We start from the raw sequence: 115343 nt of genomic DNA, 5'->3' as shown, positions 1-115343 counted from the left end.
AAATATTTAAGGAAAATGATTTTGTCGGAGCATTGACTTTGATCGGTGAGTCCAAAAGACTTTTTACCCTTAAAGCGGTTACTGACACTGTCTGTATTCGCCTCACTCAAGATAAATTTGAAAAAGCTAGAGGGCAATTCCCTGAAATTAATAATAAATTTCTCAAAGCTGCAGTTGACAAAATAAGTGGCAGAGAAGAAAGATTTCTTAGTAAGTATGATATAAACTGCGAAGGATGCAAATCTGCTATAGGCTTAACACTTATTTAAAACAGAACCAGCGCACTTGATTCTGCTACCGGAGGACTAATTATAATATGAAAAAAATACTTTTGCTGAGCATTGCGTTACTTATTTTTATGGCAAACTCCAGTTTTGCCGCAAATGCACCGAATTCAATTGCCGGAATTACTTTAGGCCAAAATTTATCTTCAATAAGATCTATTCTGGATTTGGACTCTGCCAGATCACCTTGGCAGGAAGAATATATTAAGCGCATTGAAGTTAAAGACCTTGAAGGATACAACGGAGGATACATTGTTGTCGGAGACTGCAATCGTAAGGACATAATTTTAAGATTTAAATTAAAATATGCTGACGGAAGCAGTGACTTTTTCGATAAAATTTATTCAATGCTTGAAAAAAGATTCGGAAAACCAAACGACTGGAGAGGCAACCCCTTTGGAACTTTGAAAGTCTGGAAATGGTCACTCAATGACGATCTAGGCAATATAAGCCTTATTTTGCAGCATTTCAGCGGTGATGATGACAGCATCAACACAGGCAACTCAATACGCCTTTCCCGCCCAGAGTGGATAGAGCAGGAACAGGACTGTTGGGAAAAGGCAAATCCCGTAGCAAAGACAAACCCTATTCCTGCTAAAATGAAAGGAATGAGTTGGTTCATACCTTACTAAGTCTTATTTAAGCTAGATATAGATACGAAGTGGCCAGCCTTTTTCTAAGGTCTGGCCATTTTTTTATATTTTTAAAAATTATAATTCGGACTGGGTAACACATAACATGGAGCTGATATGTTTTTGGATAAAGTAGCTGAGACAGAGTACAAGGATTGTCTCAACATTTGGGAATTATCAGTACGGGCAACACACAATTTTCTTTCTGAAGAAGACATTAACTACTTTAAACCGTTAATACTAAATGAATTTCTACCAGCAGTTCAACTCTATTGTATCAAAAATAAAAATTCAAAAATTATCGGTTTTATGGGAGTTGCGGATCGAAAAGTGGAAATGCTGTTTGTTCTGCCAGATTATTTCCGGCAAGGAATCGGAACAAAACTTATGCAGTATGCTTTAGATGAACTCGATATTAATTCCGTTGATGTTAATGAACAAAACGATTCCGCATTCATATTTTATAGAAAACTAGGGTTCAAAGTTATTGAACGCTCTGAAGTAGACGATATGGGCAAACCTTATCCAATTTTACATCTAAAAGTTTCAACTTTTTAAATATCAATAAGCTTCATCCGAAATATCCACCAAAAAATAAAAGGCCCGATTCATATGAATCGGGCCTTCAAAAACAAACGTATCTGCTTAAAATTACTTGTTCAGCTTAACTTCCTGAGGGAAGACAGGCAGGTACCTGTAACAAAGACTGAGTACAAGTATACCATAAGCGACGATCATTCCGGAAGTAGCCCATTCTGCCCAGTTAGGAGCATATGTCTGCCAACTGTCAAAAGGTAAAACCGGAATTGCGATGGTCTGAACAGTGAACACGTAACGGTTAATGCTGATACCGATACAATCGAGGATTGCAGCAGTATAAAGCAAAGCGGGATTGTTTCTGATAGAAGGAGTGATCAGCATAATCGCAGGGACTACGCCGCACAAACCAAGTTCAGTCCACATCAACCATTTACCGTAAATAGTTCCGTAAAACATTTCATCAAAAGTAAGGCCTACAGAAGGAAGATAACCGGTTGCCCATGCCCATGTGTCAATGATCTTGAAGAACATGTACAGACAGAGCATTGAACCGGCGATTTTACCCATAAGAGCTTTTACTTTGTATTCCACAAGCTTTTTGCCTGTCATCTTTTCAATGATGGTACATACCAGAACTGTGAAAACAGGACCGGAACCAACAGCTGAAAGAACAAAAAGGAAGAAAGTCCATGGCCAGATGAAGAAACCTTCACGGAAGGCATATGGACGGCCAAACATAACGCCGTACATACCACCCAGTGAACCCTGATGGAATGTTGAAAGGAAAGTTCCGATACCGGCAAACAAAGCCATATTCACATGTAAGTGATGGGCAAAGTGATGCAGGAAAGGAATTTTATTAAGCTGCTTCTGCTCAAGGACCAACGGAATAAACTCAATGATCAAGACTGTGCAGTAGCAGGTAATACAGAAGATAACTTCTGTCAGCATGGAGTGCACATTAGGATGCCAGTAACCGAACCATGCACGAATCGGCTGCCCGATATCCATAGTCAGGATAAGCATTGCGCCCGAGTAGCACAAGAATCCAAGTATAACAGCTAAGTTAACAATATTTTTAAGTTGATCGATCTTGAGGATGTACTTGAGAAATCCGGTAAAGAATGCGCCGGCTCCAAGTGCGATAACCGCAAGGTCAAAAGTAATCCACAGTCCGAACCCGAAGTAGTTATCTAAGCCTGTTACGCCGATACCGTTTGCGAATATTTTCACAGCGGCATAGACTCCCCAGAGTAAGAATATTGCAACAAAAGCCATCCATATGGAGAACTTCGGCAATCCACAGCGGGTTACGCCTTCGGGGAAGAGATTTCTATCCATTATTGACCTCCCTCCTAGTGCTTGTCGTTAGGCAAGTGGTTATCACTCTGCTCACGCACCCAATCACGACGGCTGATGTAATAGACCTGAGGGTCCATGCCGATACTTTCGAGAAGACGGAAAGCATTTTTATCCTTAATAAGATCATGGACCTTATGTTCAGGATTCTTTGAGTCTCCGAAAGAGATTGCGCCTGTGGGGCATGCTTCAAGACAAGCCGGTTTATACCAACCGTCAGGAAGATTCTTAGGATCCATTCCTTCAGCGCGTGCACGCGTACGGGCATTAAGCAATCTGGTATGACAAAAGTTACATTTTTCAACAACACCGCGAGGACGCGTAGATGTTGAAGGGGAAAGTGCTTTGTCCATACCTTCAGGCCAGACTGGATCTAACCAACCAAAGTAACGAGCGTGGTAAGGACATGCAGCCATACAGTACCGGCAACCGATACAGCGAGGATAAATCTGACTGACGATTCCGCCTTCTTCATCCTTAGTAGTAGCAACTACAGGACAGACAGGAACACAAGCAGGTTTTCCGCACTGCATACAAGGTCTTGGCAGGTATGCTGTTTCCCTTTCAGGGAAATCCTTTCCATTATTAAGTTCATAAACAAGCAACCAAGTAAGAGTTTTCAGTTTGTTAGAACCGTCTTCCATTGGTGCTATATTATTTTCTGCCTGGCATGAAACCATACAAGCACCGCAACCGGTACACTTGTCCAGATCAACTACCATGGTCCATTTAGTATCAAATTCAATATGTTGCATAACGTGAATCCCCTGACTTTAATTTAGGCGATGCTCACGACAGAACTGGTCCAGACGGCCATATCGGTGCCGGGCTCAGTGCTAACAGTGATAATTTTGAAGATGTTATCGCCTTTCCCGCGGGAAAAAACATCCCAAGCGGTATGACCTAAACCAAGAGGTGCGGCAATCACATCGTTCATTACGCCTTCGTTGATGTGGACTCTGGCAACACACTCTCCGCCTGTTCCGGTAAGCTTAATTTTAGAACCTTCGGAAACATTAAGTTTCTTTGCGGTTACGCCATTAATCTGAACGAAGAGGTCTTTGCCTAGCAGCTCGAACTTGCTGATTGTCACACAGTTCAATGGCGGAATTGCCATTGTAGAGGATCCGACGTTGAGCTTAGCATAAGGAGCCAGTGCCAGTTCGCCACCCTTAGGCATAGCAACAGCCTTAGAAAGTACGGACGCAGCAAACTTAAGTGAATCTGACTCTGTAGAATCAGAAATAAAAGCCGCCCCACCAATAAGTGAATCCCAATCTGCTCCGGCTTTTTCGGCCTTAGCCTGCAAAACCGCTTCAGCAGATTCATATCCGAGATCAATACCGAGCACACTTGCAACGCCGAGAACAACATCAATTGTTGACTTGCCGTTATAAAGAGGCCCGATGACCGGAGCACATGCGCTGAGCATTGCAGTACCGACTCCGTAAGGAGTCTGTGCATCGTCAAAACGCTCAAAACTGTGCGGGTTAGGCATGATCAAGTCCGCTTTAGAAGCTGTTTCATCCATCCATGTGCTGAAACTTACGAGAAAAGGTACTTTAGCAATTGCGGCAGCCATTGTTTCGGCCTGTGGCATTGCATACACCGGGTTAGCTTCGTAAACCAAAAGCACTGCAGGAGTATTAACTTTATCTGAAGCCACTGCTGCAAGATAACCGGCAAAATCTCTGCGGGTAAGTTCTGCACGGCTGACAGCGGACTCAACTGCGACAGGAAGATCAGCGAGGAGCTTCATTCCGCCCTTCTTACCGACCTGACCGAGAAGCATATTGATTGCGGAAGCTGCTATAATGTCAGCTCCGCCTGCGCCCTGTCCGAATTCAGAACCTGAAATAACAAGCGGTGCGGAAGCAGACATAAGCTGCTTAGCGAGTCCAGCCATAACTCCTGGAGCTACACCGATTGCTTTTTCAACCTTGTCAGGAGTAAATCTGGACATAACCAGAGTTTTGAAATCAGCAAAATCAGAAACTGAAGCTGAAGCTCCGGAATTAAGCAGATGATAAGCAAGACCGAGGCTGAAAATAGCACCTGCACCAGGGGCCACAGGAATCCACTTATCGCTTGAAGAAGCTGTACTGTTAAGGAAAGGTCCGGCATAAACATACACACTCTTTACGTCTTCACCGGTAGGACGCATATCGGAAAATACACGCTGATTTCTTACAACTGAACCCCATGAGTTCATTGCATCTGCTCCCACGAACAAAACAAAATCAGCATTGTCCAGATCATAACCGATCTGTCCGCTGCCGCCCATATTGTCCAGCGCAACTGCTGCTGACTGCGCATCACCAGACATAAGGTAGCAATCATTGCTTCCCATACCTGCGGCAAAAGCAGACAACACTTCGCTGGAAGTTCCGGTAGCGTCGCCGCTTACGATGGCGAGTTTTCCGGCCTGCCCTTTAACGGCAGAAAGTTTTTCTGAGAGCATTTTCTCAGCTTCTTCCCAGGAGATAGACTCATACTTACCGTCTGCGACCTTTTTCATAGGTCCATTCACACGGGAAGGACTGTAAAGAAGCTGTGCACCGCCTGCGCTTATCGCGTCAACGCCGCCTTTGCTCATTTCATTTTCAACATTCCCCTTTACTACGTAAGGGCTGCCTCCGACGGATTTAACCGTCAAAGAACACGGGGAAGGTCCAAATTTGGACAATGTTGCCTGCTCAGTGATCTCTCCGTACTTAAGTCTTGGAATCCAAGACCAGTTCTGGGACCAAATAGCGGCATCATCCAAAGATTTCCAAATAACAGGTGTGAAGAGTGAACCTACAACACCACCTGTAACCAATTGAATAAAAGTTCTGCGATCAATACCCATTGCAGTCCCTCACTTACTTATGGCAGACGTAACATGCGTTGCTGGTACCAACTTCCGCATGACAGCGTTCACACTGCCACATCTTCATGGTCTGCTTGCTGTAACCGCTTATCCTGTTTTCGTAATACGTCGGCAGGGTGTTGCTCTTGCCAACGTCGGGATGGCATTCTGTACACTCGAAGCCTTTGTGCGCCATGTGCGAAAAGTATACGTTGTCAGGCTGATATTGATAAACCAGCCAAGGAACCTCAACGTTCTTCTTAACATACTGAGTTACAAAGATTTCTTCATCCTTTGTCTCACCAAGGACATCTTCGTGACATTCAGCACACTTTTCATTTGAAGGCAGACCTGCAAAAGATCCATCTTCCAAAAACGTGTGACACGACTCACATTCCATTCCTTCACCTTCTACGTGAACCTTGTGACTGAAATTGAAAGGCTGAGTTTTCTGACTATAAAGAACCTGAGGGAAAACCCACCAACCAATTACCAAGCTCGCAAGGACACCGATGAAGAAAGGAAAAACTCCTCCACATTGCTTCGATGCTCTTTTCTCCTCCATAACCTCGCCCCACACTCCTTAAGTTTTGTGAAACATAAACAACCTATTAACGCCATATCTTCTAAAATAGAGAATCTTTCTATGTCAAGAGAATATGAAACTTTTCACAAAGTTCCCGGACACATAAAAATACTCTATAATCTCACCACGAGTACGGCGGCCACTTTATACCCTTCTGAAAAACATTCAGCTAAAATTCAAATGGTGAATCAAACTGACCCAGCTCCGGAAGATTATTATCTTTTTCAGAAAGGATCGGATCCTGCGTTTCCCAGTCAATTGCAAGATCTTTATCATCCCAGCGGATACCGGCTTCGCTCGCAGGGGCATAACCGGCGTCAACTTTGTACATGAATTCACTTTCATCGGTTAATGTTTCATAACCGTGTGCAAAGCCTTTAGGAATGAGCAGCCTGCGAAAATTTTCAGACGAGAGCTCAATTTTGAATGACTGCAAATAAGTTGGAGACCCTTTGCGCAAATCCACAACTACATCAATTACAGCCCCTCTTGTAACCCAGACAAGCTTAGTCTGAGCAAACGGCGGAAGTTGAAAATGAAGCCCGCGCAACACCCCGCGCCCTTTTGAATACGCATGATTGTCCTGAACAAAATCGACAGGAAGACCTTTTTTTTCGAAAAACCCACTATTAAAACTTTCCAGAAAAAAACCTCTTTCATCCCTAAAAACCTTGGGTTCTAGAATAAAAAGTCCTGGAAACTCAGTCTCAACCAAATTCATTAACCCCTCCAAAGGGAAATCACCCATTGTAAAACAAAATATCACATAAAATTAAAAGATAATTAACCGAGTTAGCAAAATGACACAACCTCATTTTTTAGTTGAGTCGAATATTTATTAATTTTTTTCTTACTCTATCCTCCTTATTCACATTTTAGACTCTGTCTGGTATCCGTAGCAGGTAATCAACAGGTTAAAGCTGTTCGGATTATTTTACCGTCAGTCTTCAAACCAACCTTAAACATCGGAATGGCAAATGAATACAGCAGGATTAGCTCTAAACTCGCTAGATATTATTCTTATAGTTATTGCTGCAGGATTAATTTTCAGAGGACTTCTTCGCGGAATCGTGCGGGAAGCAATTTCTGTTTTTTCCCTAATTTTAGGATTTTATCTGGCTGCAAGGTATCACCAAGACCTCATGCCCTATTTCAGTAATTTTTTTGACGGCCCCGGGACTGTAAAAGCTTTCAGCTATCTTTCGATAATTGCTGCAACAGTTCTTGTTTCTGCACTGCTTGGAATTGTTATTAAGAAAATTCTTACAATAACAATGCTGGGCTGGGCCGATCAAGTTCTGGGTGGTTTTTTAGGACTGGTTGAAGCTGTATTAGTAGGCGGAATACTCATTATTATTCTTAACAGTTTTACGCCTAATGCAGATTTTTTAACTAAATCAAAACTAGCTCCGAAAGTCATATCCACTGCAAGCTTTTTTATTAGTTTTGCACCGGATAATGTTTTAGAATCACTGGATATTAAATCCATGCTTCCTGAACAATCTTTACTCAATAATCAAATCAAAGACATCATGTAAAATGAATAATTCAAAATCACTCGATAAATTACGCGGAGTTATCTCCGCACTTCTCGGCCCTGAAGGTTGTCCATGGGACAAAGAGCAGACTCCCCTTTCGCTTTGCGACTATGTAGTTGAAGAAGCTTTTGAAATGGTCGAAGCGATCAGAGCAGACGATTCAAAAGAAGCAATGGAAGAGTTAGGCGATGTAATGTTTCTTCTTCTTTTCATAGCGGATCTGTATGAAAAAAAAGGGTCATTCACCCTTGAAGACGCTCTTGATTCCAGCTCCGCCAAGATGATCAGAAGGCATCCGCATGTTTTTGCGGAAGCCAAAATAGAAAATCAGGCTGAATTACTCCGTAACTGGGAAAAAATTAAACGCAGCGAAAAAGACGCTTCGAATAAAATTTTCGATTCACTACCTAAAGGACTGCCGCCACTTCTAAAGTCCTACCGCATCAACTCCAAGGCAGCACGCGCTGGGTTTACTTTTGAATCAGATGCACAGTGCACGCAGCAGCTTGAAAGTGAATGGAAAGAATGGACTGAAGCTCTTAATTCAGGCGACATGTCTAAATCCGAAGAAGAATTCGGCGACTACATGTTCGCTCTAGTTGAACTTGGGCGCAGAAAAGGAATTAAAGCAAACAGTGCTCTTGATAGAGCAAACATTAAATTTTTAGAAAGATTTTCTAAAATGGAAGATCTCGCACGAAACCAGAATAAAGATGTTTCTGAAATGGAACTTTCTGAGCTAAACGAGCTTTGGAATCAGATTAAGTAGCAGACATAACTAAAATATGTCTCAGCTAAAAGACTAAAAACCTCAGTCCAATTATTTTGAACTGAGGTTTTTTATTTTTCTACCCTAAAGTAAATTACGCTTTTGCCGATTAGACAGATAGGCGTGAATAGTACCCTTAACATAAAGGGAGTTTTTATGGACATCTCAGCAATTAATTCAGGCGAATTTACTATCTCGGCTGCGACCGACAAACAACTGTTCGGAGCGCAGGTTGTCACCAAGACACTCGACTACCTGAACTCCAGTCAAACATCGTCATCGACCAACAGTGATTATGATTTCCAGAAAAGTGTTCTTGGCGCATACTTTGCGGGCAAGGGCGCAATTGCAAACATTAAAACATAAAAAGGAACTAAATACGCCTGTTCAGGTTAGAACCCCGGCCTAATCACCGGGTTCTAGCCTGAATAAAACTGTAATATTAATGCTGCGCAACTAAAACTTCTTTCTTCATAGCCTCAAGATAATCTTTTCCATAGTCCAGATAAAACGCCAGCGGTCTGCCGAAACTTTTTCCGATCAAACCGTCAACGAGCAGTCTGCTTATTTCTTTTTCTGCGAATAAGACGTTTTGCGATGCAAGGAAGATAGACTTTTCTTCAATACTCATGTGCTTCAGACTTAACCTGAGGGCGCTACGAGCACGCGGCTGAAACATCCAGAATCTCAACAAATCAAGCGCATTGATTATAAATATTTTTTCAAGATCGCTACCGGTGCTTTTCATTTCTGCAATAAATTCTTCAGGATCAGACAACATGTCACGTCCGTTTCGTTCAGGGAACATCATTTCAAGTTGTGTATAGCAGTCAAAAACACTTTTGATAGTTCTTTCATAATCCCACAATCTCATGCGGATATTCTCATGACGGTCAGCTAACCCTTCAATAATTCCGCCGACCATATCTGATGCCAGCTTTGAGATAACTGCTGCCCACCTCTGGAGTACCATCTCAACTGAAGCAACTCCGGCAATTCCGAGCACGGCGCCTATTCCACTACTTAGACCGATAGCAAGCGGAACAGTGAATATGGACCGCAACAGATTCCAAAATGCAGCACTTCGTGGCAATCCTCTGAACATATTATGACTGAATATATAAAGTCCGTTTGCTAGCCCCATAACCCCGTAAAGCATTACAGGGTTAGTGTGCGTATTTATGCCAAATCCCTGATCGAGAAGTAAAGTTTTAACAAAATAATCAAGCAACGGAACCGAGAATCCTGTGAACAGCAACGAATCAGATATTCTGCTCCAGCTGATATAATCATTCCAGCGCGAAAGTGGCGAACGGATAAAACCGCCTCCGCCAAGCACGGCTTGAGTAATATTGCGCCAGCCGGTAATACCGAACCAGATAAACGCGCCGAAGAAACGTAAAAGCCACCAATCTTTAGTCAGCGCAAAAGTCAGAAAAGCAGGAATAAAACCGAGTAGAATCTTAAGCCCGTTTTTCAGCGTCGAGTTCATATACCTGAAGGAACGAGACTTTTTACTCCCGTGTATATGGTCCAAAGTAAAATTATTCCCGGAGTCGCCAAGACCGCCAAGCATTGCTATATTTGTTTTATTTTTCGGACATGCAATAAAACGGGTCAAACGCCAATCCTCTGATTTTTCATAACCGAATCCATCGATCAGCGGAATGGTCCGTAAAAACCTCATTGATCGATTATAAAAGGTGCTGTCCGATGATTTCGGAGTCAAAGTGACATCAAGACAGACTTCGGCTCTGGCAGGAATAGGGCATCCTCCCTGTTCAAGCTCAAAAAAAACTTTTTTTGCGGCCCGGCTGGGTAAAGTATCAGCAACAACCATCCCCATACCGCGTGTGCGGGCAATAATACCGGAAGACCCGCTTCCGATGCGGGCTTGCAACCTTGAACCGCCATACATGTAACTGAACGTTCCCATGTGCGTGAGAACGTGGTGCAGACAGTCAAGAACTTCCCGCTCTTCTACAGTTCCCGTATTTTCAAGGACATGAATTGCCCGGGAAATAATATTTTTAAGTTCAAGCAAATTCCGTTCATTAAGCACCTGACGTAATGCATGAACTTCTTCCGCGATTTTGGCGGTTCCTAAAGAAATACGTTTAAGGTTGAACTCTTCAATATACCGGATTGTACCACCGCATTTATACAGAATACAGATAATATCTGCGATAGTCAGTCCGTCCGGAACAAGAGTTATTCTTTTCTGCGATGCGATTCGGCGAATCCTCTGTACGAACTCCTCGGGTGAAAGAGTCATAAGTTCCGGCAAATCTGTCAGTTCAGAGTGAACAATACGCCCGTCAATTGAACACGCAACATCAGAACACATGAATTGTTCAAGAATCATTTCAACATCAAATTTATTTATTGCCGCAACAAGGCTCTCTATCTCCGCACGCCTAGTTTCGTCAGCATCCTTATACTGATCCTTAAGCTCTTTAACCCGTTTTTTTAACACAGGCATGAGCAGCTCAAGAATATAACGACCCATATGTAAAAATGAAGGCTGCCCTGTTCCGACAAATGCTAAAAAGTCGGATTCGCATATTTCAGGGCAAATAACCCCGAACATATCTCCGAGTCTTTCACGCTGATGCTTGTTAAAATGGTCCAGACTTTTGACGACCTGCTTTTGCTGCCAAAGCGCAACTTCACGTCCTTCTTCCAAAAATTTAACAACTTCTTTTGATTGGATGAATCTCTCAAAATCACGTCCGTTATCAAACCCGTCAAGTGTCCAGATAAGCCCGACTGAACGGTCCTGCCAGCGCACCTGATATTCGATGCCGACTTTAACATCGATATCCATAATCCGAGCAGCTTCATAAAGCTCGCGTGATTCAACTACGCCGACATGATTATAATATACAACCGTCAAACTTCTGATGCCCTTGATCCAGGCATCCATTATCAAATGAGTAGGTGATTTACGACCTTTGCTGTTTGCATCATGAACGCGGTGATCAAATGAAATATGGTTCCATTCTTCCGGCATCTCAAGCAGATAATAATTATCAAGAAATTCGCGGACAATACGAGGCTTGCCGGTTGCCGCCTCATGAAAATTGTGGGCAAGTTCAAGGCATAATTCTTCATCATCAACCGAACGGACAAGCTTCTTCATTATCTGAATAAGCACGCGCGCAGTGTTCATGCGGAGCGCACCTTTAGGCATTGCGAGAACTTCATCATGCAATGAGCGCAAGGCAGAAAGTCGCCCGGAGACGCCTCCGGTTTCCAGAGAACTTAACAAATGCGCAACAGAATATGCGATTCTCAGCCCGCGCGACCCAACCAGTTCCCTTATGCCGTGCGGACTTAAATGGGGCGCAAGGAGATAACGATCTTCGCTGGTAGCGACATCGCGGTTGAGAATATCACGGACAATTCCGAGCAGTTCATAATCTTGATTATCAAAAAACATTTTCATAATTCACCACAGGCACACTAAATTTTAACAAAAATGACACACTATTGTAACATTCTTTAAAATTAAAACATTGCCAAAAACAGTCAAGTAAATTTTTTAAATAAGCAAAATAACAAGTCAAAAATACTGCTAATCGTTTTTGCTTTTTTTAAATGCGTTACCAATTAAGAAACCCTGCCTGAAATATATCAAGCAGGGCAAAAAGAAATTAAATAATTTCTATATCTACTTCGAGTGACTGAATCCTCCGGCATCTTCTTCTGACAAAGGCATAGTCATCGGATTCTTTTTCAAGAAATCAAGACAACGTTGCATATCAGCCAGTAATAGCTCTCCAAGGTCACGACTTACCCCATGACGGACAAGCATGCGCATGATGACTAAATCCTCACGATTGGCAGGCATGGAATAGGCCGGAACCTGCCATCCGCGACTGCGCATGCGATCGGAGAGATCATACAACGAGAAACCGTGATCAACTCCTTCTTTCAATTTCCAGCTGAGTGCAGGGATGCCGCCTTTTCCGTTATAAATAATTTCAAACGGCCCCATCTCTGCAATTCTATTAGCAAGGGCTTGCGCCGTATCATAACAAGCCTGATGTATTTTGCGGTACCCTTCTCTGCCGAGCCGTAAAAAATTGTAATATTGCGCTACAATCTGCCCCCCCGGACGCGAAAAGTTTAGAGCGAATGTTGGAATATCGCCGCCAAGATAGTTAACGCGGAATATCAAATCTTCTGGCAGATCTTCCTTATCGCGCCAGATAACCCATCCGACGCCAAGCGGAGCAAGTCCGTATTTATGACCTGAAGCATTGATCGATTTGACGCGCTCAAGGCGGAAATCCCATTCCAGTTCAGGCTCTACAAACGGAGCCAGAAACCCTCCGCTTGCGCCGTCAACATGAACAGGAATATCAAGCCCCGTCTCAGCTTGAAGTTTATCCAGTGCCTCACAGACCGCTTTGACAGGCTCATACTGACAAGTGAATGTAACTCCGAGCGTAGGGACAACTCCAATCGTATTTTCATCACACCGTTTGATGACTTCTTCGGGGGTCATAATCAAACGATCTTTTTCCATAGGAATTTCACGCAACTCAACATCCCAGTAACGGGCAAATTTATGCCAGCAAATCTGCACCGGACCGCATATGAGATTCGGCCTGTCTGTAGGCTTGCCTTCTTTTTTCATTTTATCACGCCATCGCCATTTCAAAGCCATGCCTCCGAGCATAGCAGCTTCACTGGAACCGGTGGTGGAACATCCTAAAGTATTAGCGGCATCAGGCGAATTCCAAAGATCGGCAAGCATATGCACGCAACGGGCTTCAAGTTCAGCCGTCTGAGGATATTCATCCTTATCGATCATATTTTTATCTACACACTCATCCATAAGTTTGTGAACTTCAGGGTCTACCCAAGTCTGACAGAAAGTAGCCATGTTCTGGCGTGAATTTCCGTCCAGCATCAATTCATCATGCACCACCTGATAGGCATGACGAGGATCATGCTCATCAGCAGGAAATACATATTTGGGCATACGCACCGACATATCGGTTGAAGCGTATACATCATCCAGCAAATTCTCTTTGATTGAATTTTTATGGTGTAATGCCATCTTATATTTCTCCTTTTTTTAAATTTCTAATCATCAGAAGTCTGCTTCCACTCAGGTTTTTTCATTGCATGAATCAGCATAGGCAATCCGGTAAAAACAATCATACCGGCCGCGACCAGACAGACATAAAACGTAGGGTTACCAACAGGCAGGTTGGACGGAGGGAAAAAACCTACAAGCAACGCAAACCCTACACCGATCAAACCAATTCCGGCAACCAGACACATTCCAAGAGTTCCGCCGGGAACTTTATATGAACGTGGCAGATCAGGACGGGTAATGCGCAGTTTAATAGCTGCCGCATACATAAGAATGTACATGACTAGATAAAGGGTCACAGTGATTGCCGAAAGCACGAAAAAAGCCACGCTTACATTATCCATAATAAAGTAAAGCGAAGCCAATATGCTGACAATCACCGCTTGAATCAGCAGAATATTAACCTGAATTCCATTTTTATTAACTTTGGCCATAAATGGCGGAATTTCGCCTTGGCGGGCTGTATGCAAAAGTCCGCGGCTGGGTCCGCCGACCCATGACATAACTCCGCCTATGGCTCCGAATGCTGCAAGCAGTCCTATTACCGGAGTAATGAACCCGAGATGAAATGCATCAAGAAGCTGCTTAAACGCCTGCATCAAACCGGCGGTAAGACTGATTTCAGAGACCGGAATTACAGTTGCGACAGCCAGCGACCCTAAAATAAACAATCCGAAAATAATAGCCGCGGCAAGAAACATACTTTCAGGAAACTGTTTGGCAGGGTCTTCAAGATCGGTAGCGTGAACAGCCTGAACTTCCACCCCAGCAAAAAGCAGTACAATTCCCGCTAAAAAGGCCACACTGCCTAACCCTGTAATGTATGGAAAAAAGCGCACATGCGGAGCCTGATATGCAAGCTTTTCGGCAGCAACAACGGCGGTGCTAGGCTCAAGAAATTGAATGGGATTACCCTGCACGATCCAGACAGCACCTAAAATTATAATAAATATTCCCGGAAGCAAAGTTCCAAGTAGAACTCCATACTTAGTTACAGAACTTGCAACATCTGCTCCGGCCATGGTCACAAATGTTGCCGCCCAGTAACAAACAAGAATAACTATTCCGGTGTACACCCCGTTATCAGCCAAAGACGGGTCCATAAACAGATATGCAAGCGCACTTGCGGCAAAAGCAAGCACCGTAGGATACCAGACAACATTTTGAATCCATTGCAACCAGATAGCAGTGAACCCCCATCTGGAACCGAATGCTTCTTTTATCCAAGTATAAACGCCGCCGCCTTTAACGCTGAATGCGCCGCCGAGTTCCGCGGCAACAAGCGAAGCGGGTATCAGGAACATAACTGTGGCAAAAAGGATATAAAATATCATTGAGAGCCCTTCCTTAGCCATCATGGGAAGTCCTCGCAGACTGACAACTGCCGCTACAGTCATCATACTTAATGTGAAAACTGACATTTTTTTAGATTTTGCCATGAACAGCAGCTCCTGATTTAAAGGTTTAGCCTTTTACCGGATTTTAAATATCACTTATAGCACTAAATCATAATAGAAATTAGGTACCTATTCAAAATCAGTTATACGTATAACATTAATATGAGCAAGTAATCAAAAAGTTTAAATACAATATATTAATCCAATTTTATGGTACTTATTCTTCCAGTTACTCTTTATTATGAAAAGTTAGGCAATTTCTGTAAAAAATGTTAATCAGTTATTTAATATGAAGGGAGCAGGTAGAGTTAACGCGCTAAAAGTGGTGCGCAAAAAAAATACAAAATTATTTAAAATTTTGCTTGCTACATTTAACGATAATAGTTACTACTAACTTCAACGAAACAAGTTCACCCGAATTCACTATACCACTACTCAATATAACCTAAACTTTAAGGAGAATTTAAATGACTAAGACTACTAAAAATTTGCAGGACGCTTTTGCTGGAGAATCTCAGGCTAACCGTAAATATCTTGCTTTTGCAGAAAAAGCTGAGTCCGAAGGCAAACCAGGCGTAGCTAAACTTTTCCGCGCAGCTGCAGCAGCAGAAACCATTCACGCACATGCACACCTTCGCCTTCTGAAAGGAATCGGTTCAACTGAAGAAAATCTCAAAGCAGCTATCGAAGGCGAAACATTTGAATTCAAATCCATGTATCCTGAAATGATGGAAGACGCTAAAGCAGAAGGCGAAAATGCAGTTCTCCGCTACTTCGGTTTTGCTAACGAAGCAGAAAAAATTCACGCTGAACTTTACACCGAAGCACTTGAAGCTGACGGCGACAAATTCTCTGATGCAGAATTCTACATCTGTTCAGTATGCGGTCACACTCAGGACGGTCCAGCCACTGAAAAATGTCCTATCTGCGGCGCCGCACCTAAAGCATATAAAAAAGTAGACTAATAATTTTACTGAATACGAGCGTTCATCTATTCGGGAATAAAAAGCCCTCAGCTGTAAAGCTGAGGGCTTTTTTAATGCAATAATATTCAACGACCCTAGACATTACCTAGATAGAATGTAATTTTACCCCTTTAAAATCACACAAACTTTTGACTAAATAAAAAAGGGGCAGCATGTTCAGGCAAGATAAATGGTCATTTACAGGCGGCTTAGGGACTGAATATTTTTTTGAAATTAAAAAGAAAAGTTCAACCCTTCCACCATCCGGCGGTGTTTACATCTTCTCTTATACCCACCCACGCGGGCATCTTGCCGGATTTGAAGTGCACCCGTTATACATCGGCCAGACTGATAACCTAGAAACGACTCTTCCGGCTCCACCTAAGCTGAAATGCATTACTGACGAATGCTGGAACTGCACTTATATCTTACTGATTGATGATGAACAGGCACGAATCAACTGCGTGCATGATTTGCTGAAAAATATTCATCCACTCTGCTGATTACCCATCACTTTATACCTGGCCCAATTGCCTTTTTACAAAACAAACCTTACATTAGCGAGATAAGTTTAGATAACGCATCAGAGTAAATAATTTTTTTATACTACCTCTAAAAAGCAGATCTCATGTTCAAATTAAATATTCGGCAAAAAATTGTGATCGGTATCGCCATATTTTCCATCTGTTTTGGATGTATCGGCATACTTTCATACACAAATACTATTCATCTGGAACGGGAAGTCCTGCTGATTGAACGTGTTGACGACCTCAGCAATTTGATCCTTGAAGTCCGCAGGGCAGAAAAAAACCTGTTTCTGTATCACGACTCAACCGTATTCTCACAGGGAATCGAGTATCTTGAGCGGGCTGAAACGCTACTGCAATCGCTTATGGCGGACTTTACTCAGCCGGAGGTAAAACAGCATGGGGCTTCACTTAGTAAGAATTTAATCAATTACCGTGAATTAATTGGTAAAATTTCTTCTGAAATTAAAACAAGTAATACCTACAAACTCAGCGAAGAACCGACTCTTCTTCGTGAATACGGTCAGGCAATAGTCGAACATTCGAGGGCCATTGCCCGTTTTGAGCGTGAAAACATTTTAAATATTAATAATGACTTGCGTACCAATCTGGCAATTTCCATAGTGGCATTGGCCATTGTTGTTTTAATTTTGGTTATGTTTGTCAGCTCAAATATTCTTCTTCCGCTACGTCTGGTGCAGGAAGCGACAAAACGTATTTCCCTTGGTACTTTTGAAGCTCTTCCCATCAAAAACGCACACGATGAAGTTCAGCAGGTCTTTGTCGCGCTTAATTCTATGGTTGAGCAATTAACAAAACGGCGCAGACAGCTGGTCCAAGCTCAAAAACTTTCTTCTATAGGAACGCTGGCTTCAGGCATAGCTCACCAGCTAAACAATCCGCTGAACAACATTTCCACTTCCTGCCAGATTTTAATGGAAAGCACGCAAAGCAGAGATGCACTTGCAGATAAAATGATGCACAATATTGAACAGGAAACATTAAGATCACGCGATATAGTCAAAGGATTACTTGAATTTTCCCGCGAGCGCGAATATTCGCCGGCTCCGACTCATCTTGAAGCTGTAGTCAATTCAGCCGTGCGCCTTGTATCAAGTCAGGTTCCGTCAGATATTTCAATAAGAACCGACATCGCGGATAAAATTTTAATACAAGCCGATCGGCAACGATTGCAGGAAGCATTTATCAATCTTATCATCAATGCAGTTCAGGCCATCGACAACAATGCCGGATCTATCTTTATCAGTGGAACAGTTCAAAATGAGGAAGCTCTGATAACTGTGCAGGACACCGGAATAGGCATGGATACTGAAACCTTAGAGCGTATTTTCGACCCGTTTTTCTCAACCAAGGAAGTAGGACAAGGCACGGGCCTCGGACTATACATAGTATACGGCATTATTGAAAAACATAAGGGACGCATCCGTACAGAAAGTACTCCCGGTAACGGCACAACCTTTTTTATCCACCTGCCATTGGCAAAGGACTCCATCGTATGATCAGTCATGCCAATATTCTTATAGTTGATGATGAACGCATTGCCCGCGAAAATCTTGTGCACGTTCTGACAGCGGAGGGGTATCACGCCGTTGCGGTTGAATCCGGTATGGCAGCTCTGCAACAAATGGAAAAAGACGAATACGAACTGGTCCTGACTGATTTGATGATGCCGCGAATGAACGGTATCCAAATTCTTGAACACATCAAGGAGATGCAGCCGACAACTGAAGTAATTGTGATTACGGGACATGCCACTGTATCAACGGCTGTTACTGCCATGCAAAAAGGAGCTCATTCCTACATTGCCAAGCCGTTCAACCTTGACGAACTCCGCATGCAGGTGCGCAAGGCTCTGGAACAACGGGCTTTATCCGTTGAAGTTCTACGCCTCAGACAGGTTATAGCTCAGGGTAAACAGGATTTTCCGTTAGTCGGGCAGAGTGAATCCATACTGCGACTGAAAAAAACTGTCCAACAGCTTGCCACCATGAACTGCAATGTTCTTATTCAAGGTGAAACAGGAACCGGTAAAGAGCTGATTGCGCGCGGTATTCACATGCTAAGTGACAGGTCGCACGAAAGGTTTATGGCCATCAACTGCGGCACATTCACCGCGGAACTGATGGATAAAGAATTGTTCGGCCATGAGAGAGAAGCTTTCACCGGAGCGCAACGCGGACAAAAAGGGATTCTTGAAGTTGCAGACGGCGGAACGGTCTTCTTTGACGAAATGAGTGAATTGCCGCTTAACATGCAGGTTAAACTGCTGCGCGTTCTACAGGAGCGAACCTTTTTGCGAGTAGGCGGAACGCAGGAAATACCGGTTAACATCCGCATTATTTCAGCAACAAACTGCGATCTAAAAGAAAATGTTGAAAAAGGAACCTTCCGTCAGGACTTATTTTACCGCTTAAATGTTGTGACTCTGTCAGCTCCGCCGCTTAGAAAACATAGGGAAGATATTCCCGTACTTGTGGGCCATTTTTTGGAACAGCATCGAACACCTGAGCAGACAATTACAACCATATCTCAGGAAACTCTGGACATCCTGATGAACCATGACTTTCCCGGAAATGTACGCGAACTTGAAAACATTGCGCAGCGGGCACTGGCCCTTGCCAAAGGAACTGTTTTCACTCCAGACCTGCTTCCCTATGATGTACGTAATATTCCTGTTGAAAATCCGCTACAGACTCTCGAAGAAATGGAACATAGGCACATTGAAAAAGTCATGCTCGCAACCGGTGGCAACAAAACCCAAGCCGCTAAAATTCTGGGCATTGACAGAGTTTCACTCTGGCGAAAAATGAAACGCCATAATATGATTAATGAAGACAGCTAAATAAGTGCCAGTTCCACAACTTCGTCCAGCCTTTCGACAAGCCTGATTTCGATATTTTCGAGCACTTCCGGTTCAATACTGCGCACAGCGTAATCGCATTGTTTCGGCAGAATAACCGTTTTAATGCCTGCACGAGCCGCAGCCATAACCTTTTCCCGCACCCCTGCGACAGGCAAAACTTCACCAAGCAGCGAGATTTCTCCGCTGAAAGCCACATCAGGCCTGACGGGGCGGTCTGTAAGCATTGAAAGAATGGCAATCGCTATAGTAATCCCCGCTGACGGCCCTTCTTTAGTCACCGCTCCGGCAGGTAAATGGACATGTATATCCGAAGCCTCAAAAAAATCAGGCGCAAGGTTAAACCTTTCAGCATTACTGCGCAGAAAACTCAAAGAAGTCTGTGCTGACTCCCGCAATACTTCGCCGAGAGATCCGGTAAGAATCAGCTGCTTGTTACCATTCATCTTCACAGCTTCTACAAATAAGATTTCTCCGCCGTTCTCTGTCCAGACCAGCCCTGTAGCAAGTCCAACTTTCGGTTCAGTTTTAGCCGCAGTATTAAAATGAGGAGTCGTTCCCATGATCTCTTTAATGTCAGCAGCTTCAACCGTCAGAACACCAGCCCCTTCACCGTCTGCGAGGGTCTTCCTTGCTAATTTACGGCAAAGAGAAGCAACCTGCTTTTCTAAGCCGCGAAGTCCTGCTTCGCGCGTGTAATCAACAATCAGACTTCGTACAGCTTCCGGAAGCAGATCAAAATCCTTCGGGCTCAGCCCATGCTGCCTGAGCTGTTCAGGAATCAAAAAACGTGTGGCGATTTGCTGCTTTTCACTCAGCGTATAACTGGAGAATTCAATTTCCTCCATCCTGTCACGCAGTGGAGCTGGCAGACGTTCAACCATATTTGCAGTGGCAATAAAAAGAACACCAGAAAGATCGAACGGAAGCCCTAGATAATTATCCACAAAAGAACTGTTCTGTTCAGGATCGAGAATTTCAAGCAGCACGGAGGTTGCATCTCCTTTAAAATCCTGAATAACCTTATCCATTTCATCCAGCATTATAACAGGATTGCGAACTCCGGCTTTCTCGATTCCCTGCAAAATCCTTCCGGCCATTGCGCCGACATATGTACGGCGGTGTCCACGCAGTTCTGCTTCGTCCCGAAGCCCTGCAAGTGACAAGCGGAAGAATTTACGCCCCATAGCCTCTGCTATCGCCTTACCGATTGAAGTTTTACCTGTACCTGGAGGGCCGGAGAAACAGAGAACCGGGCCGCGCAAATGCTGAATGCGCTGATTTTTAGTAAGCAGTTCCATGACGTAATCACGAAGCTTCGTCAGGTTAACGGGCTTCCCTAGATATTGATCCGCCCCTTTCATCATTGCAGTAACAGCGGACTTCACAGTCGCGTATCCGGTAAGCATAATTACGCCGGTGTCCGGCCAGCGACGGCGGACTTCCTGCAAAAGCTGAAGCCCGTCCATTCCGTCCATTTTCAAGTCGGTAACTAAAATATCAGCAGGATCATTTTCCATAGCGGCGACAGCTTCAATCCCGTTTGCAACAGCCCGAACTGCGAAGCCGTCCTGCTCAAAAATTATCGAAAGATTTTCGCGCGCTATAACTTCATCATCGGCAAGCAGAATCTTCGCCTGCTGGCGACTATGCAGACTTTTAACTGCTAAAAATTCTAAAATGCGCTCTTTAACCGGGCTTAAACCATAGTGACGCGCATCCAAAACTTCTTTTGCCCGTGTCAGATCAAGATCATCTTTAGTTGTAGAATTCCAAGGCAGAGAAAGAATAAATTCAAGATAATTCTGCCCGATAGCAAATTCCGGGGAAGACTTCTCAGTCTTGAGCAGCCTTTCATATTCATCCCGCGCCACAGGAAGAATTTGGTCAGGAAGATATGCTTCTTCAATGCGCTTGTGCAAATTTTCTATAACTGGGTCTTTAAGTTCAACTTGCTCTTTCTTTTCAGAAGGAGATTTAGGCTCAGACGGCGATTCTTCAGCATTTTTTTTACGAAACCACTTCATTTTTCTATTTCTCCTGCCTTAAAAACAAGCTGATAAACGGTGCCATTTGCATATGATTATATCTTTAAAAAACCTTTTAATATCTTTTTTTTGAATACCATTAATCCGCTGACGTGTTAATGTTGCATTATGAAACAAAGTCAGATGAATCGCTATTCTTTAAAAACATCTTAAATTCAAATTACAGTTAACTAACTAGTTTAATAATCTTAATTAATTAAATATCACTATTTAGCATCTATATTTATATTTTAACAAGCTATTAATAATGCCTAAATATGCATTTCATCCCAAATTACATTGTGAATAAATGAACTAGTATTGCAAAAAGCAACACATCATAAACAAGTGTTAATGCAGTATATATGGTTATTTTGAAGTTTTAACTTAAAAGTTCGTTTCTATTTGCAACACATGTGTGTGAGTGATCAATGCTGTTTTTATATAAAACTAACAATTTTAAGTAATTACGATCAAAAGAATACTTGGCATGAGTTTTGATAGTTATACGATAACGACGTCAATGATCTTAAAATGAGGAGGGAACATGGCTACAGTACAGAATGTAAAAAGTTTTTTGGACAGGCACTACAAAGCAATGGTCGAAAATCAATGCAACACCTGTAGTGTAGGAACATGGGCCATCAATCGTAACCAGTCATCATGTGATAATAAAGAAAGGGGGTTTTTCTTGAAAACATTTCTAAACCGTTTTCGGACCAAAGACCAGAATTCTGCAACAGCACAAGTTGAAAACGACAAGATCGTCAGTGCTATTTCCGAATCAACCCGCCCTGGCTGCAAAATTCTTGTTGTCAGTAAAGGATCTGCTTTCTCCGGAAATGTAGTAAGCTACGCAGTTGAAATGGCCGCTAAAACCAGAAGCAGTCTGGTCGCCTTGAACCTTGATGAAAAAGGAACAAACTTCAATAATTTCCGCAATGAATGTGAAGACAACATCGCCAGCTTCTCCGCTAAAGCCTCAGAAGCAGGATTACTCTTTGCACATCTGATTAAAACCGGAGCAGAAGATTCTGTCGTTGCAGAACTTCACAGCAACGACAAAGAGTTCAGATACGTAATGGAAGATGTCGCCACAAATCAAGCAAAACGGCAGGCAATCCCTGTATATACACATGCAATGCTACGGGTGAAATAGAGGGAAAACCACCTCTGATTTGCTCTCTTATACACTATAAGGTATATTATGACTCCTGAGATTATTTTAGTTATGGCTGTTCTCGCATTCGCAGTCTTATTGTTCATATTCGAATGGGTTCGTGTTGATGTTGTCGGTATCATAATGATGGTGCTACTTCCGCTGCTTGGCCTTGTGACACCAAAGCAGGCTATAAGCGGATTAAGCAGTAACGCCGTTGTTTCCATTATTGCTGTAATCATTATTGGCGCCGGCCTGGATAAGACCGGCGTCATGAATACTATGGCGAGAATAATCCTGCGTTTTGCCGGAAAAAGCGAAACACGGATTATGACAATGATAGCAGGAACTGTTGCCGTCATTTCAGGATTCATGCAGAATATCGGGGCCGCAGCTTTATTTATGCCTGCGGCTAAACGTATCGGTAATCAGACAGGTGTTCCAATCGGACGCTTGCTTATGCCGATGGGTTTCTGTGCAATTATCGGAGGATGTTTGACTCTTGTCGGCTCCAGCCCTCTGATCCTGCTGAACGACCTTATGATCGTAGGAGGCAAGCACTATGAACCTTTCGGTTTATTCGGAGTCACTCCGATAGGTCTTCTTCTTGTTGCATCAGCTCTCATTTATTTCATTCTTTTCGGACGTTTCATACTCCCCAATAAAAATGTTGATGAAAATTCCGGGCCTATGTCCAATCTTCTCAGCAATACTTACGGCGGTGTAGGTTCGTTATTTGAATTACATGTTCCTAAAACATGGAAGAATGAAAACAACTTGCATGCTCTTGAATTACGCCCCATTTATTTTTCAACAGTTGTTGCTATTGCCAGAGACCACGGTAAAACACATCTATTTGCTCCTGACGCAATGGAAGATATCCTGCCAGGTGATCATTTAGCTGTTGTCGGGCCTAAGGAATTTGCTCTGAGCATGGCTGAAGACCTTGGATGGGAAATGCAGGCTGAATTGAAAACTTTTGCAGAAGAACTCTCCCCTAACAATGCAGGAATAATGGAAGGGCTTATCACGCCGCGTTCTGAACTTGTCGGGAAGACTTTGACTGAACTTCGCATCCGTGACCGCTTTAAAGTTTCTCCCTTGGCTATTTTCCGCGGAGAAAAACTTTTTGTGAGCGGCCTTACAGGCATAAAACTGGAGTCCGGTGATGCTCTGCTGTTGCACGGTCGCTGGGAAATGTTCCATCTGCTGAAAGATCGTCCTGACTTTGTCTTCACTGAAGAAGTGAAAGGTGAAGTTCTTCGCACAGAAAAAGCTAAAGTGGCATTAATGTGGCTGGCTGTTTCACTTGTGATGATCTTAGGATTTCATGTTCAGCTTTCCATTGCACTGCTTGCCGGAGCACTCGGCATGATTCTTACAAAGGTACTCAGTATTGACGAAGCATATCAGTCTGTCGACTGGATGACTGTCTTCCTGCTGGGCGGTCTTATTCCCCTCGGAATGGCATTTGAAAACACAGGCGCGGCTAAATTCATTGCAGACACGCTCATGGCTGCACTCGGACATCCGACTCCTCTGGTTTTACTGACCTCGATCGGAATCTTAACTTCCTTTTTCACTTTGGTTGCATCCAATGTCGGAGCAACGGTTTTACTGGTTCCACTATCGATGAATATGGCACTCAGTGCAGGTGTTGATCCGCGTATTGCAGCTTTGACTGTTGCAGTTGCCGCATCAAACACATTTGTCCTGCCTACTCATCAGGTTAACGCTCTTATTATGCGTCCCGGTGGTTACAAAACTATCGACTACGTACGAGCGGGAGCGGGAATGACCATTATTTATATGGTTGTAATGATCTCAGCATTAATGTTCCTCTATTAATCAACACAGCAAAATGCCAAGGAAAAAAATTTCCTTGGCATTTTTACGTGCTCTATTTCGGGAACTGGTTTATATCCAGAAAAACTATACATTGTCCCCCCCATATTAACTTATTTGTCCATAAATAGGACAAATAGTAGACTAAAAGAGGAGAACTTAATGCAACCGTCAATGCTACAATCATTTGGGAGCAACTTCCTTGGAGCCGCCCCCAAATGGTACAAATTACTTATCTTATTTTTTCTGGTTTTAAACCCATGCCTGATGTTTACAGCAGGACCGTTTATCGCAGGCTGGGCACTTATCGCTGAGTTTATTTTCACATTAGCGATGGCACTGAAATGCTACCCTCTGCCAGCTGGCGGCTTGCTAGCCTTTGAAGCCGTTTTTTTGAAAATGACTTCAACAGAAACGATCTATCACGAAGCTATTAAAAATTTCGAAGTTATACTGCTGCTGATTTTCATGGTTGCAGGTATCTACTTCATGAAAGACTTCCTTCAGTTTACCTTCACTCGTATTCTGGTAAGGGTTCAGTCTAAAATTACTATCTCCGTTCTCTTCTGCCTTGCTGGAGCGGTATTATCAGCATTCCTTGACGCTCTTACCGTAACAGCTGTTATTATCGCTGTGGCCTACGGTTTCTATAACATCTACCACCGCTTTGCGTCTGGTAAATCACTTCAAAGTGATCACGACCTCTGCAACGATCAGGCTGTTGTAGAAAAGAACCGCGAGGACTTAAAAGAATTTCGTGCATTCCTGAGAAACCTTATGATGCACGGCGCAGTCGGTACAGCTCTCGGCGGAGTTTGCACACTTGTCGGTGAGCCGCAGAACCTGCTTATCGGCGGAGAAATGGGCTGGCACTTCATAGAATTTTTCCTAGAAGTTATGCCTGTCTCATTACCGGTTTTAGCTACCGGACTTATCACCTGTGTTACGGTTGAATACTTCCACCTGTTTACCTACGGCGCAAAATTACCGGGCAATATCCGCTCACATTTGCTTGAAACAGCAATTCAGATGGAAGAAAAACAGGGCAACAAAGGCAAAGTAAAATTAATCATTCAAGCGATGACAGGTATCTGGCTTGTCGTTGCATTGGCCTTCCACCTTGCCGCTGTCGGTATCGTCGGTCTGTCGGTAATTATTCTGCTAACAGCTATGAACGGCGTAATTGAAGAACATCATCTGGGTAAAGCTTTTGAAGAAGCACTACCGTTTACTGCCCTTCTCGTTGTGTTCTTCTCAGTTGTCGCCGTAATTCATGACCAGGGTCTTTTCCACCCTATCATTAGTTTCGTACTCAGCCTGCACGGACAAACTCAGCTTGCAGCATATTACATTGCCAACGGTTTGCTTTCAGCAATTTCTGACAACGTATTTGTTGCTACTGTATACATTTCAGAAACAAAAATTCATTTTGTCAAATTACTCGGAGCCATTCCTGACATTGGTATGACCGGACAAGCTTTGATGGACAAACTTACCGATCCTCATATTGCAAGAGTCGATGCTGTTGCAGGTCTTCCTCAGGCAGCAGCAACTCAGGCTCTTGATATAATGAGAAACTTAGACAAACTTGCAGTAGCTATAAACACCGGAACAAACATTCCAAGTGTGGCTACTCCTAACGGTCAGGCAGCATTCTTATTCCTGCTGACCTCAGCCCTTGCACCGGTTATCCGCCTTTCATACGGACGGATGGTGCTTTTGGCCTTACCGTACACCATCACCATGTCAATCATGGGCCTCGTGGCTGTTAACTACTTTTTGTAGTTAACAGTATGCTGCTATTGAATCTGGCAGCATCACCGGCCCCGTAGTTGACTTCCAACTTCTACGGGGCCGGAAAAATTCAATAAAAAAAATCCCCGGACTTGATAGTCAGAGGATTTTTTTATTTAATATTAATCCTATAATCTCAGCTTTTATCTGCTCACTTTAACTTACAGCTGTGCCCTTATCATTCCTGCAGTTTCAAGAACAATTGGAGCTAACTCTTCTTCAACTCTCTTCGCAGTCCAATCTGAAACTCTAGCTGAAATATATACTGAAGCCCTAGGAACACCCTGCATATCGAGCACCGGAGCAGATACGGCAATCTCTCCGACCAGCTGCTCCTGCTCAGAAATACAAAATCCTCTTTCCCTGATTTGAACAATTTCGCGCATAATCTCATCAATACCTGAGATTGTATAAGGTGTAATTGCACTGCGGTCTGAACGCTCTAAGATGCTTAAAATCTCTGAATCAGCCAAACACGAGAGAAACGCCCTGCCGCCGCAATATGCAGGAACACTCCGCCCCGGAAGAGTGCCTTCAAGTATGAACAGTCGTTGCGGTAAGCGGATCAAATAAATAATAGAAGTGTCGTACAGAGTTCCGAGATAAACTGAATTCCCTGTCCGTTCCCGTGCATCCAGCAAGAAAGGAGTTGCAACTTCGATGAGCCGCTCCCCTCTCAAAAAATTATAACTGAGACTCATGACTTTAGGAGTCAGTCTGAATTGTTTGGTTGCAGCATCTTTATGAAGATATCCCAGAGATTCCCAAGTATGTAAAAACCTTTGAGCCGCACTTCGATTAAGCCCTGTCAGCTCGACAACAGCGTTGAGACCAAGCTGCCTGTTTCCTTCGTCGAAGGCTTCAAGCACCTGCATTCCTTTTTCAATAGACCCCACAAACAGGGGGTTACTTCGCTTTATTTTTGTTTTGTCCACCATAACAATTTAGATACATTGTCTTTAAGATTCAGTCCAGCCACTTATAAGAAGCTTCACATGAATAGATTTTTGTTTTTTCGATATAATCTTATTATAAACCGACATAAATCAGATATGAATAACATTTTTGTATTTTAATGTTATTTTTTACGGACAAAATTTTTACAAAAACCATTTTTTGTCAAAACAACTTGACTCGCTATTCATGACTCAAGTATTGTTATTAGGTATAAGTTATTGCAATGCGATATTTAATACTAAAAATCACTATAAAAAGTGCGAGTAAACAGTTAAGCTAAGGTGTATAAGTAGAAAAAGCAGAATATTTTTTTAAAACTTACTCATTTTTTACAGTATGATACAATATATTTACAATACAAAAGTTATTTTTTTGATAATATTTGAATAAGTGAATGACGGACCATGACATACAGGATGTCTGCCCTCCTTCATTTTCGAACCTTCATCCCCGAAGAGGACATTATGAAACGTATCAATCTTTTCTGTCTGATGCTGATGCTGGTAATGGCAATTCCCGGCAGTGCTCTGGCTGCTACAACAATCAAAATGAGCTACAATGGCCCACCAAATGACAGTGACAATGCTGTCCATTACTTTGCTGTAACATTTCAAGATTTGCTTAAAAAAGAAGTCGGCAACGATATTGAACTCAAACTTTTCCCTAACAGCCAGCTCGGTAACGAAGAACAGCGCATGGAACAGGTTATGAGCAGTCCTCAAATCAATGTAGCTTCCTACGGAGGTCTGCAGACTGTGTTCCCTGAAATGTTTGCCACAAACATTCCTTTCCTTTTCGACAGCTACAAAGCTGCACACGCATTCTTTGATAAAAGCAGCTTCATGGAAAAAGCCCGCAAAACTTTGCGTGAGCGTACCGGCATAGAGCTACTTGAAGTAGTTGAAGAAGGTGGATTTCTTGCATTCACCAGTAATGAACCTATTCACTCACCTGCTGATTTCAAAGGTATGAAGTTCCGCGCCATGGATACCAGCCAAGTTGCTATGTACGAATCATTCGGAGCATCCGGAATGCCTATTCCTTGGACTGAAGTATATCTTGCTCTGAAGACAGGCGTTGCTGACGGCCAAATGAATCCTCCTACCTACATTATTATGGGCAGTCTGTACGAAGTTCAGAAGTATCTGGCCCTTGCAAACGTTCAATACTCAGACCAGTTCCTGCTCATGAACGGCGAACTGCTCGATTCTCTCACTAAAAAAGAACGTACTGCTATTAAAAAAGCAGCTCACGAAGCAAATATTAAAACCCGCGAATTCGTAGAATCACAGGTTCAGGACCGCATTAAATTCCTTGAAGACAAAGGAATGACCAGCTACACCCCGACACCTAAAGAATTAGCACAGTTCAAAGAGCTGGGCAGTCCTTCATATATCAACTGGTTAAAAGATCAGGTTGACAATTCATGGATCGACCTTGCCCTCAAGGATGCTGCAAAAGCTAATGCTCTGGGAGCAAAATAAAAATGGAATCTGTCACTTGTTTTTGCAAAAAAGCCTCTGACACACTGGAACGCCTCTGCCTGATCGGGGCAGGGGCTCTCCTTATCATCAACTTGCTTGATGTCATGCTTGGAGTTTTCGGTCGTTTTTACCGCCCGCCGATGTGGACCACTGATTTAGCCAGAATAACCTTGGTCTGGATGGTAATGCTGGGAGCGGCTCCGGCGCTGAAACGCGGAGAACATATGGTCATCCGTATCATCGTAGACAGGCTGCCTAGAACACCTAGGATGATAGTTACTATTGTGCGGCGTATCGTTTTCGCGGGAATTCTCATCTTCATGCTGATATACGGCTACAATTATGCTCAAAAATTACACATGTTCACCATCATGACTCTCGGAATCAAAAAGAGTGTCTCACTTATGTCTATACCGGTCGGCATGGGGCTTATGCTGATTCAGTACATATTGCAGCAGTTCATACCGGTCTCAAGTGACCATCCATGTAAGGAGGACCGCTCATGAGTTTAGCTCTCCTCGGAATTTTCTTTGTAGCTCTGATTTGCGGGCTACCTCTTTTTGCAGCAATGCTGGCAACAGCAATCAGCGGCTTTGCTTTAATCGGCGATTTTTCACAGTTCCGCATCATGATCCAGCAGTTCTACGGCGGCATGGAGCCTTTCTCCTTATTGGCCATTCCCTATTTCATTTTAGTCGGTGAACTTATGGGAAGCGCCGGACTTACCAACCGTCTGCTCACTTTTGCCGAAGCGCTGGTCGGACATTTCAAGGGAGGACTCGGTTACGTAACCGTTGTCGCCAGTATAATCTTTGCCGGAGTTAACGGATCCGCAGCTGCGGATGCTTCGGCTGTAGGTTCCATTATGATTCCGGCTATGAAAAAAGGTGGATACCCTCCATCATATGCGGCAGGTCTAACAGCCGGAAGTTCACTGATCGGGCCGATTATTCCGCCCAGTATTTTTATGATTCTGTTCGGAGCTATGACAAAAACCAATGTCGGAGCTTTGTTTATGGCCGGAGTTCTGCCGGGTCTGTTGCTCGGCATAGCTTTTATGATCATGCATCGAGTCAGTGCTTACAGGCTTAATCTCCCCACTGTAAACTCGGAGTTTTCCTTTTCCAAGCTCCTTACAGCCACAGGCGGAGCCATTACCTCTTTGATCGCTCCCGGAATCATTATCGGCGGCATCCTTTTCGGATTCATGACCCCCACGGAATCAGGTGCAATTGCCAGCTTATACGTTCTGGCTGTCGGCTTTCTATGGACACGCGAACTGACATGGAAAGATGTAACGAAAGCACTCGGCAATACAGTCAGGCTTACAAGTGTCATTTTCGTTGTTATCGGCGCGGCTACAATCGTAGGTTGGATTCTTGCTTCCGAGCAAATTCCTCAGAAGCTGGCTCCAATAATTTTAGAATATGCCAAGACTCCTTTCATGGTACTGCTCTTCATGAGTCTGATTATTTTCATCGTTGGTATGTTCATGGAAGAAATAGCCGCACTGGTATTGCTGACTCCGGTCTTTGCACCTCTTGCTGTAGCGGCTGGAATCGACCCTCTCCATTTCGGAATCGTAATGACACTGAACATTACCATCGCGCTGATCACGCCGCCCATGGGAGCATGTGTGTACATAGTCTCATCAATCGGAGCCGTTCCGCTTGAAAAGATGTTTAAACACATCTGGCCCTTTGTCTGCGTCGCCATAGTCTGTCAGTTTATGCTAATAGCCTTCCCTTCGATATCACTCTGGCTGCCACGCATGCTGGGATACTAACGAATAAGACATTATTTATGGAGTTAAAAATGTCATATCACATAGATTCTCCCTCTATACCTCAAACAGTTAATCCGTCATGGGAAGCTGTTTATTCTATTGAAATTCGGGAGAACAATGAAAAGCTCGTGCCCTTATCACTGGCGGAAAATCATTTTCTGGTCCGCCCTGCATACTTTTACGCAGGAATTACAAAAGCCCTGCCGGAATGCTATGCTCGTGACGAAATACGAAAAAAGTTGCTCAAAGCAAACGGACTCCTCCCCAAAGGATTACGGCTGATCATTCTGGATTCATGGCGCAGCAAAGAGACTCAAACAGCCCTGTTCAATGAATGCGTCGCGGCTCTTATAAAAGTTCATCCTGACAAAGATGAAAAAACCATTAATAAAATGGCCTCTGAATTTGTAGCAACACCGAGTCTGGACCCAGCTCACCCCTCACCCCATGCAACAGGGGGAGCGGTGGACCTGACCATTGCCACAACCGAAGGGGAACCGCTCTTCTTCGGCGCGGCCTTTGATTATCCCGGAGCTGTTTCCAACACCCGCTACTTTGAAGAACGTCTGGAACGAGGCGACACGCTGACAGACATTGAGCTGGTATCAATGAATAACCGCAGATTGCTCTATGATGTCATGACTCGCGCCGGATTTGTTAACTATCACGGCGAATGGTGGCATTTTGAATACGGCACACAGCGGTGGGCTTATACCAAAAAAGAAGATCATGCTTTATACGGCCCTAAAATCATCACCCTCAATTCATTTGCCGCATTTGTTCCGTCATTTAACGCTGGCATTACAACCTTAGTCAGTGCCGGAGGGTGATGAGGGATTATATTGTTAATTTTCGTTGATGTAGATGCTTTAGGTGAGAAAAGCCCCTGACTTGGTCAGGGGCTTTTTGATTTGTACTGTGAACTGATAAATATGAGTTTATAATTACTGGAGAATTGCTTTTATTTTATTATATTTTTTAGTTGCATATTCTGTAGCATCCTTCCATGTCCGGTTTTGAACGCTGATAAAATTATTCAATCCATCAATAAACGGCTTAGTGAATTCCTCATGCATAGTTGCAATATGGTGAAAATTTATCAAAGCATTTCGCATTTCAGTGTATTTCACATTTTCCCCAATTTTAAGCATATACCCGTCAAACTCAGTCGGAACATATTGCGGTGGGATATTGGGTGTCCTGTGACCATTCTCGTATAAATATTTGTTTGTCTGCCATAAAAAACGATACACATCCTGTATATTCTTCTTCTTAAGATTGTATTGCTTTTCCATAACATCAGCATCGTGACCTAGATGTTTCATAAACGGTTTGTGATCGAAATAAAATTGATCAATTGAGAATTCTTTCAATCTTTCTCCATAATCACCATCCTCACAACCGTATAACCCGTAATCTTCGCTCCAGTATCCTATAAGATCAGAAATGCCCTTTGAAATAATAATAGCCCCTCCAGATATATGCTGATGGGATTTTCCAATAAAACCTTCACGCTTTCTGACTGTGTTTTTGTTATCTAACTGATTATAAAAATCCCCTCCCCAAACAGCATCTTTACCGTGTAGCTGCATTTGTTTTAAAAGCAGACTGGCCCACTGCGGGGAAGTAATTACAATATCATTGTCCAGTTTCATATAAAGAGGCGCATCAGAAAGACGCCATCCGATATTCGCAGCAAGAGCGACTCCATAGTTCTTATCTAAACGAAACAAATGTTCAATTTGTTTAGTTTTTTTCATTTCAACAAGAATTTTCTGTGTTTCTCTGTCACTTCCGTTGTCTACAACTGTAAGCGAATAAGGAACCAATGTATTTTTTCGTACCGCCTCTAATGTTTGCTTTGTCAATTCAGGACGGTTGAAAACTGGAACTGTTATATTGAGCAGAGGAGAATCTTTCACAGCGGGACTCACATCAGGTTATAAATTACAATTTACTTATTCTTAATAATTTAAAAATAAAATAAAGTCGAAATAACAAAAAAGGCTTCACTGAGCACACAGCCCGGCGAAGCCTATTCAAGCAATTTAATTTATCCCGAAATAAACTTTTCTTAATCAGCCGATACAAACAGGTTTTACATTAACAAATTCGCGGATTCCGTAGCTTCCGAGTTCACGCCCGTAGCCGGAAATACCTGTCCCGCCAAACGGCAAATGCATGTTACTGCGGACGAGGCTGTTAATATAAACACAACCTGTTCTGATACGGGCCGCGACCTTTGCTGCAGCGTCCTCATCCTTAGACCAGACTGATCCGCCAAGGCCGAATGGAGTATCGTTTGCAACTGCCACAGCTTCGTCTACAGAATGCACGCGAAATACCAGTGCTACCGGTCCGAACAATTCCTCTTTGCAAACGTCGGCGCTTGGTGAAATATCGGTAATTATGGTTGGCGGATAATAATAACCTGTACGTTTTGGAATACTCCCGCCGATTAAAATCTTTCCGCCTGCTTCAACACAACGATCAACCTGTTCCTGCAACTCTGCACGCAAACGACCTGAGGACATTGGCCCCATGTCCGTTTTCGGATCAAACGGATCACCCATTACCAGCCTAGACATACGTTTGGTAAGGCCGGATACAAATTCATCATAAACTTCATCCATTACGATAAACCGTTTTGCCGAAATACAGGTTTGCCCAGTGTTACGACACCTTGATTTGGTTGCGACTTTAACTGCTTCTTCAATATCAGCATCGGCAAGCACTACCAGAGGGTCACTTCCCCCTAATTCCATAACTGACTTTTTAAGTCTTGCTCCGGCGGCGGAAGCCACTTTCCGTCCGGCGGCGGCACTTCCGGTGAGGCTTACTGCGAACACGGACTTATGATCCAAAACAGTTTCAACCTGACTTGCCCCGATGAGCAATGTTCTGAATACGTTTGCAGGAAATCCCGCATCTACAAATATTTTTTCAATAGCCAGAGCACACTGGGGGACATTGGAGGCATGTTTAAGAACAACAGTATTCCCAGCCATAAGCGAAGGCGCCGCTATGCGGAACACCTGCCAGAACGGGAAATTCCACGGCATCACGGTCAGCACCGTACCAAGCGGCTCGAAAGTAACGAACGCTTTACGCCCCACGCCTTCTACAGGGATAGGTGCAAGCATGGACTCCCCTTCATCAGCGTAATAGTCACATACCGCAGCACATTTTAAAGCTTCTTCTTTACCCATGCGAATTGGTTTACCCATTTCTACAGCCATAATTTCAGCAAGTTCTTCACTCTGAGCTCGTAACTGATCTGCTGCTTTTTTCAAGAGTCCGGCGCGTTCACTGAAACTCTTCGATTTCCACCCGGTCCAAGACTCCGCCGTAGAGTTAAGAACGTTCTGTAAATCACCTTCAGATAACGGATTAAAAGAGGCGACCACTTCTTCGGTAGCCGGGTTAAGACTCTGAATACTCATAAAAAGGTTCCTTGTATTTATATCTAAATGAATTTTGCTAATGTGAGATTTAAATTCTCAAATAGAAAGTTTTTTCCACATAGTCCTTATCTCTTTCGTTGAAGAGAGTCTACGCCCTTCCGGTACGTGGATCAATCCGGCTTAGCCCTACTTTTCAGCAGTCAGGAGTACTGTTATGAATATCATCACCCATAAGAAAAGGGTTTACACTAAATTTAGTGTAAACCCTTTCTTTTCAGGATGTTCAATAAGAACACAACCTAATTAACTATTTTTTAAGGCAAAAATTTCCGCAATTCTATCTTCTTACTAAGTATAGTTTAAAGAAAGACAGTCCAATATAAAATATACTACTCCCCTATATCACAAGAATACAACTTTTCTTGTAATCAAATTACTCTGAATTTTCTAGACCATCTAGAACCTATTCAAAGCTTTTTAAAAAGGAAGAAGAATTTAAAAACGTTAGAATAAAAAACTTAATTATGTTTTACACTCCTGTAAGTTATATTAGTTAAATAAAAATTGCATCCACAGCCGATATTCTACAACCAACAACCCACCCAACGCAGGTTTTCAAGGTTTAACAGCAAGATACGAACCAAATATTTTAAGCTTAAATATTAAATAGTTAGTGTTTTAAAACAATATTCAGTGAGGCCAATTGGTTTGTATTAAATGGATTCAACTCCCATTACAGCATAATACAAACTAACGTATTAAAACTTACACTAACATTTCAGTTAGTTAAATCATAAAGCTGATTTTGACCCACACGATACACCAAAACGAGTCAAAATGACACATTTTAATTTTAAACCTCGCCATAGACAGTATTTTATAGATATGAGAGTGCTGCAAAGACAAAATAGCAATAAATGCGGAAAACCCCTTTATGAGGATATTTCGGCGTGAAACTAAAATTCGATTTTTTCTGGCGTGAAAGTTTATTGGGATGTTCCAAGGGTGAAAAACAAACGGCTCAAGCAGTTCTCGGGGCAGCTTTTTTTTCAACTTTCGGAGTTGGAGCTTTCACGTTTGCCATGTCTGTCAACGCCCAGTCTTCAGGGCTTTCCCCTGCATGGCTCGGACTTGCGTTTTCAGGATACTTCCTTGCCCGCCTGATCCTTGCGCCTCTTGCCGGTTACGGTGCGGATTTTGTCGGTCCTATCCCGCTCCTTCTTGCGGCGACTGGAGCCGGAACTTTTATCCCCGCTCTTTATTCATTCTCCCAATCCCCAGAGACACTTGGTATTATTCAGATTTGCTTAGGATTTTGCTCAGGCATAGTAAAACCCGTAACCATGTCCCTTTTAGGAGGATGTGTACCTAAAAATAAACGTGGCCGATTATTCGGAGCCTACAATACCTGCTTATATACAGCTCTTATTCTCGGCCCGTTAGCCGGAGGCTTGGCCATAAATATTCAAAAAGGTATAGGGCCGTTGTCTCTTGCACTACCAGGTATCGGGATGGGATTTACTTTTCTTTTTTTCATTCGTGCTAAAGCGACTTCACCTATTCATTCAACAATGGCAAAATCTGTAAAAACAGGAGCGCCATGGCGCAACCTGAACTTTCTGGCCCTGCTGTTAGCGGTCATGGGGAGAACCGTAGGATCATCGGTGATCATTACTTTTTTGCCACGGCTCATCAACGAACGGTTCGGACTTAGCGGAATTATTGCAGGAATTCTTTTCGCGCTTCCCAATATTGCCATCATTTTAGGCATGCCTTTGACCAGCAGGTGGGCTGACATACGTGATAAAACAGGGCTGACATTTTTAGGCATGGGCATATGTGCAGCCTGTCTGTTCGGCTTCGGCCTGTCTCTGCCCATGTGGGGATTTGCATGCCTTGCGGTGACAATGGGTCTCGGGTCAGCTCTTTCACTGCCTGCTTCCATGTCCCTGGCTGCTGATATGGGATCTGCGAAAGGGTCCATCATGGGAATATTTCTCGGAGCAGCCAATCTAGGATTTGTTATCGGTCCAAGCCTCGCCGGATTCGCCGCAGAAAATGGAAGTATGACTGATGCTTTTGAGCTGAGTGCGCTTTTCAGCGGATTGTGCCTTCTGCCCACTTTCGTGATAATGAGCAAAAAAATGTATGCAGACTGATTTACTCAGTTAACTCTATTTCTGACCACATATTGAGAAAATTTACACAAGCGGTTGACGAGTTATAGTATAACGGTTACGTAATAAGTCCAACGCAAAAAAATTTCCGTGCCTTTTCCTGCTCAAACCAGAGCTTCCTCATGTGCGCACCGGAAATTGTCAAGATTTAAACCCGCCCTTCTCAGGATGCGCTAAGGCACAAATGCCTAAGTGTATTGCTTCGTTGCACCCAAATTACTGTCCGTAAAAGCTTATAGGGATAAGGTGTACTCTTTATGATAAAACTCAAGAAAGGACTCGACATTCCTATCTCGGGTGAACCTGAGTTGGAATTATTCGAGGAAAGTCCTCCTAAAACTGTAGCGGTGCTCGGTTGCGACTATGTCGGCATGAAACCGAGTATGTCCGTTGCAGTAGGGGATACGGTCAAACTTGGCCAAGCTATCTTTAAAGACAAAAAAACCGAAGGTGTAATCTTCACGGCTCCCGGATCCGGTAAGATTATCGCCATCAACAGAGGTGACCGTCGGCTTTTGCAGTCTGTTGTCATTGAACTTGATGAAACAGCCGGAGAAGTTGAATTTCCGAAATACAGTTCGGATAAGCTGCTCAGCCTTGATCGCCAAAAAGTAGTAGATAACCTCGTAACATCCGGCATGTGGACCGCGTTTCGCACACGCCCTTTCAGCAAAACTCCGGAAATAGATTCTGTTCCGCATTCCATTTTTGTAACGGCGATGGATACCAATCCGCTGTCCGCTGACCCAACTCCGATCATCTGGCAAGAATCTGAAGCATGGCTTGACGGTCTTCGTATCCTAACCAGGCTGACCAAAGGCGATGTCAATGTCTGCGCGGCAGACGGCAAAGCTCTACCGCTTCTACAAGAAGTGAAAACCCAGCTCTTTTCGGGACCTCACCCTGCAGGTCTGGCAGGAACTCACATTCATTTTATTGACCCAGTGGGTCCTGGAAAAACAGTTTGGCACCTTGGTTATCAAGACGTCATTGCTATCGGCAAGCTTTTCATCACCGGCAGGCTTGCTACAGAACGTTTCATAGCTCTCGGCGGCCCTATGGTTAAACGTCCGTGTATCCTGAAGACAAGAATGGGCGCCTGCATGGGCGAAGTGCTTTCTGGAAAAATCCTTAAAGGCGAAGTCCGTATAGTTTCAGGGTCAGTCCTTTCCGGCTTTAAAGCGGAAGGACCGCTTGGTTTTCTTGGTCGCTTCCATAACCAGATTACAGCAATTGCCGAAGGCGGTAAGCGCGAGTTTCTGGGTTGGCTGGGACTGGGACTCAACAAGTTCTCTGCAAAATCAGTGTATTTGTCAGCATTTTGTACAAAAGGGAAAAAGTTTGCTCTGAATACACTATTAGGCGGAAGCGCGAGAGCTATTTTCCCCACTGGAGCGTTTGACGAGGTCATGCCGCTGGATATCCTGCCGACGTATCTTGTAAGAGCGATGGCTGTTATGGACACGGATGAAGCTCAGGCACTCGGCTGTCTGGAACTCGATGAGGAAGACCTCGCCCTGTTGTCCTTTGTGGACTGCGGCAAGAACGATTTCGGGTTCATGCTGCGCGAAGTCCTCACTCTTATCGAGAAGGAAGGATAAGAATTATGGGAACTTTGCTTAAAAAAATACACAGTGCTGTCACCGGAGACGGAAAGTACAAAAAGTACTACCCGCTCTACGAAATGATAGACACCTTTATGCTTACGCCAAGTGAAACAAGTTCAGGAGCCCCTCACGTCCGCGATGCCATTGATCTCAAACGAGTAATGATCACCGTGGTTTTCGCTCTCATTCCATGTTTTTACATGGCTATGTGGAATACGGGATATCAGGCTAATACTGCACTTTCAGCACTCGGACTTGAAGCAGGAACAGGTTGGCGTTGGAGTGTGATGAAGCTTTTAGGACTTGCGGCAAATCCGGAAAACTTCGGAGCCAATGTCATTCTCGGAGCACTCTACTTTTTCCCGATTTATATTGTCTGCAATATTGTAGGCGGTTTTTGGGAAACGCTTTTTGCAGTTGTCCGCAAACATGAAATTAACGAAGGATTCCTCGTTACGGGATCGCTCATTCCGCTCATTCTTCCACCTAATATTCCGCTGTGGCAGGTGGCTCTGGCTACAAGCTTCGGTGTAGTTATCGGTAAAGAAATATTCGGAGGCACAGGAAAAAACATCCTTAACCCGGCACTTCTGGCCCGTGCGTTCCTGTTTTTTGCCTATCCTGCTCACATCTCCGGCAACGCAGCATGGGTTGCCGTTGATGGATACTCAGGCGCGACTCCGCTGGCTCTTGCTTCAGGCGGAGGCATAACGGCAGTCATGGCCAAATACTCATGGTGGGACTGCTTTATCGGAACCATCCCGGGTTCAATCGGCGAAACTTCAACACTTGCGTGTCTTATCGGAGCAGTCGTTCTGATCATAACAGGTATTGCCTCGTGGCGTATCATGATCTCCATACTTGCCGGAGCTTCTGTTGTAGCGATTGTGTTCAATACAATAGGAAGCGCAACCAACCCGATGATGACGATCAGCCCTCTGTGGCATCTGGTCATGGGTGGTTTAGCCTTCGGTATGGTATACATGGCAACTGATCCGGTATCCTCGTCCATGACTCCGAAAGGACAATACTATTACGGGGCACTTATCGGGATCATGATTATTCTGATACGTACGGTCAATCCGGCCTACCCCGAAGGTGTCATGCTGGCGATCCTCTTCGGTAACGTGTTTGCTCCGATCATCGACCACTTTGTCATGAGGGGTAATATCAAGCGAAGGAAGGTGCGCAGTGTCTAACGATTCAACGAAAAAAGTATTTGTTGTGGCGTTTTCTCTGTGCCTCGTCTGCTCGCTTCTGGTATCAGCGGCAGCAGTAGGTTTGAAATCCATTCAGGAAGAAAACAAATCTCTGGCGCGCAAAGAAAACATTCTGAAAGCTGCCGGCATCTACAATAAAGATGTTCCGGTTGCCGAACTATATAAACAGATCGAATCCAAAGTTGTTGACTTATCTACCGGTAAATATGTGGACATAAATGCGGACACCTTTGATCAGCGTAAAGCCGCCAAAGACCCGGCATCAAGTATCATCATTCCATCCGGCGGAGATCAGGCAGGCATCGGACACCGTTCCAAATATGCCAATGTCTATCTGCTTAAAGACGGTAAAACCCTTAAACGTGTGATCCTGCCTATCCACGGCAAAGGGTTATGGTCGACCATGTATGGCTTCATAGCTCTTGCTCCTGACTTAACCACCGTAAAAAGCTTCGGTTTTTATGAACACGGTGAAACTCCTGGACTCGGCGGAGAAGTTGACAATCCTAACTGGAAAGCGAAGTGGATAGACAAAAAGGTTTATAACGACAAGGGCGAACCTGTTCTTGACGTTATTAAAGGGACGGTCAACCCCGCTGACCCAATGGCCGCACACGAAGTAGATGGACTGGCAGGAGCCACGCTGACATCACGTGGTGTTACCAATCTGGTGCATTACTGGCTGGGCGAAGGTGGATTTGAACTCTACCTGAAGCAACTGGCTATAGAGGAAGGTGATCAAAATGGCTAAATTCAGAGAAGTTTTGCTCAAACCGCTTCTGGAGGACAACCCCATCGCCGTTCAGATCCTCGGGATTTGTTCAGCGCTGGCCGTTACCACCAAACTTGAGACGGCGTTCGTTATGAGTCTTGCTGTAACTTTTGTTACGGCAGCCTCAAACATGTCGATCAGTTCTATCCGTAAACACATTCCTTCAAGCATCCGCATTATCGTCATGATGACCATCATTGCTACACTGGTCATCATAGTTGATCAGTTTCTTAAAGCGTTTGCCTACGGAATCAGCAAACAGCTGTCCGTGTTCGTCGGACTTATCATAACTAACTGCATCGTCATGGGACGAGCTGAAGCATATGCCATGAAGAATCCGCCAAGTCTGAGCTTTGCCGACGGTCTCGGTAACGGTTTAGGATATGGTCTAGTTCTTCTTATCGTGGCTTTTCTTCGCGAGTTATTAGGCTCAGGCAAACTATTCGGGCTTAGCGTGTTCAAACTAACGTCTGAAGGCGGCTGGTACGAACCGAACGGACTCATGCTTCTACCCCCGAGTGCGTTCTTCATTATCGGATTGCTCATCTGGTCCGTGAATGCTTACGAAAAGCGTAAAAACGCTAAGCCATAAAGGAGTGAGCCGTGGAACATCTACTTAATATCTTTGTCAAATCGATTTTTATCGAAAATATGGCACTGGCCTTCTTCCTTGGCATGTGCACCTTTCTGGCAGTGTCCAAAAAGGTGGCAACTGCTCTAGGACTGGGCGTGGCTGTTGTTGTGGTCATGACGATCACAGTTCCGGTCAATAACCTGCTTTACAACTACTTCCTGCGTGAAGGAGCTCTCGCATGGGCCGGATTCGGCAACGTGGACCTCACGTTTGTCGGTCTGATTTCATACATAGGAGTTATCGCAGCTATCGTTCAAATTATGGAAATGGCTCTCGATAAATATGTACCGTCTCTTTACAATGCTCTGGGCATATTTTTGCCCCTGATCACTGTTAACTGCGCCATTTTGGGAGCTTCTCTATTTATGGTGGAACGTGATTACAACTTTGCAGAATCCCTTACCTTCGGTTTCGGTTCCGGCATCGGCTGGGCACTTGCCATAGTTGTTCTGGCCGGTATCCGCGAGAAAATGAAATATTCGAATGTACCTGAAGGACTTCAGGGACTGGGCATCACGTTTATCGTGGTCGGTCTTATGTCATTCGGATTTCTGTCATTTTCAGGAATACAGATGTAGTTGCAAAGGTTGCTGCTTGCGCCTTTTTATTTACGAACCATCAAACTATGGGAAGTGAAGAACCATGGTTGAAATAATACTCGGTGTAGTGATGTTTACCGGCGTAGTTCTTGCGCTGTGCGTGTTCATCCTGCTCGCCCGGGCCAAACTTGTCCCGAGCGGAGAGGTTAACATTGAAATTAACGGAGACCCGAAAAAGTCCATTGCGGTCAGACCCGGGACAAAACTCCTTAACGCATTGGCTGAAAAGGAAATATATGTTCCATCCGCCTGCGGAGGCGGTGGTTCCTGCGGTCAGTGTAAATGTCTTGTCCATTCCGGCGGTGGAGACATACTGCCGACAGAAACCGCACATGTAAGCAAGCGTGAAGCCCGTGAAGGGACTCGCCTCGCCTGTCAGGTGAATGTTAAACAGGATATGAAAATTCAGGTTCCGGCCGAAATCTTTGATATCAAAAAGTGGGAATGTACGGTTAAATCCAATATTCCGCGCGCTACATTCATCAAAGAATTCACAATTCAACTTCCCGAAGGGGAAAGTGTCGACTTCCGTGCAGGAGGTTACATTCAGATTGAAGCTCCTGCTCATACCGTTCACTACAAGGATTTTGAAGTAGGCGAACAGTTTAAGGGAGACTGGGATAAATTCAACCTGTGGCGTTACACTTCGGTGGTCAAAGAGCCCATTGTGCGTGCATATTCAATGGCCAACTACCCCGATGAAAAAGGCATCATAATGCTTAACGTCCGTGTTTGTCCGCCTCCTCCATTTGCTCCTGACGCTCCTCCCGGACAGATGTCTTCGTACATATACAGCCTTAAACCGGGTGATAAAGTCACCATTTCCGGTCCTTACGGCGAATTCTTCGCCCGTGATACGGACTCTGAAATGATCTTCATCGGCGGTGGCGCGGGTATGGCTCCCATGCGTTCGCACATCTTCGATCAATTGAGACGGTTAGGTACGAAGCGTAAAATCAGTTTCTGGTACGGTGCTCGCAGTTTGCGTGAAATGTTCTACGTAGAAGAGTTTAACCAACTTGCCGAAGAGTTCCCGAACTTCACTTGGCATGTAGCCTTGTCCGATCCGCAACCGGAAGACAACTGGACAGGATACACAGGATTCATCCACAACGTTCTTTTCGAGAACTATATCAAGAGCCATCAAGCTCCTGAAGATTGTGAATTCTACATGTGCGGACCACCGATGATGGCGTCTGCGGTGGAAAACATGCTCATCGCTCAAGGCGTAGAAAAAGAAAACATTATGTACGATAACTTCGGAGCCTAATCAGGCTGAAGCTGATACAGAAAAAGGCTCGGGCCGGAAAGATTCTTTCCGGCCGCGAGCACTTTAAAACAAACAGATAAATTGCCCTTTGCGGTTCATATTACAAGGATAAGATATATGAAGTGGTTTTCGGGGTCGCTTAAAAAATTCACCGGATTACTCATTCTGACACTCATCTTAGGTGGGTGCGGCGGCGAATCCAAACCCGTTCAACTTAAGGGAAAAGCCCTTGGCACGATGTACTCCATCGTGATTTATGACCTTCCTGACAATTTATCGGTTGAGTCCTTGAATAAAGGCATTGAGCAGGTTGTGGGAAAAGTTAACTCGGCAATGTCTCTGTTCAAACCGGATTCAGAATTGTCGCAATTTAACACTTATAAGGGACCTGACTGGTTCCCAGTATCCAAAGAATTAGCCGAAGTCGTCAAGACGGCTAAAGATATCAACCGCATGACTGACGGAGCTTTCGATATAACTGTCGCTCCACTGGTTAACTTATGGGGATTCGGCCCTGACAAACAGACCGATGTTGTTCCAAGTGATGCCGAGATCAAGGAAAGACTGAGCAATGTAGGATCTAAGTTTGTTGAAGTCAGCACTGATCCGCCGCAGCTGAAAAAGCTCAAGCCGACCATTACCATTGATCTGGCTGCCATAGCCAAAGGTTACTGCGTGGACGCCGTAAGCAATTGGCTTGCGAGTCAGAATATAAAAAGCTTCATGGTAGAAATAGGCGGAGAAATCAGAGCTGAGGGCAAAAAACCGAATGGCGGACCGTGGCGTATTGCTGTGGAAAAACCTGTCAGTATGGAACGCGCGGTTCAGGCCGTTATTGCTTTCACCGACAAAGCTATGGCTACATCCGGCGATTACCGCAACTATTTTGAAGTGAACGGTAAACGCTACTCCCATATTCTCGACCCGACGACGGGCCGCCCGATTACGCACACTCTCGTCTCGGTCAGCGTTATGGCCGACACTTGCGCGCGCGCTGACGCATTGGCTACTGGTCTGACGGTGCTTGGACCTAAACGGGGTATCGAGTTGGCTGAAAAAGAAAATCTTTCCGCATTTTTCATTGTAAAAACAGCGGATGGATTTGTTGAAACCGCAACCGGTAATTTCCCGAAACATGAAAAACTGAACTGAGGATATATATCATGCAAACACTGATGCTGACTGCCGTTATTTTCATCATTGCCTTCATAGGTCTTGCTGTCGGAGTTATCTTCAAACGCAGCTGTCTCCGCGGCTCCTGCCGAGGTTCACTGCAAGCAGAGGACGGATCAGGATGCAAATGCGGCAAGTATGACTTTGACAAAAAATGTACCGATAAAACGGATACAATAAGACCGCTCTAACCGGTCAGGAGAAACACGATGACACAAGTCCAGACTGCCAAAGATGTAATTGAACAGACTAAATTTTTTCATAAAAAACTGGGTGATTTTTACGACAATTTATCCGACAAGGTTGAGAAAGAAAGGGTTAAAATCCTTCTAGATTATATGAGCAGACACCATGACAATCTGGCTGCAATTGTAGACGAATATGAAGAGGGTATTTCAGAACATATTCTTGATACGTGGTTCATGTTCGCTAACAAAAAATGCGACCTGAATCCGTTTTTCGACGCAACGCTCGACCCGGGCATGTCGACACAAGAAGTGATAAAAATTGCTGTGGATTTTGATCAGTGCCTCTTGGATACCTATGAAGGGATACTCCAGAATGAAATATCCGACGATGTCCGCGAAGTTTTTCAGGGACTCCTTGAAATGGAGCAAAGTGAAAAAATTAAGCTCGCTAAAAATGCCCTCAAAATTGATAGCATGTAGTTTTCGGTATTAGGAAAATTAAGCCCTTCTTGATATTTTCAAGGGGGGCTTTGTTGGTTTTAATATGGTGGGAGTATCGTACCAAAAGACAATTCATATTATTAAATCTTACTTCTGCTTCAGATATGGCGTAGCCAAAAGCTGTTCAGCCTCATCCATTACCTGACTGTGTGCAATTGTCGGGCTGGTATCTTCAAGTGCGGCCTGAACTTTTGCCTTAAACCAACGGTCATGCTCTTCCTGATTGCAAGTAAGTCCAGCGGGCAAACCACCCTCTTTTGCGATTCTGGTTAGAAGAATTCTTACCGCATCAGAAAGACTAAGCCCCACCCCTGACAAAGCTTCTGCGGCTTCGGCCTTTACAACCGGATCAACACGGACATGAATCATAGATGATTTTGACGGCATAATTTTATCCTCCACAAAAAATGTATCTCATTTGATACACAAATACAACTTAACAAAGCTCAAACTATTTACTGCACCCTACCACTTTTCTCTCTTCCTCTAAAACAGTCAACACAAACAACAGTCAATTTTATTGACAATAATATTTGCATATCTTAGATCATGCTCTTGTTACAGTGAACCTGCACCAGAATAAGTTCTTGCCCTAATTATCGGAGATACTAAATGACGAACACATTCAAAGACAAGGTCGATTTCATCGTCAGGACTGACGGGCTCCTGAAAGATTATATTGAAAACGTCGTGGTCAATAAAATCAAAGCCGAAATGCCAGATGATATATTCAAAAAAATGACCTCGAATCATATTCGCGCGGCTTTTATGTTAAAAAATATTGAGCCCTGTTCGCTTAAAGAATTTGCAACGGCAATGCGTCTGTCCAAGGCTGCGGCATCCGCCCAGGTGGAACGCATGGTAAAAACCGGAATGGTTCAACGTGAGACCAACCGGGATAACCGGCGTGAAGTGATCCTTACAGTCAGTATCCCTTTTGAAAAACATATAAACCATGTCCATGCAGAGGTGACAAACTGGTTCATGTCCATCACGGAACAACTAGGCATGGAGACATTTGAAAAATGGTATGAAGTCATGACCACCCTGAACGAAGTGCTCAATAAGAGAATAAAAACTGAAGACATGCCTTACTAGGTTGTTCTCAGGAGTAATAACGTGGAAAGTAAACAACATTTTTTCGGCAAGAAATCCATGATCGCCATGCTGGCAGTGCTCAGCGCCTTCCCTCCCCTGTCAACGGATCTTTATCTTCCGGCATTGCCGCACATGATGAAAATTCTCGACGCAAGCCAGAGTGCGGTTAACCTGAGCCTCAGCCTTTTTCTGATTTTTTTTGCTCTGGGCATACTGTTCTGGGGCCCTGTAAGCGAAAAATTCGGACGAAAGCCTGTCCTGCTGACAGGACTTGTACTGTACATTATAGGCAGCGTAGGATGCGCTCTATCCACCAATGTAACTATGCTTATCCTGTCCCGAGTGCTTCAGGCGTTCGGCGGAGGAGCAGCTGAAGCTGTAGCTACCGCCATGGTCAAAGACATGTTCACCGGACGCAAACGAGAATCAGTTCTGGCTCTGGTTATATCCATGGTTGTTGTAGCCCCGGTGGTTGCGCCGATATTTGGAGCCTTTATCATGAAATTTATGAGCTGGAGGGTTATATTCTGGTTCCTTGCAGGATTTTCCAGTATAACCTTTTTATTATCCACGCAGCTGGATGAAACTCTTAAGGACCGATTTGAAGGAAATGTTCTCCATTCGATAGGAAGACTTGGCGTGGTCCTGAAAAACCCTGGGTTTTCCGCTCTTCTGGGAGTATTCTCTATGGCCGCCCTGCCACTGATGGCTTTCATCGCCGCTTCCGCCTTTATCTACATCAACGGATTCGGCATGAGTGAACAGCAGTATGGTCTGTACTTCGGCTTTAACGCACTCGGTTCATTGGTAGGCCCGCTTCTGTTCATACGTCTTTCAAAGTGGGTCCACAGTCGGACTATCATTACTGCCAGCTTCTTTATCATAACGGTCAGTGGCATCATGCTTGTATTTTTTGGAGCATCCTCACCGAACGTATTCGCTTTGACAATGCTTGCAAGCACCATAGGAATAAGCATGATGCGTCCTCCTTCAGCGAATCTGCTGCTTTCCCAGCAGGACGGAGACACAGGGTCAGCAGCTTCACTTATTAACTTCACAGCCCTGTTCATGGGGAGCATCGGCATGTTCCTCATATCACTGGAAGCAGATGCCCTTATCTCTACACTGGGCATCATGCAAATACTCGTCGGAGTAATCTGCGGCATCGCCTGGTTGATAATCAAGAATCGCTCCTTTATCCGGTCATAGCGGATGTACCGGCAAAAAATCGTTCAAAATATCAAAAAGAAAGCCCTCCTTGAAATTCAGGGAGGGCTTATAAAATCATCAAATTTCCTTCTACGCCATTTCATCATAAATACGTTGCCGTATTCCGGCACTGTTCTCTAACACCCCGACTTTGATATCAATGAAGTCGTAGAGCCGAGGTCTCTTGCCGTCAGCCGGTCTTAGAATACGCCCGATGATCTGCACGAGTCTTCCTTTTGATTTGATTGGAGAACAAAGAAAAAGAGTGGATAGGCCCGGACAATCAAATCCTTCGCCTATAAGAGAAGCGGTGCTTGCCAGCACTTTAATCTTACCGGCATTTAAATCCTCAACAAGAAGCTCTCGCTCTGCAGTCGGAGTTTTTCCGGTCAGAACAGCCACGTCCACGCCCTGCTCCTCTAATATTTCAGCAAGTGCAAAAAGGTGCGCTGTTCTGTCCGCCACTAGCAGCAAAGTACCTGAATTCTGCTCAAGCTCTCCCTGCACACAGCCTGCTATGAGATTGTTGCGCCCTCGGTCCTCGGCAACAGCTGTCATCATGAGCGGATATTCATTTGAAGCATCGCCAGCAAAGGAAAATTCCGTCTCCACGGTAACTACTTCCGGTTTGAGTATGGCTCCTGTATCCCGCAGCAAATCCGGATCAACACGATGCACAACATCACCAAGTGTCAAATTTATTATCCGGTCAAGGCCGTCATTACGATAAGGCGTAGCAGAAAGACCAGTCAGATACTTAGCATCAAAGCTGGTGACAACATCCTGAAAGGTGCTTGCAGGGGCCCTATGGCATTCATCAACTACAATATGCCCGAAAGCATGAACCAATTTATCTAAGCGATTACGCGCGGTCTGGATGGTCGCTACAGTAAAAGGCTGTATATTAAATTTTCCATTACCGACCTGTCCGGCCTCAACACCTAAGAACTGCTGCGCCCTATCAACCCATTGCAGAAGTAATTCTTTCGTATGCACAAGCACAAGACAAGGCTGCTTACGCTCAGCAATCAAAGCCAGTGCCATAACTGTTTTACCTGCGCCGGTTCCTGCTTCCAGAATTCCCTGTGAGGACCTAGAAAAAGATTCCAATGCTGCTAACTGATATGGCCTGAATTCTCCGCTGAAAGAGAACTCCACAGGATCTAATTCACGCCTGTTGTCTTCATATGTAATTTCTTCGCCTGCTGCTTTAGCAAGCCGATGCAGCTCAACCCCATAGCCGCGTGGACAATGCAACCTGCCACTGCGATCTCCTGAAAACATCTTTATATACTTAGCAATGCGCACAGCTCTACGCCCGTACTTCATGGCGTTAACGTACTCAGGATTCATCAGTGTCAAAGACTCTTTAATCTTTTTCACCAAGTCGGCAGGTGTATCGGTCAGGGTTAAATCCTTTGATATATGAACCAGCATGAAAACTCCTTATTGGATGCGGTAAATCGTCAAGGTGAGTACATCTATGGACCATCTTGGATTACTCTTGAACGGTAGAAAAAGAAAAGGCCCTGCGATTGCAGGGCCTTTGAACCATATTGACTATGGTGAATTTTTATATGGCGGAGAGGGAGGGATTCGAACCCCCGGAAGGCTCACACCTTCAATAGTTTTCAAGACTACCGCGTTCAACCGGACTCTGCCACCTCTCCAAACGCAAAATGAACCTTGTCGAAATCTCCCGAAATGTCAACTACTTTTATCAAAAACAACTATTTTTTTTTACTTATGGACTTAAATTTGACTGAGTATTAGTAAAATCATTTAAAGACAGGCGTAAACTTAAGAATATCAGCTATAAAAATATTTCTCTGGAGGCAAGCTCTTCGCCATAAGCTTTCAGTTCAGCAATAGATCTAAGGCCCAACTTTTTCATTAAATTGGCGCGATGTTTTTCGACGGTTTTAACGCTTATAATCAAAATGTCGCCGATTTCACGATTTTTGTAGCCGGATAAAATATTCTTAAAAATCTCTCTTTCACGATTGGTCAATGTATCAAGCTTTTCACAACCGTCCGTATACCTCTTTTTCAAAAAACCTTTCGCCACTTCTGCGGAAATTCCCGGAGCAAGGTAAACTTTACCTTCCATCACAGTGCGAATGGCCATAACCAGCTCTTCGCTGGTTGAATTTTTAAGAACATACCCGCTTGCTCCGGCATCGAGAGCTAGAAAAACGTGCTCTGCATCGACATGAGCTGTAAGGGCCAGCAACTTAATGCGCACACCATCTTTCGCAAGTTCCTGAATAGCCTGTACGCCACTTTTAACAGGCATGGATAAGTCCATAAGAACAACATCAGGATTCAGCCTCTTGCATAACCTGACAGCCTCAAGCCCATTCTCTGCCATCCCCAAGACATTGATGCCGCTTTGAGCCTTAAGAATATTCTTAAGACCTTCTCTGACCAATGCGTGGTCATCAACAATAATTATTCCGACTGAATTAGGCATTTATCCTCTAGAAGAATTGTGGCAGCCAATGGTTATTAAAATTAAAGATAAAAAAACATCAATGGACGTGAAATGATTCACAAATATATTCTGTAAGACTTATATCATAGAGACTTACAATAAAACAATATTAAAAACTAATTTATATATGCCTAATAAGACATATTGTATAAACACAAAAAAGGCAGTTGAATTTAATTCAACTGCCTTTTAAACTTTCTCTGGCGGAGAGGCGGGGATTTGAACCCCGGATAGAGTTTTAAGCCCTATACTCGCTTAGCAGGCGAGCGCCTTCAGCCATGCTCGGCCACCTCTCCATTAGTTGAACAGGTTATTTGCGCATTGCGCTTCACCCGCTCGGAGCGTTTTAATATGAGTTCTACGCTCACTTGTCAACAACAATTTAACTATTTTCTTAAATTATCTTGTTTCTTTATCTCTTGCCGTGGATCTGAAGTAAATATTCAGAGGGGCAATCTTAATATTCAAAATCTTTCTAAGTTTATTTTCAAGAAAACGATGATATGTAGGTCTGATCAACCTTTCATCATTAATAAAGAAAATAAAGGTTGGAGGCTCTTCATCAGCCTGAGTCAAATACTTAAACTTAGCCCTTCTGCGTTTAACAACCGGCGGCTGATGTTTCTCAATAACTTCTTTCATGATTCGATTGAGCTGTCCTGTGGAAACTCTTATTGAGCACTCTGCCTTAAGCTTTGCTGCCAGAGGTAGAATTCCTCCAAGCCCTGATTTAGATATACATGAAGTATAAATAACAGGAACATGATTTGCCATTCTAAGAGCCATTTCAAAACCGCGTTTAAGCTCGTCACGTTCTCTCTGTGAAACCAGATCAATTTTATTAACAGCAATAATAAACGGTGTTGCTTCTTTTGCAAGAAAATCAAGCAAGCGCTTATCCTGCTTGGTAAGCCCGCCGATAGCATCAACAACCATTATGGTTACATCCGCAATCTTACTGCTTTTGAGAGCGCGAAGAACGCTGTATCTTTCGATTGTATTTGAAATATTTGTTCTGCGCCTGACTCCGGCAGTGTCGACAAAAGTAAAAGTCTTTCCACCTGAAAGAAAAGTAACGTTAACACTGTCGCGGGTTGTTCCGGCAATGTCGCTTACGATAACTCTTTCTTCTCCGGTCAAAGCATTTACCATTGAAGATTTGCCTGCATTCGGCCGCCCCAGCATAGCAATCTTAAGCCCAACTTTTTCCGGATCTTCTTCTTCGGGAATAATTCCGGTATTTTCAGCAAGCTCTGCCACTTTCACACGCAAAGCTTCAAGGTTGTAACCATGCTCTGCTGAAACAGGCATCATTTCAAACCCGAGTACGTGAAATTCAGACAGGCACTGAGCTTCAATCTCTGAACCGTCAACTTTATTTACCAATAATAGAATCGGCTTATTACTCTGACGGATAAAGCTGGCGACTTGCTCATCAAGCGGAGTGAGCCCAAGCCGCCCGTCTACTACTAATATAAGGGCGTGAGCTTCTTCAATGGCTTCTCTAGCCTGCTCGAAGATATCACCCTGAAATTCTTCTGATTCATTGTCGCTTTCCATTACGAGGCCACCGGTATCTACAAGGGCGTATCTAACGCCTTCATAGTGACCTTCATCATAGATACGATCGCGGGTAATTCCGGGCATATCATGAGTCAGAGCTCTTTTTTTTCGCAACAACCTATTGAATATAGTGGACTTTCCAACATTAGGACGTCCTACAAGTGCTATGGTCGGCAGCATGGCCAGCCTCCTGAAAAATATAACGTGTAAACCGTAAACCGTGGATGAAGCGTGTTACGAAAAATACTCTAACTGAAAAAAGACGGGAAGACATCAATCTTCCCGTCAATGATGTCCAATAGCGGCATATGGCACAAGGAGAGGCACTCTGTAAAGCCTCAACTGCAATTAGCCGAAACAAAAAAGCCGGACAAAAGTACTTTTCGCGTACAGATAACTATATAACCATATGTACCGGACTAACTAAAGAGTTTTTTAATAGCTTCAGAATAAGGAGGTCTAAGCACGCCTTTTTCTGTGATAATCCCTGCGATAAGCTCATTAGGAGTCGGATCAAAAGCGAAATTGAAAACTTCAACACCTTCTGGGGTAATTCTGGTATCGCCGATATGAGTAACCTCACGCGGAGTGCGGTCTTCAATCGGGACATCATCACCGGTAGGAGTTTCAGGATCGATTGTATATACAGGAGCGGCTACATAAAAAGGGATACCGAATTCACGGGCAAGCAAAGCTACACCGTAGGTTCCGATTTTATTTACAGCGTCGCCGTTTGCAGCGATTCTGTCAGCACCTACAACAACTTTCTGCACCAGCCCTTTTTTCATTAGCAAAGCACACGCATTGTCACACGCAACTTTTACAGGGATACCGTCACGGTGAAGTTCATATGCTGTTAGTCTTGCCCCTTGTAAAAACGGGCGGGTTTCGTTGGCAATAACCTGAACTTTTTTACCCTGATCAACAGCGCCTCTGATAACACCAAGCGCAGTTCCGTATCCTGCTGTGGCAAGGGCTCCGGCATTACAGTGAGTCATGACGGTGTCACCGTCATCAATCAGCTCGCCACCGAAACGCCCGATATCTTCGCACATGCGGATATCATCAACGTGAATTACTTTTGCTCTTTCGAGCCAGACAGAACAAAGTTCATCAAGTGAAATGTCCCCGGCTTCCTGCCAGATTCTTCTCATTTCACGAACGGCCCAGCGAAGATTCACTGCTGTAGGACGGGCATTCTCAATCTTATCAAGATTAACTTCGAGATCTTTTTTCCAATCAGCACTACCTGCAACTTCGCGGGCTGCAAGGTAACAGCCGTACGCAGCAGTAACACCGATAGCAGGAGCACCGCGAACAACCATCACAACTAAAGCCTCGACGATATCATCGGTGGTTTTGCAATCAAACCAATCTTCACGATTAGGCAGATAACGCTGATCAAGCAGAACAAGTGCATCTTTTTCCGCAGAAAACTGAATATGTTCGGTCATTGAATTAATCCTTACTAAGAAAGTTTTTCCTGAATCATTTTACTGACGATACCGGGGTTGGCCTGTCCTTTGGTCTCTCTCATAACTTGTCCCATAAAAAAGCTGACCAGTTTAGTCTTGCCGCCCTTATATGCTTCAACCTCGGCAGGATTGTCTGCCAGAACTTTATCTACAACTACTTCCAAGCTGGAAGTATCAGAATTCTGTTCGAGACCTTTATCTTTAACGTATTTGACAGGATCAAGCCCTCCGGCAAAAACTTCATTAAAAATATCTTTACCGATTTTGATACTGATAACTTCTTTGTCAACCAGATCAACAAGCTTGGCCATCATCTCAGGAGTGAACTTGCACTCGGAAACAGCACAACCGGTCTGATTAAGTTCCCTTAAGAACTCACCTTTAATCCAGTTAACGACCTTTAGCGGTTCATTATAGAAATCGAGAACAGCTTCAAAGTAATCAGCAACATCTTTTTCAGATGTAAGAAGGTCCGCATCCTGTTCGCTTATTTTGAAATCACTTTCAAAACGGGATTTGCGCTCTGCCGGAAGCTCCGGAAGTGATGCCTGCCACTCTGCAAGCCACTCATCAGCAATGACAAGCGGAACAAGGTCAGGATCAGGAAAATAGCGATAATCATGAGCATCAGCTTTTCCGCGCATGGAATGAGTTGTACCTTTGTCTGCGTCATAAAGGCGTGTTTCCTGAATAACTTCATCGCCGTCTTCGATAAGATCAATCTGGCGAGCGACTTCATACTGGATTGCTTTGTGAACGTTCCTGAATGAATTGATGTTTTTAAGTTCAGCGCGTGTTCCGAACTCTTTCTGCCCGAATGGACGAACAGAAATATTCGCATCACAGCGGAATGAGCCTTCTTCAAGGTTACCATCGCAGATGCCCAGATAAAGCAGAATACTACGCAAAGATTTCAGGTAGGCAACAGCTTCTTCTGCGCTGCGCATATCCGGTTCACTGACTATTTCGATAAGCGGAACACCGGTGCGGTTTAAGTCGACAAAGCTGGCATTTTCAGCAGCGGAATGAATATTTTTCCCGGCATCTTCTTCCATATGAATACGGGTGATACCGATACGTTTTTTACAAGGCTCACCGGCCTTGTCTTCGTAAACGATATCAAGATGCCCATGTTCGCAGATAGGCAATTCAAACTGAGAAATTTGATACCCTTTGGGAAGGTCGGGATAAAAATAGTTTTTACGTGCAAAAATTGATTTCTGATTAATTGTACAATTAGTGGCCAGCCCCATTTTAGAAGCATATTCCATTACTTTTTCGTTAAGTACCGGAAGAACACCCGGCATTCCCGAACAAACTTCACAGACGTTCTCGTTCGGTTCTTTTCCAAATTCAGTGGAACACCCGCAAAATATTTTTGTCTTTGTCTTAAGCTGAGCATGAACCTCAAGCCCGATGACTGTTTCAAACTGGACCATATACCACTCCTTGCAAGTTCTTATTAAACAGGTTTTAGCCTGATATTATCTTCTTAATGCTGCTCGGCTGATCAACAAATAAACCGGAACAACTTTTTTCAAATGATGCGCTGGATAGTTAAACTCATTTCCAGTCCCTATATAATAATCCAGCCTTGCTCCTCTGATAGCTTTCCCTGTATCCTGGGCAAGTCCGAGACCGTTTACCCTCTGTGAAGGACGGCCTTCCTGCGGGAAAATATCTGTACGGAACGCGACTATTGATCCAAGCGGTATAAGCTCAGGATCAGTGGCAAGACTGACCATGGACATTAGCGGCTTGCCGTTAGCCCCAAGCGGCTGTCCGCGAGTTATCTGAAAAAAAATATAACTGTCATTTTCAGACATCAACTCCCACATGCGGTCTGGATGACTGAGAAGGTATTCTTTAATCTTTTCACGCGAAAGCTGGTTCCTGTTTAGAATGCCTTTATTGAGCATAATTTGACCGAGACCTTTAAAAGAAAGTCCGTTGGTTCCGCTGAACACAGCAGTTCTAAGCCGTCCATCCGGCAAGTGAAGAACCCCGCCTCCCTGAACATGCATATAAAACAAATCAACAGGATCTTTCAACCACGCTACTTCCAGACTGCGTCCAGCAAGCACTTGATCGATATCAATCGCCCGGCGGGAATGATACGGAAGAATTTTTCCATTTTCAACCCGGTACCCCTTGCGCAATTGTTCCGACCAGGGATGAGTCTGCCCAGGACGAGCCTTGCGTAAATCAGGGGGAACTCTGTAAATAGGGTATTTATAAGGTCCTGTTTTAGTAAGACTGGCCTCAATAACAGGGGTATAATACCCTGTCATCTCTGCTCCGGACTGAAGCTCGTACCAGATAAATGATTTTCCAAGCAGCTCCGGATTTTTGTCTAAGCGTGGTAGCAACCGCTCAAGATCTTCAAGAGATTTGCGAAGCTGCCCCCATGTAAGACGCAAATCATCCCTCTTAAGGGCCATACCACCCGCCGGATTACGCCCTGCATATTCGATAGATTCTCTAATCTGCGGCCCAAGATCTTTCCACGAGGAAAGATTTTGCGATTGTATTTCGATCCTGCGAGCTGCATTTTCGGATGAAGAAAATGGAAGAGCCGTATACTTTGCAGGGCCTGAAACTACAGTTCCAGACCTGGCACGCTTACTTTTCCACGCCTTTGACTTAGCACTGTAAGAAGTATTACTGACACTATGAATTTTTGTCGCACACCCGCTTAAAAACAACGAAAGCAGACAAACACTTAGCAGTGCTTTATTAAAAATGATTGATTTAAACATTAATTTTAAGACTCAATCACTACGTCACTGAACCTGCCGACACCATACTCACGTCTGCGCAGGAACTTATCAGGACCGGGACCGAGAATCTGCAACTCGCGATGCTGCTTCTGAACATCCTGAGCTATATACCTTTCCTTAGTACAACCGGTAGAATAAGTTGCGTCCTTTCCAACCCAGACAGTAGGCACCTTTTTACCCATCAACTCAAAGCTTCTTTCAATATCTGCGTAAGTCTGAAATCTCCAGATTGAAATTAATCCGCTCCGCTGAACCTTTTCCCACATAAACATCAAGTCGTCCGCATCCATTCCTTCAACAAAGTGTTCAGCAGGATTAATTATATATGTATCTTCAAGTCTACTGCGAAGATCTGAAACAAAAGTTCTCAAAAGCCCGATGGCAACTTCAACCTGTCCCGGAATACTGCCGACAATTCCACTGTAAAACATCACAGCTTTTCTTTCTGAACGGGCCTGCTGCATTTCAGCAATAATTTCATCCGCCTTGGCGGTAATATCAAGCTCACTGAATTTATGAGTTGTATGAGATTTTGCTTTAAACTCAAGCTTAAACCTGCCGTTACGATTTCTATGAAAGCACATCACATCACGCGTAAACTGATGCGTGTTTTTAATTAATCTACGTCTGTTTGCCCAGCCCTTTGCTAGAATAAGGTCAGACTCTTTCCATGCCCTGGCGAAAGTTACACTGCAACGAATGAGATTAAGACGTTCTCGTGTTCCATCAGAAATAATTACGAAAGGATTTTTGCGCAACGTGTCCAAAAGCTCATTTTTAGAAATTCTGCTCTCTGTTATAAAATATGCACCCTTAAGGACTTCGGTAAGGGCAGGATCATTTTCATTGTCCCAAAAAGTCGGGCTATCGAAACAGAATCCTTCTTTAAAGGCCATAATCACACTATGTCCCTGCCGAAGCAAAGATTTTACCATTAACAAATCCGCAGGCAGTCCACCGGATTCATCGGGGAGATACAAAATTTTTAACCCTGATCTACTTTTACCGAAAATATTTCTCATACCTGTAAAATCAATTTTGTCTTTGGAAAAACAGGAAGAATAACGAGAAAAATCTCCTGAAAACAAATCTGCGCACCAAGTATCTGGAAGTGTTGACAATCTGAAAAGCCTCTCAAGCTCAATCATATCAAGCTCAAAGCGCATATCTTCAAGACATTTACAGTCAAGCGAGGGATAAGGACAAGATTCCATTGCGCGCTTGAAAAAATCACTCTCAAGGTATGCCCGCCCTCTGCTCACCAAAATACTTTTGCGATTACGGTAAGGATCATCAAGGCCGCTTCGGGAAAGGAAAATTGTAATCATCCCTTTCAGCAACCGCCAAGGAATGAGAATAGACGCATCAAGTGCCTGCTTAAATTTATGACGGCAAAGATTCAAAATAAGCCTGCGCTGATACTTGTCTGAAACGTGAGTTCTGACCAGTTTGATCAAGGTCTTCCAGACATAAATATATTCCTGCAGCAAATCAGCAGCAAGTCCAGGCGTGACCAGACGTTTAAACAACCAGTCTGAACAAGGGGCAAAGACCTGATTTTCATCAAGCGCAACCATAAAGCGCAGTTGTTCCGGTGAAGCATTCTTAATGGGGTCCATGAAATTTTCAAGATGATTTGACGTCATAAAATGAAGAAGCCAAGCATCTGACACAGGATCCTTTCCGTAATGAATATCTTTAATAGATGTAAAATCAAGCAGAGCTCTCAATGTATATTACTCCGAAAGGAAACCTTTACTTCTAAGTTTTTCGAAAAAAGTATTGCTGCGGATGCGGGCCAGTAACAAATCATTTTCGTGCCTGGTAACAATCACCCTGTCACCGGTATTCAGCGGATATGGAACTCTGCCGTCTTCAGTAATAAAGACATCACCGCTGGATTCAGAAATATCTATGGTTAAAGGTTTTTCTGCAGGCAGAACCATAGGCCGAACTCCGTTTAAAAACGGACATACAGGCGTGACGCACATAACAGGAAGTTCCGGATGAACAAGCGGACCTCCGGCAGAAACATTATATGCTGTTGATCCTGTAGGAGTGGAAATTATAACCCCGTCAGCACGGATGTTTTTTATCCACTGTCCGCTCTGTCCTATATCCAAGGAAATAATACGGGCTACAGAACCTCTTGAGATAACCAGATCATTTACTGCGACTCCACGTCCGACAATTCCGGTGCCGCGCTGAATTTCGTAATGAAACGCAAGCCTGCGGGAAATATCAAGCTCATGGCTCAAAAAATTTTCAAGTGCTATTTCCCAGTCATCCGGCATAACCTCAGCCAGAAAACCGACCCTGCCGTGATTAATACCGAGAACAGGAATTTTCCAGTCTATGACAACGCCGGCTGTACTTATAAAAGTACCGTCGCCGCCAAGAACAAGCACAAGTGAACAATTTTTTCTATATTCACTGACTTCAACATGAGCAGGGGGTGCGGGATGTGCAATGACGTGAGAATTTACACCGCGTGCAAAAAGCCAGTTGGAAATGGTTGTTCCAAGCTTTGCGGCAGTGCCTCCTCCGGCCTTCGTAACAATAAGTACAAACTCTCTACAATCAGACATAGACACTACCTATTAGAAAGAAGCCTAAGATTCAACCTTAAGCTTTCGCTAAATTACTTTAAATCAGCCTATAATCATACTAAAAAGTAAGGCTCGCTTTTAAACTGCCCGGCGTTCATTTTAAAAAAATACTAGATATAAAACAGTTAACCATAAACAATAAATTTATGGCTGTGAGCATCAGGTACATTGGCAACAGTCATATTTATATGTTAGAGGTGCACAGACTTTTTTATTCAGGCAGATTTAGCCTCGTGGACTTGCCCCAAAAAAGAGTGCTCGCTCACACTTAGAAATGCAACATACCTAATTTAATGACTATTTAAATTAAATGTTATTATCATTATACTCTAAAGTATATAAAAAACCCGCCGATAAGGTGAATAAGGAGTGATTCAAACTGTGGCAAACAACCCTGCTGAAATAAGAAATATGCTGCGAACCTATGGTAAGCAGTTGACTAACGCCAAAAGACTGGCCAGATTCAGGCGCGCCCTGAAGATGAGCGAGCCTGTTGATGTTGTCACAATTTCACGGCAGGCAAGGCGTCGCGAGTTGGTGGAAAAAATTTCAAGAGAAATTATCGAAAATCTCATTGTCTCGGGTAATGAAAATCCGGTTGTGTCCGATATACTAGAACAGTTGGAATTGGATTTCGGAGAGAAACACTTATTCGAGTATCCACTTGACGGAAGCGATGTACAAGTACTTAAGGAAAACGATCAAGGTGTCATACTCCTTTCTCCTGATGAAATGTCTGAAGTTATGAACCGGTTATGGGAAATAACTTTGGAAAAAGTCGATCGAACAATGCTCTGATTTATATCAGCACTCTTTTTTAACTTTAAAATGAACCATGGCAACCCGGGAGGGGATCATGAAGATCAATCAGTTTAACAACACCCCCCTCAAGGCCTATTCTGATAACAAGGTCAAGAATCCAGCAGAAAAGCCTCAATCACAAAGTACAAGTTCTGCGGCGACGCGTGACGTTGTAAATGTCTCATCACAGGCAAAATTACTCGGAACAGCGCGGCAGACGGCGGCAGAAAGCCCGGACACAAGAGATCAGAAGGTTAAAGATCTTAGAGAGCAGGTCCGTGCAGGAACATATAAGCCTGATATTCGTAAAACAGCTCTGAATCTTATACGCGATGATATAGATTTTTTAAGGTAAATTTATTTTTACCTTAAATTAAAAAAAGGTGAAACTCACAAAGAGCTCCACCACAATTAAGTCTGTTTTATCTGACGGAATATTCATTATGAATAGCCGTCAGCTTTGTATTATTATGATTCATCATTTCGCGGACGGTAGTGTGATGGATATTTTGAATCCACCTGTGGCACCTGCATCCCGCGACGTGCTTCAGAGTTAATAACAATAGGCCCGCCAAGATTAAGGGTTGTCTCCTCTGGTCTTCCCGGGGGAATTGTTACAGTGACCAAGATGCCAAGCTGACGAATATTTTCCAATCTGAGGATTCTTTTTTCAGCATCACTCAGCTTAACTTCATATTCATCCATAAAACTGTATGGATCGACAACAAGCAGGCCTAAATTAGGGTCTTCGACACTTTGCAGTAAAAGAAAAGGTGAATCCTCTCTAATCTGGATCAGAGTGAAATCTCTTTTGTCGTCAAAGCCGATCAGACCACGGGAAAAATAGATAATCCCGTCCTCTAGTATCTCTCTTTCTCCAAGACGAGTCCTGATTATTTTTTTTCTTTCTTTTGCCATAATTCGGTCGCAGCAAAAAGGTCCTGCTGTCTGTTTTCAAGCGCCATACGGTTCTGTTCTTTAATTTTAAGGTAAACTTCTTCCCTGTAGACAGTAGTTTCTTCCGGTATTTCCAGGCCCAGCTTTACCTGTCTGCCTTGAACGCTTAATACCGTAATTTTTATATTGTCATCCAGGTAAAGAGCTTCGCCCGGTCTCCGAGTCAGAATCAGCATATTCTCTTGTGTGTAAGTAATCCTGTAGGATCGTTTTTGCTTTCAGCAAAACATTCGCCACTGCGGAGAATGTTTTCAGCTCACTGAGGATTCTTTTACCGCATCAATACCCATACGGGCAAGCATAATACGGTCCTCATATGAAAAAAAATAACTATAGATAATTTAAAAGATTCATTTTCATGATCATTGAAGAACTTTTCAGTACTGCTTCGTAAACAATTTGCTGCTGCGAAAGCTGAGTCATCAGTTCTCCGACATCAACATCTTCGATATGTGATATCCTGTCTTTTTCGTTAAGCTCAAGGCTTGAAAGTACATTGTCTGCCACTGAAAGTCTATTTTCTCTACCACCGACATCCGCCAGCCGAGTAAGAAGATGCTGCTGAGACGTGTTCAGACTTTCCAGGCATTGCTGAACACCTGACTGATTGTTGGTTTCAAGAAATGCAACAAGATTACCCATTGTTTCAAGCAAGTTCTGGGTAGTGCCGGCATTACTTCCAGTAAGCGTACTGTTGTTGTTAAAAACAGCACTTGCCTCTGACTGTCCCGGAGCTTTATATATTCCGCCGAAAATATCTTTACCTACATCATTAACTCTTACATATTCATTTTCCTGAATCTGAAAATTAATGGCGGCGATATCCGGCCTGACAATAAACTGAGAATTAGATAAAAGGTTGCTTGTTCCACCCGCTCCGGCATTTGAATAAATTGTCAACATTCCGCCGGGAATACTTAAAACAGCATTTGAAGAAACACCGTCAGCCTCTTTGACATTACCTTCAACCCAGTTAATACCGCCGTCGAGGCTATATGAATAACTGATATTAGACTGAAGAGTAGTCGCAGAATCAATTCTGACAACAACATCCCCGGTAAAAACACCCTTTGCATTCGTTCTTCCGCCGGCGAGAGCTGTGTTCATCCCCATAACGTTTACAGCATCTTGATCATCACCCAGATACTGGGCTGTAGGTCTGACCCACATCCATGTTCCGGTTGAATCATTAGTATCTGTAGCGGAGTTAGCCTTAACGGTTGTTCCCGATTCAAGAGACATAGTCACGCCGTCAAAATCCAGAGTATTGTCGCCGGCTGCTAACGTCTTTGTAGTAAAGGTTTTGCCTCCGTCTTTTGAAAAACGGTAATCAAGGTTTGTAGCTCCGATATCTCCAGAATCAAGGAACTGAACAACAATAGATTTATCAGTACTTCCATTAATACTGAACTTTTGTGAGGAAACGTTGGAATCATTTGTAGTCATCCATAAAGTTTCCTTGAATGCATTTTGGTCAACCTTATGCCCTGCATAAATACTCTTTCCCTCGTACTCAGTATTGGCAAGAGAGATTAACTGCTGAAAAAGCTGACGAGCTTCATAACTGATCTGTTCTCTGTTATCTGCGGTAATAGTACCGGTTGCAGCCTGCTGCGCAATCCCTTTGGCTCTGGTAATAATTGTTGAAGCCTGATTCAAAGTTGTATCTGAAAGCGCAAGCCACCCTTTGGCGGTATCAATATTATTCCGATATTGTTTTACAGTTGCAAGGGTTTCGCGGTGGTCAAGAATACGCGCCATGCCCACAGGATTATCAGAAGGTTTATTCACTTTCTTCTGAGTCTGCGCCTGAATATTGCTTTCTACCAGATCCGTAAGAGATCTGTTCATATTAGACACATAAGTGCCGAAAAGCATTTGCTGCGAAACTCTCATAACCTTTCTCCGTTAACCTTTTTCATTATTCCGGCAGTTCTAATTTTTCAGACCGAGTATGGTCTGAAGCATCTGATCAGCAGTTGTAATTAGCTTTGCCGCTGCGGTGTATGAGTGCTGAAACTTAATTAGATTACTCATTTCTTCATCCATATTCACGCCTGAAATTTCCTGCTGTTTCTGATTAAGGTCGGAAGCCAACGTGTTCTGGAAATTAAAATTGAATTTAGCAGTTGCGGTATCAGCACCCACGGTACTGACTGTGGAGTCGTAATATTCAATAATAGTCTGATTAGTAGCCCCGTCAAAAGAAGTCCCAATCCGAACCTTAGCCTGAGACATTTCTTTAATTTTCAAGGCACTTACGTTGTCTCCGGCGTTCGCTTCTCCAGCTCCGTTTACATGACCGGCATTTATATACCCAACGTCTTCACCGATCTTAGGATTAAGGGCCATATCACTTGCACTGGAACCAGCGAAATATGTATTGAGTCCAAGACCTGCATAAAGCCCGGCGGTATCGGTTCCCATCTGAAACTCATAGCCGTCCTTTGCATTAAGCTGCAGCTTGTGATTAAGAACAGTAGCATTCACATAAGTTCCGAAAGTGTTGTTTATGGCTGACGCAACATCATTCATTGAATGCTGATTAGGATCAAAATTTGTAAGTCCCGGAGGAACAATCCCGCTAAAATCAAGAGGACCGAAAGATGCTGAAGAAGCAAGTTCTCCAGTCGTTGAATTATAGAAATACATCATTGCACTTCCTGATTCCAACTTATCAGCAAAAGCAAGACCGGAAGACCCGCTTCCGAGAGCGGTATCATCAGATGTTACTGAATAAGTTCCTGCCATTGACTTGTGGGCCTGAAGTCCTGATCCCTGTGAATGGATTCTATTAGTCTGCCAGATAAGTTCATTGGCCAAAGCATCCATACGGGCCTTGTATTTGCCCACATGCTGATCTCTAAAAGAGAAATTGCCTGCCAAAGTACCGCCGGTAAGTCTTCTATTGTTATCCTGCCCGGTAAAAGAAGCCTCTGGAGTAATGTTTTCTCTGGTGGAAGTATTTTGCACCCAGTAAAGGGCACTCTTTGGAACAATTGTGAACTTATCCCCCTTGCTGAAATCATTCACAGGGGTCGCACCAGAATCGTCATTAGTTCCAAACCATATCTTCAGATCATCAACCTGTATGGCTTTATCTGAACCTCTGGCATAAAAAGTTCTTGTATTGCCGTCGGTATCCTTGAGCCAAGTGTTACCACCGTCAAGCGATACTCTAAACTGAGCTGCTCCGGCGCCTGAACCTACGGCTTTACCTGAATCAACTACCTCAAGCGTATATTCGAAGTCGCTTGAACCGTCGAAGTAAGCTTTTCCGTCAAAATCAGAATTAGGCGTCAGATTATTCTGACTACGAGGGCCGTCGTATGAAAGGCTGTAATGCTTGCCACCTTCTACCAAAGTCTGACCGGACTTGGTAATAATGGTCATATTCCCTTTACCGTTATCAATCGTCTGCGTATCCATGATTGCGGATAAATCGCGAACTAAACGGGCCCTTTCATCATACAGTGCATTCGGGTTGTTCTGACCGTCAACCTGCTCTACGTTGATCTGATTATTGATATCCGCAATGCGAGTCATAAGATCATTAGCGGTATCTACGTCCTGCTTGATATAATCTTCAACCTGCTCCTGATAGCGATTAAGATCAGTTTGCAGATTGTTTATACTGCTGACCAGATTTTTTGAATTTTTAAGCAACTGCTGTCTGGAATCAGGATTATCTGCGCGCTGACTTAAATCCTGCCAGTTATTGAAAAAAGTTGTCAGGCTTGAGTTGATACCATAACCGCGCGACTCATTGAAAAGACTCTCTACACTGCCCAAAGATTGATACAGGGTATCCCAGCGTTCACGTTGGGAAGCCTTATCATTGTAGCTGTTCTCAATAAACTGATCAAAATTACGGTAAACTTCAGCAGCTCTTACGCCTGTCCCGATCTGTCCCGGTTTCCAGTTAATACTGATATTTTCTTCAAGACGGACATTGCGACGTGAATAACCCTTAGTGTTAACATTTGCGAGGTTATCACCGGTAACTTGAATGGCGGACTGCGAGGCGAATAAAGCCCCGTTACCTAAATTGAAAAGAGAATTGATGCCGGGCATTACATTCTCCCGTTAATCAGCGTTGCTGGAGGTGCCACGTTCTGAAATCTTCCGCGGGCAGAATATACATTATTAGTTTTAGGAGTTATTTCACGATGCAGGAAATCCAGCATAGATGAAGACTGATCCAGTAATGCCTGAGCAAGTTGCTGATTCTTAGTTGCCTGAACAGCGCATTCCTGCTCACGGGTATCCATTATGGCAAGAAGATCTTCAACCTTCTCTTTATGTTCATCAGCAAGAGCCGGCAAAATATCTTTTATTCTCTTAGCCGCAGGGTCAATTTTCTGAACTAAACCTCTAAGAGACATCCGTTCAGAGGCAATCTGTCGCATAAGCTCCTGAATTACCATCTCAACTCCGGTCACACCCTGAGGATCTTTGTTCATAAGTAAGGAAAATTCTTCCTTAAGGAGCATGAAAAGTAACAATACAGCCTTTGACTGCCTGTCTATATTTTCCTTTATAAGTCTAATCATTTGTGCCCCCTAATACGCTAACAGTACATTTTAATTAATATTAATTCATTTTACTTAATATTTATAAATCTTATGTTTATATACCAGCAAGTTTCTTGCCAATTTCTTCAGCAGTCACGCCGTTACCATAAACTTTCTTGTCATGTGCCATTTCAATTTGACGGGCTAAATTTTCAATTCTTGCCATCGCTTCGGGCCTACTAATATAGGAAACTTCCTTCACTGCACCCTTTTCAGTTTCTGACTGGGATTTTACGCCCGTATTTTCTATACTGTGATCCAATTTTCTTTCAATTTGATTAGCATACGTAAAATCGGAATCTCTGAGCGCAATACCAGGCTTAGGAACGGGAATTCCGGGGATGCCGTTAGTCACAACATTTTCATGTTTTTTAACATGGACACCTTCTCTTGTTCCTCTGCGTCCAACTTCATCCAGTGTCTTAAGGCCTGTAGAATTACCAGTTCCTGGCAGAGTTTCTTTGCTGGCGTCATCAAGCTTTGCTCTAAGCTGCTGATACAACATATCTGCAAGTCCGATCCCTCCGCCGTCAGCCAGCTTTTCTGAAAAATCCTTATCAAACATTGACGTATACTGGTCTTCGTAACGATTACTAAGATATTCAGACTTTTGAACGCCTTTACGCATCTGTTTCCAGATTTTACCCATAAAAACGGCTTCAAATTTCTTGCATGCGGAGCGTAGTCCCTTGTCGACATCTTTTCCGCCTGAAATCTTATCATTTAGTGATGTCAGTTTATTTTTAAAACCGATCAGCTCCTGCCCTTCAACACTTGCCTGTGCTGTAGCAGCATCTTGTGCGGTGACGATCATGTTATATAACCTCCAGTTCTGCGTGCAATGCACCTGCAACCTTCATCGTCCTGAGGATAGAAATCAGGTCACGCGGGGTTGCTCCGATAGCATTCAAACCATCAACAAGTTCTTGCAACGTGGCACCTTCAACAAGCATCAATCTGTTGTTGTCCGCCTTAACCTGTATACCGGTTGTCGGAGTAGTGACTGTTTCGGCACCAGCAGGAGCAAACGGCCCCGGTTGGCTGACATCGGCTCCTTCCGTAACAACAACCTGTAAGTTTCCGTGCGCGATTGCGACCTTTGTCAAACGTACATTTCGTCCAAGCACAATTGTTCCGGTCTTTTCATCAACCACGACCTTAGCTTTTCCATCAGGGCTGATTTCAAGGTTTTCAAGTGAAGCCATAAGTGGAACCATATTGCCTCTGAAATCATCAGGAATGGCAAGATCAACAGTTGATGCGTCAATTGCGGATGCATAATTACCACCGATAGCATTATTAATTCTTTTTACTACCTGCATGATGGTACCGAAGTCTGACATATCGAGGTTGATAGTAATTTTCCGTTGATTGTTAAAAGCAAATGGGACAGATCGTTCAATTGTTGCTCCGTTAGGAATACGTGCAACAGTAACAACATTTTGGGAAACACTTGCGGCAGCACCTGTCGTAGAAAAACCACCGACAGTAAGCGCGCCTTGTGCCAGGGCATAAACATTTCCATCTATACCTTTAAGAGGAGTCAGCAAAAGTACGCCGCCGAACAGACTTTTAGAGTCACCTATAGAGGAAAGAGTTACATCAAGAGGAGATCCCGGCTTTGCAGAAACAGGCATTTTAGCCGTTACCATTACCGCAGCAACGTTTTTCGGCTTTATAGAATCGCGATCAACCTGCACACCCATCTTTTCGAGCATGTTAACCATGGAGGTAATTGTGAATGCCGAGTTTGTTCCGTCACCGGTTCCCGAAAGACCGACTACAAGTCCGTACCCGACGAGAGCATTGTCACGCACTCCGCTGAAAGAAGAAATATCCTTCAGCCGGACAGCTTCCGCTGGCTGTACGTTCATAAATATGACGAACAAAAGCAGTATGGTTGCCGTAATTCCTGCTGAAATATTGTTCGTCCTATTGCCGCGTTTCATCTTATCCTCCGGTTTGATCAACTTTGACTCGAATTAAACTTCTTAAAATTTTGTATTGATTAGAAAGGCCATACGTTATCAAGAATTCTTGAAAGCCATCCGGGTCTCTGCTTATCTGCAAGAATACCGCGCCCGTAGACTTCAATCTGGGCATCAGCAAGATAACTGGACTGCACAGTATTACCTGGACCGATATCACGCTGTCTGAGCAGCCCGCGAACAACCAGAATCTGAGTTTCTTCATTAATTCTGACCTGCCGTGCTCCTTCAACCTGCATAACGTTTCCAGGAAGAATTCTGACAATTCGGCAAGCGACAGAGGCTGTCAGGGTCGATTCATTTTTTGTTTCACCGGTACTTTTAAATTTATTGGAAGTATCAGAACCTATAAGCGGAGTATCCCCTGCATTTTTTTTCAGATCAAAAGCATCAATTGCTGATAATGGTCCACCGTAAAAATTTGTTACACTCATCCCGGTTTTATTTTCGCGTTCAGCTTTTGAATTTGAAGTATGCTTGCCCTTGCTTGTTTCAGTAACAGTGACAACAACAATGTCACCGATCCGGCGAGCTCTGTTATCGTCAAAAAGATAATCTGAATCTGAAGGCATAAAAAGAGAGCCGGGATTACTCAAAGTCTCCGGTTCATAGGACACGGGCGGTGTCATAACGGGCATAGGTGTTGGAGTCTGCTTGGCAGGAGTGCATCCGGCACTAAGAATGATTAGTAGTGAAACTGCCAGTATTGATTTTTTCATTTTTTCCTTCCTCCCCGGTGTCTTACCTGACTGAAACAGTCTGAGCATCGAGAACTTTAGCAACGATTTTTCTTTTACTTTGCAAATTACGTACCGTTATACTCTCTCCAACTCCGCCATCCTCTAAAGACTCGGCTGAAACACTTAAACGCATGTGAGGACTTTCAAAAATAAGGTCAACCGTATCTCCACGTGCAATGACAGGAGCAGGCTCGATAGAAGACTTCATGATAGGCTGCCCTGTTCCGACCGGAACCTTGATAATCCAGGGCCCGCCTTTACCATCCCAGGCTCTGTCGCCCATATGGGCCATATTCTGATTTTTCCAAGTAATCATGTCCGGTGTGATAACTTCTCTACGATTCAAAGGACGTACAGGACATGGAACAGGCTGCCACAAATCCATAAAAACACTGCTGGATAAATTTCTTAAAACCTGTCCGTCAATGCTTACTATCTCCACCCTGAAAACATTATTTCCGGGCTTCAAAGTCTGAGGCAGATTAATCTTCAAGCTATCCATTTTATCTGCAAAAAAAAGATAATCAGGCAACTTGAAATCTCTGAATTTGTAGGAACCTTCAAAAACTCTGGCATGTGGAGTCAAGACTTTGACAACGGCCTGCTGAAGCTCTTCCTCGCTCATAACTTTACCGCCGGCCTGAATAGCAAGCGTAGCAGGAAGAACACAATTTGAAACCATGTCACCGAGGTAATGCTCTAAGATAGCTCTAAGTTCAACACGGTTAACGTTTATTGGCTTGCGTCCTTGATTCGGGGCATTCCACAATTCAACTTTAGCTAAATCTCTCTTAGTTTCATCTGGAAGTTTGCCATAAAATTCAGCAATATCTCCCAGTAAGACTCTAGGACCGTTAACAGTTGCAGCAGACTTAACGACTATACGCCAATTCTTATTTTCCTTCGTTGCCGCATCCACAGAGGTTACAACCATAAGAACCATGGCTGCTATCACCAGAAACGCAACAGACGCCCTGCTAAGGTTTATATATTTTTCTGCAAAAGTCATAAGCACCACCCTGTTCTAAACCTGTTAAATTGAGTGACAATGCGCAAAACGGCATTACTCAATATCAATTTTATCGTTTTACATTAATTGCGGTCTGAAGCATGGAATCTGAGGTTGTCAAAGCTTTGGAGTTAGTTTCATAAGCTCTCTGTCCGACAATAAGTCCAACCATTTCATCAACCAGTTCTACGTTTGAACCTTCAAGATACCCCTGAGATATAGTTCCGAAACGGTCATCTCCCGGGATACCTTCAACAGGTGCTCCGGAACCTTCAGTTTCAACATAAAGGTTTTTACCGATTGCATTAAGTCCGGCAGGGTTAATGAAGTCATAAACGGGGATATCGGCCGCAGCCAGTTCGATACCGTTTTTATCAAGAGCAGCCATATGCCCTTTTTCCGAGACAACAATATTTACAGCTTCCGGCGGAACAACAAACTCAGGCTGAAGAGCATAACCATTGGAGGTAACAACACGCCCTTCGTTATCAAGTTTGAAAGCTCCGGAACGGGTGTAGCCGTCTTCGCCGTTACGATCTATGCGGAAAAATCCACGTCCTTCAATAGCCAGATCCAAGGGGTTCCCAGTTGGTTCCAGCGACCCTTCGCTAAAGAATTTGTGGATACTGACTTCCTTAACACCCATACCGATCTGCATACCTGTAGGCAGTCTGTTGCCGCCCTGAACCTGAGTTCCGGCAATTTGCATTGTCTGGTACATTAGATCTTCAAATTCTACCCTGCTCTTTTTAAAACCCTGTGTATTTACGTTGGCAAGGTTGTTCGAAAGAACGTCTATGTGTGTCTGCTGTGCGATCATTCCTGTCGCGGCAGTCCAAAGGGAACGCATCATAATCCTATCCTCCTATGTTATGTTGCCTGACCGACTTGCTGAATAACCTTTTTATCAAGCTCATCAGTGCCGGTAATCATTTTCTGGTACATTTCAAAACTACGCTGGCATTCAATCATTGAGACCATTTCGCTAACGACTTCAACGTTTGATTTTTCTATATATCCTTGGAGAATATCCCCTGTTGCGGGAGCAACATCTCCTCCGACTGTATATAGATTTTCACCTTCTTTCTTAACTGTCCGCGGATCAGTTGCCTGAACAAAGTCGAGCTGAGCAAGCTCCTGCCCGTCAGCGCGGATGACTCCGGTTTCATCAATGGTTACTTCCGCTCTTGGAGGAATCGAAACTACACCTCCGCTGGCCACTACAGGATAGCCCTGCTCAGTAATGAGATTTCCTTCAGGTGAAAGAGTGAAAACTCCGTTACGAGTGTAGAACTGTCCTCCGTCTTTCTGGACCGTAAAAAAACCATCACCTCTGATAGCTAAATCAAGGGAGTTGCCGGTTTTCTGAAAAGAGCCTTGAGACATATCTATGACTTCTTCAGACAACCTCGGGCGAGCCATGATTTTAGGCTCTGGAAACATGTTTTTATCACGTATGAACGGTTTGGCATCCACTACATAGTCGTGTGCAAATTTAACAAAGGTATCTTCAAACGCGCAGGTGTCACGCTTAAACCCTGTTGTATTTACGTTAGCCAAATTATTGGCACTGATATTAACCCTGTGTTCGTTGGACATGGCCCCAAAAAGGGCACTAAATGTACTGGTTTGCATATCTTTTCTCCTAAAAAAGGGGATTGCTTGCAACGGTACTTGCAAACAGCAGGCCAATACACACGGTGGATAAAAGCAAGAGTGCGGGAGCGGGCAAAATAAGCAGAAAAGGAAAGAAATGAGGATTACGACAAAAAAATCCCGATTGAGAGTTATCTCAATCGGGACAGTTTAAAACAAATTTAATGAAGACAGGATCAGGCCGTATAATTTATAACAGCCCCGACAGATAATTCAGGGAAAAAAGGCTGGGTTGCATCTGAAACTTCAAATGCCATTGTAGCTTCAACAGACCTCACCCCTTGAGTCGCCGGATAAATTTCAACATGCCCTGCCGGACCGGCTACAGTCTCTCCGGGGCCACCTGCTGTAAAACATCCAGCCGGACCTGCGGTAGTATGACCTGCCGGACCTGCAATTATATTATCTGTTAGTATCGGCATATTCCACCCGCTTATTGTTTATGAATCTCTGCTAATAAAATAACACATCATTAGAACAAGTCAAATATTCAAACAAATCGCAAAATCTGTATTAATTCCGCATAATTTTAACTCACTAATAAAATTTGCTGTTATCCTATCTTATATGTTAATAGTTTTTAAATAATAAAACTGAGTAAGAAAATTTTCCTGCTGTCCCGATGGTCTCTGCTTAAAAAATCACAAGACTTGACATTGCAAACCTATACGCATAAGTTGCTGTCCTCGGTGCGGGTATATCTCAGTGCTTATTTTGGGTGAACAATTGTATTCATATAAGAAGCTTAACTCACCTCTTTACTCCGCATCAGGCCTCATACTGTAACCTTTTTGTTGGGTTTAAGATGCTGAGGTGGGCCTTTTTCGGGTCCACTTTTTTTATTTGGGTCGCAAAGCGACAATAAAAACGGGGATTATCGTGGAGCAAGGCTCATTAGCCAAAAAAATAAGTGACTTCGTGGAGCCGGCAATCGGTACCATGGGCCTTTCACTTTGGGGTGTTGAAGTGACCTCCGCAAACCGTCCGACCGTGATCATTTATATTGATAGCGAATCGGGGGTCAGCATTGACCAATGCGCAAAGGTCAGCAGAGAAATAGGACTTATGCTTGAAGTTGAAGAAATTATAAACAGTGCATATGTTTTAGAGGTTTCTTCCCCGGGCTTAGAACGTAAATTTTTCAAACCTGAACAGGTTACAGCCAACATCGGCAAAAAACTGGAAGTTGCACTCATCATTTCGATTGAAGGGCGCAAAAACTTTCGCGGTGTCTTAACCGGAACCGACGATGAAGGCCTTGTACTCCAGCTTGAAGATCAAGAAGAACCGGTCAAGCTGGATTGGGACAGAATTAGAAAAGCAAAACTCATTCACGAGTTTAAATAATACAAATCAGGCAATTATTTGGCTTGCCGGTACGCGTTATATGCCTTGAACAATGTACCGAAGCGGAGGAGCGACATGGGTTCTGAACTCAAAAAAGCGATCGACCAGATCAGCAAAGACCGTGGGATCGATAAAGATCTTCTGATAGACACACTTGAAGAAGCTGTTCGTTCTTCTGTGGCGCGCAAATATGGCGATGCCATGGATATCGAGGTCAACTACAACGAAGAAATCGGTGAAATCGAAGTTTACCAGTTTAAAGTAGTTGCTGAAGAAGTAACTGACGAGATAAGCGAAATCGTCCTTTCAGAAGCGAAAGAGCATGATCCTAATGTTCAAGTCGATGACGAAATGGGCTTTAAGCTCAAAATTGAAGACCTCGGACGAATCGCAGCCCAATCCGCAAAGCAGGTAATTATTCAGCGCATGCGCGATGCTGAGCAGGAAATTATCTATGATGAATATAAAAGCCGCAAGAACGAAATCGTCAGCGGGATTATTCAGCGCAGAGACCGTTCCGGCTGGATTATCAACCTGGGACGTACTGAAGCTGTTCTGCCTAAAAACGAACAGATCCCCCGTGAAAGATATAAACGCGGAGATAGAGTTCAGGCTTTCCTCATAGATGTTCAGAAAGAAGCTCGTGGACCGCAGATTACTGTGTCCCGCTCTCACCCTGATTATATGACTGCACTTTTCAAAAGAGAAGTCCCTGAAGTTGATGACGATACAGTAAAAATTATGGGAGTAGCCCGTGATCCGGGTCTGCGCGCCAAAGTTGCTGTAAATTCACTCGACAGAGATGTTGATCCGGTAGGAGCTTGCGTAGGTATTCGCGGTTCCCGCATCCAGAACATCGTTCAGGAACTCCGCGGTGAAAGAATTGATATCGTAGTATGGAGCCAGGACATTGCTGTTTATGCCCAGAACGCGCTTTCGCCTGCTGTTATAGCCAGAATTACCGTAGATGATGAAGAAAAAGTTCTTGAAGTTGTTGTTCCGGACGATCAGCTTACCGTTGCAATCGGACGCAAAGGACAGAATGTTAAACTGGCATCAAGACTTCTCGGTTGGAAAATTGATATCTTCACCGAAAGCCGCTACGGAGAGATGAACGCATCAAGCAAAGGAATGGACCAGCTTGCAAGCGTTGCTGAAATAAGCCTTGAAAATTTCTTCTCTGCAGGATTTGAAACTGTAAATCAGATTGCAAGTGCTTCCGAAGAAATTCTCATGACGATTGAGAATATGACTCCTTCAAAAGTTGCCGACATCAAATCAGCTATCAAGCTGCTTGGTATGGGCGATGTTGAATCTGATTACGTAGATGAATCTCTGAGACTCAAAATAGAATCTCTGGAAAAAGCTGAAGCTGCAGTTGAAGAAGCTCAAACAGAAGAAGAAAATAAATCCGAAGAAGACCAAATTTCGGACACTGACAAATAATAAGTAGGTAATATTTTTTGACCGGAATGGATAGCACTGACGGAAATGATCCAGTCAGATCGTGCGTGATTTGCAGGCAGCGATTTGCCAAAAAAAACCTATTCAGGTTTGTTATCGGCAAGGAAGCTTCCGACAACGAGCTTATTCCGGACAACAAGAAAATAATGCATGGACGTGGTTATTACGTCTGCAACAATGAACGCTGTCTGGAAAAAATTAAATTTTTTAAGCCGCGCAAGAAGAAATTCAGGGGGTAGTATTATATGGCTGCAAAGATAAAAGTTAAGGAATTGGCCGCTGAGTTAGGCGTCAATCCCAAGGATATTCTTCAAAAGCTGCGAGATTTGGGTGTGCAGGCTAAAAGCACTGTTGCTGACATTGATGAGGATTCTGCTCAGACTGTCCGTAAAGAACTTGCCGGAGCAACCACAAAAGTTGTTCAAAGAGAAGTTCAGCCTGGTGTTATTGTGCGCCGTCGTAAAACCGGAGCAACAAAGGATGACGCTGACAGCAAAGAAGCTGCTAAGCCTGAAGTTGAAGCAAAAACAGCTAAATCTGCAAATGATTCTGCTGAAAAGCCTGCTAAAAAGGACATTAAAACTCCTACAGCTGAAACTAAAGACGCATCCGGCGAAGCTGCCCCTGCTAAAAAGAAAAAAGCTAAAAAGAAAGAGCCTTTTAAAAACGCAACTCCTGTTGTCAAGATTATCAAACCTGAAGATCTTGAGCAGAAGAAGCAAGAAGCAGCTCCTGTTAAGGTAGAAACCGCGCCGGTTGAAAAAGCGGAAACACCCCCATCTGCAGATTCAGCCGTAGAAAAAGCTCCAGAAAAAGTTGCTGCGTCGGCTCCACGTGTAGAAAAAGGGTCTGGCGAAGAAAAGAAAGAGCACCCTGCCTCTGACAAGAATGACGTTAAGGCTAAAGATTCTGAGCCTAAAAAGAAAAAACGCAAGAAAAAGAAAGAAATAGAACCTCCTAAGGTAAAAATTATTTCAAGACCTGATCCGAATCTGCAGGCAGCACAGCGTGCGGCAGAAGGTCCTTCCGGCGCAAGAACCGCCGAAGACAGAGGACTTCCTGAACGCAGACCTGCAGCTAGACCAGCGGGTGCAAGACCTGCCGGAGCTAGACCAGCTCCAGGCGGAAGACCTGCACCAGGCGGCAGACCGGCTCCCGGAGCTAGACCAGGCGGACCAAGACCTCCTTTCGGAGACAGCAGACCGGCATCCACAGGAAGACCTGTTCCTGGAGAGCCTCAGCCGGGTGCAGAAGAAGGTCAGAGCAAAAAGAAGAAATTTAAGAAAGATAAACGCGTTGTTGAATTCGGTAAAGATAGTAAGAAGACCGATCAAGAACGTGATATGGACAGTAAGTTTCGTCACAAGAAAAAAGGCAAAAGAGGCAAGCAAAAAGAGCTGGAAACAGTTCAACAGAAGCCTTTGAAAGCAGCAAAACGTAAAGTCAAATTCAATGAAGCCATCAGACTTTCAGATATGGCTCATCAGATGGGACTTAAAGCGCAAGAGCTTATTAAGACTCTTTTCGCAATGGGTGTCATGGCGACCATAAACCAGTCTCTTGACATTGATACAGCAACTCTGCTTGCAGCTGAATTTGAATACGGAATTGAAAACGTTTCCTTCTCAGAAGCAGAATTGTTAGTCCCTGAACACGTAGCTGACACTGAAAGTCAACTGCTGCCGCGTCCTCCGATTGTAACTATCATGGGACATGTCGACCACGGTAAAACATCACTTCTTGACGCAATCCGTCACAGTGCTGTTACCGACGGAGAAGCAGGCGGTATCACTCAGCATATCGGTGCATACCATGTAAGCACCCCTCGCGGTGATATTGTTTTCCTTGATACTCCCGGTCATGAAGCTTTCACAACCATGAGAGCACGCGGAGCACAAGTAACTGACATAGTAATTCTTGTTGTCGCAGCAGATGACGGAGTTATGGATCAGACCCGTGAAGCTATAAGCCATTCCAAGGCAGCCGGAGTTCCCATTGTTGTTGCAGTCAACAAAATGGATAAAGAAGGTGCCAACCCCGAAAGAGTTCAGCGCGAACTGTCTGATTTCGACCTCGTACCAGAGGCATGGGGCGGAGATACAATGTTTGTTGAAGTTTCAGCTAAACAGCGTACAGGTCTTGATCAATTACTTGAAATTGTACAGCTTCAGGCCGAAGTTCTGGAACTCAGAGCCAACCCGAACAAAGCTGCTCGCGGTAACATTGTTGAAGCAAAACTCGACAAGGGTCGCGGCCCGCTTGGAACAGTCCTGATTCAGGAAGGAACCATCAATCAGGGTGATCCTTTCGTCTGCGGACTTTACCACGGACGTGTAAGAGCTATGTTCAATGACCGTGGACAAAATATAAAAACAGCTGGTCCGGCTTTCCCTGTAGAAATTCAGGGATTTGACGGGATTCCTCAAGCAGGTGATGAATTCATCTGTGTAGCTGACGATAAGATTGCTCGTAAAATTGCTCAGGAACGTAAGCTGAAACATCGCGAACGTGAACTTGCAGGAAAATCCAAGGTTACTCTTGAATCATTCCTTGCTTCAAAACCTGATCAGGAAATACAGACCCTCAACGTTGTTCTTAAAGCCGACGTACAGGGATCACTTGAAGCAATTGGCGAAGCTCTCGCAAAACTGGCCACTGAAGAAATTAGAGTTGAAGTTATTCACGGCGGAGCCGGTGCAATCACAGAATCAGATATTCTGCTTGCATCAGCAAGTCAGGCCATCATCATCGGTTTTAACGTAAGACCTACTGTTAAAATTAAAGAAGTGGCCGAACGTGAAGAAGTGGAAATCCGTTTCTACGACATCATCTATAAGCTGGTCAGCGAAATTAAAGATGCTATGGCCGGTATGCTCTCCCCTGATATTAAGGAGAACTACTTAGGTCAGGCTGATGTTCAGCAGGTCTTTACTGTACCGAAAGTCGGAACAGTTGCAGGTTGTAAGGTTATAGACGGAAAACTCACAAGAAATGCAAAAGTCAGACTTCTGCGTGACGGAGTTGTAATCTATACCGGAACACTGACCTCGCTTAAACGTTTCAAAGACGATGCTAAAGAAGTAGCTAAGGGCTACGAATGCGGTGTCGGACTTGAAAAATACAACGACATTAAAGAAGGCGACGCAATTGAAGCCTTTGAAGAAATCGAAGTAGCAAGAACCCTCGCATAAAAAAGTATAGGGGGTGACACTTGTCACCCCCTATTTTAAAATTTCCGGCACACCAATGATAATCGGCGTACTCTCTCTGGAATTCAGACTTCATGGAAACAGGTCTCTAAAAGGCAAACGGAAAATAGCACTCAGCCTGAAGCAAAAGCTGCGCAATAAATTTAATGTATCGGTATCTGAAACAGATGCGCAAGACTCCCATGAAAAGCTGGTTCTGGCAGTAGTGACAGTTTCCGGCGAAACACGTAAAGTAGAAAGCAGGTTATCAAAAGCCCTCTCCATGATCGAAGCAATTTCCCCGGCAGAGCTGGTTAACTGTAAAACCGAAATTTTTAGTTCCTGATCACTAAGGTCAGGATAGTTTTTAAAGGTAGATAGATATGAAAACGTCCACATCACGCCGCTCAATTAAAATGGGCGACATGATCATGCGAGAAATCGCCACAATGCTTATTGAAGATGTAGCTGATCCACGTCTTGAACTTGTTTCAATCAGCGGAGTCAGACTAAATAAAGACCTTAAATTCGCCGAAGTTCTTTTTACTCTTTCAGGAGACAAAGAACGGATAGCTGCTGCGCAGAAAGCTCTTGAGAGAGCTGCAGGATATATGCGCAGTACGCTCAGCAAACGTATGAAAGTCAGACAGGTTCCGCAGCTCACATTCGTTCACGATAATTTCCTTGAGGAGATGGTATATGGAAAACCACTTGAAAGAGATCTGCCAGATTCTTAAGGGAGAAGACGATTTCCTGATTGCATCGCATTACCATCCCGATGGTGACGCGCTGGGCTCTACTGCCGCGCTGGGTTTCATTTTAAAAGCTTTAGGTAAAAGGTTTCGCATCTATAATCAGAGCGGAATTCCTGAGGCTATGCAATGGCTTGAATTTCCTGCTCCTATGCTGACCGAAGTTCCTAAAAATTTCGACGGCTGGTTCATAATTCTTGACTGCGGTGATGCCGCGCGCATGGGCGAAACTCTCATGAATGCTATGGACCCTGAAAAATCAATTAATATTGATCACCACATGGGTAATACTGATTTTGCCACCATAAACTGGGTAGATACCAATCGCCCTGCTGTCGGCGAAATGATTACCCTTATTGCGCATGAACTTAAAATTTCTCTTTCAGGACCTCTCGGCGAAGCACTTTATTTATCAATCGCCACTGACACAGGATTCTTCACCTACGGAAACACTAAACCTGAAACACTTGAAATAATCGCAGAGATCTTAAGACACGGGTTGCAGCTTGACCAATTTGTTCCAAAAATCCGCAATCAGTGGACCATGAAACGAATTAAATTGTGGACTCTTGCTTTAGACAAAATCCAGCTGTTTCATAATGAACAGACAGCTATGATTTTTGTGACTCAGGAAATGCTGACTGAAACCGATACAGGTGGCCCCGATTGTGAGGGATTAGTCAATTTCATCCGCAGAATCCGCAAAGTACGGGTTGCAATTGTTGTCCGCGAAGATTCACAGCACAGATTTAAGTTCAGCTTACGTTCATCCGGTTCTGATAATGTTCAGATAATAGCTTCTATGTTCGGCGGCGGCGGGCACAAAAACGCCAGCGGCGGCATGATTGAAAGCTCTGCTGAAAATGTTCGCACAAGACTCACTACAGCTCTCGCTGAAAAGCTATATAATTTATAAGGATATTCCGGTGGGAAGAAAACCTCGTACAAGCCCTCATCAAAAACATGGAGTACTTGTTCTGAACAAACCTTCAGGACCGACTTCAGCAGATTGCCTCAATTCAATCAAACGTGAATTACAGCAACCTAAGATAGGCCACGCCGGAACATTGGACCCACTTGCAGAGGGCGTTCTGCTGGTAATGCTGGGACAAGCCACCAAGCTTGGACCGTATTTAACTGAAAATGAGAAAGTTTACTCAGGCAGTCTGATTATCGGAAAGACTACAGACACTTACGATATTCAGGGGCAGGAAACTTCGAGCCATGATATTTCCGGTATTACAGAAAAAATGGTCGAAAGTGAAATTTTAGCGTGGAATGACTTGACTAGTCAGGAGGTTCCCGCATATTCGGCTGCTAAGCACAAGGGCAGACCGCTCTATGAGCTTGCTCGAAATGGCGAGGAAATCCCCGTCAAAATAAAGAGTATAAATATTTTTGAAGCTAAACCGCTGGAAGTGAGTCTGCCAACGGCCTGTTTTCGAGTTGGGTGCTCTGCCGGCACCTATATTCGCTCCCTCGTCCACAGCTTGGGGATGCGGCTCGAATGCGGCGCAGTAATGGAATCACTTAAGCGTGAAGAAAGTCGACCTTTCAGGTTGGCTGATGCACATGATTTAGACGAGGTTCTTAACGATCCTGACGGTTTTGAGGAACGTGTTATTCCGATTGCGAAAGCACTGCCTCACTGGCCAAAGTTCACTGTGGGTGAACAGATGGCGGCCGATATCATGAACGGAACACGAATCCCGGTCGAAAATGTGCCCGGTTCTGCTGGAATTGCTTTAATCGAAGGAGACAAGGCTATGTTTCTTGCTCCTGACGGAACTCCGCTATCTTTAGCGGAAACCCAGATTATTGATAATCGTATGCACTGGACTGTTCTTCGCGGCTTGTGGGGTTGATTCCCTGTGGGAATTTTACTTCCGGCACAAACAGAACACGCGCACGGGCGCGTAGGAGGGTATCGCTGTGGTAATGGACGCACAAGATAAGGCAAAAGTAATTGAGGAATATCAGACAACACCTGGTGACACCGGTTCCCCAGAAGTACAGGTAGCTCTTCTTACTGCAAGGATTCTGTATCTTACTGACCACTTCAAGACTCACAAAAAGGACTTTCATTCCCGCACAGGCCTACTGAAAATGGTAGGACAGCGCAGAAACATCCTTAAATACCTGAAAGCTAAAGACGTTCAGCGTTATCGTGATCTTATTGCTAAGCTTGGTCTTCGCAAATAGGCAGTTTTTGGGGGAGGTATTACCTCCCCCTTCTTATATCCAAAGCTTTACATTTTTTTATTTCCATACCTTGATACATTTTATAATGTTCAATCTGGTCATTCATAAGACAAGGCACAATTAGCAAACATCCTCCTGATTCGTGACGGAGGTTGGCGGACTTAAAGCATACCACTATGGATTTTTAGTTGGCTAAGGAAGGCGTTCAGACTTTGACGCTGAAATCTTCCCTCAGCCGGCTAGAAAATTCGGAATGCTTCGAACTCCGCAAGTACAAAATGGTTTTTAAACCAAACTCATAAGGAGTTTAAATGTTAGTACCACTCGATAAAATCGAAGTAAAAGGTCAAGTCGGCGCACTTGATATCAAATTAGAAACAGGCCGCATGGCTAATCAGACAAACGGTACCGTATGGATTCAGTCCGGCGGAACTGTCGTCCTTGTAACAGTCGTAAGCATGGCTTCTAGCGAACCTAGAGACTTTTTTCCTCTTACCTGCAACTACCTTGAAAAAACATATGCAGCAGGCCGCATTCCCGGTGGCTATTTCCGCCGTGAAGTAGGTCGCCCTTCAGACCGTGAAACCCTTGTTTCCCGTCTTATGGACCGCCCTATCCGTCCTATGTTCCCTAAATCTTTCTGCGACGAAGTTCAGATTATCGCAACTGTACTTTCCGCTGATGAACACACCAATCCTGATGTTCTGGCAATGACCGGAGCTTCCGCAGCACTTCACATTTCTGACTTACCTTTTAACGGACCTGTTGCAGCGGCCAGAATCGGCATGGTCAACAATCAGTTTGTTCTTTACCCTACTTATAAAGGTGCAGAAGAAGACAGCACCCTCAACCTTGTTTTTGCCGCTACCCGCGACGCAGTTATCATGGTTGAAGGAAGTTCACAGTTCCTTGCTGAAAACACAATCGCTGAAGCCCTTGAATGGGGACATGAGCAGCTTGCTCCGATGTTCGATATTCAGGACGCACTCAGAGAAAAAGTAGGCAAACCTAAAATTGAAGTAGCTGAAGCTGTTAAAGACGAAGAAGTCATCACTTTAGTCACTGAAAAATTCACTGCTGATCTTGATGCAGCTCTTACTATTCCTGAAAAACTGATCCGCAGAGCTGCAAAGTCAGACATTAAAGGACAGGCTGTTAAATTCATTGATGAAACATTCCCTGAAGATCCTAAAAGAGCAAAAGCTGTCGGCGATGCCATGTCTGCTCTTGAAAAGAAAATAGTTCGTAAACGCATTGTCGAAAAAGGTCTCCGTATTGACGGACGTGACCTTACTACAGTCCGTAATCTTTCTATGGAAGTCGGCACATTGCCTATGACTCACGGTTCAGCCCTGTTCCGCAGAGGTGAAACAGCAGCGTTGGCAGTTTGTACTCTAGGTAGTTCACGCGACGAACAGAGGTTCGAAACCCTTACCGGTGAAGATTCCAAACGTTTCATGCTCCACTACAACTTCCCTCCATATTGTGTCGGTGAAGCTAAATTCCTTCGTGCTCCTTCACGTCGTGAAATCGGACATGGAACCCTCGCAGAACGCGCTCTTACTCCTGTTCTGCCTTCTCCTGATGCATTTCCGTTCACCATGCGTGTTGTTTCTGAAGTTATGGACTCAAACGGTTCATCTTCAATGGCTACTGTTTGCGGAACAACACTTTCTCTCATGGATGCAGGTGTTCCGATCTCAGCTCCTGTTGCAGGTATTGCAATGGGTCTTTGTAAAGAAGGCGACGAATACTTCGTTCTGACCGATATTCTCGGCGATGAAGATGCTCTCGGCGATATGGACTTTAAAGTTGCCGGAACAGCTGAAGGCATCACCGCTATCCAGATGGATATCAAAATCAGCGGTATTCCTGCTGATGTTCTTCGCAAAGCTCTTTCTCAGGCTAAAGACGCAAGACTGCTTATTCTTGAAGACATGACAAAGGTCATTGCTGCTCCAAGAGCTCAGCTTTCAAACCGTGCTCCTCAGATGGAAGTTCTGCACATCAACCCTGAAAAAATCAGAGATCTTATCGGACCCGGCGGTAAAAATATCAAAGCTATCACTGCTGAAACTTCAGCTGATATCGATATTGAAGATTCAGGTAAAGTTTCCATCTTCGCACCTACTCTTGAATCACTCAAGAAAACTGTGGAAATGGTTCAATACTACGACCAGACTGCTGAACTCGGTAAAAACTACGTCGGTACTGTTAAAAAGATCCTCGAAATCGGCGCAATTGTTGAAATTCTGCCCGGACTCGAAGGACTTCTGCATGTTTCACAGATTGATGTTGAACGCATCGAAAATGTAACTGACGTTGTTCAACTCGGTCAGGAGATCACAGTTAAGGTAGTTGAAGTACAGCCTAACGGCCGCATCAGACTTTCCCGTAAAGCATGGCTCATGGAGCAGGCTGGACAGGATGTTGATCTTGACAGATTCAAAATGCCTAGCGGTGGACCTCGCAGAGAAGGAAGCCGTGACGGTGGCCGTCGCGACAGCCGTGACAGTCGTCCACGCAGATAAGTCTTAGACTTACAAAAAACTAAAATATAAAAGCCTCTCTTAGAATCATCTTCTAAGAGAGGCTTTAACTTTTTGAATTCGAAAGCTAAATAATTCCGCCACGAACTAATGCGAAAGAGTTATAGAGCTGTATGCGAATATTTCATGAGGAAAGTCAGCTCTGAATAAATGTCAGTAGATCGGCATTAAACTTCGCGGATTCCGTCTGGGCAAGACCGTGAGAACCGCCCTTATAAACTTTCAGGACTGAATCTTTCACGAGCTTTGCCGTCTTCTCACCCGTGGCTGCCAACGGTACAATCTGGTCATCATCGCCATGAATGATGAGTGTCGGGCGGTCAATTTTCTTCAGGTCATCAGTATAATCAACCTCGGAGAACTCATGGATGCAGTCATACTGTCCCTTAACGCTACCAGCGAGCCCCTGAAGACGGAAGCTTTCGCGGAAACCGGCGTTTTCGGTTACGCCATCCCTGTTAAAACCGTAAAAGGAAGCTGTAAGGTCATAGTAAAATTGCGAACGGTTCGAGGCTGTACCGGCGCGGATATCATCAAACACCTCCATCGGTACACCTTCCGGATTGGCAGCCGTCTTCAGCATAAGCGGAGGAACGGCACCGACCAGAACAATCTTGGCGACGCGAGCATTCCCATGCCGACCGATATAGTGAACAACTTCGCCACCACCTGCGGAGTGACCGACCAGCACCAAATTGTTAAGATCCAGTGAGTCGATGAGAAATGCGAGATCGTCGGCATACTGGTCTATGTTATTGCCGTCCCAAGGTTGGTCAGAACGACCGTGGCCACGGCGGTCATGTGCTATCACGCGGTAGCCCTTGTGGCCGAAAAAGATCATCTGTGCATCCCATGCATCGGCCGATAGCGGCCAGCCATGTGCAAACAAAATTGTCTGCCCGTTACGCGGTCCCCAATCTTTATAAAAAACATTTGTGCCATCGGGAGTTGTTACTTTGCTCATATTATTTTTCCTTTGGCTCAGGACTAATTAACATTTTCCTGCTCGCCATCAGTTATTAATCTTGTGCGACTAAATTGTGCACGATCTGTATATGCAAACTTACCACATTTTCAGCTAAAGGCAAATTTATAAGCTTGCACACGCCCTCTCTTATCCATTTCACAATTTTTACCTCTGAAAATTCACCACTTTTTTTGCTATAAGAAAAGCCGCTCTCGTTAGACCGTATTAACAGTGCAACGAGAGCGGCTTTAGTAAGCAACTTTAATTATATAAATACGTTATACTAACTACGACCTTTCATCAAAAACACGTTTTGTTTTTGCGAAGCTTCTAGGCAGGTAACCAGGTTTCAAAATTTCAACTTTTACTCTGACTAAAATAAATTTACGAATTCTGTCGGCAATGGCCTCAGCAAGATTTGTATCATTATCAGCACTGACACCGAGTTTACGCTCCACCTTGACCACCATGTGATCGAGCCCCTCACGCCTTTCAAGAAAAATCTGATACTCTGAGCTGGCTTCCGGGAAAAATTCCAGTACAGACCCAATCTGGCCCGGATAAACATTCACTCCGCGGAAGATAAACATATCATCGCTTCGACCTAGGATATGATCATGACGCGGCATAGAACATCCGCATGAGCATTTTCCGGGAATAATCCGTGTCAAATCACGTGTACGGTAACGAACGAGCGGTGAAGCCTCTTTATTGAGGGTAGTAACAACCAGTTCCCCGATCTCCCCGTCCGCAACAGGTTCAAGAGTGACGGGATCGATAATTTCAGCAATATATTCATCGCCCCAGTAATGAATGCCGTCTCTGGCTTTACATTCAATACCGGCCCCGGGGCCGTACAATTCAGTCATACCGGAAATGTCATGACTTGATTCAAGTCCGAGAGCCTCTTCAAACTGTTTACGCATTTTAGGAGAGTGAGCCTCTCCTCCGAAAATACACCGTTTGAGTTTAAGCTTATCTGTCAGACCTGCTTTATGAGCTTCTTCACCGAGCAGCAGAGCCATGGAGGCGGTCGAGCAAAGGCAGGTAGCCTCAAGATCAACCAGAATTTGAAGTTGAATCTCCAGCATCCCCGGCCCTACAGGCAAAGTCATTGCGCCGAAATGCTCCGAACCTAGCTGGAACCCTGCCCCCGCAGTCCAAAGGCCGTAACCGACACAGACCTGCACCCGGTCAAGCGTTGTCATGCCGGTTAATTCATAACAGCGGGCAAACATATTTTTCCAAGTTTCAAGATCTTTTTTGGTATATGATAAGATTTTACGTTTACCGGTTGTTCCGCTTGAGCCATGAATTCTGACAACCTGTTCTTCAGGAACAGATAAAAGAGGTAACGGATAACCGTCTTTCAAATCATCTGCAGTGGTAAAAGGAAGTTTTCTGATATCATCCAACGATCTGATATCTCCGGGTTCAATAGATTTTTCTTTGTACCTGAGAGCATAGAAAGGACTATTTTCCGCGGTATGAGAAACCGTCCACTTAAGACCATCAAGTTGTTTCTGTGCTATTTCTTCAGGTTCAAGATCTGGAATAAATCTATATTTGCCGCTCATTGGAGTCTCCTTGAAAACTTGTTCTATCCTGATAACTGTCGTAATCACATTTGCATGACTTTGTTAAACTAATTTTTTTTGCAGGAAAACTATAAATCTATGTGTAAAACCAAATCAATATGACATCAGCCACAATAAATTTTATAAATATATCCCCGGCAGCCATTGCTTCCGCAGCTCTCATCGGAGCAGTTCTCGGCAGTTTTTATGCCTGCGCAGTATATCGCTACATAGCAGGACAGACACTAACAAATCCGCCGCGTTCCATGTGCCCTGAATGCGGACATATGATCGCGTGGTATGAGAATATTCCGCTGCTGAGTTATTTTTTTCTGAAAGGGAAATGCGCATCCTGCCATAAACCGATCAGCCTTATGTACCCGCTGATAGAATCCGTTTCCGTACTGTGGGCAGTGCTGCTTATGATTATGTATGGACCATCGCCGTTATGGCTTATGTATATGTTTTTCGGCGGACTTTTGATTGTAGCGTCTTTTATTGACCTTAAAACATTTATTTTACCTGACATCATAACAATTCCCGGTTCAATCGCAGCTATTCCATGCGCGGCTATGCTTACCAATATCGGTTGGGAAGGCGCATTAATCGGCGCGGGGCTTGGCGGAGGACTGTTCTGGTCGCTGCGGCTTCTTTATCGCGGACTCAGGGGAATCGAAGGACTAGGGCTTGGTGACGTGAAAATTATGTTCATGATCGGAGCATTGGCCGGACCGCAAAATATTCCGCTTGTTATTACTGTCGCAGCTTTTTCAGGACTGCTCGCAAGTGCGATCATGATGATGGTGGATAAAAAAAGAGAATACGGGAGTATGATTCCTTTCGGACCTTTTCTCGCTCTGGGGGCGATGCTCAGCATCCTTTACTCAGATACTTTCTGGATATGGTATTTGCAGGGGTAAATGCAGCAAAAATTTATGAAAGGGGAAGCCTTCACAGACTTCCTCTTTTCAAATCTGAGAAAGATATTAAACTCCGAAGGGACCGAACTTTCTAACATATTCCTGAAGTTCTTCCCAAAGGTGTTCAGAAAATTTGTCATATTTCTCAGCAGCTGTATCATAGCTTTCGAGCTTTTTAACAACATGTGCTGCTTTTTCATAAACAGTTTTAAATTCATCTTCATTCATGTCTGCCATTTTCATGGCTTCTTCTTTGGTAAGATTGCCAGTATGGACAAAGACTCCGGACAATACGCCCATCATCATTTTTACATTCTTCTGAGCCATTTCTCACTCCTTAAAAAAGTTAATAAACCCCTTGTTAGCTGTAATGCATTAACACTATTTAATTCATAATTGCAAGTAATTCAGCAGCAAACTCTAATAAATAAAGGTACAAAACACCTGTAACATCCGGCGCGTAGCACCCGTTGCGTTTTTTCAGCACCGAACGTACTATCATCTTTTATAACTTATTAAATAAACAGACACATGGATAAAATTAACAACAGCATTTGGATTAACGCAGGGGAAGCTTCCGGAGACATGCACGGCGCACTGCTTGCTTCAAAACTGATGAATGCAGACCCTGAGCTTAAAATTTTAGGCATGGGGGGGTCTGCTATGGAAAAAGCGGGTTGTGATATCCGCTACCCTATGCAGCTGATTTCCCTTGTAGGTTTTACGGAAGTTTTTCCCAAACTGCCGCGCCTGCTAAAATTATTCGGACAAATCGGTGATATCTTAAAAGCGGAACGGCCAAAAGCAGTCGTGTTGATTGACTGCCCTGATTTTAATTTCAGAATAGCTAAAATCGCACACAAGCTAGGCATTCCGGTATATTATTATATCACTCCGCAAATTTGGGCATGGCGTCAGGGCAGAGCTAAATTCCTGCAAAAGTATGTTCGTAAAATATTATGTATTCTACCCTTCGAACAGCAGTTTTTTAAAGACCGCGGAGTCGACGCTCAGTATGTAGGCCACCCGCTGCTCGACCTCCTGCCGCTTGCAGAACTCGATGCCATAACTCCTGATCCGAATCTCGTGGGGATTCTTCCGGGCAGCAGAAGCAAAGAAATATCTTCGCTCTTACCGGAATTTGCTAAGACAGCAGAGATGCTGCTTGCAGATTTTCCTGAACTTAAATTCTCAATTGCCAGAGCCCCTGGAATAACCGAAGAAAAACTGCGCAGCTACTGGCATTCAAATATTCCGGTTACTATCAATCAACCGGATAACCGGTACCGCTTGATGCGCAGCTCAAACGTCATTATGGCAGCATCAGGAACGGCAACACTCGAATGCGCTCTCATAGGCACGCCGACACTTGTTGCATACAAAATATCTGCGCTTTCTGCATTCATTGCACGCAAAATTATATCAGTAAAATATATCAGTCTTGCGAACCTGATTCCTGACAAATCTCTCCTTCCTGAATGTATTCTTGAAAAAGCATCTGCCAAGTTTTTTTATCCATATTTACATGAGTGGATTAAAAACCCTGCTTCAGCGGAGACAGTCAGGTGCAATTTAAGCGATTTACGTAAAATGATAGGGGAACCGGGTGTTGCGGACAGAGTTGCTCAAATAATTCAAGATGATTTGAATTCTCTGTAAAAAATTATTCCATCCCTAAATAAAAAACCCCTCGGACCCAGTGCCCGAGGGGTTTTCTGACTTTGGAACAACGCGAAACAACCAACATGATTGTTTCGCAACTCACAAACCAAATTTACTGTTGTACTAAACGCAACCAGTCGGCTTTGGAAGGCCAGCCATTTTACAAGCTCCCTTACCAGGACCGGAAGGAAACAATTCATAAATGTGTTTAAGTTTATAACCAGTAACTTTTGAAAGAATGCGAACCATAGGAGCAATTCCGTTTTTCTTGTAGTAGTCCTGCAAGAAATCAAGAACCTTCTGATGTTCTTCATTCAATTCTTTAATGCCTTCGCCAGCTTTACAGTAGTCTACCCATTCAGGAGCCCACTCTTCAAACTTAAGCAGAAAACCATCTTCATCGACTTCAAAACTTTTACCTTCGAATTCAACGTTTGCCATGTATACCTCCATAAAATTAAATAGTGAAAGCAGATAATTGCTTAAACTTTCAGGATATAATGCACTTCTTCAAATTAAAAAATTTGCAGCCCCTGCATCAAGTACCTGTCTACCAAATAAAACCTAGGAAAAAAAAATTCAAGAGAAATTTCATAACAGTTCATCTTTCTATCAAAATTAACTCCTTTTTTCCTACTAAATTTGCTCAAGTAGGAAAAATATCCCCCCTCTTAAACACACTTCTCAAACACAACATACTGTAATAACATAACATATAACAACGGGATCAAATTTTGCTTAAAGTGAGAGTATAATCAGGAGGGTAAAAAAATGGAAATCAGTTTTGGAACAGAGTCCTTAAAAGCGCCGATTAGAAATGAAAATATCACTTCAAAGAACAATAATTCTGCTCAAATCCAAACACGTGAACAAAAGATTGATACCATTTCTTCGAACATAAGATCCGGTATTAAAGCTCAGGATGTCAATCCGGAGCAGCTGCTTGAACAGACTGTTGAAGCAAGCGCACATGGCACAGAAATAAATGATGCCCATGATTTTGACCTTGCAAGAGTGATGAAACTTCTTTCTGATCCTCTTCTTCAAAATGACATTTAGCAGACAAAGCGTCTCGAACAGAAAAATAATCCTAAAAACAAGCTGACAAAAAATATTTAGCCGCTTGAATAAAATTTTCCACATAAATACGGTCTTTCATGCCGTATTATAGGTTATTTTCAGGCAAAGCCTCGATTTACTGCAAATCGGGGCTTTGCCTTTTTCAATGCAAAATGGTAATGGAGGGAAGTTTCAGCCTTTAAAAGGTCATACACAAATTCTATGAATAATATCAGTAAGATAAAATCAACAAAGAAAACATCCCCCGGGTATCCGCCAATGGAATCATGTTTAATGCCGCCATTGCCGGTAAAGTCCGACCCTTCATGGTATGTTCCGACAGCTTCAGAATGTTTGCAACATTGGGAAGATTTTAAAATGTTTGATAACATCAAAGCGCACAGCACACAGGTCGCAAAAGTAGCTGTATCCATTGCTTTGATAGCGCAGCAGGCAGAAATCCCGGTACATGTTCCAACCATTCAGGCATCTGCACTGATGCATGATATTGCTAAAACATACTCAATCCAGCACGGTGGCAATCACAGCCAGCTCGGTGCTGCGTGGACCCTGCGACTTACCGGTAATCCGGTTATTGCTATGGGCGTATTGCACCACGTATTCTGGCCGTTTGAACCGGATGCTGAAAAATATTTCCTCCCGCTTGTCATAAGCTACAGTGACAAGCGTGTTATGCACGATACTCTGACTTCTCTTGAAAAAAGATTTAGTGATCTGGCTGTCAGATATGGTAAAACAGAAAAAATAAAACAAAGAATTCACCAAACTTATGAACAGGCCTTAGTTCTTGAACAACGGCTTGAAAACCTACTTGGAGTTGATCTAAATGCGTGTTCTTTTGATAGCGGGCGGCTGGTCTGACGAACGGGAAGTATCCCTCAGCGGAGCAAAAGGCATTCATTCGGCTCTGCTTGAACTAGGGCACGAAGTTGACATGCTGGACCCTGCGCAAGACTTCGGTAATCTGATGAGCCGCGCGAGTCAGGCTGACTTTGCGTTTATTAATCTTCACGGTTCTCCGGGAGAAGACGGACTTATTCAGGCAATACTGAACCGCACATCCTGCCCGTATCAGGGGTCTGGACCGGAAAGTTCTTTTTTATCGCTGAACAAAGCTGCCACCAAAACAATTTTTGATCATAACTCTATTCTAACTCCAAAATGGGAACTGATCTGCTCTATAGACGGATGCAAAGGAATCCAAAATCTGAAACCACCGGTTTTCATTAAACCGAATTCAGGCGGATCAAGCCTTGGTATGACCTTTGCGAAAACTGAACAGGAAATGCAGTACGGAATTGAAAAAGTCTTCAGCATGGGCGACAGCGCTTTGGTGGAAGAATACACTAGAGGAATTGAAGTAACATGCGGAATTCTAGGTGACGAACCTCTACCGCTTATTCTGATTACTCCTCCTGAAAAAGCACAGTTCTTTGACTACAACAGCAAATATGCCATCGACGGAGCGGAAGAAATCTGCCCTGCACCGATTGAAGAAAAACTCACAAAGCAAATTCAGGAAATCACACTGAAAGCACATAAGCTTCTGGGCCTTTCCGGATACAGCAGAGCGGACTTTATAATTTCAGAAACCGTTCCTTATATTTTGGAAGTGAACACCCTTCCGGGTATGACTCCGACAAGTCTCGTTCCGAGAGCTGCTAAAACGGCGGGTTACTCATTCAACATGCTGATTGAAAAACTTATTGAACTTGGAAAAAACAGATAAAAGATTTTTATTTAAACAGGTACACCCGTAAGGGAAGCTCAGGAAACGAAAAGTCAGGATCACCACATGCCACAATCGCTTAAGCTTAAGACAGCCTCGTTTGTCTACAATCTCGGCTGGAAAGTAGCTTTACCTTTTCTGCACCGCAACGAAAGACTACGTGAAGGTTTCGACCGCAGGACCTTAAATCACAGCCTTCCACCACGGGCCGATGTATGGATTCAAGCTGCCTCAGCAGGAGAAGCAAAGCTTGCAACACGGATTATGGATCAGATTTCACCTGACAGACCGACCAAATTTCTATTAACCACCAGCACATCACAAGGACTTGCAGAGCTGGAGAGGACCGCATACAGATTAACACCCAATCCCCGCAATGTTTCTGCTACAGCAACATATTTTCCTTTTGATATGCCAAGTCTGGCAATTAAGGCATTGAAAGCGGTTAATCCGAAATTAGTGGTACTTTTAGAAACAGAAATATGGCCCGGGTTCCTCATGGCATGCAAAAAACTCGGAATAAAAGTTATTTTCATAAACGCAAGGATGACCACAAAAAGCCTCGCCGGATACATGACATGCCCCTCTTTTTTTAAGAAAATCGGACCCGAAGAAGTCCTTGCTATTTCTCCGGATGATGCAAACAGATTTAAAACATTGTTTGAAATAGACAAAGTCAGTTTAATGCCTAATATTAAATTCGACAGTACAGCCACTGCGGAAGCAATTCCATACACTTCAAATCCTCTTTCCAGTATTTTCAGACCGAAGACACCTTTTATAATATTAGGTTCTGTCCGAAAAGAAGAAGAATCTCAGGTGTTAAATATTGCTGTTGCCCTAAAAGAAGAAAGACCAAAAACAGTAATAGGACTTTTCCCACGCCACATGCACCGCATCGAAGCATGGAAAAAAATGCTTACGGATAAAGGTCTTCCATGGATTCTCCGTTCAGAAGTAACATCAACTGTTCCCTTCGGACATATTGTGCTCTGGGATGTCTTCGGTGAAATGGTCCCGGCCTTTGCACTGGCACGGGCTGCTTTTATCGGAGGAAGTCTTGCTCCTGTCGGAGGACAAAATTTCATGGAACCGCTGGCTTACGGCGTAACTCCTGTAATAGGTCCGTTCTGGTCAAATTTTGCATGGATCGGTAATGAAATCTTTGAAAACAACATTGCCAGACAGGCTGGAGACTGGAAAGGAGTTCTGAAAGAATTGCTGGATATAAGCAAAAGACCTGTTAAGCCTGAAAAAGTTAAAAATGAATTTGAAACATTTCTTAAAGATATGCGTGGCGGAACTAAAATGGCCTGCGAAGCCATAAAACGTAATTTATCCTAAGGTTTTGAATAAATGAGTACAATATCTGGATGTTTCGGAATTATTCCGGCACGTTATGAATCCAGCCGTTTTCCGGGTAAACCCCTTGCAGAAATCTGCGGTAAGCCCATGTTCTGGCATGTCTGGAACCGGGCGAGCAAATGTCCGGAAATGGCACAGGTGGTTTTAGCAACTGACAGCAGTATCATAATGGATGCGGCCGAAAAGCTGGGAGTCCCGGCAGTTATGACTGCAAAGACACACACCAGCGGAACAGACCGGGTACTGGAAGCAGCCAGAAAATTAAATATTCCGAAAGATGCGGTAGTAGTGAATATTCAAGGTGATGAACCTTGCCTCGCTCCGGAAATGCTTTCTGAACTGGTAAGCCCCTTTACCGCTAAAAATGTAAGGGTGACCACCCTTGCCTCACCAATAACAGCAGCTGAAGCTCTTTGCCCGGACAGGGTAAAAGTCGCACTTGCAAAAGATAACAGAGCACTATATTTTTCCCGTTCTCCAATACCCTTCTCACACGACGGGAATGGAGAATACTTGTTACACATCGGCCTATACGGTTTCCGCATGGAAGCCCTTGAAACATTTTCCAGTCTGCCTGCATCTCCGCTTGAACAAAGGGAAAGGCTTGAACAGCTAAGGTTACTGGACAACGGAATATCCATCCATGTCACGGTTACAAGTCACTCCTGCCACGGGGTAGACCGTCCCGAAGATTTGGATACAGCCATAAAGATTCTTGAGAGGGAACAAATATGAAAGCCATTCTGGCACTTGAAGACGGAACATGGTTTGAAGGAACATCCTTCACAGGGCCTGGCGAATCGGGCGGTGAAGCCATCTTCAACACCGGCATGACCGGATATCAGGAAGTTCTCACAGACCCTTCATACACCGGACAGATGGTCTGTATGACCTATCCGCTCATCGGCAACTACGGCATAACAAAAGAAGACAACGAATCTTCCAAAGTACATGTCAGTGCTTTTATTGTTAAAGAATGTTGCAAAAAGCCCTCAAACTGGCGTTCGGTAATATCTTTGCCTGACTACCTGAAAGAAGCCGGAGTTATCGGAATTGAAGGGATTGATACTCGCGCCCTTACACGCCATCTGCGTATTAACGGAGCCATGCGCGGCATCATCTCAACGGAAGAAACGGATCCTGCCAAACTTGTGGAGAAAGCAAAAAATCTTCCTCTGATGGAAGGACGCAATTTAGCGGATCAGGTAACTTCAAACTCATGCTACGCTTGGAAAGATAACAAGCCGGCTCCTGTTGATGTGTCGGCCGGATATAAATGGAGTGGTAAGGGTCCTAAAGTAGTACTTATTGACTACGGTGTTAAATGGAATATTTTACGTTTGCTTGAAGATCAGGGGTTTGAAGTCCTGTCAGTTCCTTCAAGCTACAGCGAAAAACAAATTCGCGACCTCGGTCCGGAAGCAATATTCCTTTCCAACGGCCCCGGTGATCCCGGAGTTCTTGAACACGCAATCAAGACAGTACGCGGACTTTGTAAGGATTTACCTACAGCCGGCATATGTTTAGGCCACCAGCTTCTTGGGCTTGCGCTCGGCGGTAAAACGTTTAAACTGAAATTCGGGCACCATGGCTGTAACCAGCCTGTAATGGATATGGAATCACAAAAAATTGAAATATCTTCTCAAAACCACGGTTTTTGTGTAGATATCTCCGAGTGTCCAGACCTCCAGATGACCCACAAAAACCTTAATGATGAGACATTGGAAGGATTCGCACATAAGACCAAACCTATAATTGCAATCCAATTCCACCCTGAAGCAGCTCCCGGTCCGCGTGACAGTGAGTATTTCTTCGCAAGATTCCGTAATCTTGTAAAAGAAGCTATCGGGAAATAAATCTCTCCTAAAACATTACTTCGGAGAACAATATGTCCGGTGAACTTACTAATGCCAGAAAAAAGCTGGCTGGAGTATCAAGCCTTTTAAAACAAAAAAAGGCCATGCCTGCTGTTCAGGCTGTATACGATGCAGTTGTTATAATGCTTCGTGGTTCGCTTATGAAGTCGGAACGCGAAGAGTTTCAGGAACTGCTCGACAGTACCGTACATATTTTAAACGGTGATAAAAAATTGCGGGAAGATTATCCGCTGATCATCAATTATACGCACGGTGAAGAAAAAGTTCTGATGGAAGTTCTGCGCGAACTCTTAAAAGAGTTGCAGGAAAAAGTCAGTGCCAATGCTCAGGGTATCCTGAAAGCAATGGAAAAACGGAAGAAAGACAGTCTTGAGCAGGGACAAGCGCTAATAGAAAAAGGCGATGTTCCGGAAGCACACTTTATGTTTAACCAGCTTATCCGTGACTTTAAAGATGACACAGAACTTCGTGCCGAAATTGCTGACAAATTCATTAAAGCAGGTCTGTACAAAGAAGCTCTCAGTTATCTTGAAGATGCACTTGCTCACGATCCGAATGCAATATTCCTGTACAACCGTATCGGAATAGTTCTTCGTAAAATGCAGGACTTCGCCACAGCAGAGAAGTATTACTTGAAGGCGTTACAGATAAACGACAAAGATGAATATCTCTTCTTTAACTGTGGACGTCTTTATTACGACTGGAAAAAATGGGATAAGATGGCCGAAGCCGCAAAAAAAGCGATCAAAATCAATCCCAATTTTGCTGAAGCTGAAAAAATGCTTAAATTTGCCAACAAAAAAATCGGCTGATCACTGCATCCAACAGGCTGAGCTTATTTTGATCCACAAGCTGTAACTAACCTGCTAGGATTTTTATAAATAAAATCAAAAAGCTCAAATTTTCATACGTGAAGATTTGAGCTTTTCTTTTGGAAGGACAATGGAAAACTATATTCTTCTTGATCGGGACGGCACTATAATCGCCGACAAACACTATCTAAGCGACCCTGCAGGAGTTGAAATTCTGCCGAATGCGAAAGAAGGGCTTAAACGGATTCAGGATGCAGGATTCGGTCTGATCGTCATTACCAATCAATCCGGAATAGGCCGCGGATATTATTCCACTCATGACATGGAAGCAGTAAATAGCAAAATGGAAGAGCTGTTAGCCCCAAGCGGAATCAAATTCACAGCGATATATCACTGTCCACATACACCGGAACAAAATTGCAACTGCCGCAAACCTGCACCGGAAATGTTTGACAGAGCTATTGAAGAATTTAAATTAGATCCAGCAAATTGCTACGTAATAGGCGACAAGCTGTGTGACATAGAACTTGGCTTAGCCAAAGGGGCCGGCACAATTCTAGTCCGCACAGGCAAAGGGGCTAAAGAAGAACCCAAATGCAAAGGCAAAGCCACATACATTGCTGACGATCTGCTTGATGCGGCTGAATTTATTATAAATAGTTAATTATACTTTAGTATGCCTCCGGCGGGCAAAGGGCTTTGCCCCTTTCATCCCCACCAAAGGGGATAATCCCCTTTGGAATCCTTGATTATTGGCGTTTTAATCGGAAAATGTATTTTAAATAACTATGCGTCCACCATTTTTTCGGCTGTTTCAAGTGCTGCTTTAAAGCTGTCTAATGACGCTTTTCCGGTACCGGTAATGTCATAGCCTGTACCGTGATCCGGTGAAGTTCTCGGAAACGGCAATCCAAGCGTAATATTTACAGCTTCACTGAAATGCAAAAGTTTAAGCGGAGCCAATCCCTGATCATGATACATGGCAAGGACTGCGCTGTATGCGCCCTGCGCTGCAAAATAAAAAATAGTATCGCCGGGGAACGGACCTTCAACATTCAGCCCTTTTGCATTAGCTTCCTTAATTGCAGGTTCAATAATATCAATCTCTTCGTGCCCGATCCGCCCGGATTCACCTGCATGAGGATTAAGACCGCACACGGCAATAGGCTGTTCTAGACCAAGCGACTTCACAAGCTGATCAGTCAGATCGAGACAGCGCAAAATTCTTTCTTTGGTGACCAAAGCCGGAATATCTCTAAACTTAGGATGAGTGCTGACAAGGCTTACTTTAAGTTTCGGTCCGCCAAGATGCATACAAACATTATCACGCCCTACTCCGGACCTTTCTGCCAGAAACTCCGTATGCCCCGGAAAATCGAATCCGGCCAGTTGCAACATAGCTTTGTTCAGCGGGCAAGTCACAAGCCCGAAAACAATTTTATCATTTAACAACTGAACAGCCGTTTCCAAAGCTTCCCCGGCGCCACGCCCCCCTTCAGGTTCCGCAACACCTATATTCAATTTAAAATTTTTAAGTTTCTCAGGACAATAAAGATAATATCCCGCCTTCGCGCCGACAATCTGTTTCGGGTCGTTAATTTCTTCATAAAACAGATCCAGCCCGAGCCGTTCCAAATGATATTCCAAACTGTTTGCAGGGCCTATCATCAAAAACGCACGATCAGGTTTGCGCCCTGCTAATAATCTGCAAACAAGCTCAGGTCCAAGACCATTCGGATCACCAAGAGTTATACATATATTTTTTTTCATATCGTCACCTTTTTTTGACTATAAAAAACCGCTTAACAGGTGTTATCCAATACTATTTCAAAACCGTTAGCAAGAGCATAAAAAAGGGAAGCTTCCTAAACAGAAAGCTTCCCATAATTTAACATCAATAAAAACATATAAATTAACATAACAAGACTCCCCTAACCGAACTCTCCCGAATAAGGATTCCAAAGGGGATTATCCCCTTTGGTGGGGATGCAAGGGGCAAAGCCCCTGCCAGTCGGAGACAAAATTACTCAGGACGCAAAGCTATAGCACCGAGCGGCGGCAGTGTCAGTTCCAGATAATATGGAAAAGATCCGATATCTCCGGCTTTCTTGGCAACAACTTCACCTACATTGCCGACATTGGACCCGCCGTATATTTCTGAATCGGAATTAAATATTTCCTTCCACCTGCCACCTTGCGGACATCCGAGACAATAGCCTGTCCGCACCACCGGTGTGAAGTTAAAAACCCAGAGAATGGGCTTGTCGCCGGAACTCTTGCGTAAAAAGCTTATGGTAGAAGATTTGTAATCGCTGAAATCTACCCACTCAAAACCGGACCAGTCGTTGTCCCGTTTGTACATGGCGGGGTTCTCGCGCATTGTTCTGTTTAAATCAGTCACAGTACTACGCAGCCCCTGATGTGCAGGAAAACCAAGCAATACCCAATCTAATTCTTTGCGGCAATCCCATTCATTCCACTGCCCGAACTCGCAGCCCATGAATAATAATTTCTTGCCCGGATGAGCCCACTGATAACTGAAAAGCAGACGTAAATTAGCCATCTGCTGCCAAGTATCGCCGGGCATTTTCGATAAAAGAGCACCTTTACCGTGCACAACTTCATCATGCGAAATAGGTAGAACAAAGTTCTCACTGAAAGCATAAATCATAGAAAAAGTTAAACTATTATGATGATATGCGCGGTGTATAGGGCTTTTGCTGACATAATCAAGCGTGTCATTCATCCACCCCATATTCCACTTGAAGGTAAATCCAAGCCCGCCGGTATAAACTGGACGTGAAACTCCCGGCCATGAAGTCGATTCTTCAGCAATCATCATTGCGCCGGGAAACTGGTCATGAACAACAGTGTTGAGCTGTTTAAACATTTCAATGGCTTCTACATTCTCGTTGCCGCCATGATCATTTGCAACCCATTCGCCCTCTTTTCTTGAATAATCAAGATAAAGCATGGAAGCCACAGCATCAATGCGAAGCCCATCAATATGAAATTCTTTAAGCCAGTAAAGGGCATTGGTCAGCAGAAAGTTACAAACTTCGTGCCGGCCGAAATTAAAAATATATGTACCCCAGTCAGGATGCTCACCTTTACGCGGGTCTGCATGCTCATAAAGTGCGGTCCCGTCAAAACGTCCAAGCCCCCACTCATCCTTCGGGAAATGACCGGGAACCCAGTCAAGAATAACTCCGATTCCTTCCTGATGACATTTATCAATAAAATATCTTAAATCATCAGGAGTGCCGTGACGCGATGTGGGAGAAAAATAATGACTGGTCTGATACCCCCACGACTCGTCCAAAGGATGCTCGGCAATAGGCATAAGCTCAATATGGGTAAATCCCATATCTTTTGCATAAGGAATAAGTTCTTCCGTCAGCTGACGATAAGTACGATAATCCCAGTTATTTCTGCGCCATGAACCTAAATGCACTTCATAGCAGGACATAGGCTTATTGAGAGGAATACCGGCACTTCGACGGGCTGTCATCCACGCTTCATCCGCCCATTCATGATTTTCAAGCCCCCATGTAACAGCGGCATGACCGGGTCTCATTTCTGACCGGAATGCAAAAGGATCTGTTTTTGTTACTTCACGTCCGTCACTTTGAATTACCTGAAATTTATACATCTGCCCGGGGACAACATCAGGTACAAATCCTGCCCAGATACCGGACACACCGACGGGGAACAGCGGATTGGTTCTGCTGTCCCAACTGTTGAAATCTCCGGCAACATAAATATTACGGGCATTAGGAGCCCACACGGCAAAACGATATCCTTCCTTTTTATCCTGCACATCAAAATGCGCCCCGAGGATACGATAAAGATCCCAGTGCTCACCTTTCCCGAACATAAACAAATCAAAAGGGGCTATGTAGACAGGTAAAGTTTCAGGCATAAAGCATTAATCCTTTGCTTTTTGAGAATTCTGAAGACATTCAGTATAAAATAAACATTCTTTCTGATTGCAAAAACCGCTTTCAGCCCTTGCAAAACAGTCAAAATTACCTTCAACTCTCTGAAGCATTCTAACCGATTCAATAAGGCTTAAACCTTTAATCTCCACGTTAAGCTTTTCAGCTAAATCCGCTATCAATTCCTGTGACATAATATTCCCTAAATTCTCGCGCCGAGTTTGCGATACAATTTAATATACTCATCAGCTGAATGATCCCATGTGAACTCTTTCAGCATTGCCCGTTTAACCATTTTCTTCCACTCTTTTCTGTCGTGCCAGGCAGCAATAGCCGACTCGATTGCCTCGAAAAACAAATCGGAATCAGGCTCGGCAAAAGTAAATCCGGTTGCAGCTTCGTCAGGAAACGGAGTGATAGTATCACGTAATCCGCCCACAGCTGTCGCAACAGGCGGGGTTCCGAACCTCAAAGCATAAATCTGCGTCAGACCGCACGGTTCATACCTTGACGGCATTAAGAAAATATCCGACCCAGCCTGAATAGAATGAGCCAGGTTTTCGGTATATCCGACCCGGACACTCATTTTACCTGCATACGCTTCCATCAGGTCGAGAAGCTGCGCTTCGTAGGCAAGATTCCCTTCACCAAGCACAATAAGACCGATGTCTTTTTTCATAAGCTTCGGAATAATGTCAATCAGCAGGTCAACACCCTTCTGATCCCTGAGGCGGCCTATGAACCCGAAAACAGGTTTATCTGCAAATTGATCTGATATATTAAATTCGCGCAACATGCTCCGCTTACATTTCTGCTTACCGCTGATATCTTCAGCGGTGTATCTGCATGGCAAAAATTTATCTTCGCTCGGGTCCCATACATTATAGTCTGCGCCGTTCAAAATCCCTTCTATTTTATCTTTATGCAGTTTTAAAAAACCTTCAAGGCCACAGCCGAACTCCGGCCCTAAAATTTCTTGTGCATAAGTAGGACTGACGGCAGTGACAGCGTCGCTGTACGCAATACTGGATTTCAGCATATTAAAGTCGCCATAAAACTCTGCTCCTTGCATGGACCATGCTTCGGCCGGAAGTCCTGACTCATGAAAAAGCCTTTCAGAAAATCGCCCCTGAAAGGCAAGATTATGAATAGTTGAGACTGTTTTGGTGTTTTTCCAGAAAGAATCTTTGGCTCGTTCAAAATACAAATACGGAGGAACAAGCGAAGATTGCCAGTCGTGCGAATGGATTACGGCCGGAGGACTGGGCAGCAGTCTCGCCCACTTTAAAACAGCTTTACAAAAGAAGATAAATCTTTCGCAATTATCAAAATAATCTCCGTTATGGGTGTTGTAGTAATGGCGACGATCAAAATACTCTCCCCTTGCTACAAAATAAACAGGCATCCCGTCATAGTCTGTCTGATATATTTCAGCGGTGGTAGACGGCCACGGATATCCTACATGCAGGTCAGAATATACAAGTCTAAGTTTGTGTCCGGCCAGATTCATCCGCCCGTAAAATGGAGTAATCACCGCAGCGTTAACACCTTTATAATGAACGCAAGGAGGCAAAGCTCCCATAACGTCGCCGAGCCCACCTGTCTTAGAAAAAGGATACATTTCCGAAGTTACGTATAAAACGTCATGCACTGGCCAAACTCCCTATTATTTATACCTGTCGAACAGAATTTCCGGCAGAGTTAAGACCCTACCGAGGCCGAAGTTTTTAACGAAAGTATTTTAGCTGAGAAGTCCTGCAAAATATCCCGATGATCAAACACCAAGTCAGGAAGATCGCCCAGTTTAAAAAAGCGGGCACCTCCGGCATCATCACCGGCTTTAAGAATTCGCGTATCACAGGCAACAGAGCTGTAGGTAATGCTTATTGTATGCTGCCTGTCGTCACGGCACGGCATGGAATAAACCCCAACCAGCCCTGTCAGCACAACATCAAGATTTGTCTCTTCTTTTGCTTCACGGACAGCAGCGTGTTCAAGAGTTTCTCCGTAATCAACAAACCCTCCAGGCAAAGCCCACCCAAGCGGAGGATTATTCCTCTTGATCAACACAACCCCCTGACAGGGGTCATAAATAACAATATCTACAGTGGGAACCGGATTGCGATAAATGACAATATCATTGCCGCAATGGGGACATGGTTTAGAGCCAATCATCTAAGTACAACCTTAAATTATATAGTCGACAAATTAGAGTTCTTACAATCGGTAATCCGTTATGATTGTTAACGCATATGTTTTTTTATGACAAGAGAATACGATTTATTTTTGAGAAAGAAAACAAGACAAATGAAATTACGGTATAAATTCTTGAACAGACTTAAAAACCTTTATGCCGCAACGGTTGAGCAGCTCTTTTGCATCTGAAGTCACCGCATCAAACGAAAAAGGCCCCGTCGGTGGTATCCGGCGGGGCCTTTTTCATTTAATCTCAGCAAAAGAATGAAGGTAACTTTAATACAGCAACTCGCGTGCCAAAAAATCAATTTCAGCAAGTACAAATATAACATACTAAAATATATGCATTTTTAACAAAATAAACAAAACTAACTGCATAGCAGAAAGTTAAATTTTTTATACTCATTCTAAAGTTTACAACGTTAGCAGGGGGGCATAGTTCAATTTTTTGAACGGATAAGGAGATATTTCTAAAGAATACAGAATCCGATCACTAACAAATTTATGCTTAATTGATTTTTCAAAATTTAAATAACGTTCCACAACCTCACTCTGAATTATCCCGCAATTAAGTTCTACTTTACTACAAAATCGAAAAAGCCCCGCCGGTGGTATCCGGCGGGGCCTGTTTTCGATTTAATCTCAGCAAAAGAATGAAGGTAACTTTAATATAGCAACTCGCGTGCCAAAAAATAAAAAGAGACTTATTCAAACTTAACATGCTGTAATATAAAAGTTTTATACAAAAAATATACTTCACAGAAATCAGACAAAAAGTTCAACATTTTATACTGAACTATCACATCTCGACTATTCATCCCGATTGAGGTTTAATTTTTTATACTAAAAAAACCTGCCCTTAAACAAAAGGGCAGGCCACAAAAGCACATTATTAAATAATAAAATCAGTTTACACCGATTAGTCTACAACTACGAATCCAGCCTGAGTCAAAGATTCTTTGGAGATTACTCCATCCCTGAGAACCTTCACTCTTCCATCGCTAAGCGGTTCAATCACAGTTGAAGGACTCCCGCCGCGCGGAGCAGGCTTACCGTCAAATACACCCTCGACCAGCTTCACCAACTCTGCATCAAGGTCTTCAATTTTTTCCGCAGCTTTATTACCGCTAATATTTGCACTGGTGGCAATAAGAGGAGTACGAGCCGCAAGGCATATTTTTGCAGCAACAGGATGATCAGTCCATCTCACGGATGTATAGCCGAATGAATCTTTTACTGCGTAAGGCAATTCATCTCTACCTTTAACCAAGATAGAAAGAGGTCCCGGCCAAAAAGCTTTCGCAAGTTTAAGAACCTCAGGAGATGCAAACTTAGTAACAAGTTCGAGTTGATCCATGCTACCTATAATAAGGGGTAACGGCTTAGAAACAGGGCGTCCTTTCACAAGAGCAACACGGTTTGCAGCCCCCTCATCACTTGCATCCGCCCCAATGGCAAACAACGTTTCGGTAGGATATATAAGTACCCCGCCTGATCTTATTATTTTTACAGCATCAACTTCGGTCATCAAAAAATCTCCGCTCAATTTATTGTGAATAGGAAGCGATTATTCATACCAGTTTTAAAACGTATGTCCAACATCTTTTACAATAGGCTGAAATACAGTATCAAGCAGTCATACTGTAAACACGAAACGCAATTATGGAGAAACGGATGTCCCCGCAAAGTATAAATTTTACGAATTCTGATATTGAAAATTTTCTTTTAGAAATAAAAGAAAGTGTTCCCTTATGGGCATTCGGCACAGAGGAAATATCACATCAACGCGGTCTTATTAATACATTTCAGACTTTTTCGGCAAAGAATCCGTCTTTTCTGCTGCCCTGCCATGGTCTTGCCCTGTGGATGTGGTTACAAAATCCACTGGATGTTTTTGCGGCACGTAAACTTTTAGAAGTAAATAAAAGCAATCTTCCTAAGGGACTTGGAAACATTGTAAATTCCATTGCAAACAGGCCTGCACACAATATTCCACTTGAGGATTTAGACACCCTTCTTCATGCAAACGATAAGACGCTTATAATCAAGCATCTATTCCCTCTGTTTCGCGGACCTGATGGAATTACTTGGCTGGCACACTCGTGGGAGACTCTACTTCGTCTCGGAAACTCTGAACTTCCGAAAACAGCCTTAGATATTACCCCGTGGAATGACGAGTTACTACCTGTAAAACAAAGATTATTTGCCCAGTACAGTTTTTTATACTTGCCCCATCAGGAAGCTTTAGACGCTGTTTCCAAACTGGATGATAAAATCTGGGGATTTTGGAAAGAGTTCATGAAATGTGAGTTATTCTTGAAACTCGGCGAACAGGAAAGAGCAGTTGCAACACTATCCGCCCTCTGGAAGGAAAATATCTGGAATCTGAATTGGGGCCAAAAGTTGCACAGCCTTTTAAACCCTGTTCAAACAAAAAATATTTTAAATTCATCTGATGAAGTTTCTATTCTGTTATACTCTTGGAACAACGCAAAATTAATCGAAAATACTCTTAAAAACGTAGCTGATTCAAGAATCGGCAATGCAAAGATATTTGCGCTGAACAACGGCTCAAGCGACAGCACTGGTCAAGTGATTCACGAAGCTGAAAATTTTTTTCCAAAAGGGCAATACCACTCCATTCAGCTTCCGGTAAACGTCGGGGCTCCTGCGGCCCGCAACTGGCTGCTTGCGCAGCCGGAAGTCCGCAAGGGGAAATGGGCTGTATTTTTAGATGACGATGTTGAGCTTCCGCAAAACTGGCTTGAAGAATTGCTTGCCACAGCAAAGCAGTACAAAAATCCCGGAGCCGTGGGATGCCGGATAACATCCACCACCGTCCCGACCAGCATACAGTCAGCGGATTATCATATCTTCCCGCCGGGAGCAGGAACATCACAGATAGAAGGATTAACAGAAAGGATAATGGTTTTCGACAACTGCCGCTCAGCCTTTGATTACGGACAGTTTTCATACACCCGTCCTGCGGTGCATGTGTCTGGATGCTGTCATATGCTTAACCTTGAAGCAATAAATAAAAGCGGACCGTTTGATGTACGTTTTAATCCCACTCAATTCGATGATCTTGAACGGGATTTAAGAGCATACCTCAGCGGCTGCAACCACATATATGCAGGCCAGCTACGTATAGGGCATATACAGCATTCAAGCCTTGCAAAGGCCAGCAATATAAAAGGAATGGCTCAAGTCTTCGGAAACAAAATCAAACTGGAAAGCAAATTCTCCGAGCAAGATATAAACAATATATTTTCAAGCGATTTGCTCTCTATCTGGTCCGATATTGAAAGAAAATGGAAAGAGTTGGCAGAGAGGTTTTAACGGGAAAGCCAGTCCTCTACAATAACATCCATTTCTTCCTGTGAGAAAGACGGAGTGTCATACATTCCTTTGGCATGTCGCTGTGTAAAGCCATGGTAGAGAATGAGACCGGCGGCAACGGATACATTAAAGCTTTGTATCATCCCCTGCATCGGAATATAAACTTCATCAGGGACAAGCTGCGCCAGCTCAGGAGCAGTGCCGCTATGTTCATTGCTGAGAATAACAGCCGAAGGTTTGCTAAGGTCAAAATCCATAAGTGGACGTGCATTTGCTGAAAAACCGGTTCTTAAAACCTGATATCCCTGATTACGAAGAGATCCGACCATTTCGGCAGCATCTGAGTGCATAGTGCGCTCAACCCATTTTTTACCTGATGCAGAAGATTTGTTATCGAAATCCGGCCACTCTGCATCAGTATAATACAAGTGGATTCCGTAGATACCGAAAGCATCACAACTGCGTAAAATGGCGGAAACATTATGTGGATCCCAAACGTTATCTACAATTAGTGTTAGATCTTTCTGCCGTTTTTCCAGCACTTGCCTGATTCTTGCTTCTCTTTGGGGTGTTCTCTTTTTTTCCATGGAGTCTTAGGTACTCAACCTTTAAAAAGTTTGCAAGAAAAGCTTGAAAAGGTAATGTGAACTATAATTGAGTAATATTTATTGACATTATATTGCTTTAAAAAACATGTTGTGAGAATATTGTCAGAGTTATTTCACCAATGGAGGCATGAATGCGTGCTCTTATAGCAGAAGATGAATTTGTGAGCAGAAAGTTTATCTCCACTTTTTTATCCACTATTTTTGAAATAGATATTGCGGTAAACGGAAAAGAGGCTTTTGAGGCATATAAAATTGCCTTTGCCGAAGGAAAACCGTACACACTCATCTGTATGGATATAATGATGCCTGAAATGGATGGGATCACATCTCTTGAAGCAATACGGGCTTTTGAAAAAGAAAACTCCGTTCCAAGTAAAAAGTGTGTAAAAGTTTTCATGACTACGGCACTTAATGATCCTAAAACTGTCATCCGCTCATTTCATGATGTTGAAGCTTCGGCTTTTCTAGTAAAACCTATTTTAAAAGAAAAACTTTTCGAAGAGCTTGAAAAACTGGGCTTACTGAATAAATAAATCTGATTTTACGGAGCTGATAATGAGTGAAGACGATTCTTTAATTGAAGAATTCTTTTCTGAAGTTAATGATAAATACTACCCGCAAGTTCTTGAGGGTATAGACCTTCTTGATGAGCAGCAGATTGAAGAAGGTATTGAAATACTCTCTCGTCCTCTTCACACAATAAAAGGCGTTACGGGATTTATGTCCGGCTTTGAACCGGCCTCAACCTTTACTCATAAAGTTGAAAGTTTTCTGAGAAAAATGCAGTCAGGCGAAATAGGGAGGAGCTTACCGCAGATAGCCCTTGCTATTGAATCTGTGAACTCCATATTTATTCTTATTGAACAACTCAGAAATACCGGTACTTACGATACAGAATTTACAACAGATATCGAAGAAAGACTTTTAGGAGAAGGTAAACCGGCTGCAGTCACTCTCGGCAACGGGTTATCCCCCGTTGAAATAGAATCCATTGATGAGAATAAAATTATTACCATCTCTGTCAACAGACTGTACCTTTACGAACAGCGTGAAGCTGTTAAAAAAAATTTACATGATATACCAACCAACAGCAGAGTCTTATTTGATTTCACTAACACTTTATCTGTAGGTTCATCGCTTTTCGAACTTATTGTATCTTTTTCAGACAGACTTGAAATCAGTATTACCGGGATGAATAACTTATGTTCATCAACATTTCATTCTTGGGGGTTTTCCAGATATATTACTGAATATGACAACCGGGAAACATTTCTTGCAGACAATATTTCTGGAGCAAACGGATAATGAAAGACAGTATTGCAAACTGTATTGAAGATATACAGAAGACAATCATAGATTTAGAGCAAGGGACAGGTGACATAAACAATGTCATGAAATCCCTTGGGCTTGAGCATGTGAAAATGCCTTCTGCGCAGGTTATAGCTCTGCTTGATATGCTTTCAGACGGCATTACCCCCATAACTCAGGACCTAATTACAACTCTGCTTGAAATTACAGAAGCACAAAAAAAATTCTTTTACTGCATTGCCGGGGTACTGGATAAAGGTGCTGCTCCCGTAGATTGCGCTAAAGATGAACCTATTGAAGAATTACCGGAAATAATCCAAAAAGATATTGAGCTGGAAGCTGATTCTTCTAGCATCCCGGTTTCAGCAGAACCAAGCTTAGAAAAAACGGTTGAAATTAAACTAGAAGATGAGACTGATACAGATACGAATGTACCTGCTGACAAAGATCAGCCAGAACAGGCTACAGCCGCGTCTACCTTAAAAACTGAAGACATCTCAAACAAAGTAGCACCTGATTCACCTGCTAAAAAAGATAAATCACAGGCGATATCTTCAATCAGAGTATCTACGCAGCAGCTTGATTCTATTATCGAACTGGTCGGTAAACTTATGGTCACGCACGCCGTTATTGCGCAAACCGGAACAGAGAATATTGCTAAAATTTCTGTCAGCTTAGGCGAACTGGACAAAGTTATCCGCAGTTTGCAGTCCGAAGTGGATGAAATAAGACTTGTCCCGCTGAAACAAATTTTCATGCCCATGCACAGGCTGGTTAAGTCTACTTCGCAAAAGCTTAACAAGCGGATCAAATTTACTATTCTCGGTGAAGATCTGGCCCTTGATAAAACCATTGTCGAATGCCTCAATGAACCGCTTGTTCATTTACTTCGAAATGCACTGGATCACGGCATTGAAGCTCCTGAAGACCGTGAGATGTTCGGTAAAGATAAAGACGGTTCCGTAACACTTAGTGCAAGCAGAAAAGGCGAATTCGCATACATTGAAATTATTGACGACGGAAAAGGTCTGGACGCAGAAGTGCTACTTGCGAAAGCGCTGGAACGCGGCCTTGCCGATCCTGACAAGAATTACACGCAGGAAGAAATTTTTGAATTTATTCTGCAATCAGGATTTTCCACGGCAGAAGCTGTAACAGATATTTCAGGACGAGGCGTAGGGATGGATGCGGTTGTCAGCTCCATCCAGAATACTCTGGACGGCAAAGTTTCAATCAAAAGCGAACTTGGACACGGTTCTACATTTACAATTGCCATTCCGCTCAGTAGATCCATTAATGAAGGCATTGTCGACGCACTTATAACCATAGTCGGAAATGAAACCTTCATATTCCCAAGCAGAGAGGTTCTTGAAGTATATGAACCTGTACTTAAAGAATTCACAACACTGCCGGACGGACGCGAGACCGTATCGATCAGAGGAAAAGTCCATCCTCTTATCCGCATGCATACTGTTTTCGATTTTCCGCAGCCGCCTGAAGGACAGCTTTCAAAGGTAATTTTAGTGAAAATGGGACAGTACAGTGCCGCGATCCTTGTTGACGATGTTCTGCGGCAGCAGAAGGCTGTTGTCACTGGTTTTACTTTACCTGTGAACAGTATTTACCATTTACCGATTCTAGGTTTTGGAATGATGGGTGAAAAAGATGCTTTGGTAGTCGACACAGAAGTACTTATTACAAAACAACTCGGCATTAAAGAAACACAATAAATAATACAGTTATTCCCGAAAATTAAGATCAAATACTAATTTTTCAGACATATTCAAAAGACTTTGCGCTATGACTTTTGTCTGCTATACACTCCTGTTCACACAAGACGCGATAAATACAGACCAACTTCCACAGGATATCATTTCATGAAAAAAGCCATTCTTCTCGCTGCGCACGGATCGAATAACCGCGCCGCAAACTCTGCTCTCGGTAATATACTCAGATTAACTAAAGCTGAATATCCTGATCTCCTTATTAGAACAGCTTTTACATCCAATCATATCCGCAAAATGATGATGAAACAGGGGCAGTACCTTCCATCAGTAGGCGAGACACTCAAATCTATGCACGAAGAAGGAATTACCCATGTGGTAATTCAATCTCTTCACGTTATTCCGGGCATTGAATTTCATCACATTACTCGCATACTTAATACAATTGAAAAAGGTGAAACACCTTTCAAAAAAGCAGTGTTCGGTCAACCTCTGCTTAGTGATGATAAAGATGTAGACGAAGTTTCAGACTTGATCTTATCTCTTCTGCAAGACCGTGATCCGGAAAAAGATGCGCTGATTCTGGTTGCTCACGGGTCAAAACATTCCGGCAACATTTTTTACCACAAATTTAAACTCGTACTTGAAGGCAAAGATAAGCATGCCTTTTTAGGAGCAGTCAGCTCCCCCACTGACATCGTAGAAATATCCGAAAAAATTAAAAAAGCAGGATTGAAAAGAGCCTTTCTTCTTCCCCTTCTTTTCGGTGCAGGAAATCATGTTCAAAAAGATATGGCCGGGGAATCTGACGATTCATGGAAAAATATTGTCTCAGCAAACGGAATAGAATCCGTTCCGGAAATTAAAGGTATAGGTGAGTTCGGAATTTTTGCTGACCGCTGGATGGAAAATCTGCGTGTAGCCATTAAAGAACTGGACGACTAAACTCACTCCCTGCTCAGAGTTCATACGATTCAGACACTGCTCCCGCTCTTGCTAAAGATGTGCCTCGCATATATGTTGTGCGGGAACAAATAACCTTTTCCTGAAAAACTATTGCGATGCAAAATATTCTGACTATCAAAGTTCATGACGGAACCGTCCTTGAACTCACACCCTCAAGTGAGCTTAATCTTGCTCAACTTTTATTTCTAAATGGAGCCTTCACCGGAGTACCTCTCTGTTCAGGAATGGGAAGGTGCGGTCTTTGCAAAGTTCAGTTTGAATCTGACGCTCCGGCTCCGCTCAAAGAAGAACTTAGAACATTTTCCGCCGCAGAAATAGAATCAGGCTGGCGACTATCCTGTCTGCATAAAGCAAGGTCCGCAAACGTTTATCTTCCAGAACCTGAGCGGGTTGTTCCTAAAATATCCGGTAATATTATAGGTAAATTTGCAAGCAACCTGCCGGAAAACATCTGCCTTGCCGTAGACCTCGGAACCACAGGAATGCAATGGGCTTTTACGGTAAGCGGTGAAATCATATTATCAGGACAAGAACTGAATCCGCAAATCGGACTGGGCAGCGAAGTTATGTCCAGACTGGCCTTTGCCCAAAAACCAAAGCAGTGTAAAATTTTATCAGACTTAGTAACAAAGCGGCTTGTATCTATTATTGAGCAGACAGGTCCGGTTAAGGAAATGGTCATTGCCGGAAACCCTTCCATGATGTCGATTCTTGCTCAGGAGAATGTTGAAGGACTTAGCAGTGCACCGTATTCTCTCCCAAGCTGCGGCGGCGAAATTATCAGTCTTGGAAAAAATCTTCCACAAACTTACGTCCCGAATCATCTTGCTCCGTTTGTAGGGGCTGATATAACTGCCGGAATTGTTGCTCTTAATTTTTCAAAAAATGTTCCCGAGTCGCCATATCTTTTCGCGGACCTCGGAACCAACGGAGAATTTGTCCTCTGCCTTTCACCTGATGAATACATTGTTTCATCGGTCCCGATGGGTCCTGCCCTTGAAGGTGTGGGACTGACAAACGGACGAACTGCCGGCCCCGGTGCGATTTCATCTTTCACCCTCACTCCGGCCGGACTTTCTCCCTCATTTATTAGTGAACCGGACAAAACAGCCGTTCCCGGTATTACCGGAACAGGCTATTTGTCTCTCTGCTCCCTTTTACTGAAATCAGGAGTTCTTACACGGGAAGGACAGTTTTCAAGAGGAAACACCCCCCTTGCCGCGCGACTGGCTCGCAATATCACTCAGCACAAAGGTTCTCCGGCCCTTGATCTGGGCTTAAATTCCGAGCTTTTACTGCCGGCTTCTGATATAGAAGAAATATTAAAAGTAAAAGCTGCTTTCAATTTGGCCATGACAGCCCTTTTAGATAAAGCAGACCTGTCACCTTCATCACTGAATTCAGTAATTCTGGGCGGAGCCATGGGGCAGCACGTAAATATTAATGATCTTGTAACGACCGGATTTATCCCTGCTGAAACAGGTCCTATAACCCGCGCCGCAGGCAACACCTCCCTTGCCGGAGCTGTAATTCTCACAAATAATAAAAATGCTCGGGATTTTGCTTCATCTCTCCCCGCCCTTACTTCAGTTCTGGAGTTAGCAGGCGGTCAGGATTTTGGACAAAAATTTCTCGAAAGGATGATATTTCAATATGTCTATTAGAGTCACTTCACTATTTCCTCTTCCTCAAGAAAAGTTGACCAAGAAGCTGGAAAACTACTTAAATATTCTGGATATTGCTTCTCCGCTGCACCCTAAGCATAAGCTCGAACTTCCTTACGCAATTCGGGATCTTTCAAATATGCTTACCGAAGAACGTTCCAACATGCCTAAAGATTATATGAGTGAACCGCGCAGCCTTAACGCGTATCTGCGCTATTTTCTGCCTTGGAACCTTTACCGCATGACTCGCCTTTTTCAGGGACTGGAAATTAATATTCCTGACGACGGCGTTGTTATCGATCTAGGCGCAGGACCTTTGACCGTAGCGCAGGCACTCTGGATTGCCAGACCGGATCTTCGTGAAAAGAAAATCACATTTGTAAACGTAGACCGCACACCTAAACCGATGCGCGAAGGTGTCAAACTTTTCGAAGCTTTAGCCGGTAACAGTAAATGGCGGCATATTAACGTAAAAGGCGGCCCTTCTTCTAAAATCCGCGAAAAAGCCGATCTTCTTGTTACCGCAAACATGGTCAACGAAGCCTCTTCCGGTACTCGTACACCACTTCCCGTATGGGCTTCAAAATTCTGTCAGCAACTCAGCAGAATGCTTGCTCCGAACGGCAAAATACTTATTATCGAACCGGGAATACGCCGTTCCGGACGCGTTCTTTCAGTTATGCGCAACGAGTTCATTGAACACGGCTGTTCAATTCTTGCTCCATGCCCGCATCATGAAGAGTGTCCTCTCAGCGGTGATCAAGGTAAATCATGGTGCCATTTCAACTTTGACTCCGACCATGCGCCCATGTGGTTACAGAAACTTTCCACCCGCTGTCGTTTGGAAAAAACCAACGTCAGTATGAGTTTTCTCTATATAGCTCAGCCCGGAACTGCGGTGACGGAACCGAGAGAAGGCGAAATGCTCATCCGCACCATTTCCGATTCTTTCAGAATTGATGATGGCGGATTCGGTCAGTATGCATGTGCGGCGCAAGGGTTAATCCTGCTTCTCGCAAAAGGCGGAGCACGTTCTATTTTCCCCGGTGGACTTATCGGAATGCCGCAGCCTGAAGAAATGGCGGATGATGTGAAATCCGGCGCAAAAATTGTTGAGCTGCCGACACGCCTAGTTCATAAAGATAAAGATCAGGATAAAGATTAAGAAAGCCTCCGGCGGCTTAAACCCTTTTGAAAAAGGGTTTAAGAATCCCAAAACTTTTTAATGGGTTATTATTATAAACCGACAGAATTTTGGAAAAGTCGGAGAAGATTATTAATTCGGTAATTTTATAAGATTTTCTCCCCTTATATTTAAGGATAATTTTGATGGATTTTATTGATCTTGGAATTATTCCGCATGCCGAGGCTGAAAAGGTTCAACTTGAAAGATTAAATCTGGTTATGCAATATGCTGCGCCTGACACTTTATATCTGTTGGAGCATCCTCCCGTAGTAACTCTCGGCAGACAGGGCGGACTGGATAATCTGCTTATAAGTGAAGAAGCCTTACGTAAAATGGGTGCACAGATAGTGCGCACCGCGCGAGGCGGGAATATAACCTGCCACTACCCCGGGCAGCTTGTTGTCTACCCCGTTATGCGCATTGAAAAACGGACCGGAGGCATTAAGAAGTTCTTTCATGACATGGAAGAAACTGCTATCCGTACAGCGGCCCGTTTTAATGTAATAGCTGCACGAAGTGAAGGCAAACCCGGTGTATGGGTCGGAGAAGGCAAACTCTGCTCAATCGGCATCGGCGTAAAAAAATGGATAACCTACCACGGACTTTCATTTAATATTTCGCGTGATATGACACTTTTCAACGCCATCACCCTTTGCGGATTACATGGCGCGCACCCTACATCTCTTTCAGTCGAAGCTGGCAGGGATATTGACATCAAGGATGTTAAAAATGTCTTCAAAGAAGAGTTCAGAAGAATATTTACGGATTCCACCGTGGCTTAGAGTTAAGCTTCCATCCGGAAGAACTTTCAATGATACAGCAAGCTTACTTGCGGACTTAAATCTGAACACAGTCTGCCAGAACGCAAAATGCCCCAACACATGGGACTGCTTTTCGCGCAAAGTCGCCACTTTTCTTATTATGGGATTCGTCTGCACCCGCAACTGTGCATTCTGCAACATCACCTCCGGTGATATAGATCCGCTCGATATAGACGAACCGCGCCGCGTATCCGAAGCGGTCTCGCGTCTGAAGCTCAAATATACGGTCATAACCTCTGTCACCAGAGACGATCTGCCGGACGGCGGAGCCGCACATTACGCGGAAACCATCACCCGCATCCGCACAGATCACCCGGACTGCGCTGTCGAAGTGCTCATTCCTGATTTTCAAGGTAATTTAGAAGCACTCAAAACCGTGATTGCAGCAAAACCGAACGTTATTAATCACAACGTTGAGACTTCACCGGATCTTTACTCAGAAATCAGACCGCAAGCTGATTATAAGCAAAGCTTGGAATTACTACGCAGAGTAAAAGATTTAAGCGGTGGCATCCCTGCCAAATCCGGATTGATGGTGGGACTTGGTGAAACTGATGAGCAAGTCTACAAGGTCATTGATGATCTGGCAGAAATCGACTGCGACATCGTAACTATCGGGCAATACATGCGTCCCTCAACAGAACATCCGGCCGTAAAGAGATACGTTGAGCCACACGTTTTCGATGAATACGCCAAGTACGGAAAATCGCGGGGCATAAAACATATGTTCTGTGCACCATTGGTTCGTAGCAGCTACAACGCTGCGGAATCCTTTGATAAGTTGTAAACGATGAATTTACAATACGTCTCTACTTTATCAATTAATATTGACAAAAGAAGATACAAAGACATACGCAACAATAGAAGGTTGAAGTATTCAACAGCTTATTAATCGTTTGAATACACCATGAATATACGACTTGCCGCATGCCCTCAAAAATCACCTCAAAAAAAAGGAGAAGGAAGTGCCAAAGTTTGTTATTGAACGTGAAATCCCCAACGCCGGAGCCCTTAAACCCGAAGAGTTGAAAGGAATTTCACAAACATCATGCGGAGTTTTGAAAGAACTTGGACCGCAAGTTCAATGGGTTCAAAGCTACGTAACAGATGATAAAATCTATTGTGTATACATTGCACCGGATGAAGCTTCTGTTCGCAAACACGCCGAAATGGGCGGATTCCCTGCGAATAAAGTATCTGAAGTAAAATCTATTATAGACCCGACTACCGCTGAATAAATTGAATAAAAAAGGTTAGCTAAAATTTTAGCTAACCTTTTTTATGAAAATCAAAAAATTATTCTATTTGCAAAATATCACACAGTCTCATTCATCCAAACTGTAGCCATCCTGACTTTTAATAAATTCACCGTCAATACAGCTTGAAAGGACCTTTTCAATTTTATTACTGTCCTTACCTGCTCCGGTAAGGAGAGTGCTCTTTATAAACTCTTTTAAAGAAATTTTATCATTACCTTCGCCTAGGTTGAAAACAGAATCAGATGCATAAAGACCGGAAACAGTATCATTGCCAGCCCCCATATTCACAAAACTGTCCACAAAGCGATCAGAATACACATAATCATCGCCTTTCCCCATGTACAAAGTTGTGCGGGTATCACTGGCAACAACCCTGTCGTTACCGTCTCCGGCATAAACCCGCACCCCCCAAAGCCATCCGGTCTTCACACTATCGTCTCCGGACCCAAGGTACATTGCGGATTTATCCGATGAAAAACTGAGTATTCCAAATTCGGCACTCACCCTATCATTACCAGATCCGGTTCGGATGGAGCTATTGTTATACATAAAGATGTTGTCACCTGAATGAATCTCATCATCACCAGCACCTGTGTCTATTGTGCCGTTATTAGACAAATTGATGGAGAAACCAGCATTTATACTATCATGATCTGCCCCAGTGGAAATTGAACCTCCTTCCCTCACTCCAATAGAGAAACCAGCATCTATACTATCATCACCGCTTCCTGTGGAAAGTGTTCCGTTGCGGACGCCAACAGAATGACCGGATTTTAAACTATCATCACCTGCACCTGTAGAGATTGAACCGACTTCACTCACTCCAATAGAGAAACCAGCATCTATACTATCATCACCGCTTCCAGTGGAAAGTGTTCCGTTGCGGACGCCAACAGAATGACCGGATTTTAAACTATCATCACCGCTTCCTGTAGAGATTGTACCACGGCTAGAGGATCCAATATGTTGACCGGAGATTAAAACATCATCACCTGACCCAGTAACAATTGATCCCCCCGTATTTGCACTAATCACTTTTCCAGCTTCTATACTATCATCTCCTGCACCAGTAATAATATCACCATCATGTGCTACTACAGTCATTGCGGACTTAATCACATCATTTCCATCTCCAGTATTGATACTACTTTTATTTGAAGCAGTAACAGTTACTCCTGAGTAAATTATGTCATCTCCAGCACCTGTTGTAATTTTACTACCATTCGTTGCATAAACTCCGTTTTCTCCGTTTATAACATCATCACCTGCACCTGTACTTAGAGTCCCATTATTCAAATATATATTATGCGATGCGCTAATCTTATCATTTCCACTTCCAGTCTTTATAGAACTGCCATCCATAACACGAATATCCTTGGCGATAATCGTATCGTCGCCAGCTCCTGTATCGAGGATGTAGGCCCCTTTACGATAATCAATACGATCTGCATTGATAGAGTCATTGCCATCGCCGGTATTAACATTGGCGCGAATATCTTTTGCACTAACAGTATCATCGCCGTCACCTGTATCAATGGTGCCACGCAATGTTCCATCAGTCTGAACAATATCATTCCCTGCGCCGGTACGAACTGTTACATCCGTATCTTTGCCTAAAACAACCGTGTCATCCCCATCTCCAGAATCTATAACGGCACTGCTTCCGGCATCAAAAATAGTATCATTACCGGCTCCGCCGTTTATCTCGGTAGCCTCGGCTCCTGCAATAATGATATCGTCGCCATCTGTTTCCATACCCTTGGCATACTTAGCGACATTTAATTTTCCGTCAGCTCCTTCAGAGAAAAACATGCTGCTACTGACAAAATACCGCTGCTCTTCTTCACCTTCCATCCCGGTAACACGAGCCATGTAGCCCAACTCTTTAGTATATGCTTTTTGACCTTCAAGCTTAGGCTCAATTGTCTGACTTACCCGCTCAAAGCTAACTGTTCTACCCATTTTAGTGGTAGCAGTGCCGAGCACTTCGTAAGTAGCGTTTTTGGGAATAGCGACACGCACCGGCTCAACAGCGACAACCCCTTCGGTATCCTTTGCTGCTTCACTCATAGCAGACTGCGTATTAGCCAATGACCGAGCCTCTTCAGAAAAATTAAGATTAATTCCATTTGAGGAATCACCGGAAGCTTCATTTTCTACGGGCTCTATATTCTTTGATTTTTGTGCCTGCTCTGCAGCTAACTGCTTTGCAGTCAAAGACTGATCAACTCCCATTTGCTCTGTAACAGCCTGTCCATCTACGCCAATTGCATTAGTCATGTCAGATCTCCTAAACCATACTGACTTGTGGTAGAAAAAGAGAGAATCCTCCGAACGGGGTAAATAAAGCTCTTAAAGCGAATGAGTTATAAAATTCTAACCGTTTAAAATGATACTTTCACTAAACTCACAGTTATTATATCGACAATACTTAATATTTCTTAAGATTAAATTAGCTTAATTTCCTAATATTTTTGGATATTATATAAGCGGATAGCAAACAAGATTTTCCATAGAATTAGAAAATAGGAAAATAGCACGATGTATTAAACAAAAAGAACCCCGCTATAGCTTAATGCCGAGCGGGGTTCTTTTGTTAGCTTGAGAAATATTAAGTGAGTGAAACCTATTTAAGCTTCCTCGTAAAATCACGAATAGTAAGTTCAATAGTTGGGATACCGTTAAATTTGTCTATTTTAGGAGAGAATGCGAAGCGCATTTTCTTGCCGATTAACTCAGACCCCAGCTTTTCAGCCAAACGCCATGCTTTCGCAGGCATTCTGCGGGTTCTGTCTAAATCAGCTATGGTAAGTTTTACGTGTTCTTTACCCATTGGCCTGCGTTCTAAAACTTCTACCGGGGGAGTTGTAAAAACAGGCTCGGGATTTCCCATACCGAAAGGTTGCATAAGTTCAAGCTCTTTGAGCAGAACATAATCTATATTTTCCAGAGGTAATTCCTTATCTACTTTCAGCGTAGGCTTAAGCGGCTCAGTCCCGACAACATCTACAACCGCTTTATCAAATTTTTCATTAAATGATTTAAAATTTGCTGCCGGAAAAGACATGCCTGCCGCAAGCTTATGCCCACCGAAATTAGTAAATAATTCAGACATCCCGGTCAGAGCTTCGTGCATATGAAATTCACGGATAGAACGGGCGGAACCTTTGATAACTCCATCATCCTCACACAGCATTACAGTCGGGCGGTAATACTTCTCCACAACTCGCGATGCTACAATTCCGATAATTCCCGGATGCCAATCCTTTGAAAATAATACCAGACCGGCGCGATTATGCGGCGGCTTTGATTGAGTCTCAGCCTGAGCCAGAGCTTCTTTAAGGATCTTGTCTTCTTCTGCACGACGCTCAGAATTTAACGCATCAAGTTCTTTTGCAATAGGACGGGCTGTTTCCATATCAACTGCAAGCAAAAGCTTAAGAGCCTTACCGGGGTCACCCATCCTGCCGGATGCATTTATGCGCGGAGCAAGTCCGAAACCGACTTGTCCGGCTCCGATTGCGGCAAACATATCATACCCGCTGACAACTTTGAGAGCTGCCAGTCCGGGCCGTTTTGCCTCTTTCAAAAGAAGTAATCCGTTTTTAACCAAAATACGGTTGTGCCCTTGCAGTTCCACGACATCGGCAATGGTTCCAAGGGCTACAAAATCAAGATACTCCCTGAGATCGGCAGGTTCACCCGGAAGAAGTCTGTTCATCTGCGCCATAAGCATAAAGGCCACGCCGACCCCTGCCAAAGTGGCACAAGAACAGTCATAGGATTTACCGTTCATAGAAGTGATACGCGGATTGCAGACAGCGGCAGCCGGAGGTAACACTTCACTCGGCAAA

General features: G+C 43.7%; 107 protein-coding genes and 2 tRNA genes (2 of these 109 cut by a window edge). 61 read left to right on the top strand and 48 right to left on the bottom strand.

Features of this window, described 5'->3' with window-relative positions:
- The 3 genes from B9N78_RS11080 to B9N78_RS11070 all read left to right on the top strand — a co-directional run.
- Positions 1-269, top strand: partial view of a Crp/Fnr family transcriptional regulator gene (locus B9N78_RS11080; RefSeq protein ID WP_085102197.1) — the 3' portion only. The gene continues 229 nt to the left of window position 1, outside the view; the window shows 269 of its 498 coding nt (coding positions 230-498); its start codon lies off the left edge, out of view; it ends in the stop codon at positions 267-269.
- A 47-nt stretch (positions 270-316) separates the two neighbouring features.
- A complete protein-coding gene (locus B9N78_RS11075; protein ID WP_085102195.1) occupies positions 317-916 on the top strand; it encodes a hypothetical protein in 600 nt (199 codons plus the stop codon).
- 117 nt (positions 917-1033) lie between these two features.
- Positions 1034-1474, top strand: a complete 441-nt coding sequence (locus tag B9N78_RS11070; RefSeq protein ID WP_085102193.1) for a GNAT family N-acetyltransferase — start codon at positions 1034-1036, stop codon at positions 1472-1474.
- Positions 1475-1567: 93 nt separating this feature from the next.
- Here B9N78_RS11070 and qrcD read toward each other — a convergent pair whose 3' ends face one another.
- The 5 genes from qrcD to rfbC form a co-directional block, all read right to left on the bottom strand.
- A complete protein-coding gene (gene qrcD, locus B9N78_RS11065) occupies positions 1568-2797 on the bottom strand; it encodes a menaquinone reductase integral membrane subunit QrcD (RefSeq protein ID WP_085102191.1) in 1230 nt (409 codons plus the stop codon).
- A gap of 14 nt (positions 2798-2811) precedes the next feature.
- Positions 2812-3570 (bottom strand): menaquinone reductase iron-sulfur cluster-binding subunit QrcC, encoded by a 759-nt coding sequence (qrcC, locus tag B9N78_RS11060; protein WP_085102189.1) that lies wholly within the window; start codon positions 3568-3570, stop codon positions 2812-2814.
- Between the two features lie 23 nt (positions 3571-3593).
- Complete coding sequence (qrcB, locus tag B9N78_RS11055; RefSeq protein WP_085102187.1) at positions 3594-5666, bottom strand: menaquinone reductase molybdopterin-binding-like subunit QrcB; 2073 nt, start codon at positions 5664-5666, stop codon at positions 3594-3596.
- Between the two features lie 13 nt (positions 5667-5679).
- Positions 5680-6231, bottom strand: coding sequence for a menaquinone reductase multiheme cytochrome c subunit QrcA (qrcA, locus tag B9N78_RS11050; protein WP_085102185.1), 552 nt, complete (start codon positions 6229-6231; stop codon positions 5680-5682).
- 190 nt (positions 6232-6421) lie between these two features.
- Positions 6422-6973, bottom strand: coding sequence for a dTDP-4-dehydrorhamnose 3,5-epimerase (rfbC, locus tag B9N78_RS11045; RefSeq protein ID WP_085102183.1), 552 nt, complete (start codon positions 6971-6973; stop codon positions 6422-6424).
- A 256-nt stretch (positions 6974-7229) separates the two neighbouring features.
- On the opposite strand from rfbC, the gene B9N78_RS11040 reads away from it, so the two are divergent.
- From B9N78_RS11040 to B9N78_RS11030, 3 genes are all read left to right on the top strand, one after another.
- Entirely contained in the window at positions 7230-7790 is a 561-nt protein-coding gene (locus tag B9N78_RS11040) for a CvpA family protein (protein WP_085102181.1), read from the top strand.
- 1 nt (position 7791) lies between these two features.
- The gene (mazG, locus tag B9N78_RS11035) at positions 7792-8559 is read left to right on the top strand and encodes a nucleoside triphosphate pyrophosphohydrolase (RefSeq protein ID WP_085102179.1); all 768 of its coding nucleotides are present in this window, start codon (positions 7792-7794) and stop codon (positions 8557-8559) included.
- A gap of 156 nt (positions 8560-8715) precedes the next feature.
- Entirely contained in the window at positions 8716-8925 is a 210-nt protein-coding gene (locus B9N78_RS11030; RefSeq protein WP_085102177.1) for a hypothetical protein, read from the top strand.
- A gap of 76 nt (positions 8926-9001) precedes the next feature.
- Here B9N78_RS11030 and B9N78_RS11025 read toward each other — a convergent pair whose 3' ends face one another.
- The 3 genes from B9N78_RS11025 to B9N78_RS11015 form a co-directional block, all read right to left on the bottom strand.
- Positions 9002-12007 carry a hypothetical protein gene (locus B9N78_RS11025; protein ID WP_085102175.1) on the bottom strand — a complete coding sequence of 1002 codons (3006 nt, stop codon included), beginning with the start codon at positions 12005-12007 and terminating at the stop codon, positions 9002-9004.
- A gap of 225 nt (positions 12008-12232) precedes the next feature.
- Positions 12233-13630, bottom strand: coding sequence for a glutamate decarboxylase (gene gad / locus B9N78_RS11020; RefSeq protein ID WP_085102173.1), 1398 nt, complete (start codon positions 13628-13630; stop codon positions 12233-12235).
- Between the two features lie 26 nt (positions 13631-13656).
- A complete protein-coding gene (locus B9N78_RS11015; protein ID WP_085102171.1) occupies positions 13657-15108 on the bottom strand; it encodes an amino acid permease in 1452 nt (483 codons plus the stop codon).
- 425 nt (positions 15109-15533) lie between these two features.
- Here B9N78_RS11015 and B9N78_RS11010 point away from each other — a divergent pair, with 425 nt between their 5' ends.
- The 4 genes from B9N78_RS11010 to B9N78_RS10995 all read left to right on the top strand — a co-directional run bounded on the left by B9N78_RS11010 (position 15534) and on the right by B9N78_RS10995 (position 19421).
- Entirely contained in the window at positions 15534-16031 is a 498-nt protein-coding gene (locus tag B9N78_RS11010; protein ID WP_085102169.1) for a rubrerythrin family protein, read from the top strand.
- Positions 16032-16204: 173 nt separating this feature from the next.
- The gene (locus B9N78_RS11005) at positions 16205-16534 is read left to right on the top strand and encodes a hypothetical protein (RefSeq protein WP_085102167.1); all 330 of its coding nucleotides are present in this window, start codon (positions 16205-16207) and stop codon (positions 16532-16534) included.
- Between the two features lie 125 nt (positions 16535-16659).
- A complete protein-coding gene (locus tag B9N78_RS11000; protein ID WP_085102165.1) occupies positions 16660-18078 on the top strand; it encodes a sensor histidine kinase in 1419 nt (472 codons plus the stop codon).
- On the top strand, positions 18075-19421 hold the full coding sequence (locus B9N78_RS10995; protein ID WP_085102163.1) for a sigma-54-dependent transcriptional regulator: 1347 nt from the start codon (positions 18075-18077) through the stop codon (positions 19419-19421). The genes B9N78_RS11000 and B9N78_RS10995 overlap by 4 nt, the downstream gene beginning before the upstream one ends.
- Here the strand turns inward: B9N78_RS10995 and B9N78_RS10990 are convergent.
- Positions 19418-21466: a S16 family serine protease gene (locus B9N78_RS10990; RefSeq protein WP_085102161.1), complete on the bottom strand. Its 2049-nt coding sequence runs from the start codon at positions 21464-21466 to the stop codon at positions 19418-19420. The genes B9N78_RS10995 and B9N78_RS10990 overlap by 4 nt on opposite strands.
- 547 nt (positions 21467-22013) lie before the next feature.
- Between B9N78_RS10990 and B9N78_RS10985 the strand changes: the two genes are divergently transcribed.
- The 3 genes from B9N78_RS10985 to nhaB all read left to right on the top strand — a co-directional run bounded on the left by B9N78_RS10985 (position 22014) and on the right by nhaB (position 26255).
- Positions 22014-22625 carry a hypothetical protein gene (locus B9N78_RS10985; RefSeq protein ID WP_085102159.1) on the top strand — a complete coding sequence of 204 codons (612 nt, stop codon included), beginning with the start codon at positions 22014-22016 and terminating at the stop codon, positions 22623-22625.
- Positions 22626-22673: 48 nt separating this feature from the next.
- Positions 22674-24473, top strand: a complete 1800-nt coding sequence (locus B9N78_RS10980) for an SLC13 family permease (RefSeq protein ID WP_085102157.1) — start codon at positions 22674-22676, stop codon at positions 24471-24473.
- Positions 24474-24632: 159 nt separating this feature from the next.
- The gene (gene nhaB / locus B9N78_RS10975) at positions 24633-26255 is read left to right on the top strand and encodes a sodium/proton antiporter NhaB (RefSeq protein ID WP_137982523.1); all 1623 of its coding nucleotides are present in this window, start codon (positions 24633-24635) and stop codon (positions 26253-26255) included.
- A 170-nt stretch (positions 26256-26425) separates the two neighbouring features.
- On the opposite strand, the gene B9N78_RS10970 is transcribed toward nhaB, so the two are convergent.
- Complete coding sequence (locus tag B9N78_RS10970; protein WP_170921411.1) at positions 26426-27160, bottom strand: IclR family transcriptional regulator; 735 nt, start codon at positions 27158-27160, stop codon at positions 26426-26428.
- 525 nt (positions 27161-27685) lie between these two features.
- Here B9N78_RS10970 and B9N78_RS10965 point away from each other — a divergent pair.
- Genes B9N78_RS10965 through B9N78_RS10950 form a run of 4 tightly spaced genes read left to right on the top strand, consistent with a single transcriptional unit; the run spans position 27686 to position 31321 of the window.
- Positions 27686-28705 carry a TRAP transporter substrate-binding protein gene (locus tag B9N78_RS10965; protein ID WP_085102154.1) on the top strand — a complete coding sequence of 340 codons (1020 nt, stop codon included), beginning with the start codon at positions 27686-27688 and terminating at the stop codon, positions 28703-28705.
- Between the two features lie 2 nt (positions 28706-28707).
- Positions 28708-29211 (top strand): TRAP transporter small permease, encoded by a 504-nt coding sequence (locus B9N78_RS10960; protein ID WP_085102153.1) that lies wholly within the window; start codon positions 28708-28710, stop codon positions 29209-29211.
- Complete coding sequence (locus B9N78_RS10955; protein WP_085102151.1) at positions 29208-30491, top strand: TRAP transporter large permease; 1284 nt, start codon at positions 29208-29210, stop codon at positions 30489-30491. Before B9N78_RS10960 ends, B9N78_RS10955 begins: the two co-directional genes overlap by 4 nt.
- Before the next feature lie 29 nt (positions 30492-30520).
- Entirely contained in the window at positions 30521-31321 is an 801-nt protein-coding gene (locus B9N78_RS10950) for a M15 family metallopeptidase (RefSeq protein WP_085102149.1), read from the top strand.
- A gap of 114 nt (positions 31322-31435) precedes the next feature.
- Here B9N78_RS10950 and B9N78_RS10945 read toward each other — a convergent pair whose 3' ends face one another.
- Positions 31436-32413 carry a glycosyltransferase gene (locus B9N78_RS10945; protein WP_170921410.1) on the bottom strand — a complete coding sequence of 326 codons (978 nt, stop codon included), beginning with the start codon at positions 32411-32413 and terminating at the stop codon, positions 31436-31438.
- A 156-nt stretch (positions 32414-32569) separates the two neighbouring features.
- Positions 32570-33934, bottom strand: coding sequence for an NAD-dependent succinate-semialdehyde dehydrogenase (locus B9N78_RS10940; RefSeq protein WP_085102145.1), 1365 nt, complete (start codon positions 33932-33934; stop codon positions 32570-32572).
- Positions 33935-34845: 911 nt separating this feature from the next.
- Between B9N78_RS10940 and B9N78_RS10935 the strand changes: the two genes are divergently transcribed.
- The 10 genes from B9N78_RS10935 to B9N78_RS10890 all read left to right on the top strand — a co-directional run bounded on the left by B9N78_RS10935 (position 34846) and on the right by B9N78_RS10890 (position 44015).
- On the top strand, positions 34846-36054 hold the full coding sequence (locus B9N78_RS10935) for an MFS transporter (RefSeq protein WP_085102143.1): 1209 nt from the start codon (positions 34846-34848) through the stop codon (positions 36052-36054).
- A 275-nt stretch (positions 36055-36329) separates the two neighbouring features.
- Positions 36330-37673, top strand: a complete 1344-nt coding sequence (locus B9N78_RS10930) for a Na(+)-translocating NADH-quinone reductase subunit A (protein WP_085102142.1) — start codon at positions 36330-36332, stop codon at positions 37671-37673.
- A gap of 5 nt (positions 37674-37678) precedes the next feature.
- On the top strand, positions 37679-38878 hold the full coding sequence (locus B9N78_RS10925) for an NADH:ubiquinone reductase (Na(+)-transporting) subunit B (RefSeq protein WP_085102140.1): 1200 nt from the start codon (positions 37679-37681) through the stop codon (positions 38876-38878).
- Positions 38871-39650 (top strand): Na(+)-translocating NADH-quinone reductase subunit C, encoded by a 780-nt coding sequence (locus B9N78_RS10920; RefSeq protein ID WP_085102139.1) that lies wholly within the window; start codon positions 38871-38873, stop codon positions 39648-39650. Before B9N78_RS10925 ends, B9N78_RS10920 begins: the two co-directional genes overlap by 8 nt.
- Positions 39643-40263 (top strand): NADH:ubiquinone reductase (Na(+)-transporting) subunit D, encoded by a 621-nt coding sequence (locus B9N78_RS10915; RefSeq protein ID WP_085102137.1) that lies wholly within the window; start codon positions 39643-39645, stop codon positions 40261-40263. Before B9N78_RS10920 ends, B9N78_RS10915 begins: the two co-directional genes overlap by 8 nt.
- An 11-nt stretch (positions 40264-40274) precedes the next feature.
- Positions 40275-40883 carry an NADH:ubiquinone reductase (Na(+)-transporting) subunit E gene (nqrE, locus tag B9N78_RS10910; RefSeq protein ID WP_085102135.1) on the top strand — a complete coding sequence of 203 codons (609 nt, stop codon included), beginning with the start codon at positions 40275-40277 and terminating at the stop codon, positions 40881-40883.
- 64 nt (positions 40884-40947) lie between these two features.
- The gene (gene nqrF / locus B9N78_RS10905) at positions 40948-42174 is read left to right on the top strand and encodes an NADH:ubiquinone reductase (Na(+)-transporting) subunit F (RefSeq protein ID WP_085102134.1); all 1227 of its coding nucleotides are present in this window, start codon (positions 40948-40950) and stop codon (positions 42172-42174) included.
- A gap of 117 nt (positions 42175-42291) precedes the next feature.
- A complete protein-coding gene (locus B9N78_RS10900; RefSeq protein WP_085102132.1) occupies positions 42292-43326 on the top strand; it encodes an FAD:protein FMN transferase in 1035 nt (344 codons plus the stop codon).
- An 11-nt stretch (positions 43327-43337) separates the two neighbouring features.
- Positions 43338-43538, top strand: a complete 201-nt coding sequence (locus tag B9N78_RS10895; protein ID WP_085102131.1) for a hypothetical protein — start codon at positions 43338-43340, stop codon at positions 43536-43538.
- Between the two features lie 18 nt (positions 43539-43556).
- Positions 43557-44015 carry a ferritin family protein gene (locus B9N78_RS10890; protein WP_085102129.1) on the top strand — a complete coding sequence of 153 codons (459 nt, stop codon included), beginning with the start codon at positions 43557-43559 and terminating at the stop codon, positions 44013-44015.
- Positions 44016-44123: 108 nt separating this feature from the next.
- Here B9N78_RS10890 and B9N78_RS10885 read toward each other — a convergent pair whose 3' ends face one another.
- Complete coding sequence (locus B9N78_RS10885) at positions 44124-44423, bottom strand: type II toxin-antitoxin system RelB/DinJ family antitoxin (protein WP_085102127.1); 300 nt, start codon at positions 44421-44423, stop codon at positions 44124-44126.
- 225 nt (positions 44424-44648) lie between these two features.
- Here B9N78_RS10885 and B9N78_RS10880 point away from each other — a divergent pair, with 225 nt between their 5' ends.
- Positions 44649-45134: a MarR family transcriptional regulator gene (locus B9N78_RS10880; protein WP_085102125.1), complete on the top strand. Its 486-nt coding sequence runs from the start codon at positions 44649-44651 to the stop codon at positions 45132-45134.
- 21 nt (positions 45135-45155) lie between these two features.
- Complete coding sequence (locus B9N78_RS10875) at positions 45156-46343, top strand: multidrug effflux MFS transporter (protein WP_085102123.1); 1188 nt, start codon at positions 45156-45158, stop codon at positions 46341-46343.
- Positions 46344-46433: 90 nt separating this feature from the next.
- On the opposite strand, the gene B9N78_RS10870 is transcribed toward B9N78_RS10875, so the two are convergent.
- The 10 genes from B9N78_RS10870 to B9N78_RS10825 form a co-directional block, all read right to left on the bottom strand.
- Positions 46434-47780 carry a DEAD/DEAH box helicase gene (locus tag B9N78_RS10870; protein WP_085102121.1) on the bottom strand — a complete coding sequence of 449 codons (1347 nt, stop codon included), beginning with the start codon at positions 47778-47780 and terminating at the stop codon, positions 46434-46436.
- Between the two features lie 141 nt (positions 47781-47921).
- Positions 47922-48013 (bottom strand) — tRNA-Ser (locus B9N78_RS10865).
- 143 nt (positions 48014-48156) lie between these two features.
- Positions 48157-48816, bottom strand: a complete 660-nt coding sequence (locus B9N78_RS10860; protein WP_085102120.1) for a response regulator — start codon at positions 48814-48816, stop codon at positions 48157-48159.
- Positions 48817-49038: 222 nt separating this feature from the next.
- Positions 49039-49133 (bottom strand) — tRNA-Ser (locus B9N78_RS10855).
- 103 nt (positions 49134-49236) lie between these two features.
- Positions 49237-50580 (bottom strand): ribosome biogenesis GTPase Der, encoded by a 1344-nt coding sequence (gene der / locus B9N78_RS10850; protein ID WP_085102118.1) that lies wholly within the window; start codon positions 50578-50580, stop codon positions 49237-49239.
- Positions 50581-50819: 239 nt separating this feature from the next.
- On the bottom strand, positions 50820-51854 hold the full coding sequence (gene mtnA, locus B9N78_RS10845; protein WP_085102116.1) for an S-methyl-5-thioribose-1-phosphate isomerase: 1035 nt from the start codon (positions 51852-51854) through the stop codon (positions 50820-50822).
- Positions 51855-51868: 14 nt separating this feature from the next.
- A complete protein-coding gene (gene gatB / locus B9N78_RS10840) occupies positions 51869-53314 on the bottom strand; it encodes an Asp-tRNA(Asn)/Glu-tRNA(Gln) amidotransferase subunit GatB (RefSeq protein ID WP_085102114.1) in 1446 nt (481 codons plus the stop codon).
- A gap of 45 nt (positions 53315-53359) precedes the next feature.
- On the bottom strand, positions 53360-54634 hold the full coding sequence (locus B9N78_RS10835) for an MltA domain-containing protein (RefSeq protein ID WP_085102112.1): 1275 nt from the start codon (positions 54632-54634) through the stop codon (positions 53360-53362).
- Between the two features lie 5 nt (positions 54635-54639).
- Positions 54640-56385, bottom strand: a complete 1746-nt coding sequence (locus B9N78_RS10830; RefSeq protein ID WP_085102110.1) for an ARMT1-like domain-containing protein — start codon at positions 56383-56385, stop codon at positions 54640-54642.
- A 6-nt stretch (positions 56386-56391) separates the two neighbouring features.
- Positions 56392-57243 (bottom strand): NAD(+)/NADH kinase, encoded by an 852-nt coding sequence (locus B9N78_RS10825; protein ID WP_085102108.1) that lies wholly within the window; start codon positions 57241-57243, stop codon positions 56392-56394.
- A gap of 402 nt (positions 57244-57645) precedes the next feature.
- Here B9N78_RS10825 and B9N78_RS10820 point away from each other — a divergent pair, with 402 nt between their 5' ends.
- Positions 57646-58062, top strand: a complete 417-nt coding sequence (locus tag B9N78_RS10820) for a DVU0524 family FlgM-associated protein (protein ID WP_085102105.1) — start codon at positions 57646-57648, stop codon at positions 58060-58062.
- Between the two features lie 58 nt (positions 58063-58120).
- Complete coding sequence (gene flgM / locus B9N78_RS10815; protein ID WP_085102103.1) at positions 58121-58420, top strand: flagellar biosynthesis anti-sigma factor FlgM; 300 nt, start codon at positions 58121-58123, stop codon at positions 58418-58420.
- Positions 58421-58533: 113 nt separating this feature from the next.
- Here the strand turns inward: flgM and fliW are convergent, their stop codons facing one another.
- The 12 genes from fliW to B9N78_RS10755 all read right to left on the bottom strand — a co-directional run bounded on the left by fliW (position 58534) and on the right by B9N78_RS10755 (position 69411).
- On the bottom strand, positions 58534-58983 hold the full coding sequence (fliW, locus tag B9N78_RS10810) for a flagellar assembly protein FliW (protein WP_085102101.1): 450 nt from the start codon (positions 58981-58983) through the stop codon (positions 58534-58536).
- Positions 58959-59198, bottom strand: a complete 240-nt coding sequence (gene csrA / locus B9N78_RS10805; protein WP_085102099.1) for a carbon storage regulator CsrA — start codon at positions 59196-59198, stop codon at positions 58959-58961. Before csrA ends, fliW begins: the two co-directional genes overlap by 25 nt.
- A gap of 154 nt (positions 59199-59352) precedes the next feature.
- Positions 59353-60918 (bottom strand): flagellar hook-associated protein FlgL, encoded by a 1566-nt coding sequence (gene flgL, locus B9N78_RS10800; protein ID WP_085102097.1) that lies wholly within the window; start codon positions 60916-60918, stop codon positions 59353-59355.
- Positions 60919-60957: 39 nt separating this feature from the next.
- Positions 60958-63096 (bottom strand): flagellar hook-associated protein FlgK, encoded by a 2139-nt coding sequence (gene flgK, locus B9N78_RS10795; protein WP_085102095.1) that lies wholly within the window; start codon positions 63094-63096, stop codon positions 60958-60960.
- Positions 63096-63575, bottom strand: coding sequence for a flagellar export chaperone FlgN (flgN, locus tag B9N78_RS10790; RefSeq protein WP_085102093.1), 480 nt, complete (start codon positions 63573-63575; stop codon positions 63096-63098). The genes flgK and flgN overlap by 1 nt, the downstream gene beginning before the upstream one ends.
- A gap of 76 nt (positions 63576-63651) precedes the next feature.
- Complete coding sequence (locus tag B9N78_RS10785) at positions 63652-64410, bottom strand: rod-binding protein (RefSeq protein WP_085102091.1); 759 nt, start codon at positions 64408-64410, stop codon at positions 63652-63654.
- Position 64411: 1 nt separating this feature from the next.
- A complete protein-coding gene (locus B9N78_RS10780) occupies positions 64412-65545 on the bottom strand; it encodes a flagellar basal body P-ring protein FlgI (RefSeq protein ID WP_085102089.1) in 1134 nt (377 codons plus the stop codon).
- 59 nt (positions 65546-65604) lie between these two features.
- Positions 65605-66303 (bottom strand): flagellar basal body L-ring protein FlgH, encoded by a 699-nt coding sequence (locus B9N78_RS10775; RefSeq protein ID WP_085102087.1) that lies wholly within the window; start codon positions 66301-66303, stop codon positions 65605-65607.
- 22 nt (positions 66304-66325) lie between these two features.
- Positions 66326-67333 carry a flagellar basal body P-ring formation chaperone FlgA gene (gene flgA, locus B9N78_RS10770; RefSeq protein ID WP_085102085.1) on the bottom strand — a complete coding sequence of 336 codons (1008 nt, stop codon included), beginning with the start codon at positions 67331-67333 and terminating at the stop codon, positions 66326-66328.
- Between the two features lie 70 nt (positions 67334-67403).
- Complete coding sequence (gene flgG, locus B9N78_RS10765) at positions 67404-68186, bottom strand: flagellar basal-body rod protein FlgG (protein WP_085102083.1); 783 nt, start codon at positions 68184-68186, stop codon at positions 67404-67406.
- A 17-nt stretch (positions 68187-68203) separates the two neighbouring features.
- Complete coding sequence (gene flgF, locus B9N78_RS10760) at positions 68204-68968, bottom strand: flagellar basal-body rod protein FlgF (RefSeq protein WP_085102081.1); 765 nt, start codon at positions 68966-68968, stop codon at positions 68204-68206.
- A gap of 197 nt (positions 68969-69165) precedes the next feature.
- Positions 69166-69411, bottom strand: a complete 246-nt coding sequence (locus B9N78_RS10755; protein ID WP_085102079.1) for a hypothetical protein — start codon at positions 69409-69411, stop codon at positions 69166-69168.
- 457 nt (positions 69412-69868) lie between these two features.
- Between B9N78_RS10755 and B9N78_RS10750 the strand changes: the two genes are divergently transcribed.
- From B9N78_RS10750 to pnp, 10 genes are all read left to right on the top strand, one after another.
- Positions 69869-70336 carry a ribosome maturation factor RimP gene (locus B9N78_RS10750; protein ID WP_085102077.1) on the top strand — a complete coding sequence of 156 codons (468 nt, stop codon included), beginning with the start codon at positions 69869-69871 and terminating at the stop codon, positions 70334-70336.
- Between the two features lie 75 nt (positions 70337-70411).
- Positions 70412-71782 (top strand): transcription termination factor NusA, encoded by a 1371-nt coding sequence (gene nusA / locus B9N78_RS10745; protein ID WP_085102075.1) that lies wholly within the window; start codon positions 70412-70414, stop codon positions 71780-71782.
- A 26-nt stretch (positions 71783-71808) separates the two neighbouring features.
- Positions 71809-72039, top strand: a complete 231-nt coding sequence (locus B9N78_RS10740) for a YlxR family protein (RefSeq protein WP_137982528.1) — start codon at positions 71809-71811, stop codon at positions 72037-72039.
- A 6-nt stretch (positions 72040-72045) separates the two neighbouring features.
- Entirely contained in the window at positions 72046-74991 is a 2946-nt protein-coding gene (infB, locus tag B9N78_RS10735; protein WP_085102071.1) for a translation initiation factor IF-2, read from the top strand.
- A 55-nt stretch (positions 74992-75046) separates the two neighbouring features.
- The gene (locus B9N78_RS10730; protein ID WP_085102069.1) at positions 75047-75334 is read left to right on the top strand and encodes a DUF503 domain-containing protein; all 288 of its coding nucleotides are present in this window, start codon (positions 75047-75049) and stop codon (positions 75332-75334) included.
- Between the two features lie 37 nt (positions 75335-75371).
- Positions 75372-75725 carry a 30S ribosome-binding factor RbfA gene (rbfA, locus tag B9N78_RS10725; protein ID WP_085102067.1) on the top strand — a complete coding sequence of 118 codons (354 nt, stop codon included), beginning with the start codon at positions 75372-75374 and terminating at the stop codon, positions 75723-75725.
- A complete protein-coding gene (locus B9N78_RS10720; protein WP_085102065.1) occupies positions 75688-76656 on the top strand; it encodes a DHH family phosphoesterase in 969 nt (322 codons plus the stop codon). The genes rbfA and B9N78_RS10720 overlap by 38 nt, the downstream gene beginning before the upstream one ends.
- A gap of 10 nt (positions 76657-76666) precedes the next feature.
- On the top strand, positions 76667-77605 hold the full coding sequence (gene truB / locus B9N78_RS10715) for a tRNA pseudouridine(55) synthase TruB (RefSeq protein WP_085102063.1): 939 nt from the start codon (positions 76667-76669) through the stop codon (positions 77603-77605).
- Between the two features lie 67 nt (positions 77606-77672).
- On the top strand, positions 77673-77942 hold the full coding sequence (gene rpsO / locus B9N78_RS10710) for a 30S ribosomal protein S15 (protein ID WP_085102061.1): 270 nt from the start codon (positions 77673-77675) through the stop codon (positions 77940-77942).
- A gap of 311 nt (positions 77943-78253) precedes the next feature.
- Positions 78254-80473, top strand: coding sequence for a polyribonucleotide nucleotidyltransferase (gene pnp / locus B9N78_RS10705; protein WP_085102059.1), 2220 nt, complete (start codon positions 78254-78256; stop codon positions 80471-80473).
- A 154-nt stretch (positions 80474-80627) separates the two neighbouring features.
- Here the strand turns inward: pnp and B9N78_RS10700 are convergent, their stop codons facing one another.
- The gene (locus B9N78_RS10700) at positions 80628-81455 is read right to left on the bottom strand and encodes an alpha/beta fold hydrolase (RefSeq protein ID WP_085102057.1); all 828 of its coding nucleotides are present in this window, start codon (positions 81453-81455) and stop codon (positions 80628-80630) included.
- 290 nt (positions 81456-81745) lie between these two features.
- Positions 81746-83035, bottom strand: a complete 1290-nt coding sequence (locus B9N78_RS10695; protein WP_085102055.1) for a phenylacetate--CoA ligase family protein — start codon at positions 83033-83035, stop codon at positions 81746-81748.
- 119 nt (positions 83036-83154) lie between these two features.
- Between B9N78_RS10695 and B9N78_RS10690 the strand changes: the two genes are divergently transcribed.
- The gene (locus B9N78_RS10690; RefSeq protein ID WP_245805523.1) at positions 83155-83955 is read left to right on the top strand and encodes a prepilin peptidase; all 801 of its coding nucleotides are present in this window, start codon (positions 83155-83157) and stop codon (positions 83953-83955) included.
- Between the two features lie 66 nt (positions 83956-84021).
- Here the strand turns inward: B9N78_RS10690 and B9N78_RS10685 are convergent, their stop codons facing one another.
- Positions 84022-84282, bottom strand: a complete 261-nt coding sequence (locus B9N78_RS10685) for a hypothetical protein (protein ID WP_085102053.1) — start codon at positions 84280-84282, stop codon at positions 84022-84024.
- 204 nt (positions 84283-84486) lie between these two features.
- Here B9N78_RS10685 and lpxB point away from each other — a divergent pair, with 204 nt between their 5' ends.
- Complete coding sequence (lpxB, locus tag B9N78_RS10680) at positions 84487-85614, top strand: lipid-A-disaccharide synthase (RefSeq protein WP_085102051.1); 1128 nt, start codon at positions 84487-84489, stop codon at positions 85612-85614.
- A 126-nt stretch (positions 85615-85740) separates the two neighbouring features.
- Here the strand turns inward: lpxB and B9N78_RS10675 are convergent, their stop codons facing one another.
- On the bottom strand, positions 85741-86058 hold the full coding sequence (locus B9N78_RS10675; RefSeq protein WP_085102049.1) for a TusE/DsrC/DsvC family sulfur relay protein: 318 nt from the start codon (positions 86056-86058) through the stop codon (positions 85741-85743).
- 330 nt (positions 86059-86388) lie between these two features.
- On the opposite strand from B9N78_RS10675, the gene B9N78_RS10665 reads away from it, so the two are divergent.
- The 8 genes from B9N78_RS10665 (at position 86389) to B9N78_RS10630 (ending at position 93144) form a co-directional block, all read left to right on the top strand.
- On the top strand, positions 86389-86676 hold the full coding sequence (locus B9N78_RS10665; RefSeq protein ID WP_085102045.1) for a hypothetical protein: 288 nt from the start codon (positions 86389-86391) through the stop codon (positions 86674-86676).
- Positions 86677-86955: 279 nt separating this feature from the next.
- On the top strand, positions 86956-87558 hold the full coding sequence (locus tag B9N78_RS10660) for an HD domain-containing protein (RefSeq protein ID WP_085102361.1): 603 nt from the start codon (positions 86956-86958) through the stop codon (positions 87556-87558).
- Positions 87524-88426: a D-alanine--D-alanine ligase family protein gene (locus B9N78_RS10655; RefSeq protein ID WP_085102043.1), complete on the top strand. Its 903-nt coding sequence runs from the start codon at positions 87524-87526 to the stop codon at positions 88424-88426. Before B9N78_RS10660 ends, B9N78_RS10655 begins: the two co-directional genes overlap by 35 nt.
- A 66-nt stretch (positions 88427-88492) precedes the next feature.
- Entirely contained in the window at positions 88493-89770 is a 1278-nt protein-coding gene (locus B9N78_RS10650; RefSeq protein WP_085102041.1) for a 3-deoxy-D-manno-octulosonic acid transferase, read from the top strand.
- Positions 89771-89782: 12 nt separating this feature from the next.
- Positions 89783-90526, top strand: coding sequence for a 3-deoxy-manno-octulosonate cytidylyltransferase (kdsB, locus tag B9N78_RS10645; protein WP_085102039.1), 744 nt, complete (start codon positions 89783-89785; stop codon positions 90524-90526).
- Positions 90523-91647 (top strand): glutamine-hydrolyzing carbamoyl-phosphate synthase small subunit, encoded by a 1125-nt coding sequence (gene carA, locus B9N78_RS10640; protein ID WP_085102037.1) that lies wholly within the window; start codon positions 90523-90525, stop codon positions 91645-91647. The genes kdsB and carA overlap by 4 nt, the downstream gene beginning before the upstream one ends.
- 32 nt (positions 91648-91679) lie before the next feature.
- Complete coding sequence (locus tag B9N78_RS10635; protein ID WP_085102035.1) at positions 91680-92480, top strand: tetratricopeptide repeat protein; 801 nt, start codon at positions 91680-91682, stop codon at positions 92478-92480.
- A gap of 130 nt (positions 92481-92610) precedes the next feature.
- Positions 92611-93144 (top strand): D-glycero-alpha-D-manno-heptose-1,7-bisphosphate 7-phosphatase, encoded by a 534-nt coding sequence (locus B9N78_RS10630; protein WP_085102033.1) that lies wholly within the window; start codon positions 92611-92613, stop codon positions 93142-93144.
- 122 nt (positions 93145-93266) lie between these two features.
- On the opposite strand, the gene pdxA is transcribed toward B9N78_RS10630, so the two are convergent.
- The 6 genes from pdxA to B9N78_RS10600 form a co-directional block, all read right to left on the bottom strand.
- Positions 93267-94250 (bottom strand): 4-hydroxythreonine-4-phosphate dehydrogenase PdxA, encoded by a 984-nt coding sequence (pdxA, locus tag B9N78_RS10625; protein ID WP_085102031.1) that lies wholly within the window; start codon positions 94248-94250, stop codon positions 93267-93269.
- A gap of 253 nt (positions 94251-94503) precedes the next feature.
- A complete protein-coding gene (gene glgB / locus B9N78_RS10620) occupies positions 94504-96402 on the bottom strand; it encodes a 1,4-alpha-glucan branching protein GlgB (RefSeq protein WP_085102029.1) in 1899 nt (632 codons plus the stop codon).
- 6 nt (positions 96403-96408) lie between these two features.
- Positions 96409-96612: a hypothetical protein gene (locus tag B9N78_RS10615; RefSeq protein ID WP_085102027.1), complete on the bottom strand. Its 204-nt coding sequence runs from the start codon at positions 96610-96612 to the stop codon at positions 96409-96411.
- 8 nt (positions 96613-96620) lie between these two features.
- Positions 96621-98069: a glycogen synthase GlgA gene (gene glgA / locus B9N78_RS10610; RefSeq protein WP_085102025.1), complete on the bottom strand. Its 1449-nt coding sequence runs from the start codon at positions 98067-98069 to the stop codon at positions 96621-96623.
- Between the two features lie 50 nt (positions 98070-98119).
- On the bottom strand, positions 98120-98593 hold the full coding sequence (locus B9N78_RS10605; RefSeq protein ID WP_085102023.1) for an NUDIX domain-containing protein: 474 nt from the start codon (positions 98591-98593) through the stop codon (positions 98120-98122).
- Between the two features lie 940 nt (positions 98594-99533).
- On the bottom strand, positions 99534-100142 hold the full coding sequence (locus B9N78_RS10600) for an L-threonylcarbamoyladenylate synthase (RefSeq protein WP_085102021.1): 609 nt from the start codon (positions 100140-100142) through the stop codon (positions 99534-99536).
- A gap of 146 nt (positions 100143-100288) precedes the next feature.
- Between B9N78_RS10600 and B9N78_RS10595 the strand changes: the two genes are divergently transcribed.
- Positions 100289-101953, top strand: coding sequence for a glycosyltransferase family 2 protein (locus tag B9N78_RS10595; RefSeq protein WP_085102019.1), 1665 nt, complete (start codon positions 100289-100291; stop codon positions 101951-101953).
- Here B9N78_RS10595 and B9N78_RS10590 read toward each other — a convergent pair.
- Complete coding sequence (locus tag B9N78_RS10590; protein ID WP_085102017.1) at positions 101950-102540, bottom strand: TrmH family RNA methyltransferase; 591 nt, start codon at positions 102538-102540, stop codon at positions 101950-101952. The two genes, B9N78_RS10595 and B9N78_RS10590, sit on opposite strands and share 4 nt — an antisense overlap.
- Positions 102541-102692: 152 nt before the next feature.
- Between B9N78_RS10590 and B9N78_RS10585 the strand changes: the two genes are divergently transcribed.
- The 9 genes from B9N78_RS10585 to B9N78_RS10545 all read left to right on the top strand — a co-directional run bounded on the left by B9N78_RS10585 (position 102693) and on the right by B9N78_RS10545 (position 111468).
- Complete coding sequence (locus B9N78_RS10585; RefSeq protein WP_085102016.1) at positions 102693-103094, top strand: response regulator; 402 nt, start codon at positions 102693-102695, stop codon at positions 103092-103094.
- A gap of 22 nt (positions 103095-103116) precedes the next feature.
- On the top strand, positions 103117-103866 hold the full coding sequence (locus B9N78_RS10580; RefSeq protein ID WP_085102014.1) for a histidine kinase: 750 nt from the start codon (positions 103117-103119) through the stop codon (positions 103864-103866).
- On the top strand, positions 103866-105599 hold the full coding sequence (locus tag B9N78_RS10575) for a chemotaxis protein CheA (protein ID WP_085102012.1): 1734 nt from the start codon (positions 103866-103868) through the stop codon (positions 105597-105599). The genes B9N78_RS10580 and B9N78_RS10575 overlap by 1 nt, the downstream gene beginning before the upstream one ends.
- 147 nt (positions 105600-105746) lie before the next feature.
- A complete protein-coding gene (locus tag B9N78_RS10570; protein ID WP_085102010.1) occupies positions 105747-106538 on the top strand; it encodes a sirohydrochlorin cobaltochelatase in 792 nt (263 codons plus the stop codon).
- A 116-nt stretch (positions 106539-106654) separates the two neighbouring features.
- Complete coding sequence (locus B9N78_RS10565) at positions 106655-108223, top strand: ASKHA domain-containing protein (protein ID WP_085102008.1); 1569 nt, start codon at positions 106655-106657, stop codon at positions 108221-108223.
- Entirely contained in the window at positions 108213-109388 is a 1176-nt protein-coding gene (locus B9N78_RS10560; protein ID WP_085102006.1) for a small ribosomal subunit Rsm22 family protein, read from the top strand. Before B9N78_RS10565 ends, B9N78_RS10560 begins: the two co-directional genes overlap by 11 nt.
- A 164-nt stretch (positions 109389-109552) precedes the next feature.
- Positions 109553-110191, top strand: coding sequence for a lipoyl(octanoyl) transferase LipB (gene lipB, locus B9N78_RS10555; RefSeq protein WP_085102004.1), 639 nt, complete (start codon positions 109553-109555; stop codon positions 110189-110191).
- On the top strand, positions 110139-111017 hold the full coding sequence (lipA, locus tag B9N78_RS10550) for a lipoyl synthase (RefSeq protein WP_085102002.1): 879 nt from the start codon (positions 110139-110141) through the stop codon (positions 111015-111017). Before lipB ends, lipA begins: the two co-directional genes overlap by 53 nt.
- Positions 111018-111195: 178 nt before the next feature.
- A complete protein-coding gene (locus B9N78_RS10545; protein ID WP_085102000.1) occupies positions 111196-111468 on the top strand; it encodes a DUF4242 domain-containing protein in 273 nt (90 codons plus the stop codon).
- Between the two features lie 87 nt (positions 111469-111555).
- Here the strand turns inward: B9N78_RS10545 and B9N78_RS10540 are convergent, their stop codons facing one another.
- On the bottom strand, positions 111556-113769 hold the full coding sequence (locus B9N78_RS10540) for a beta strand repeat-containing protein (protein ID WP_085101998.1): 2214 nt from the start codon (positions 113767-113769) through the stop codon (positions 111556-111558).
- A 346-nt stretch (positions 113770-114115) separates the two neighbouring features.
- A protein-coding gene (gene recJ / locus B9N78_RS10535) for a single-stranded-DNA-specific exonuclease RecJ (protein WP_085101996.1) crosses the window boundary here: on the bottom strand, positions 114116-115343 show its 3' portion. It continues 506 nt past the right edge of the window; only the last 1228 of its 1734 coding nucleotides appear in the window; its start codon lies beyond the right edge, outside the window; the stop codon is at positions 114116-114118.

The organism is Desulfovibrio gilichinskyi (genome assembly GCF_900177375.1).
GTDB lineage: Bacteria > Desulfobacterota > Desulfovibrionia > Desulfovibrionales > Desulfovibrionaceae > Maridesulfovibrio > Maridesulfovibrio gilichinskyi.
Note: the sequence above shows the minus strand (reverse complement) of the source record. Positions and strands in the feature narration are given on the sequence as shown.

Excerpts from the sequence above, each read along its gene's own strand:
- B9N78_RS11010 (WP_085102169.1), top strand. The coding sequence starts at position 15,534 with ATGACTAAGACTACTAAAAATTTGCAGGACGCTTTTGCTGGAGAATCT.
- pnp (WP_085102059.1), top strand. The coding sequence starts at position 78,254 with ATGTTAGTACCACTCGATAAAATCGAAGTAAAAGGTCAAGTCGGCGCA.
- B9N78_RS10860 (WP_085102120.1), bottom strand. The coding sequence starts at position 48,816 with ATGCCTAATTCAGTCGGAATAATTATTGTTGATGACCACGCATTGGTC.
- qrcA (WP_085102185.1), bottom strand. The coding sequence starts at position 6,231 with ATGGAGGAGAAAAGAGCATCGAAGCAATGTGGAGGAGTTTTTCCTTTC.
- B9N78_RS10695 (WP_085102055.1), bottom strand. The coding sequence starts at position 83,035 with ATGAGCGGCAAATATAGATTTATTCCAGATCTTGAACCTGAAGAAATA.
- B9N78_RS10575 (WP_085102012.1), top strand. The coding sequence starts at position 103,866 with ATGAAAGACAGTATTGCAAACTGTATTGAAGATATACAGAAGACAATC.
- B9N78_RS10565 (WP_085102008.1), top strand. The coding sequence starts at position 106,655 with ATGCAAAATATTCTGACTATCAAAGTTCATGACGGAACCGTCCTTGAA.
- B9N78_RS10650 (WP_085102041.1), top strand. The coding sequence starts at position 88,493 with ATGCCACAATCGCTTAAGCTTAAGACAGCCTCGTTTGTCTACAATCTC.
- B9N78_RS10965 (WP_085102154.1), top strand. The coding sequence starts at position 27,686 with ATGAAACGTATCAATCTTTTCTGTCTGATGCTGATGCTGGTAATGGCA.
- B9N78_RS10605 (WP_085102023.1), bottom strand. The coding sequence starts at position 98,593 with ATGATTGGCTCTAAACCATGTCCCCATTGCGGCAATGATATTGTCATT.
- glgB (WP_085102029.1), bottom strand. The coding sequence starts at position 96,402 with ATGCCTGAAACTTTACCTGTCTACATAGCCCCTTTTGATTTGTTTATG.
- B9N78_RS10600 (WP_085102021.1), bottom strand. The coding sequence starts at position 100,142 with ATGACCGAAGTTGATGCTGTAAAAATAATAAGATCAGGCGGGGTACTT.
- B9N78_RS10540 (WP_085101998.1), bottom strand. The coding sequence starts at position 113,769 with ATGACTAATGCAATTGGCGTAGATGGACAGGCTGTTACAGAGCAAATG.
- B9N78_RS10630 (WP_085102033.1), top strand. The coding sequence starts at position 92,611 with ATGGAAAACTATATTCTTCTTGATCGGGACGGCACTATAATCGCCGAC.
- mazG (WP_085102179.1), top strand. The coding sequence starts at position 7,792 with ATGAATAATTCAAAATCACTCGATAAATTACGCGGAGTTATCTCCGCA.
- B9N78_RS11075 (WP_085102195.1), top strand. The coding sequence starts at position 317 with ATGAAAAAAATACTTTTGCTGAGCATTGCGTTACTTATTTTTATGGCA.
- B9N78_RS10960 (WP_085102153.1), top strand. The coding sequence starts at position 28,708 with ATGGAATCTGTCACTTGTTTTTGCAAAAAAGCCTCTGACACACTGGAA.
- B9N78_RS11000 (WP_085102165.1), top strand. The coding sequence starts at position 16,660 with ATGTTCAAATTAAATATTCGGCAAAAAATTGTGATCGGTATCGCCATA.
- B9N78_RS10825 (WP_085102108.1), bottom strand. The coding sequence starts at position 57,243 with ATGTCTGATTGTAGAGAGTTTGTACTTATTGTTACGAAGGCCGGAGGA.
- B9N78_RS10740 (WP_137982528.1), top strand. The coding sequence starts at position 71,809 with ATGGATAGCACTGACGGAAATGATCCAGTCAGATCGTGCGTGATTTGC.
- B9N78_RS10870 (WP_085102121.1), bottom strand. The coding sequence starts at position 47,780 with ATGCTGGTTCATATATCAAAGGATTTAACCCTGACCGATACACCTGCC.
- B9N78_RS10900 (WP_085102132.1), top strand. The coding sequence starts at position 42,292 with ATGAAGTGGTTTTCGGGGTCGCTTAAAAAATTCACCGGATTACTCATT.
- B9N78_RS10730 (WP_085102069.1), top strand. The coding sequence starts at position 75,047 with ATGATAATCGGCGTACTCTCTCTGGAATTCAGACTTCATGGAAACAGG.
- B9N78_RS10755 (WP_085102079.1), bottom strand. The coding sequence starts at position 69,411 with ATGCCGATACTAACAGATAATATAATTGCAGGTCCGGCAGGTCATACT.
- flgF (WP_085102081.1), bottom strand. The coding sequence starts at position 68,968 with ATGCAAACCAGTACATTTAGTGCCCTTTTTGGGGCCATGTCCAACGAA.
- B9N78_RS10590 (WP_085102017.1), bottom strand. The coding sequence starts at position 102,540 with ATGGAAAAAAAGAGAACACCCCAAAGAGAAGCAAGAATCAGGCAAGTG.
- der (WP_085102118.1), bottom strand. The coding sequence starts at position 50,580 with ATGCTGCCGACCATAGCACTTGTAGGACGTCCTAATGTTGGAAAGTCC.
- B9N78_RS10885 (WP_085102127.1), bottom strand. The coding sequence starts at position 44,423 with ATGCCGTCAAAATCATCTATGATTCATGTCCGTGTTGATCCGGTTGTA.
- rbfA (WP_085102067.1), top strand. The coding sequence starts at position 75,372 with ATGAAAACGTCCACATCACGCCGCTCAATTAAAATGGGCGACATGATC.
- B9N78_RS10635 (WP_085102035.1), top strand. The coding sequence starts at position 91,680 with ATGTCCGGTGAACTTACTAATGCCAGAAAAAAGCTGGCTGGAGTATCA.
- B9N78_RS10595 (WP_085102019.1), top strand. The coding sequence starts at position 100,289 with ATGTCCCCGCAAAGTATAAATTTTACGAATTCTGATATTGAAAATTTT.
- B9N78_RS10570 (WP_085102010.1), top strand. The coding sequence starts at position 105,747 with ATGAAAAAAGCCATTCTTCTCGCTGCGCACGGATCGAATAACCGCGCC.
- B9N78_RS10615 (WP_085102027.1), bottom strand. The coding sequence starts at position 96,612 with ATGTCACAGGAATTGATAGCGGATTTAGCTGAAAAGCTTAACGTGGAG.
- B9N78_RS10955 (WP_085102151.1), top strand. The coding sequence starts at position 29,208 with ATGAGTTTAGCTCTCCTCGGAATTTTCTTTGTAGCTCTGATTTGCGGG.
- B9N78_RS10675 (WP_085102049.1), bottom strand. The coding sequence starts at position 86,058 with ATGGCAAACGTTGAATTCGAAGGTAAAAGTTTTGAAGTCGATGAAGAT.
- flgK (WP_085102095.1), bottom strand. The coding sequence starts at position 63,096 with ATGCCCGGCATCAATTCTCTTTTCAATTTAGGTAACGGGGCTTTATTC.
- B9N78_RS10700 (WP_085102057.1), bottom strand. The coding sequence starts at position 81,455 with ATGAGCAAAGTAACAACTCCCGATGGCACAAATGTTTTTTATAAAGAT.
- flgN (WP_085102093.1), bottom strand. The coding sequence starts at position 63,575 with ATGATTAGACTTATAAAGGAAAATATAGACAGGCAGTCAAAGGCTGTA.
- B9N78_RS10950 (WP_085102149.1), top strand. The coding sequence starts at position 30,521 with ATGTCATATCACATAGATTCTCCCTCTATACCTCAAACAGTTAATCCG.
- B9N78_RS11040 (WP_085102181.1), top strand. The coding sequence starts at position 7,230 with ATGAATACAGCAGGATTAGCTCTAAACTCGCTAGATATTATTCTTATA.
- qrcC (WP_085102189.1), bottom strand. The coding sequence starts at position 3,570 with ATGCAACATATTGAATTTGATACTAAATGGACCATGGTAGTTGATCTG.
- B9N78_RS10775 (WP_085102087.1), bottom strand. The coding sequence starts at position 66,303 with ATGAAAAAATCAATACTGGCAGTTTCACTACTAATCATTCTTAGTGCC.
- mtnA (WP_085102116.1), bottom strand. The coding sequence starts at position 51,854 with ATGACCGAACATATTCAGTTTTCTGCGGAAAAAGATGCACTTGTTCTG.
- B9N78_RS10940 (WP_085102145.1), bottom strand. The coding sequence starts at position 33,934 with ATGAGTATTCAGAGTCTTAACCCGGCTACCGAAGAAGTGGTCGCCTCT.
- B9N78_RS10685 (WP_085102053.1), bottom strand. The coding sequence starts at position 84,282 with ATGGCTCAGAAGAATGTAAAAATGATGATGGGCGTATTGTCCGGAGTC.
- fliW (WP_085102101.1), bottom strand. The coding sequence starts at position 58,983 with ATGGCAAAAGAAAGAAAAAAAATAATCAGGACTCGTCTTGGAGAAAGA.
- B9N78_RS11005 (WP_085102167.1), top strand. The coding sequence starts at position 16,205 with ATGTTCAGGCAAGATAAATGGTCATTTACAGGCGGCTTAGGGACTGAA.
- B9N78_RS11015 (WP_085102171.1), bottom strand. The coding sequence starts at position 15,108 with ATGGCAAAATCTAAAAAAATGTCAGTTTTCACATTAAGTATGATGACT.
- infB (WP_085102071.1), top strand. The coding sequence starts at position 72,046 with ATGGCTGCAAAGATAAAAGTTAAGGAATTGGCCGCTGAGTTAGGCGTC.
- B9N78_RS10880 (WP_085102125.1), top strand. The coding sequence starts at position 44,649 with ATGACGAACACATTCAAAGACAAGGTCGATTTCATCGTCAGGACTGAC.
- kdsB (WP_085102039.1), top strand. The coding sequence starts at position 89,783 with ATGAGTACAATATCTGGATGTTTCGGAATTATTCCGGCACGTTATGAA.
- B9N78_RS10655 (WP_085102043.1), top strand. The coding sequence starts at position 87,524 with ATGCGTGTTCTTTTGATAGCGGGCGGCTGGTCTGACGAACGGGAAGTA.
- qrcB (WP_085102187.1), bottom strand. The coding sequence starts at position 5,666 with ATGGGTATTGATCGCAGAACTTTTATTCAATTGGTTACAGGTGGTGTT.
- B9N78_RS10925 (WP_085102140.1), top strand. The coding sequence starts at position 37,679 with ATGGGAACTTTGCTTAAAAAAATACACAGTGCTGTCACCGGAGACGGA.
- B9N78_RS10690 (WP_245805523.1), top strand. The coding sequence starts at position 83,155 with ATGACATCAGCCACAATAAATTTTATAAATATATCCCCGGCAGCCATT.
- B9N78_RS10995 (WP_085102163.1), top strand. The coding sequence starts at position 18,075 with ATGATCAGTCATGCCAATATTCTTATAGTTGATGATGAACGCATTGCC.
- B9N78_RS10580 (WP_085102014.1), top strand. The coding sequence starts at position 103,117 with ATGAGTGAAGACGATTCTTTAATTGAAGAATTCTTTTCTGAAGTTAAT.
- B9N78_RS10980 (WP_085102157.1), top strand. The coding sequence starts at position 22,674 with ATGACTCCTGAGATTATTTTAGTTATGGCTGTTCTCGCATTCGCAGTC.
- B9N78_RS10835 (WP_085102112.1), bottom strand. The coding sequence starts at position 54,634 with ATGTTTAAATCAATCATTTTTAATAAAGCACTGCTAAGTGTTTGTCTG.
- B9N78_RS11070 (WP_085102193.1), top strand. The coding sequence starts at position 1,034 with ATGTTTTTGGATAAAGTAGCTGAGACAGAGTACAAGGATTGTCTCAAC.
- lipB (WP_085102004.1), top strand. The coding sequence starts at position 109,553 with ATGGATTTTATTGATCTTGGAATTATTCCGCATGCCGAGGCTGAAAAG.
- B9N78_RS10990 (WP_085102161.1), bottom strand. The coding sequence starts at position 21,466 with ATGAAGTGGTTTCGTAAAAAAAATGCTGAAGAATCGCCGTCTGAGCCT.
- B9N78_RS10915 (WP_085102137.1), top strand. The coding sequence starts at position 39,643 with ATGGCTAAATTCAGAGAAGTTTTGCTCAAACCGCTTCTGGAGGACAAC.
- nqrF (WP_085102134.1), top strand. The coding sequence starts at position 40,948 with ATGGTTGAAATAATACTCGGTGTAGTGATGTTTACCGGCGTAGTTCTT.
- qrcD (WP_085102191.1), bottom strand. The coding sequence starts at position 2,797 with ATGGATAGAAATCTCTTCCCCGAAGGCGTAACCCGCTGTGGATTGCCG.
- B9N78_RS10660 (WP_085102361.1), top strand. The coding sequence starts at position 86,956 with ATGGAATCATGTTTAATGCCGCCATTGCCGGTAAAGTCCGACCCTTCA.
- B9N78_RS10895 (WP_085102131.1), top strand. The coding sequence starts at position 43,338 with ATGCAAACACTGATGCTGACTGCCGTTATTTTCATCATTGCCTTCATA.
- csrA (WP_085102099.1), bottom strand. The coding sequence starts at position 59,198 with ATGCTGATTCTGACTCGGAGACCGGGCGAAGCTCTTTACCTGGATGAC.
- flgG (WP_085102083.1), bottom strand. The coding sequence starts at position 68,186 with ATGATGCGTTCCCTTTGGACTGCCGCGACAGGAATGATCGCACAGCAG.
- B9N78_RS10930 (WP_085102142.1), top strand. The coding sequence starts at position 36,330 with ATGATAAAACTCAAGAAAGGACTCGACATTCCTATCTCGGGTGAACCT.
- gatB (WP_085102114.1), bottom strand. The coding sequence starts at position 53,314 with ATGGTCCAGTTTGAAACAGTCATCGGGCTTGAGGTTCATGCTCAGCTT.
- B9N78_RS10665 (WP_085102045.1), top strand. The coding sequence starts at position 86,389 with ATGGAAATCAGTTTTGGAACAGAGTCCTTAAAAGCGCCGATTAGAAAT.
- flgL (WP_085102097.1), bottom strand. The coding sequence starts at position 60,918 with ATGAGAGTTTCGCAGCAAATGCTTTTCGGCACTTATGTGTCTAATATG.
- pdxA (WP_085102031.1), bottom strand. The coding sequence starts at position 94,250 with ATGAAAAAAAATATATGTATAACTCTTGGTGATCCGAATGGTCTTGGA.
- flgA (WP_085102085.1), bottom strand. The coding sequence starts at position 67,333 with ATGACTTTTGCAGAAAAATATATAAACCTTAGCAGGGCGTCTGTTGCG.
- B9N78_RS10985 (WP_085102159.1), top strand. The coding sequence starts at position 22,014 with ATGGCTACAGTACAGAATGTAAAAAGTTTTTTGGACAGGCACTACAAA.
- B9N78_RS11025 (WP_085102175.1), bottom strand. The coding sequence starts at position 12,007 with ATGAAAATGTTTTTTGATAATCAAGATTATGAACTGCTCGGAATTGTC.
- flgM (WP_085102103.1), top strand. The coding sequence starts at position 58,121 with ATGAAGATCAATCAGTTTAACAACACCCCCCTCAAGGCCTATTCTGAT.
- rfbC (WP_085102183.1), bottom strand. The coding sequence starts at position 6,973 with ATGAATTTGGTTGAGACTGAGTTTCCAGGACTTTTTATTCTAGAACCC.
- B9N78_RS10720 (WP_085102065.1), top strand. The coding sequence starts at position 75,688 with ATGGAAAACCACTTGAAAGAGATCTGCCAGATTCTTAAGGGAGAAGAC.
- gad (WP_085102173.1), bottom strand. The coding sequence starts at position 13,630 with ATGGCATTACACCATAAAAATTCAATCAAAGAGAATTTGCTGGATGAT.
- lpxB (WP_085102051.1), top strand. The coding sequence starts at position 84,487 with ATGGATAAAATTAACAACAGCATTTGGATTAACGCAGGGGAAGCTTCC.
- lipA (WP_085102002.1), top strand. The coding sequence starts at position 110,139 with ATGTCTTCAAAGAAGAGTTCAGAAGAATATTTACGGATTCCACCGTGG.
- carA (WP_085102037.1), top strand. The coding sequence starts at position 90,523 with ATGAAAGCCATTCTGGCACTTGAAGACGGAACATGGTTTGAAGGAACA.
- nhaB (WP_137982523.1), top strand. The coding sequence starts at position 24,633 with ATGCAACCGTCAATGCTACAATCATTTGGGAGCAACTTCCTTGGAGCC.
- B9N78_RS10785 (WP_085102091.1), bottom strand. The coding sequence starts at position 64,410 with ATGATCGTCACCGCACAAGATGCTGCTACAGCACAGGCAAGTGTTGAA.
- B9N78_RS11030 (WP_085102177.1), top strand. The coding sequence starts at position 8,716 with ATGGACATCTCAGCAATTAATTCAGGCGAATTTACTATCTCGGCTGCG.
- B9N78_RS10560 (WP_085102006.1), top strand. The coding sequence starts at position 108,213 with ATGTCTATTAGAGTCACTTCACTATTTCCTCTTCCTCAAGAAAAGTTG.
- B9N78_RS10780 (WP_085102089.1), bottom strand. The coding sequence starts at position 65,545 with ATGAAACGCGGCAATAGGACGAACAATATTTCAGCAGGAATTACGGCA.
- B9N78_RS10890 (WP_085102129.1), top strand. The coding sequence starts at position 43,557 with ATGACACAAGTCCAGACTGCCAAAGATGTAATTGAACAGACTAAATTT.
- B9N78_RS10585 (WP_085102016.1), top strand. The coding sequence starts at position 102,693 with ATGCGTGCTCTTATAGCAGAAGATGAATTTGTGAGCAGAAAGTTTATC.
- nusA (WP_085102075.1), top strand. The coding sequence starts at position 70,412 with ATGGGTTCTGAACTCAAAAAAGCGATCGACCAGATCAGCAAAGACCGT.